88 protein-coding genes (1 of these 88 running past the window's edge) are annotated in these 115343 nt (G+C 68.7%); 44 read left to right on the top strand and 44 right to left on the bottom strand.

Features of this window, described 5'->3' with window-relative positions:
* The 6 genes from ACTJKJ_RS14585 to ACTJKJ_RS14560 form a co-directional block, all read right to left on the bottom strand.
* Nucleotides 1-1290: the 5' portion of an RNA polymerase factor sigma-54 gene (locus tag ACTJKJ_RS14585; protein WP_440820907.1), read on the bottom strand. 234 nt of this gene lie to the left of the window's left edge; only the first 1290 of its 1524 coding nucleotides appear in the window; it begins with the start codon at nt 1288-1290; its stop codon lies off the left edge, out of view.
* Between the two features lie 14 nt (nt 1291-1304).
* Complete coding sequence (gene lptB / locus ACTJKJ_RS14580) at nt 1305-2072, bottom strand: LPS export ABC transporter ATP-binding protein (RefSeq protein WP_091730505.1); 768 nt, start codon at nt 2070-2072, stop codon at nt 1305-1307.
* Nucleotides 2069-2692, bottom strand: a complete 624-nt coding sequence (gene lptA / locus ACTJKJ_RS14575; RefSeq protein ID WP_440820906.1) for a lipopolysaccharide transport periplasmic protein LptA — start codon at nt 2690-2692, stop codon at nt 2069-2071. Before lptA ends, lptB begins: the two co-directional genes overlap by 4 nt.
* Nucleotides 2693-2873: 181 nt before the next feature.
* Nucleotides 2874-4565, bottom strand: a complete 1692-nt coding sequence (locus ACTJKJ_RS14570; RefSeq protein ID WP_440820905.1) for an ABC transporter ATP-binding protein — start codon at nt 4563-4565, stop codon at nt 2874-2876.
* Nucleotides 4566-4569: 4 nt separating this feature from the next.
* Nucleotides 4570-5622, bottom strand: a complete 1053-nt coding sequence (locus ACTJKJ_RS14565) for an ABC transporter permease (protein WP_343602101.1) — start codon at nt 5620-5622, stop codon at nt 4570-4572.
* A complete protein-coding gene (locus ACTJKJ_RS14560) occupies nt 5619-6557 on the bottom strand; it encodes an ABC transporter permease (protein ID WP_091730516.1) in 939 nt (312 codons plus the stop codon). Before ACTJKJ_RS14560 ends, ACTJKJ_RS14565 begins: the two co-directional genes overlap by 4 nt.
* 392 nt (nt 6558-6949) lie before the next feature.
* On the opposite strand from ACTJKJ_RS14560, the gene ACTJKJ_RS14555 reads away from it, so the two are divergent.
* The 4 genes from ACTJKJ_RS14555 to ACTJKJ_RS14540 all read left to right on the top strand — a co-directional run bounded on the left by ACTJKJ_RS14555 (nt 6950) and on the right by ACTJKJ_RS14540 (nt 14728).
* Nucleotides 6950-8749 carry an ABC transporter substrate-binding protein gene (locus tag ACTJKJ_RS14555; protein ID WP_183483893.1) on the top strand — a complete coding sequence of 600 codons (1800 nt, stop codon included), beginning with the start codon at nt 6950-6952 and terminating at the stop codon, nt 8747-8749.
* Nucleotides 8750-8771: 22 nt separating this feature from the next.
* Nucleotides 8772-10664, top strand: a complete 1893-nt coding sequence (locus ACTJKJ_RS14550; protein ID WP_440820904.1) for an ABC transporter substrate-binding protein — start codon at nt 8772-8774, stop codon at nt 10662-10664.
* A gap of 20 nt (nt 10665-10684) precedes the next feature.
* Nucleotides 10685-12607, top strand: a complete 1923-nt coding sequence (locus ACTJKJ_RS14545) for an ABC transporter substrate-binding protein (RefSeq protein WP_440820903.1) — start codon at nt 10685-10687, stop codon at nt 12605-12607.
* 78 nt (nt 12608-12685) lie between these two features.
* On the top strand, nt 12686-14728 hold the full coding sequence (locus ACTJKJ_RS14540) for an acetoacetate--CoA ligase (protein ID WP_440820902.1): 2043 nt from the start codon (nt 12686-12688) through the stop codon (nt 14726-14728).
* Nucleotides 14729-15164: 436 nt separating this feature from the next.
* On the opposite strand, the gene ACTJKJ_RS14535 is transcribed toward ACTJKJ_RS14540, so the two are convergent.
* The gene (locus ACTJKJ_RS14535; RefSeq protein WP_440820901.1) at nt 15165-15692 is read right to left on the bottom strand and encodes a hypothetical protein; all 528 of its coding nucleotides are present in this window, start codon (nt 15690-15692) and stop codon (nt 15165-15167) included.
* A gap of 464 nt (nt 15693-16156) precedes the next feature.
* Between ACTJKJ_RS14535 and ACTJKJ_RS14530 the strand changes: the two genes are divergently transcribed.
* The 5 genes from ACTJKJ_RS14530 to ACTJKJ_RS14510 all read left to right on the top strand — a co-directional run bounded on the left by ACTJKJ_RS14530 (nt 16157) and on the right by ACTJKJ_RS14510 (nt 22347).
* Nucleotides 16157-16747, top strand: coding sequence for a PEP-CTERM sorting domain-containing protein (locus tag ACTJKJ_RS14530; RefSeq protein ID WP_440820900.1), 591 nt, complete (start codon nt 16157-16159; stop codon nt 16745-16747).
* A gap of 10 nt (nt 16748-16757) precedes the next feature.
* On the top strand, nt 16758-18950 hold the full coding sequence (locus ACTJKJ_RS14525) for a phosphocholine-specific phospholipase C (RefSeq protein WP_440820899.1): 2193 nt from the start codon (nt 16758-16760) through the stop codon (nt 18948-18950).
* Between the two features lie 74 nt (nt 18951-19024).
* Complete coding sequence (locus ACTJKJ_RS14520; RefSeq protein ID WP_440820898.1) at nt 19025-19927, top strand: hypothetical protein; 903 nt, start codon at nt 19025-19027, stop codon at nt 19925-19927.
* 218 nt (nt 19928-20145) lie between these two features.
* Nucleotides 20146-21678: an FAD-dependent monooxygenase gene (locus ACTJKJ_RS14515; RefSeq protein WP_440820938.1), complete on the top strand. Its 1533-nt coding sequence runs from the start codon at nt 20146-20148 to the stop codon at nt 21676-21678.
* A gap of 93 nt (nt 21679-21771) precedes the next feature.
* Nucleotides 21772-22347, top strand: coding sequence for a hypothetical protein (locus ACTJKJ_RS14510; protein WP_440820897.1), 576 nt, complete (start codon nt 21772-21774; stop codon nt 22345-22347).
* Between the two features lie 34 nt (nt 22348-22381).
* Here the strand turns inward: ACTJKJ_RS14510 and ACTJKJ_RS14505 are convergent, their stop codons facing one another.
* The gene (locus ACTJKJ_RS14505) at nt 22382-23848 is read right to left on the bottom strand and encodes a RecQ family ATP-dependent DNA helicase (RefSeq protein WP_440820896.1); all 1467 of its coding nucleotides are present in this window, start codon (nt 23846-23848) and stop codon (nt 22382-22384) included.
* 228 nt (nt 23849-24076) lie between these two features.
* Between ACTJKJ_RS14505 and truD the strand changes: the two genes are divergently transcribed.
* Nucleotides 24077-25120, top strand: a complete 1044-nt coding sequence (gene truD / locus ACTJKJ_RS14500) for a tRNA pseudouridine(13) synthase TruD (RefSeq protein WP_440820895.1) — start codon at nt 24077-24079, stop codon at nt 25118-25120.
* 740 nt (nt 25121-25860) lie between these two features.
* Here the strand turns inward: truD and ACTJKJ_RS14495 are convergent.
* Nucleotides 25861-27585, bottom strand: a complete 1725-nt coding sequence (locus ACTJKJ_RS14495; protein WP_440820894.1) for a hypothetical protein — start codon at nt 27583-27585, stop codon at nt 25861-25863.
* 760 nt (nt 27586-28345) lie between these two features.
* Here ACTJKJ_RS14495 and ACTJKJ_RS14490 point away from each other — a divergent pair.
* The gene (locus ACTJKJ_RS14490; RefSeq protein ID WP_440820893.1) at nt 28346-30019 is read left to right on the top strand and encodes an anti-phage dCTP deaminase; all 1674 of its coding nucleotides are present in this window, start codon (nt 28346-28348) and stop codon (nt 30017-30019) included.
* Nucleotides 30020-30240: 221 nt separating this feature from the next.
* On the opposite strand, the gene hsdR is transcribed toward ACTJKJ_RS14490, so the two are convergent.
* Genes hsdR through ACTJKJ_RS14475 form a run of 3 tightly spaced genes read right to left on the bottom strand, consistent with a single transcriptional unit; the run spans nt 30241 to nt 35867 of the window.
* Nucleotides 30241-32565 carry an EcoAI/FtnUII family type I restriction enzme subunit R gene (gene hsdR, locus ACTJKJ_RS14485; protein WP_440820892.1) on the bottom strand — a complete coding sequence of 775 codons (2325 nt, stop codon included), beginning with the start codon at nt 32563-32565 and terminating at the stop codon, nt 30241-30243.
* A 54-nt stretch (nt 32566-32619) separates the two neighbouring features.
* Nucleotides 32620-34419 (bottom strand): restriction endonuclease subunit S, encoded by a 1800-nt coding sequence (locus ACTJKJ_RS14480; RefSeq protein ID WP_440820891.1) that lies wholly within the window; start codon nt 34417-34419, stop codon nt 32620-32622.
* Entirely contained in the window at nt 34416-35867 is a 1452-nt protein-coding gene (locus tag ACTJKJ_RS14475; RefSeq protein WP_440820890.1) for an N-6 DNA methylase, read from the bottom strand. Before ACTJKJ_RS14475 ends, ACTJKJ_RS14480 begins: the two co-directional genes overlap by 4 nt.
* A gap of 389 nt (nt 35868-36256) precedes the next feature.
* Here ACTJKJ_RS14475 and ACTJKJ_RS14470 point away from each other — a divergent pair, with 389 nt between their 5' ends.
* The 3 genes from ACTJKJ_RS14470 to ACTJKJ_RS14460 are packed head-to-tail and all read left to right on the top strand — an operon-like array spanning nt 36257 to nt 39077.
* Nucleotides 36257-36658 (top strand): GntR family transcriptional regulator, encoded by a 402-nt coding sequence (locus tag ACTJKJ_RS14470; protein WP_091730559.1) that lies wholly within the window; start codon nt 36257-36259, stop codon nt 36656-36658.
* Nucleotides 36655-37608 (top strand): ABC transporter ATP-binding protein, encoded by a 954-nt coding sequence (locus tag ACTJKJ_RS14465; protein ID WP_440820889.1) that lies wholly within the window; start codon nt 36655-36657, stop codon nt 37606-37608. Before ACTJKJ_RS14470 ends, ACTJKJ_RS14465 begins: the two co-directional genes overlap by 4 nt.
* Complete coding sequence (locus ACTJKJ_RS14460; protein WP_440820888.1) at nt 37605-39077, top strand: hypothetical protein; 1473 nt, start codon at nt 37605-37607, stop codon at nt 39075-39077. Before ACTJKJ_RS14465 ends, ACTJKJ_RS14460 begins: the two co-directional genes overlap by 4 nt.
* Nucleotides 39078-39087: 10 nt before the next feature.
* Here ACTJKJ_RS14460 and ACTJKJ_RS14455 read toward each other — a convergent pair whose 3' ends face one another.
* A complete protein-coding gene (locus ACTJKJ_RS14455; RefSeq protein ID WP_091730566.1) occupies nt 39088-39615 on the bottom strand; it encodes a flavin reductase in 528 nt (175 codons plus the stop codon).
* Nucleotides 39616-39650: 35 nt separating this feature from the next.
* Between ACTJKJ_RS14455 and ACTJKJ_RS14450 the strand changes: the two genes are divergently transcribed.
* Both ACTJKJ_RS14450 and ACTJKJ_RS14445 read left to right on the top strand, forming a co-directional pair.
* Nucleotides 39651-40607, top strand: a complete 957-nt coding sequence (locus tag ACTJKJ_RS14450) for a M48 family metallopeptidase (RefSeq protein ID WP_440820887.1) — start codon at nt 39651-39653, stop codon at nt 40605-40607.
* A gap of 131 nt (nt 40608-40738) precedes the next feature.
* Nucleotides 40739-42340, top strand: coding sequence for a hybrid sensor histidine kinase/response regulator (locus ACTJKJ_RS14445; protein ID WP_297381296.1), 1602 nt, complete (start codon nt 40739-40741; stop codon nt 42338-42340).
* Between the two features lie 32 nt (nt 42341-42372).
* Here the strand turns inward: ACTJKJ_RS14445 and ACTJKJ_RS14440 are convergent, their stop codons facing one another.
* The 4 genes from ACTJKJ_RS14440 to ACTJKJ_RS14425 all read right to left on the bottom strand — a co-directional run bounded on the left by ACTJKJ_RS14440 (nt 42373) and on the right by ACTJKJ_RS14425 (nt 47172).
* Nucleotides 42373-43020: an MBL fold metallo-hydrolase gene (locus tag ACTJKJ_RS14440; RefSeq protein ID WP_440820886.1), complete on the bottom strand. Its 648-nt coding sequence runs from the start codon at nt 43018-43020 to the stop codon at nt 42373-42375.
* A gap of 129 nt (nt 43021-43149) precedes the next feature.
* A complete protein-coding gene (locus ACTJKJ_RS14435; RefSeq protein WP_440820885.1) occupies nt 43150-44505 on the bottom strand; it encodes a glycosyltransferase in 1356 nt (451 codons plus the stop codon).
* Between the two features lie 15 nt (nt 44506-44520).
* On the bottom strand, nt 44521-46230 hold the full coding sequence (locus ACTJKJ_RS14430; protein ID WP_440820884.1) for an RICIN domain-containing protein: 1710 nt from the start codon (nt 46228-46230) through the stop codon (nt 44521-44523).
* 390 nt (nt 46231-46620) lie between these two features.
* Nucleotides 46621-47172, bottom strand: coding sequence for a 4-hydroxylaminobenzoate lyase (locus ACTJKJ_RS14425; protein WP_440820883.1), 552 nt, complete (start codon nt 47170-47172; stop codon nt 46621-46623).
* Between the two features lie 239 nt (nt 47173-47411).
* Between ACTJKJ_RS14425 and ACTJKJ_RS14420 the strand changes: the two genes are divergently transcribed.
* Nucleotides 47412-48395 carry a LysR substrate-binding domain-containing protein gene (locus ACTJKJ_RS14420; protein WP_440820882.1) on the top strand — a complete coding sequence of 328 codons (984 nt, stop codon included), beginning with the start codon at nt 47412-47414 and terminating at the stop codon, nt 48393-48395.
* Nucleotides 48396-48426: 31 nt separating this feature from the next.
* On the opposite strand, the gene ACTJKJ_RS14415 is transcribed toward ACTJKJ_RS14420, so the two are convergent.
* Entirely contained in the window at nt 48427-48798 is a 372-nt protein-coding gene (locus ACTJKJ_RS14415) for a YciI family protein (protein ID WP_343602147.1), read from the bottom strand.
* 329 nt (nt 48799-49127) lie between these two features.
* Here ACTJKJ_RS14415 and rsgA point away from each other — a divergent pair, with 329 nt between their 5' ends.
* The gene (gene rsgA / locus ACTJKJ_RS14410) at nt 49128-50192 is read left to right on the top strand and encodes a ribosome small subunit-dependent GTPase A (protein WP_440820881.1); all 1065 of its coding nucleotides are present in this window, start codon (nt 49128-49130) and stop codon (nt 50190-50192) included.
* A gap of 7 nt (nt 50193-50199) precedes the next feature.
* On the opposite strand, the gene ACTJKJ_RS14405 is transcribed toward rsgA, so the two are convergent.
* Nucleotides 50200-50715 carry a cupredoxin domain-containing protein gene (locus ACTJKJ_RS14405; RefSeq protein WP_440820880.1) on the bottom strand — a complete coding sequence of 172 codons (516 nt, stop codon included), beginning with the start codon at nt 50713-50715 and terminating at the stop codon, nt 50200-50202.
* Nucleotides 50716-51037: 322 nt separating this feature from the next.
* On the opposite strand from ACTJKJ_RS14405, the gene ACTJKJ_RS14400 reads away from it, so the two are divergent.
* A complete protein-coding gene (locus tag ACTJKJ_RS14400; protein ID WP_440820879.1) occupies nt 51038-51409 on the top strand; it encodes a hypothetical protein in 372 nt (123 codons plus the stop codon).
* An 86-nt stretch (nt 51410-51495) separates the two neighbouring features.
* Nucleotides 51496-51825, top strand: a complete 330-nt coding sequence (locus ACTJKJ_RS14395) for a four-helix bundle copper-binding protein (RefSeq protein ID WP_440820878.1) — start codon at nt 51496-51498, stop codon at nt 51823-51825.
* Between the two features lie 146 nt (nt 51826-51971).
* Here ACTJKJ_RS14395 and ACTJKJ_RS14390 read toward each other — a convergent pair whose 3' ends face one another.
* Complete coding sequence (locus ACTJKJ_RS14390; RefSeq protein WP_440820877.1) at nt 51972-52538, bottom strand: hemerythrin domain-containing protein; 567 nt, start codon at nt 52536-52538, stop codon at nt 51972-51974.
* A gap of 7 nt (nt 52539-52545) precedes the next feature.
* Nucleotides 52546-53169, bottom strand: a complete 624-nt coding sequence (ribA, locus tag ACTJKJ_RS14385; protein ID WP_217648492.1) for a GTP cyclohydrolase II — start codon at nt 53167-53169, stop codon at nt 52546-52548.
* A gap of 207 nt (nt 53170-53376) precedes the next feature.
* Between ribA and ACTJKJ_RS14380 the strand changes: the two genes are divergently transcribed.
* Complete coding sequence (locus tag ACTJKJ_RS14380; RefSeq protein ID WP_440820876.1) at nt 53377-55113, top strand: M14 family metallopeptidase; 1737 nt, start codon at nt 53377-53379, stop codon at nt 55111-55113.
* 99 nt (nt 55114-55212) lie between these two features.
* On the opposite strand, the gene ypfH is transcribed toward ACTJKJ_RS14380, so the two are convergent.
* The 4 genes from ypfH to ACTJKJ_RS14360 form a co-directional block, all read right to left on the bottom strand.
* Entirely contained in the window at nt 55213-55914 is a 702-nt protein-coding gene (gene ypfH / locus ACTJKJ_RS14375; RefSeq protein ID WP_147239927.1) for an esterase, read from the bottom strand.
* 16 nt (nt 55915-55930) lie between these two features.
* Entirely contained in the window at nt 55931-56269 is a 339-nt protein-coding gene (locus tag ACTJKJ_RS14370) for a thioredoxin family protein (protein WP_297381339.1), read from the bottom strand.
* Nucleotides 56270-56346: 77 nt separating this feature from the next.
* Nucleotides 56347-58614: an ATP-binding protein gene (locus ACTJKJ_RS14365; protein WP_440820875.1), complete on the bottom strand. Its 2268-nt coding sequence runs from the start codon at nt 58612-58614 to the stop codon at nt 56347-56349.
* Between the two features lie 10 nt (nt 58615-58624).
* Nucleotides 58625-59335, bottom strand: coding sequence for a response regulator (locus ACTJKJ_RS14360; RefSeq protein WP_183483928.1), 711 nt, complete (start codon nt 59333-59335; stop codon nt 58625-58627).
* Nucleotides 59336-59501: 166 nt separating this feature from the next.
* Between ACTJKJ_RS14360 and ACTJKJ_RS14355 the strand changes: the two genes are divergently transcribed.
* Together ACTJKJ_RS14355 and ACTJKJ_RS14350 are read left to right on the top strand one after the other, a co-directional pair.
* Entirely contained in the window at nt 59502-60812 is a 1311-nt protein-coding gene (locus tag ACTJKJ_RS14355; protein ID WP_440820874.1) for an SPFH domain-containing protein, read from the top strand.
* 14 nt (nt 60813-60826) lie between these two features.
* Nucleotides 60827-62521, top strand: coding sequence for a hypothetical protein (locus ACTJKJ_RS14350; RefSeq protein WP_440820873.1), 1695 nt, complete (start codon nt 60827-60829; stop codon nt 62519-62521).
* Here ACTJKJ_RS14350 and ACTJKJ_RS14345 read toward each other — a convergent pair.
* The 5 genes from ACTJKJ_RS14345 to pyrF form a co-directional block, all read right to left on the bottom strand.
* Nucleotides 62508-64004, bottom strand: coding sequence for an AAA family ATPase (locus tag ACTJKJ_RS14345; RefSeq protein ID WP_440820872.1), 1497 nt, complete (start codon nt 64002-64004; stop codon nt 62508-62510). The genes ACTJKJ_RS14350 and ACTJKJ_RS14345 overlap by 14 nt on opposite strands.
* Nucleotides 64001-64963 (bottom strand): reverse transcriptase domain-containing protein, encoded by a 963-nt coding sequence (locus ACTJKJ_RS14340; protein ID WP_297381357.1) that lies wholly within the window; start codon nt 64961-64963, stop codon nt 64001-64003. The genes ACTJKJ_RS14345 and ACTJKJ_RS14340 overlap by 4 nt, the downstream gene beginning before the upstream one ends.
* Nucleotides 64964-65195: 232 nt before the next feature.
* Nucleotides 65196-67037: a type II toxin-antitoxin system HipA family toxin gene (locus tag ACTJKJ_RS14335; RefSeq protein ID WP_440820871.1), complete on the bottom strand. Its 1842-nt coding sequence runs from the start codon at nt 67035-67037 to the stop codon at nt 65196-65198.
* Nucleotides 67038-67166: 129 nt separating this feature from the next.
* Nucleotides 67167-70418, bottom strand: coding sequence for a PAS domain S-box protein (locus ACTJKJ_RS14330; protein WP_440820870.1), 3252 nt, complete (start codon nt 70416-70418; stop codon nt 67167-67169).
* A gap of 236 nt (nt 70419-70654) precedes the next feature.
* The gene (gene pyrF / locus ACTJKJ_RS14325; protein ID WP_440820869.1) at nt 70655-71485 is read right to left on the bottom strand and encodes an orotidine-5'-phosphate decarboxylase; all 831 of its coding nucleotides are present in this window, start codon (nt 71483-71485) and stop codon (nt 70655-70657) included.
* A gap of 148 nt (nt 71486-71633) precedes the next feature.
* On the opposite strand from pyrF, the gene ACTJKJ_RS14320 reads away from it, so the two are divergent.
* The 4 genes from ACTJKJ_RS14320 to ACTJKJ_RS14305 all read left to right on the top strand — a co-directional run bounded on the left by ACTJKJ_RS14320 (nt 71634) and on the right by ACTJKJ_RS14305 (nt 75304).
* The gene (locus ACTJKJ_RS14320; protein ID WP_440820868.1) at nt 71634-72401 is read left to right on the top strand and encodes a GNAT family N-acetyltransferase; all 768 of its coding nucleotides are present in this window, start codon (nt 71634-71636) and stop codon (nt 72399-72401) included.
* Nucleotides 72402-72500: 99 nt separating this feature from the next.
* On the top strand, nt 72501-73208 hold the full coding sequence (locus ACTJKJ_RS14315; protein ID WP_091731895.1) for a winged helix-turn-helix domain-containing protein: 708 nt from the start codon (nt 72501-72503) through the stop codon (nt 73206-73208).
* A complete protein-coding gene (locus ACTJKJ_RS14310; protein WP_091730647.1) occupies nt 73208-74521 on the top strand; it encodes an ATP-binding protein in 1314 nt (437 codons plus the stop codon). Before ACTJKJ_RS14315 ends, ACTJKJ_RS14310 begins: the two co-directional genes overlap by 1 nt.
* Nucleotides 74522-74728: 207 nt before the next feature.
* A complete protein-coding gene (locus tag ACTJKJ_RS14305; protein ID WP_091730649.1) occupies nt 74729-75304 on the top strand; it encodes an outer membrane beta-barrel protein in 576 nt (191 codons plus the stop codon).
* Between the two features lie 178 nt (nt 75305-75482).
* On the opposite strand, the gene purB is transcribed toward ACTJKJ_RS14305, so the two are convergent.
* Entirely contained in the window at nt 75483-76850 is a 1368-nt protein-coding gene (gene purB, locus ACTJKJ_RS14300; protein ID WP_091730657.1) for an adenylosuccinate lyase, read from the bottom strand.
* Between the two features lie 217 nt (nt 76851-77067).
* Here purB and ACTJKJ_RS14295 point away from each other — a divergent pair, with 217 nt between their 5' ends.
* Both ACTJKJ_RS14295 and ACTJKJ_RS14290 read left to right on the top strand, forming a co-directional pair.
* Nucleotides 77068-79899 (top strand): polysaccharide deacetylase family protein, encoded by a 2832-nt coding sequence (locus ACTJKJ_RS14295; RefSeq protein ID WP_440820867.1) that lies wholly within the window; start codon nt 77068-77070, stop codon nt 79897-79899.
* 161 nt (nt 79900-80060) lie between these two features.
* Entirely contained in the window at nt 80061-80567 is a 507-nt protein-coding gene (locus tag ACTJKJ_RS14290) for a GNAT family N-acetyltransferase (RefSeq protein ID WP_440820866.1), read from the top strand.
* 48 nt (nt 80568-80615) lie between these two features.
* Here the strand turns inward: ACTJKJ_RS14290 and ACTJKJ_RS14285 are convergent, their stop codons facing one another.
* The 3 genes from ACTJKJ_RS14285 to ACTJKJ_RS14275 all read right to left on the bottom strand — a co-directional run bounded on the left by ACTJKJ_RS14285 (nt 80616) and on the right by ACTJKJ_RS14275 (nt 83707).
* Nucleotides 80616-81284: a glutathione S-transferase family protein gene (locus ACTJKJ_RS14285; protein WP_440820865.1), complete on the bottom strand. Its 669-nt coding sequence runs from the start codon at nt 81282-81284 to the stop codon at nt 80616-80618.
* A gap of 96 nt (nt 81285-81380) precedes the next feature.
* Nucleotides 81381-82511: a M48 family metallopeptidase gene (locus ACTJKJ_RS14280; RefSeq protein ID WP_297381390.1), complete on the bottom strand. Its 1131-nt coding sequence runs from the start codon at nt 82509-82511 to the stop codon at nt 81381-81383.
* The gene (locus ACTJKJ_RS14275) at nt 82511-83707 is read right to left on the bottom strand and encodes a YjgN family protein (RefSeq protein ID WP_440820864.1); all 1197 of its coding nucleotides are present in this window, start codon (nt 83705-83707) and stop codon (nt 82511-82513) included. Before ACTJKJ_RS14275 ends, ACTJKJ_RS14280 begins: the two co-directional genes overlap by 1 nt.
* Nucleotides 83708-83936: 229 nt before the next feature.
* On the opposite strand from ACTJKJ_RS14275, the gene ACTJKJ_RS14270 reads away from it, so the two are divergent.
* The 4 genes from ACTJKJ_RS14270 (at nt 83937) to metW (ending at nt 88613) form a co-directional block, all read left to right on the top strand.
* Nucleotides 83937-84569, top strand: a complete 633-nt coding sequence (locus ACTJKJ_RS14270) for a glutathione S-transferase family protein (protein ID WP_147240445.1) — start codon at nt 83937-83939, stop codon at nt 84567-84569.
* Between the two features lie 214 nt (nt 84570-84783).
* A complete protein-coding gene (sppA, locus tag ACTJKJ_RS14265; RefSeq protein WP_440820863.1) occupies nt 84784-86655 on the top strand; it encodes a signal peptide peptidase SppA in 1872 nt (623 codons plus the stop codon).
* Nucleotides 86656-86844: 189 nt separating this feature from the next.
* Nucleotides 86845-88032: a homoserine O-succinyltransferase MetX gene (metX, locus tag ACTJKJ_RS14260; protein WP_440820862.1), complete on the top strand. Its 1188-nt coding sequence runs from the start codon at nt 86845-86847 to the stop codon at nt 88030-88032.
* Complete coding sequence (gene metW / locus ACTJKJ_RS14255; RefSeq protein WP_091730690.1) at nt 88029-88613, top strand: methionine biosynthesis protein MetW; 585 nt, start codon at nt 88029-88031, stop codon at nt 88611-88613. Before metX ends, metW begins: the two co-directional genes overlap by 4 nt.
* Before the next feature lie 29 nt (nt 88614-88642).
* On the opposite strand, the gene ACTJKJ_RS14250 is transcribed toward metW, so the two are convergent.
* A complete protein-coding gene (locus tag ACTJKJ_RS14250; RefSeq protein WP_440820861.1) occupies nt 88643-89629 on the bottom strand; it encodes a succinylglutamate desuccinylase in 987 nt (328 codons plus the stop codon).
* A 66-nt stretch (nt 89630-89695) separates the two neighbouring features.
* On the opposite strand from ACTJKJ_RS14250, the gene ACTJKJ_RS14245 reads away from it, so the two are divergent.
* From ACTJKJ_RS14245 to ACTJKJ_RS14235, 3 genes are all read left to right on the top strand, one after another.
* Nucleotides 89696-90544, top strand: a complete 849-nt coding sequence (locus tag ACTJKJ_RS14245; RefSeq protein WP_091730700.1) for an alpha/beta hydrolase — start codon at nt 89696-89698, stop codon at nt 90542-90544.
* A gap of 92 nt (nt 90545-90636) precedes the next feature.
* Nucleotides 90637-92112 carry a M20 family metallopeptidase gene (locus ACTJKJ_RS14240; RefSeq protein ID WP_440820860.1) on the top strand — a complete coding sequence of 492 codons (1476 nt, stop codon included), beginning with the start codon at nt 90637-90639 and terminating at the stop codon, nt 92110-92112.
* Nucleotides 92113-92253: 141 nt separating this feature from the next.
* A complete protein-coding gene (locus tag ACTJKJ_RS14235; RefSeq protein ID WP_091730706.1) occupies nt 92254-93300 on the top strand; it encodes a LysR family transcriptional regulator in 1047 nt (348 codons plus the stop codon).
* Here ACTJKJ_RS14235 and ACTJKJ_RS14230 read toward each other — a convergent pair whose 3' ends face one another.
* Nucleotides 93301-94440 (bottom strand): aminoglycoside phosphotransferase family protein, encoded by a 1140-nt coding sequence (locus tag ACTJKJ_RS14230; protein WP_440820859.1) that lies wholly within the window; start codon nt 94438-94440, stop codon nt 93301-93303.
* Between the two features lie 203 nt (nt 94441-94643).
* Here ACTJKJ_RS14230 and ACTJKJ_RS14225 point away from each other — a divergent pair, with 203 nt between their 5' ends.
* Genes ACTJKJ_RS14225 through rsmA form a run of 3 tightly spaced genes read left to right on the top strand, consistent with a single transcriptional unit; the run spans nt 94644 to nt 99249 of the window.
* Complete coding sequence (locus tag ACTJKJ_RS14225; RefSeq protein ID WP_440820858.1) at nt 94644-97058, top strand: LPS-assembly protein LptD; 2415 nt, start codon at nt 94644-94646, stop codon at nt 97056-97058.
* Nucleotides 97059-97068: 10 nt separating this feature from the next.
* The gene (locus ACTJKJ_RS14220; RefSeq protein WP_440820857.1) at nt 97069-98457 is read left to right on the top strand and encodes a peptidylprolyl isomerase; all 1389 of its coding nucleotides are present in this window, start codon (nt 97069-97071) and stop codon (nt 98455-98457) included.
* An 18-nt stretch (nt 98458-98475) separates the two neighbouring features.
* Nucleotides 98476-99249 carry a 16S rRNA (adenine(1518)-N(6)/adenine(1519)-N(6))-dimethyltransferase RsmA gene (rsmA, locus tag ACTJKJ_RS14215; protein ID WP_440820856.1) on the top strand — a complete coding sequence of 258 codons (774 nt, stop codon included), beginning with the start codon at nt 98476-98478 and terminating at the stop codon, nt 99247-99249.
* Between the two features lie 93 nt (nt 99250-99342).
* On the opposite strand, the gene ACTJKJ_RS14210 is transcribed toward rsmA, so the two are convergent.
* The 3 genes from ACTJKJ_RS14210 to ACTJKJ_RS14200 all read right to left on the bottom strand — a co-directional run bounded on the left by ACTJKJ_RS14210 (nt 99343) and on the right by ACTJKJ_RS14200 (nt 102583).
* Nucleotides 99343-99465, bottom strand: a complete 123-nt coding sequence (locus tag ACTJKJ_RS14210; RefSeq protein ID WP_255488907.1) for a hypothetical protein — start codon at nt 99463-99465, stop codon at nt 99343-99345.
* Between the two features lie 41 nt (nt 99466-99506).
* Nucleotides 99507-99938 carry a barstar family protein gene (locus tag ACTJKJ_RS14205; RefSeq protein ID WP_091730726.1) on the bottom strand — a complete coding sequence of 144 codons (432 nt, stop codon included), beginning with the start codon at nt 99936-99938 and terminating at the stop codon, nt 99507-99509.
* Between the two features lie 347 nt (nt 99939-100285).
* Nucleotides 100286-102583 carry an NADP-dependent malic enzyme gene (locus tag ACTJKJ_RS14200; protein ID WP_147240454.1) on the bottom strand — a complete coding sequence of 766 codons (2298 nt, stop codon included), beginning with the start codon at nt 102581-102583 and terminating at the stop codon, nt 100286-100288.
* A 306-nt stretch (nt 102584-102889) separates the two neighbouring features.
* Between ACTJKJ_RS14200 and ACTJKJ_RS14195 the strand changes: the two genes are divergently transcribed.
* Genes ACTJKJ_RS14195 through ACTJKJ_RS14175 form a run of 5 tightly spaced genes read left to right on the top strand, consistent with a single transcriptional unit; the run spans nt 102890 to nt 107728 of the window.
* Entirely contained in the window at nt 102890-104989 is a 2100-nt protein-coding gene (locus ACTJKJ_RS14195; RefSeq protein WP_183483956.1) for a sensor histidine kinase, read from the top strand.
* Nucleotides 104986-105642, top strand: a complete 657-nt coding sequence (locus ACTJKJ_RS14190; protein ID WP_091730740.1) for a response regulator transcription factor — start codon at nt 104986-104988, stop codon at nt 105640-105642. The genes ACTJKJ_RS14195 and ACTJKJ_RS14190 overlap by 4 nt, the downstream gene beginning before the upstream one ends.
* A 37-nt stretch (nt 105643-105679) precedes the next feature.
* Nucleotides 105680-106654: a thiamine-phosphate kinase gene (gene thiL / locus ACTJKJ_RS14185; RefSeq protein WP_440820937.1), complete on the top strand. Its 975-nt coding sequence runs from the start codon at nt 105680-105682 to the stop codon at nt 106652-106654.
* Nucleotides 106651-107172 carry a phosphatidylglycerophosphatase A family protein gene (locus tag ACTJKJ_RS14180; protein WP_091730746.1) on the top strand — a complete coding sequence of 174 codons (522 nt, stop codon included), beginning with the start codon at nt 106651-106653 and terminating at the stop codon, nt 107170-107172. The genes thiL and ACTJKJ_RS14180 overlap by 4 nt, the downstream gene beginning before the upstream one ends.
* 55 nt (nt 107173-107227) lie before the next feature.
* The gene (locus tag ACTJKJ_RS14175; protein WP_091730750.1) at nt 107228-107728 is read left to right on the top strand and encodes a CinA family protein; all 501 of its coding nucleotides are present in this window, start codon (nt 107228-107230) and stop codon (nt 107726-107728) included.
* Between the two features lie 78 nt (nt 107729-107806).
* Here ACTJKJ_RS14175 and ACTJKJ_RS14170 read toward each other — a convergent pair whose 3' ends face one another.
* From ACTJKJ_RS14170 to leuS, 5 genes are all read right to left on the bottom strand, one after another.
* The gene (locus ACTJKJ_RS14170; RefSeq protein ID WP_440820855.1) at nt 107807-110221 is read right to left on the bottom strand and encodes a putative bifunctional diguanylate cyclase/phosphodiesterase; all 2415 of its coding nucleotides are present in this window, start codon (nt 110219-110221) and stop codon (nt 107807-107809) included.
* Between the two features lie 7 nt (nt 110222-110228).
* Complete coding sequence (locus ACTJKJ_RS14165; protein WP_440820854.1) at nt 110229-110882, bottom strand: methylamine utilization protein; 654 nt, start codon at nt 110880-110882, stop codon at nt 110229-110231.
* A gap of 102 nt (nt 110883-110984) precedes the next feature.
* Nucleotides 110985-112052 carry a DNA polymerase III subunit delta gene (gene holA / locus ACTJKJ_RS14160; protein ID WP_343602223.1) on the bottom strand — a complete coding sequence of 356 codons (1068 nt, stop codon included), beginning with the start codon at nt 112050-112052 and terminating at the stop codon, nt 110985-110987.
* 19 nt (nt 112053-112071) lie between these two features.
* A complete protein-coding gene (locus ACTJKJ_RS14155; protein ID WP_091730762.1) occupies nt 112072-112581 on the bottom strand; it encodes an LPS-assembly lipoprotein LptE in 510 nt (169 codons plus the stop codon).
* A gap of 4 nt (nt 112582-112585) precedes the next feature.
* On the bottom strand, nt 112586-115219 hold the full coding sequence (gene leuS / locus ACTJKJ_RS14150) for a leucine--tRNA ligase (protein ID WP_440820853.1): 2634 nt from the start codon (nt 115217-115219) through the stop codon (nt 112586-112588).
* Nucleotides 115220-115343 lie beyond the last annotated feature (124 nt).

Below are 115343 nucleotides of genomic sequence, written 5' to 3'. Positions count from 1 at the left end.
CAGCTCGAAGGTGCCCCACGGCGTGGCCATGTACTTGGCCGTCGTGACGCGCGAGATGGTCGATTCATGCAGCCCGAGTTCATCGGCGATCTCCCGCAGCACCAGTGGCTTCATCGCCAGCTCGCCATGGGTGAAGAAGCCGCGCTGGCGTTCGACGATCGCCTCGCTGACGCGCTGGATGGTGTCGAAGCGCTGCTGGATGTTCTTGATGAACCAGCGTGCCTCCTGCAGCTGCCCGCCCAGCGGCGAATTGCTGACGCCGCCGCGCGTGGCGCGCAGCGCCTGCGCGTACAGCTCGTTGATGCGCAGCTTGGGCAGCACGTCCGGATTGATCGAGACGCGGAAGTTGCGGCCGGCCTTCTGCACGATCACGTCCGGGATGACCGGCCGGTTGTCGCTCTGCGCGTAGCGGCGGCCGGGCTTGGGCTCCAGGCCGGCGATCAGCGATTGCGCGTCGCGCAGCAACTCTTCGTCGGCGCCGGTCAGCGACATCAGCCGGCGCCAGTCCCGCTTGGCCAGCAGGTCCAGATGGCGGCGGCAGACGACGACCGCCAGCGCCTGCTCCGGCGAGCGCGGCAGCGTGCGCAGCTGCAGCTCCAGGCATTCGGACAGATCGCGCGCGCCGACGCCGGACGGCTCCATCGACTGCAGCCACTTGAGCGCCACCTTGAAGCGGTCCAGCAGCTCCTCGCGCTGTTCCGCGTCGGCCTCCTCGCCCAGGATCGCGGCGACCAGCTCCTCGAGCGGATCCTCGAGGTAGCCGTCCTCGTTCAGCGATTCGATCAGCGCCAGCAGCGCCGCGCGGTCCACCGCGCTCAGGTTCATGCCGGGGATCTGCGCCCGCAGCACGTCCTGCAGCGATTCCGACGGCGCCTCCGTCTCGGGCCGCTCGTCGTCGTCGCCCGAGGACGAGGCCGCGCTGCCCGGCGTCTCGCGGATGCCGTCGAAGTCGTCGCCCTCGGTGCCGTTCTCCCAGTCGTCGCGCTCGGTGGTGCCGAATTCCTCGGCGCGCATCTCCTCGCCCGCGGGCGCGTCGCCGGACGACGCCTCGGACTCGGTCTGCGCGACGCGCTCCTCGCGTTCCTCGCGCTCGGTCAGGCGCTCCTGCGTGGCGGTGGGCAGCGGGGCGTCGAATTCCTCGTCGGTCTCCAGCAGCGGATTGCTGGCGAGCATCTGCTCCACCTCCTGGTGGAGCTCCAGCGTCGACAGCTGCAGCAGACGGATGGACTGCTGCAGCTGAGGCGTCAGCGCGAGATGCTGGGACAGGCGAACCTGTAGCGTCGGCCTCATGTCCGGCTCCGGCCCTACATCTTGAAGTGTTCGCCGAGGTAGACCCTGCGCACGTCCTGGTGCTCGACGATGTGCTGGGGCGTGCCTTCGGCGAGCACCGCCCCCTCGCTGATGATGTAGGCGCGATCGCAGATGCCCAGCGTCTCGCGCACGTTGTGGTCGGTGATCAGCACGCCGATGCCGCGCTGCTTGAGGAAGCGGATGATCCGCTGGATCTCCAGCACCGCGATCGGGTCCACGCCGGCGAAGGGCTCGTCCAGCAGGATGAAGCGCGGCTGCGTGGCCAGCGCGCGGGCGATCTCGACGCGGCGGCGCTCGCCGCCGGACAGCGCCGGCGCGGGCGTGTCGCGCAGCTTCTCGATCGACAGCTCGTTGAGCAGCTTGTCCAGCTCCGCGTCGATGCGCGCGGACGACCAGGCCTTGCCCTTGTCGTCGAGCTGCAGCTCGAGCACCGCGCGGATGTTCTCCTCGACATTGAGCTTGCGGAAGATCGACGCTTCCTGCGGCAGGTAGCTCAGCCCCATGCGCGAGCGCTGGTGGATGGGCAGGGTCTGCACCGGGCGGCCGTCGATCTGGATCTCGCCCGCATCGGCGCGGACCAGGCCGACGATCATGTAGAAGCTGGTCGTCTTGCCGGCGCCGTTGGGGCCCAGCAGACCGATGACCTCGCCGCTGTGCAAGTCGAGGTGGACGTCCTTGACCACCTTCCTGACGCCGTAAGACTTCTGCAGCCCCCAGGCCTGCAGGCGGCTCCGGGAGGTGTTCGTGCGGGCTTGAGTCATTGCTGGGGCGACTGGCGGGGCGTCAGGTTGATGCTGGGACGCAGCGGCAGCGGGGCGCTGCTGGCCGGCGGCGGTTCGCTCGCGGCATTGCGCGGCATCAGCACGACGCGGCCGCGGCCGCTGGGGTGCGGCGAGGCGGCGCCGGTCTCGACGATCAGGCGCTCGGTGCGGTTGTCGTAGTTCAGCGTGGCGCCGGACAGCGCCTGCTTGAGCTGGTCGCCCTGCATCACCCGCGCCTCGGCATTGCCGACCAGGCGGATGGTCTCGGTGCGGGTGTCGTATTCGATCTGGTCGGCGCGGCCCTCGATGCGCTCGCCCGGGGTGTCACGGTCCTGGCGGAAGTGGACCTGCTTGGCGGAGGTGCCGTTGGCGTAGGCCTGGTAGTAGCCGTCGCTGGTCTCCTGGACGTCCATGCGCTCGGCGCGCAGCTCCATGGAGCCCTTGGTCATGATCACGTTGCCGTTGAACTCGGACCGCTGCCGCACCTTGTCGATCGCGCCTTCGCGGTCGAAAACCAGGTTCAGCGGCTTCGTGCGGTCGTCCTTGGCGGCCTGCGCCCAGGGCGCGGCGAGGGCCAGCGCGAGCGCGCTCGACAACAGCAAGGGGCGACGAAGCGACATGGGGGGATCCTGACGGCACAAAACTTGCTGGCCATTCTAGCCACCGCTTCGTGGGGGAGCAGGAGGTCCCCCGCGCGAGCGAGGGACCTGGACTTCGCGATTGTGCAAAGTTCCCTTTTGGTGCAGGGATGGTGCAGGGGGGCGGGGCGGCGCTCCCCCTTCCAGTCGGCGTCGGGTGACCTCAGGCTACGCTGGCGGCGGGCTCCGCGCCCTGGTAGCCGCGCGGCACGGCGCCCAGCAGGCGCTTCGTGTACTCCTGCTTGGGCGCCAGGAGCAGCGCGCGGGCGTCGTTCTGCTCGACCACGTCGCCGTGCTGCATCACCAGCACCTCGTCGGAGATGAACTTCACCACCGCCAGGTCGTGGCTGATGAAGATGTAGCTCAGGCCGAACTCGTCCTGCAGGTCCTTGAGCAGGTTCAGCACCTGGGCCTGGACCGACACGTCCAGCGCCGACACCGCCTCGTCCAGCACCAGCACCTCCGGCTTGAGCGTCAGGCAGCGCGCGATCGCGATGCGCTGGCGCTGGCCGCCGGAGAACTCATGCGGGTACTTGTGCAGCGCGCTCTCGTCCAGGCCGACCTTGCGCAGCAGCGCGCTGGCGGTGGCCAGGCGCTCCTCGTGGCTGGCGCCGATGCCGTGGATCTCCATCGGCTCCAGCAGCGTCTGCGAGATGGTGAAGCGCGGGTTCAGCGACGCATACGGGTTCTGGAAGACCACCTGGATCCGGCGGCGCATCTTCTGCCAGTCCGGGCCCGTCATCTTCAGCAGGTCCCGGCCCTCGAAGAGCACCTCGCCGCCGGTGGGTTCGTGCAGGCGCAGCAGGGTCAGGCCCATCGTGGTCTTGCCGGAGCCCGACTCGCCCACCACGCCCAGCGTGTGGCCCTTGCGCAGCTGGAAGTCCACGCCCTTGACGGCCTTGAACTCGGTCTTGCCGAACAGGCCCGACTTGAAGAAGAAGCTCTTGCGCAGCCCCTTGACCTCCAGGATCACCGGCGCGGCCGGATCCTTGGCCTTGCCCGCGCCCTGCGCCGCGCGCCCGGCGATGTGGTCGTCGATGACCATCAGCCGCGCCGGGTTCTCGGTCAGCGAGGGCCGGCAGGCCAGCAGCGCCTTCGTGTAGGCGTCCTGGGGGTTGTGGAAGATGTCGGCCACCGGGGCCTGCTCGCGGACCTCGCCATGGCGCATGACCACGACCTGGTCGGCGATCTCGCCCACCACGCCCAGGTCGTGCGAGATGAACAGCATGCTCATCTTGTGCGTGTCCTTGAGCCTGGCCATCAGCTCCATCACCTGGCGCTGGATGGTCACGTCCAGCGCGGTGGTGGGCTCGTCGGCGATCAGCAGCTTGGGATTGCAGGCCAGCGCCACCGCGATCATCACGCGCTGCTGCTGGCCGCCGGACATCTCGTGCGGATAGCTGCGCAGACGCCGCTTCGGATCGGGGATGCCGACTTCATGGAGCAGCTCCTCGGCCCGCGCCAGCGCCTGGCGCCGGCTCATCCCCAGGTGCTTGATCAGCGGCTCCATGATCTGGTCCGCGACCGGGAACACCGGATTCAGCGAGCTCATCGGATCCTGGAACACGCAGGCGATCTCGCGCCCGCGCACCGACTGCAGCTCCCGCAGCGAGGTCTTGAGCAGGTCGCGCCCCTGGAACAGGATCGCGCCGCTGCGCTCGGCGTTGTCGGGCAGCAGGTTGAGGATGGACATCGCCGTCACGCTCTTGCCGGAGCCGGACTCGCCCACCAGCGCGACGGTGCGGTTCTCGGGGATGTCGAAACTCACGCCCTTGACGGCCAGCTGGCGCTGCATCACGCCGCCGGTCCTGCCCATGCGGAAGGCGACCTTCAGGTCTTGAATGCTCAACAGCATGGCGTTACTCCAGACCGCGCAGTTTGGGATCGAGCGCGTCGCGCAGCGCATCCGTGAAGAGGGCGAACGCGGTGACGAACACCGCCATGAAACCGGTCACGGCGGCCAGCTGCCACCAGTAGCCCAGGATCAGCTCGCTCTGGGCTTCCGCCAGCATCGTGCCCCAGGACACCTGGTCCACGCTCACGCCAAGGCCCAGGTAGGACAGGATGACCTCGCTCTTGATGAAGCCCACGACGTGCAGCGACAGCTGCACCAGCGCCACGTGCGACACGTTGGGCAGGATGTGCTTGAACATGCGCGAGGCCTTGCTCGCGCCGATGGCCTCGGCGCTGCGCACGTACTCGCGCACCGAATGCTTCATGAACTCGGCGCGCACCAGGCGGTAGATGCCGGTCCAGCCCGCCAAGCCCAGGATCATCACCACCGGCAGCACGCCGCGGCCGAAGACGACGGCGAACGCGAAGATCAGCAGGATGTTGGGCATCGCCGTGAAGACGTTGTAGACCCACTCCAGGAAGTCGCCGACCTTGCCGCCGTAGAAGCCCGACAGCGCGCCCAGCACCGTGCCGATGAGGGTGGCCACCAGCGCCGCCAGCACGCCCACCATGATGGAGATCTCGGCGCCCTTGATCGCCTTGGCCAGCACGTCGCGGCCCAGCCGGTCGGCGCCGAAGGCCAGCGTCTGGGCGCGCGGCGCCTCGTCGGTCTTGTACTGCTTGGCCCGTTCGGCCCACTCGGCGTACTTGGGCGCGAGCGGGTCGATGTCGCTGAGGTCGACGTTCGGCCCCTTGGGCTGGGCGATCGCGCCGGCCGCCTCGGCGGGCGCGGGGCCCATGAAGGTCGGCGGCGCGTTGGGCACGCCGGTCTCCTTCTGCCAGTCGCGGGCCACCAGGCCCAGGCCGGCGGCCAGCACCAGCAGCAGCGACAGCGCCACCACCACCATCGAGAACACGCCGACCTTGTCGGACTTCAGGCGCCGCCACGAAGCGGCCCACACGCCCTGCGAGCGCTTCGGCGCCGCGACCGCGGCCTGGTTGGACAGCACTGCGCTCATTTGAGGACCACCCGGGGGTCAACCAGCTTGTAGAGGAGGTCGGTGACGAGGTTCACCACCATCGTCAGCGCCGCGATGTAGATCGCGAAGGCCTGGATCACCGGATAGTCGTTGCGGTTGACCGCCAGCAGGATCTCGCGGCCCAGGCCCGGGATCGAGAAGAAGACCTCCAGCAGGAAGGAGCCGACGAACACGCCGGGCAGCGCCACCGAGATGTTGGTCATGATCGGGATCATCGCGTTGCGCAGCACATGCTTGAGCAGGATGGTCTTCTCGGTCAGGCCCTTGGCGCGCGCGGTGCGGACGTACTCGTGGCCGATCTCGTCGAGGAAGAAGGTGCGGTACAGCCGCGTGTACGGCGACAGCGCCACCGCCACCGCGACGAACACCGGCAGCGGCGCGTAGGTCGTCAGGTTGGTCCACAGCGAGTCGCTCCAGCCCTGCACCGGGAACCAGCCCAGCCGGAACGCGAAGACGTACTGCGCCACGATCACGTAGACCAGCAGCGAGATCGACACCGCCACCGTGGTCAGGATCATCACCGCGCGGTCGGTCAGGCTGCCCCGCATGTAGGCCACGGCCAGCGCGAAGGGGATCGCCAGGATCACCTCCAGCACCAGGATCGGCAGCATCACCGTCAGCGTGGCCGGCATGCGCGTGGCGAAGAGGTTGGCCACCGACTCGTTGGTCGCCCAGCTCTTGCCCCAGTCGAAGGTCACGATCTGCTGCAGGAAGATCAGCAGCTGTTCCCACACCGGCTTGTTCAGGCCGAGCTGCTCCCGGATGGCTTCGATCTGGTCCTGGCTGGCGTTCAGGCCGCCCAGCACTTCGGCGGGATCGCCGCCAAACCATTTGAAGAGGAAGAACACCAGCAGCACGACGCCCAACAGCGTGGGAATCATTTGCCACAGGCGCCTGATGAGATATGCCGCCATGACCGCGGGACTCCAAGCAAGCGCCGCCGGGATCGCGCGAGCGTCCGGCGACCGATAAAGACAAACCCCGGACGCTTGTGACGGCCGGGGCCTGCGGGTCGAAAAATCACGCGCGAGTCTACGTGAGCGCCTCTCACCGCCGCACCGGCATTTGCCCTGAATCCATCGAAGAAAACTGATGAAGCACGCTCGTGGAAGCAGGCGCATCCATCCGCAGTGCGCCCTGGCGACGGGGCGGGTCCCGCTCTCGGGGTTGTTGGCATGGCGGGCGCGGACATCGCCCACTAGACTGGCGCGCTTTCGAATTCAAGGACGGCTTCCAGATGCGACGCGGCATGGCCGGGACACAATCCCAGGCGCTCTTACTTTCGGCATCCCTCGCGGCCTTGGCGATGTTCACGGTGATCCCGTCGACCGCCCGCGCCGCCGACGAGGCCGCCACCCCCGCGCCCAAGGTGCTGCGCTACGCGATCCGCGTGGCGGAGACCGGTTTCGATCCGGTGCAGGTCACCGACCTGTACTCGCGCAACGTGACCTCGGCGATCTTCGACGCGCCGCTGCGCTACAGCTTCCTGGGGCGGCCCTACCGGCTCGAGCCCAACATCACCGACGGGCTGCCCGAGGTCTTCGATGACCACAAGCGCTTCGTCTTCAAGATCAAGCCCGGCATCTACTTCGCCGACGATCCCGCGTTCAAGGGCCAGAAGCGCGAGCTGGTGGCCGAGGACCTGGTCTACACCGTCAAGCGCCACTACGACCCGCGCAACAAGAGCGGCCACCTCTACCGCCTGGAGGGCGCGAAGATCCTGGGCCTGTCCGAGGTGCGCGCCGAGGCGCTGAAGAACAAGACGCCGTTCGACTACGCGCGCCCCGTCGACGGCGTGCGCGCGCTGGACCGCTACACGGTCGAGATCCGCGTGGCCAACAGCGATCCGCGCTTCCTGTACCACTTCGCCGATCCGATGGTGGGCATCGTCGCGCGCGAGGTCGTCGAGGCCTACGGCGACCGCATCATGGAGCACCCCGTGGGCACCGGCGCCTGGCGCCTGGCCGAGTGGCGCCGCTCCTCGCGCATGGTGCTGGAGAAGAACCCCAACTTCCGCGATGTGCGCTATCACGAGGAGGTCGGCCCGGACCGCCCGGCCGCGCTGGTCGAGGCGGTCAAGAAGCTGCAGGGCCGCAAGCTGCCGATGGTGGACCGGGTCGAGATCTCGGTGATCGAGGAATCCCAGCCACGCTGGCTCGCCTTCCTGCGCAAGGAATTCGACTTCATGGACGAGCTGCCGGAGGACTTCGCGCCGGTGGCGATCCCGCAGAACAAGCTCGCGCCCAACCTCGCCAAGGACGGCATGCGGGCGATCCGCTACGAGCGCGCGGACATCTCGGCGTCCTACTTCAACATGGAGGACCCGGTCGTCGGCGGCTACACGCCGGAGAAGATCGCGCTGCGCCGCGCGATCGCGCTGGGCGTGGACGTCGAGCGCCAGGTGCGGCTGCCCCGCAAGGGCCAGGCGATTCCGGCGCAGGGCATCATCTCGCCGGGCGTGACCGGCTACGACAAGGCCTTCAAGACCGAGATGAGCCAGTACGACCCGGCCCGCGCCAAGGCGCTGCTGGACCTGTATGGCTACGTCGACAAGGACGGCGACGGCTGGCGCGACCTGCCCGACGGCAGCCCGCTGGTGCTCGAATACGCGACCCAGCCCGATGGCCGCAACCGCCAGCTCGTCGAGCTCTGGCAGAAGGACATGGATGCGCTGAAGGTGCGCATCAAGTTCAAGATCGCCAAGTGGCCCGAGAACCTGAAGGCCGCCAACGCCGGCAAGCTGCAGATGTGGGGCATGGGCTGGAGCGCCGATATCCCCGACGGCGAGAACTTCCTGGGCCTGGCCTACGGCGGCAGCAAGGGGCAGTCGAACAAGGCCCGCTTCGACCTGCCCGAGTTCAACGCGCTGTACCGCAAGCAGCATTCGATGGCGGATGGTCCCGAGCGCGTCGCGGTGATGCAGGACGCGCAGCGGCTGCTGACGGCCTACATGCCCTACAAGGTCGAGGTGCACCGCATCTACACCGACATCACCCAGCCCTGGGTGCTGGGCTACGACAAGAACCTCTACCAGCGCGACTTCTACACCTTCGTCGACATCGACACCGACGCGCTGGCCAAGGCCCATGTGAACAAGAAGCCCTGAGCGCTTCGACGACCGCCCCGCCATGACGACGATCCGCGCCCGACGCCTGTCCTCGAACCTGCGCGGGGCCGTCCTCGCGTCCCTGCTGGCGCTGGCCGGCCTGAGCGCCGCGCAGGCGGCGGACGGCGCGAGCGCGCCCGCGCCGTCCCCGTCATCCGCGGCGTCCCCGGCCTCGGCGCCGAAGGTGCTGCGCTACGCCTTCCGCGTCGCCGAGACCGGCTTCGATCCGGCCAAGGTCAGCGACCTCTATTCGCGCATGGTCACGCCCCACATGTTCGAGGGGCTCTACACCTACGACCAGCTGGCGCGTCCCGCGAAGATGAAACCGCTGACCGCGGCCGCGCTGCCGGAGAGCGCCGACGACTACAAGCTGTGGACGGTCAAGCTGCGGCCGGGCATCTATTTCTCGGACGATCCCGCCTTCAAGGGCAGGCGGCGGGAGCTGACGGCCGAGGACTACGTCTACACCTTCAAGCGCTTCGCCGATCCGGCCGTGGCCTCGCCGTCGTGGAGCGAGGTGGAGGAGCTCGAGCTGCTCGGACTCAACGAGTACCACGCGCAGGTCCGCAAGTCCGGCAAGCCCTTCGACTACGACAAGCCCATCGAGGGCCTGCGCGCGCTGGACCGCTACACGCTGCAGTTCAGGACCAAGGAGACGCGGCCGCGCCTGATGGAGGTCTTCGCGCAGGGCGACCTGTACGGCGCCGTCGCGCGCGAGGTGATCGAGGCCTATCCGGGCGACTCGATGGCGCATCCGGTGGGCACGGGGCCCTTCGTGCTCAAGCAGTGGCGGCGCAGCTCGCTGATGGTGCTGGAGCGCAACCCGCATTACCGCGAGCGCTTCTACGACCAGGAGGTCGATCCCGCGCCGGACGATGCCGAGGGCCAGGCGCTCAAGGCGCGCTTCAAGGGCCGCCGCCTGCCGATGATCGATCGCGTCGAGATCGGCGTCATCGAGGAGAACCAGCCGCGCTGGCTGTCCTTCCTCAATGGCGAGTACGACTTCATCGAGCGCACGCCGGAGGACTTCATCAACCAGGCGATGCCCAACGGCAAGCTGGCGCCCAACCTCGAGAAGCAGGGCAAGCATGCCTACCGGACCGTGGCCTCGGACGTGCTGTTCACCGTGTTCAACATGGAGGACCCGCTGGTGGGCGGCTACACGCCGGACAAGATCGCGCTGCGCCGGGCGATCGCGCTGGCCATCGATGTCGAGCGCGAACTGCGCCTGGTGCGCCGCGGGCAGGCGATCCCGGCCCAGTCGCTCTACATGCCGGGCACGACCGGCTACGACCCGGCGTTCAAGAGCGACATGAGCAGCTTCGACCCGGCGCGCGCCAAGGCGCTGCTGGACCTGTACGGCTATGTCGACAAGGACGGCGACGGCTGGCGCGACCGGCCCGACGGCACGCCGCTGGTGCTGGAAAGCCTGACCACGCCCGAGCAGTTCCAGCGCCAGATCGACGAGATCGTCCAGAAGAACCTCAACGCGGTGGGGCTGCGCATCGCGTTCAAGCCGGCCAAGTGGCCCGAGAACCTCAAGGCCCTGCGGGCCGGCCGCTACCAGATCTGGTCGCTGGCGACCTCGGCGGCCAAGCCCGATGGGCAGGACTCGCTGGCGCGCATGTACAGCGGCCAGATCGGCGCGCAGAACTACGCGCGCTTCCGGCTGGCGGCCGTCGACAAGCTCTACGACGAGGCCTCGCACCTGCCCGACGGGCCGGAGCGGCTCAAGATCTTCGACGAGACCAAGCGCTACGCCACCGCCTACATGCCCTACAAGTACCGCGGCCACCGCTTCATCACCGACATCGCCCAGCCGCAGCTGATCGGCTACCGCCGGCCGCAGTTCTGGCAGAACTGGTGGGAGTACGTGGACATCGATCCCGACGCCGCCGCGAAGTTCAAGCACTAGCCTCCGAGGTCCCGACGTCCATGCGCGCACGCCGCCCCGCTCCGAATGCCGTCCCGCACGGCGTCTTCCTCGATCGGATCACCGGCGCCATGCGCCGCGGGGCCTGGACGCTGGGGCTGATGGCGGCCTCGCTGGCCGTCGCGACGAGCGCCGGCGCCGCGGCGTCCCCGCCGCCGGCGGGCGGCTCGCCCTCGGTCCAGGCGCCCGCGGCACAGCCGGAGAAGGTGCTGCGCTACGCCTTCCTGGTGGCCGAGACCGGCTTCGATCCGGCGCAGCTGAGCGACCTGTACTCGCGCATCGTCACCGCCCACATCTTCGAATCGCTCTACAACTACGACTACCTGGCGCGGCCGTTCAAGCTCAAGCCCAACACGGCCGCGGCGATGCCCGAGGTGTCCGACGATTTCCGCACCTGGACGATCCGGCTGCGGCCCGGCATCTACTTCGCCGACGACCCCGCCTTCAAGGGTCGGCGCCGCGAGCTGACCGCCGAGGACTACGTCTACAGCCTCAAGCGCTTCTACGACCCCGCGACCAAGGCGCCGCTGTACTCGACCTTCAAGCAGGAAGGGATCCTCGGGCTGGAGGAGTTGCGGGTCGAGGCGCTGAAGAGCAAGCGCCCCTTCGACTACGACCGGCCGGTCGAGGGCGTGCGCGCGCTGGACCGCTACACGCTGCAGTTCCGGCTCGCCGAGCCGCGTCCGCGCTTCCTCTACAACCTGGCCGGCGGCGACACCTACGGCGCGGTCGCGCGCGAGGTCATCGAGGCCTACGCCGGCAAGACGATGGAGCACCCGGTGGGCACCGGGCCCTTCATGCTGGACCGCTGGCGGCGCAGCTCGCTGATCCGCTTAGTGCGCAACCCCGGCTACCGCGACGTGTTCTACGACGCCCAGCCCAATCCCGGCGATGCCGAGGGCCAGGCGCTGCTGGCGCGCTTCAAGGGCCGCAAGCTGCCGATGATCGACGCGGTCGAGATCAGCATCATCGAGGAGGGCCAGCCGCGCTGGTTGTCCTTCCTGAACCGCGAGTTCGACCTGCTCTACCTGCTGCCCGAGGAGTACGCGGAGGTGGCCGCGCCGCACGGCAGGATCGCGCCCAACCTGCAGAAGCAGGGCATCCAGCTCTACAGCGTGCTGGCCAGCGACCGCACGATGTACTACTTCAACATGGAAGACCCGACGGTCGGCGGCTACACGCCGGACAAGGTCGCGCTGCGGCGCGCGATCGGCCTGGCGACGGACATCGCCACCGAGATCACCCGCACGCGCCGCCACCAGGCGGTGCCGGCGCAGTCGGTCGTGGCGCCGATGACCTGGGGTTACGACCCCGACTACAAGAGCGAGAACGGCGACTTCGACCTGGCGCGCGCGAAGGCGCTGCTCGACACCTACGGTTATGTCGACAAGGACGGCGACGGCTGGCGCGATCAGCCCGACGGCCGCCCGCTGGTGCTGGAGATCGCGTCCTCGCCGGACTCGCGCTCCAAGCCCTACGACGAGCTGTGGAAGCGCGACATGGACAAGCTGGGCGTGCAGATCCGCATCCGGACCGCGCAGTGGCCGGAAAACCTGAAGTCGGCGCGCGCCGGGCAGCTCATGATCTGGCAGCTGGGCTTCAACAGCTCGACGCCGGATGCGCAGCTCGGGCTGGAGCTGATGTACGGGCCGGCCTCGGGCGGGCAGAACCTGGGCCGCTTCAAGCTGGCGCGCTACGACGAGATCTATCGCCGCATGATGGTCCTGCCCGATGGCCCGGAGCGCGCCGCGCTGCTGCGCGATGCGCAGAAGCTGCTGACCGCCTACATGCCGCAGAAGTTCCGCGTGCACCGGATCGTCAACGACCTGGCCCAGCCCTGGCTGATCGGCTTCCGCCGGCCGTACTTCAACCAGATCTTCTGGCCCTACGTCGACATCGACACGGCGAAGCTGCCCCCGCGCTGACTCTCACTCCCGGTCGCGCGCGTGACGCGCTCCCCACCGGATCTGCGCTACCTTCCCGACCTCGACAAGGAGAGTCGCATGGTCCCGACGCCGCAGATCGACCACTACCGCCGCTTCCTGCGCGAGCAGCGCGGCCTGGTCTTCGATGACTACGCCTCGCTGTGGGCCTGGTCGGTGACGGAGCTGGACGCGTTCTGGCGCAGCATCTGGGACCACTTCGACCTGCGCTCATCCACGCCGTTCGAAGCGGCGCTCTGCGAGGAGCGCATGCCGGGCGCGGTGTGGTTCCGCGGCGCCATGCTGAATGTCGCGGCACAGGCGCTGCGCCACGTCGACGCGGCCGACGCCGCCGGCCACCCGGCCATCGTGCATGCCGACGAGGCGATGCTGGCCCGGGGAGAACTCGGCGAACTGAGCTGGCCCGCGCTCCAGCGCCAGGTCGGCGCGCTGGCGGCCGCGCTGCACGAGCTTGGCGTGCGCCGCGGCGATCGAGTCGTCGCCTACCTGCCCAACGTGCCGGCGACGGCGGTGGCCTTCCTCGCGGTGGCCAGCCTCGGCGCGGTCTGGTCGGTGTGCTCGCCGGACATGGGACCGGTGGCGGTGCTGGACCGTTTCCGTCAGATCGAGCCCCGCGTGCTGATCGCCGCCGACGGCGTGCGCTACGCCGGCCAGGAGATCGACCGCATGGGCATGCTGGCGCAGCTGCTCGACGAGCTGCCCACGGTGGGCGATGTCGTGCTGCTGGCCAACCTCGACCCTCGGGCGGATCCCGCGTCGCTGGCACGGGACGCCGGCGCGGGCCGCCCGGCGCGGCGTGCGCATCGCTGGGACGACCTGGTCGCCCATCCGGTGTCGCGCGCGCCCGAGCCGGTGCCCTTCGACCATCCGCTGTGGATCGTCTACTCGAGCGGCACGACCGGCCTGCCCAAGCCCATCGTGCACGGGCACGGCGGCGTGCTGCTGGAGATGCTCAAGGGATCGATCCACAACAACGTCGGTGCGACGGTGGACACCGGCGACCGCTTCCACTGGTACAGCTCGACGGGCTGGATCATGTGGAACTGCCAGGTCGGCGCGCTGATGGGCGGCACGACGATCTGCCTGTTCGACGGCAGTCCCGCCGGCCCGAAGGACGCGCCGGACTGGCGCACGCTGTGGCGCTTCGTGGCGCTGTCGGGCGCGACCTTCTTCGGCGCGGGGGCGGCGTTCTACGCGAGCTGCCTGAAGGCGGGCGTCGAGCCCCTGCGCCATGGCGACCTGAGCCGCCTGCGCGCGGTCGGCAGCACCGGCAGCCCACTGGCGGACGAGAGCTACGACTGGATCTGGGCGCACTGCCCCAAGCCAGACGGGCAGCCGATCTGGATCTGCATCATCAGCGGCGGCACCGACTTCGCCGGCGCCTTCCTGACCGGTCTGATCACCGAGCCGCTGGTGCGTGGCCAGATGCAGGTGCGGAGTCTGGGCGCGGCGGTGCATGCGTTCTCGGAGGCCGACGCGCAGGGCCAGGGCCGCGCCCTGATCGACGAGGTCGGCGAGCTGGTCTGCACGCGGCCGATGCCGTCGATGCCCTTGTACTTCTGGGGCGACCAGGACAACGAGCGCTACCTGTCGAGCTACTTCGACATGTACCGCGGCCCGAACGGCGAGGGGATCTGGCGGCATGGCGACTGGCTGCGGATCACGCCGTCGGGGGGCGGGATCATCTACGGGCGCTCGGACGCGACGATCAACCGGCATGGCATCCGCATGGGGACGGCCGAGCTGTATCGCGCCGTGGAGGCGCACCCGGAGGTGCTGGACAGCCTGGTGGTGGACCTGGAGTACCTCGGTCGGCCGAGCTGCCTGCTGCTGTTCGTGCAGTTGCGGGATGGGGGGGCGCTGGAGGCGGACCTGGAGCAGCGGCTGCGGGCGTCGATCAAGAAGGCGCTGTCGGCGCGACATGTGCCGGACGAGATCCACCAAGTGACCGCGATTCCGCGAACGCTGTCGGGCAAGAAGATGGAGCTGCCGATCAAGAAGCTGCTGCTCGGCGCCGCGGCCGAACAGGTCATGAAGCGCGATGCGATGGCGAATGCCGATGCGGTGGCTTGGTACCAGCGTTTCGCCGAGCGCCGGCAGTAGGTGCTTGCAGTTGCGAGCGGCCGGCGGCCGACCTGTCGCAGTCGCTCAGCACGCGAGCTGCCGCCCTCAATTGCTTGTCCACTGCTGTTGGCGATATGGGATCGTCCCATTCACAGTCGGCCGTCGTCCTCCGTTGCCGTTGCTCCCGCAACAGGCGAGCGAGGTTCCTTGATCGCTTTGCCTGGTGGCGACTGCAGGCCCCGTGGGGGTGATGCAGCCGCGAGATGAGACGCGCATGTACACCATGCAAGCCAGCGTCTTGTCCCAGCGAGGGGAGCTGCTTCTCCCAAGCGAGACAACGGTGATAGGCCGCGTAGTAGGCGCGGCTGATTGCCGATCGTTGGGCTGCTTCATCGGTATGGCGCGCCAGTTCGCGCGCCAGACGCAGCCAGTCATGAGCCTTGTGGAACATGAGTCCTCCTGAGCCTCGGGCGTTTCAGCGTGGGCCGCTGTCGAGGAAGCGCAGATAGAAGCGTTCGCGATCGAGCTTGTGTTTCGTCAGGAGGTCGTCATATCGGCTGTCCCAGATCGAGGCATGGTCATAGTCCAGGCAGGTGTGGACGTCGTACCGCACCCAGCAGTCATCGTCCATTTCGAAGGTGCAGAACCACGGCGCGCCGTCAAGGCGGATGTGGTGGAGGCGGGTGAAATCGCCGGCCAGGCGCAGCAGCTGAAGGGCGTTCGCCGCTGTCAGTCCGCTTCGTTGGAGTACGCGCTTCAACGCAGCGGCGGATCCTTCCCAATCGGCGAGTTCGCACCTCGCGACGAGATCGGGATCAGCCGCGTCGCCGAAGACCAGGTGAGGGTGCCGCAATGCATCGACCAACGCTTCGAAGTCGGCGGGGTCCTGGTGGGCGGAGGGGGCGAGCGCTGCTCGCTCGCCGCTGTGCGTCGTTGGGCTCGTCATGTTCATGGCTTGTTCCTGAGGAGGATCGTTGAAGGCGTATCGGGTCCTGGCGCTCATGAGCGGCTCCTTCGTGCGGGTCCCGTGACCCGAAGGCCTGCAGTGTCGGCAGCCGCCGGCCGCGTGTCTTTCCTCCGAATTGCGGGATCGATGGGGGAACTGATCGAGGGAGGCGGGTCCCCCTGCGCATCCTGATCATGGGGGTGTCCGTCAGGCCCGCGACAGGTGGCCCGGCGATGCATCGCGTCACCGTCGATACCCTTGCTCGCAGACGCGCAACACCCAGGGTTACATGACAGCCGCGCGTCGGTTCGGGGAAGCGCCCCCGCTTCGGGCGACAGCGCCGCCCGGGGCAAGTGCCAAGCCTGTCGATGACATCGACCGTTCACCGGTCTGTCACCTCGGCCTCTGAACATCCGCCGCGTTCCACCGCCCCTGCGCCGTCAAGGCCTGACCCTCCAGTCGGGCCCGTGCGTGCCGCGCCGCGGTGGCAATCCCCATCCGCCGACCTCCCTGGAGTCCCCATGCGCAAGCCCCTTGCCCGCCACTTCGCCCGCGTCTGCCTGCCGCTGACGCTGGCCCTGGCCGCCTCGTTCGCGTCCGCCACCGTCGTCACCTTCGACGACCTCGCCACCGATGGCTTCGTCCCCGCCAACTACGCCGGCCTCGACTGGTCCGCCAGCTCCTGGTTCCAGTACGCCGGCGAACAAGCCCCGTACACGCCGCATTCGGGCGACCGTCGCGCCACGCTCGGCTTCGACGGCAGCAGCGCCACCAGCGCCATCGGCTTCCTGACCCCCAGCACCTTCCAGGGCGCCTGGTTCGCCGGCTTCGACGGCGTCAACGTCGCGATCGACCTGTACCGCAGCGGCCTGCTGGTCGCCTCGACGTCGACGCTGAACCTGGGCGAGACGTCCGCCTTCCTGGCCAGCGGCTACACCGGCCTGGTCGACCGCCTGGTGTTCCGCAGCAACGACCCCGCCTTCTTCGTCATGGACGACCTGAGCTTCGCCGCCGCCGTCCCCGAGCCGGCCTCCGGCGCGCTCGCGCTGGCCGGCCTGGCCGTCGCCGCGCTGGTGATCCGCCGCCGCCAGGCATCCCAATCCGCCACCTGAGGAGCCCGCCATGACGCAGCAGCAAGCCCCCCGCCGCCAGTTCCTCCGCGCGGTCGCCACGGCCGCCGGCGCCACCGCCGCGATGACCAGCTTCCCGCCGGCCATCGCCCGCGCGCTGTCCATTCCCGCGGCCGTGCGCACCGGCACTCTCCGGGACGTCGAGCACATCGTCATCCTGACGCAGGAGAACCGCTCCTTCGACCACTACTTCGGCACGCTCAACGGCGTGCGCGGCTTCGGCGATCCCTTCCCCGCGCCGGTGGCCGACTCGGCCAACGTCAAGGGCCGCTCGATCTGGGTCCAGCCCACCGCCAACAACGCCGCGCCCGGCGCGATCGCGCCCTTCCACCTGAACACCGCGCAGAACTTCGCCTTCATGCGCGTCAGCGGCACGCCGCACTCGTGGACCGACGCGCAGGCCGCCTGGGACCACGGCCGCATGAACAACTGGCCCAAGGCCAAGCAGAACCACTCGATGGGCCACTTCACGGCGCAGGATCTGCCGTTCCAGTTCGCCCTCGCCAACGCGTTCACGCTCTGCGATGCGTACCACTGCTCGACGCAGACCGGCACCAACACCAACCGGCTGTTCCTCTGGACCGGCACCAACGACCCGCTGCGCCTGGGCAACGGCCCGTCCACCGACAACAGCCACGACTGGTTCAACCCGAACCCGCTGGACGACTACACCTGGACCACCTACCCCGAGCGCCTGCAGTCGGCCGGCATCAGCTGGCAGGTCTACCAGAACATGGCGGACAACTTCACCGACAACTCGCTGGCCGGCTTCAAGGTGTTCCGCGACGGCTGGTACAACCGCCCGGGCTACTCGCAGGTGCTGAAGGACCGCGGCATCTCCACCCGCGACCTGGACCTGCTGCGCGAGGACGTGCTCAACGACCGCCTGCCGCAGGTGTCGTGGATCGTGGCCACCGCCGAGGGCTCCGAGCATCCCGGTCCGTCCAGCCCCGCGCAGGGCGCGGACTACACCGCCAAGGTGCTGGACGCGCTCACCGCCAATCCCGACGTGTGGGCCAGGACCGTCCTGTTCATCAACTTCGACGAGAACGACGGCTTCTTCGACCACATGCCACCGCCGGCCGCGCCGTCCTATGTGAGCTGGAACGCCAACCCGGCGCAGGCGGTGCTCGCGGGCGCGTCGACGGTGGACACCACCGGCGAGTACTGCGAGATCCTCAACGGCGCCTCGCCGACCTACCTGCACCGTCCCTACGGCATGGGCCCGCGCGTGCCGCTCTACATCGTGTCGCCGTGGAGCAAGGGCGGCTGGGTCAACTCGCAGGTGTCGGACCACACCTCGGTGCTGCGCTTCATCGAGGCGCGCTTCGGCGTCAAGGAGACCAACATCGGCGCGTGGCGTCGCGCGGTCGCCGGCGACCTGACCTCGTGCTTCAACTTCGCCGATCCGGAGGACAGCGAGTTCTTCTCGAAGCTGCCCGGCACCGTGGCGCTCGCCAACCGGGCCCGCGCGCTGCCCGGCACGACGACGCCGCCGGTGCCCGGCGCGCTGCAGCTGCCGTCGCAGAACGCCGGCGTGCGCCCCGCGCGGCCGCTGCCCTACGACCTGCAGGCGACCGCGGCGCTGACCACCGGCGCCGGCCCCAATGCCACGATGATCGCGGTCACCTTCCAGAACACCGGCACCGCGGCGGCGGTCTTCCACGTCTACGACCGCACGCGCCTAAACGAGATCCCGCGCCGCTACACCGTCGAGGCGGGCAAGCAGCTCACCGGCAGCTTCGTGCCGCAGGCGACGGGCGCCTACGACCTGTGGATCCTCGGCCCGAACGGTTTCCATCGCCACATCGCCGGCAACGCGCGTCGCGCGGCGGCGGCCGGCCAGCCCAATCCGGACGTGATCGCCCAGGCCGCGCCGGCCACCGGCGAACTGGTGCTGACGCTGGTCAACACCGGTCCGGTGGCGGCGACCTTCAGCGTCGCCCACAACAAGTACCAGACGGGCGCGCCGCGCAGCGTCAACGTGCCGGCGCGCAGTCGCAGCGAGCTGCGCCTGGGCGTCGCCGTCACCGCGCATTGGTACGACGTGTCGGTGCGGGTCGGCGGCCAGCCCGACTTCCTGCGCCGTTTCGCCGGCCACATCGAGACCGGCGCGCCGTCGGTCAGCGATCCGGCGATGGAGGGCCTCGCGAAGGCGGACCAGTACCGCGTGCAGGGCGTCTGACCGAGCGGCGGGGCAGGAGCGCGGGAGCGCCTCTTGCCCAGCCCGGGCCTCCCCATGAAAACACGGAGGTCCTCATGCCCGTCATGCGTCTTCGTCCTTCCCGCGCCCTTGGCCGGCGCGCCGTTGCCCTGCGTGCCGCCTGCGCGGCGCTGGCATGGCTCGGTGTTGCGGCCACGGGCGCCCAGGCCCAGTCGACGGTCGTGCCGCCGGACGCGCCCGGCTTCACCGAATACGTCGCGAGCCAACTGCGCCAGCAGCTGGGCGATGCGACCGTGGTCGTCCGCGAGCCGCTGACGCTGGGCATCGCCAGCGAGCGCACGCCGCTCGACAAGCTCTATGCGGCGTGCCAGGGCAACCGCAGCCATTGCGCCGACGACGTCAACGCCTTCGTGAAGACGCGGACGCAGGCCTTCCGCGCGGCGACCATCCCGGCCACGCGCGAGACGCTGCGGCTGGCGGTGCGCACGGCCGCGTCGGTGCAGCAGGCGCAGCGCGAGGTCGGCGGCGACGCGACCACCTTTCGTCCGCGGCCCTTCGTCGGTCCGCTGGTGACGGTGCCGGTCTTCGACACGCTGCGCGCCTCGCGGCTGATCAGCGAGAAGGACTACAAGACCTTGAACCTGTCGGTGGACCAAGTGCGCGAGACCGCGCGCAAGAACACCTACGACGCGATGCCGCAGGTGCTGCAGACCGCCAAGCCCGCGGCGGCCGGCGAGGTGGGCAAGCTCGACGGCCCGGTGCCGCAACCCAGCCGCCTGGTCTTCATCGACGACTGGAAGCCGCTGGCTGACGCGCAGAAGGGCAAGCTGATCGTCGCCGCGCCGTCCAATGACACGGTGCTCTACGTCGGCGACGACGATGCCGCGACGATCGACGCGCTGCGCGCGCAGGTGCGCGAGATCATGGGCAAGTCCGCCAATCCGCTGACGGACGTGCTGCTGCGCTGGTCGCCGTCCGGGTGGACGGTGATGCCCTGAATGCGGTGAATGCGGGGAGGGGCGCTACACTGCGCCCGTCGAAAAAGGCAGATGTGGTCTGGTAAGCCCAGGTCCTTCCTCACGGAAGCTCTGACTCTGCCCGCGCATGGGTCCCCACGACGAACGTCCGATGCAGTCCTGCATCGCCGGGTTCGTCGGTGGGGTTCTCAAGACGAAGAATCGCTCCGGCCGAACGGTCATCGAGAGAGGAAACGTCCATGCGCGCGATCCCCCCACACGACGTCATCATTGCTGGCGCAGGCCCTGTCGGCCTGATGCTGGCCTGCGAGCTCCGGCTCGCCCGTTGCTCGGTGCTGGTGCTCGAGCAGGCCACCAGCCCCGATTCACCGCTGAAGCAGCCGCCATTCGGCGTCCGCGGCCTGTCCATCCCCACGCTCGAGGCGCTGCACCGCCGCGGATTGCTCGACGCCGTTGTCGGGACCGCGGGCAGCGGCGATACCGTGCCGCCGCCGCCATGGGCGCAGCAACCTCGACGACCTGGTGGCCACTTCGCGGGGATCCAGTTCTTCCACGACAGGATCGACACCGCGCGCTGGCCCTGGCGCCTGCCAGGCCCGTTCAGCGAGAGCCAGCCCAGCACCATGGCCCGTATCGAATCGGCGCTTGCGGCGCGCGCCACGGCGCTGGGCGTGGAGATCCATCGCGGGGTGCGCGTGGAGGACCTGACGCAGTCGGACGACAGCGTCTGCGTGCGGGCCGACGGCCAGGCGATGCACACGCGATGGCTGGTGGGCTGCGACGGCGGTCGCAGCCGGGTGCGCAAGGCCGCCGGCTTCGAGTTCGCCGGCACCGAGCCGGAGTTCACCGGCTACTCCGTGGACGTGGAACTGGCCGATGGCGCGGCGCTCGCTCCGGGCCGTCACTACACGGCAACCGGCATGTACACCTACCAGCCGCCCGGCGTCATCGCGATGGTCGACTTCGATGGCGGGAATTTCCACGGCACCGCACCGATCACCGCCGAGCATGTGCAGGCGGTGCTGCGCCGCGTCAGCGGCACGGACGTCCGGCTCACGGCGCTGCGCCTCGCCACCACCTGGACGGACCGCGCCCGTCACGTCACGTGTTATCGCCGCGGTCGCATCCTGCTGGCCGGCGATGCGGCCCACATTCATTCGCCGCTGGGCGGGCAGGGACTCAACCTCGGGATCGGCGATGCCATGAACCTGGGATGGAAGCTGGCGGCGACGATCCGCGGCGATGCCCCCGAAGGCCTGCTCGACAGCTACACCGCCGAGCGGCATCCCGTCGGCGCCCAGGTGCTGGACTGCTCGCGCGCGCAAGTGGCGCTGATGCGGCCGAGCCCGGCGACGCGAGCGCTGGCCGCGATCGTGCGCGACCTCATCGAGACCCGCGACGGGGCGACGTATTTCGCCGAACGCGTGTGGGGCGCGACGCTGCGCCACGACCTCGGCGACGCCCGCCCGTTGGCCGGCCGAAGCGCGCCGGACCTTGCGCTGGATGACGGAACCACGCTGGCGGCGCATCTGCAAACGGGAAAGGGGTTGCTGTTGGACATGGACACCGCGGCACCGCTGCGCGATTGGTCGCGAGGCTGGAAGGACCGCATCGCCTATGTCGCCAGCGGCGCGAAGGAGGAACTCGGCATCCGCGCCATGCTCGTGCGTCCGGACGGCGTCGTCGCGTGGGCCAGCAGCTTGGAGCAGGAGGGGCAGATCGAGCAGGCTGTTCGGCGGTGGTTTGGCGAGCCGTCCGTCGAGCGAGGTTGATGCCGGTGGCCGGCAGCACTACGACCTAGGTCATGCCGACGGCCCTCGGCGATTGGTTATCGTCGCCCGCTGAATCCATGTTGAAGGGCCGTCATGCTCGATCTCCATCAGTTCATCGCGCTTTTCCAGGGCCGCCCGGTGCCCGAGGACCTCATCCGCCTCGGCGGCTTCCAGAACGTCGTCAAGACGCAGTACACGCAGAGCCTGTGGCTCACCGACCATGAGAAGCGCGGCCTGGAGGCCGGCTGGTCCACCGACCCCGCGTTCCTGGAGCGGCTGGTGGCCATCGGCGTGGCCAACGGCTCGGGCTCGTTTTACGCGCTGTGGAATCCGGATGACGGCAGCGAGCCGGCAGCGTGGCCGGTGGTCGTGTTCGGCGACGAAGGCGGCGAGTGGGTGATCGCGCGCAACGTGCGCGAGTTGCTGCAACTCAGCGGCCTGGACGTCGAGCCGTATGTCGACCACGAGAGCGCCTACTTCTTCATCGACGAGGACGAAGAGGACGGGGACGACTACGCGAGCGACGCGATCGAGGACTACCGCGAATGGCTCAGCGAGGTCGCACAGCTGGACCCGCTCACCGACCCGGATCCGGTGGTCGAGCGCGCCCGTGCGCAGTGGCAGGCGCAGTTCGACGCGTGGAAGGCGCCCTACCTGGACGGGCGTTGAGAAGGCCTTGGCCGGTCGCGACGGCGGGTGCTCGTCAGGCGGAGGCGGCCGTCACCTCGCGCTCATGCGCATCCATCCGCTCGCAGCTGTCGCAGCCGTGGCAGCGATCGAAGACCGCCGCCTCGTCCAGCGCCTCCAGGATGTCCCGCCACCGGCAGCGCCCCGACTGCGCATACGACACCATCTGCTCCAGGCGCCGCCGGTCCTGCTCGCCTTTCGCTTCATAACGACCCATCAAGGCGCGCAGGGCCTGGGCGTCGCCCGGCGGTGGATCGACCAGCCGCAGGCTGTCGTCCGAGGTCGACAGCCAACCCTCCTCCGCCAGCATCGCCGCCAGCGCGCGCAGCTTGGTGAGCGGCCGCCGGAGACGTCGATGCAGCACGTCCAGCGTCCATCCCGCTTCGTCGGGCGGCGTCTCGCGCAGCGCCTCGATCAGGGCCTGCGCGTCCGCCGGCACCGGGTAGCGGCCATTCAGGAAGAACTGCTGCACCGACCGGTCGCCCGACACGAACAGCAGCGTGCAGTCCGCGCGTTCGCCGTCGCGGCCGGCCCGGCCGGACTCCTGGTAATAGACGTCCAGTCCCGCCGGCAACTGGTAATGGACGATGCGACGGATGTCCGGCTTGTCGATGCCCAGGCCAAAGGCATTGGTCGCGACCATCACGCGGACCTCGCCGCGCATGAAGCGATCCTGCGCCTCGTGCCTCGCCGCCGCGCGCAGGCGGCCGTGATAGAGCGTCGAGGCCACGCCCGCGGCGAGCAGCGCCTCGTGGACCGCCTGCGCTGACTTCACCGTCGCGGTGTAGACGATGGTGGAGGGGCCGGCATCCGCAGTCTCGATCGCATCGCTCTCTGGTGACTGCGCGACGATCTCGATCAGGCGCCGCAGCTTGTCCGCCTCGTTGGCCAGAGGCTCGACGCGGTAATGCAGATTGGCGCGATAGCTGCCGCCGATCAGGCAGCCGGCGGCGGGGATGTCGAGCTGACGGGCGATGTCTTCGATCACCTCGCCGGTGGCCGTCGCGGTCAGCGCCAGCACCGTCGGCGCGCCCAGCGCCTTGCGCGCGGCGCCCAGGCGCAGGAAGGCGGGGCGGAAGTCGTGTCCCCATTCGGAAATGCAATGGGCCTCGTCGACGACCAGCAGGTCGGTGGGCCGCTCGGCCAGGCGCGCGACCCAGTCGCTGTCCTCCAGACGCTCGGGCGTGAGCAGCACCACCTGCGCGGTGCCGTCCAGCGCGGCGGCCTCCTGCTCCGACAGCGCCGCGGCCGGCAGGCCGCTGTGGACCTGCGCGCAAGCGATGCCCAACGCGCCAAGTCGTTCGCACTGGTCTTTCATCAAGGCGATCAGCGGCGACACGACCACCGTGCGCCCCGGCAGCAGCGCCGCCGGCAGTTGATAGCACAGCGACTTGCCTGCGCCGGTGGGCATCACCGCCAGCGTGTTCAGACCGCGCAGCAGGCGGTCGATGACCTCGCGCTGGCCGGGCCGCCATGTGCGCAAGCCAAAGCTGCGCAGCTGGCGTTCGAGGGTGCGTTGCGAGGGAGGACGACGACGCGGCATGGAGGACGGACATTGAACGCGGAGGATGCGCAGCCGGCCTCAGCAAGCCGCGCGCCCGGGTCGACGGCCGCCGAGGCATTCGGACAGCGAGGGACAATCGCCGCCTCGACGGCCCCGGGCCGGCTCGACCGCCTTTCCTCCTTCACGCCGGGTGCCGCCAGACCGCTCATGACCGACCCTCAATACACGACCTTGCCGCCATGGCCCAACGCTTATCCGGCCACCGGTGCCAGCGCCACGCTGAAACGCCTCAACGAGGACTTCATCGTGACCGAACTGCCGCTGCAGCTGCCCTCCGGTGAGGGCGAACACCTCTGGCTGGACATCGAGAAGAACGGCGCCAACACCGCCTTCGTCGCCCAGCAGTTGGCCGCGGCGGTCGGCGTGCAGGACAGGGACGTCGGTTATGCCGGCCTCAAGGACCGCTACGCCATCACCCGCCAGTGGTTCAGCATCTATCTGCCCAAGGGCGAGGCGCCCGATCTGACGCTGCTCCAACATCCGGAATTCAAGGTGCTGAGCCAGAGCCGTCACGTGAAGAAGCTGCGCCCCGGCGATCTGCGGGGCAACCGCTTCCGCATCGTGCTGCGAGAGGTGACCGGCGACCGCGACGCCATCGAGGCCAACCTCCAGGCCGTGGCGTCCCAGGGCGTGCCCAACTACTTCGGCGCCCAGCGCTTCGGCCACGACGGCGGCAACGTCGAACAGGGCCGTGCCATGCTGGCGCGCGAGATCCGCGTGCGCAACCCGAAGAAGAAGGGCATCTACCTGTCGGCGGTGCGCTCCTTCGTCTTCAATGAAGTGCTGGCGCTGCGCATCCAGCAGGGGCTCTGGGGCCAGACCCTGCCCGGCGACGTGATGGACGAGGCTGGACGGCCCACCGGACCGCTCTGGGGACGGGGTCGCGTCAGCACCACCGACCAGGCGCAGGCCCTGGAGAACGGCGTGGCCGAGCGCCACGCCACCTTGTGCGATGGCATGGAGCACGCCGGCCTCGATCAGGAGCGCCGAGCCCTGGTGGCGAGCCCGGCGGAGATGTCGTGGGAATGGCCGCAAGCCGATCAACTGGTGCTCACCTTCTCGCTGCCCGCCGGCAACTACGCCACCTCCGTCCTGAGCGAAATCCTCCGCGCCTCGGAGCCGGACCGGCATACCGAGGGCGAGTGTCGAGAACCGTTCATCTCTGAACTAGGTCCGGAGCCAGATCAATGACTTGCAGGAGCATTGACTTTTCAACTCTGAACCGAGTGCTCATTCATCTCTGAACTTTTACGAAACCGGTTGGTTCATCTCTGAACTTTTCGAACCACCGTGGTGCCGCGCCTCGTACCTGGAGACTCATGGTATTGCTCGCCGAGCCACGGCGTGCGTCGCGCTATGCCCACGGCGGCAATCGAAACCCTTCAGTGAGGCGCCGCTGAAGCAGTGTCCAGTCGCCTTGCACGGCAAGCAGTTGGCACCTGCTCCGCTCGATCAGTGGCGGGCGTAGCGCGAGGTCCTTCCGCCGGTAGCGCGCGCGCAGATTGCGCTGCACCCTTGGGTGGGGTTCGGCGTGATTCAGCTCTTCGCGCTGGCGGCGCGGCCTAGGTGTTCGCCGGCGTCGCCGGCAGGCCGCCTGGCTGGGTCTCCACCAGTTGGACGTTGGTCAAGCAGGGTTGGTGCAACGTGAACTGGGGCGGCTATCCTGGTCGCACTCTTGCGCATCTCAGGTGCTTCTGAATGTCCATTTGGTTGCTGCTTATCGGGCGACGCGTCCACCGCGGGCACACGCATCAGACTGGATTCAAGGCGCGCTATTGGGCTGAAGACGGTCTTGCAGGGTCTTGAGGGAGGGGCGGCTCTCGATGGCGACTTTCGACCGCGCGAGCCGTCTGCCAGAGAGCGGTCGCGCGGTTCAAGCGCGTCTTCCGCGCGGTTGCGCTTCGCACCATCGCACTGCGGGCGTCGAGCGTTCACCCCGAACGATTACCGTCCGGAGCTGCCAGCGACCTCTCGACGAATTCGACGTAGGTTCGCAAGGGCAGCAATTTCTCTATGCCGAAAGCCACAAGGTGTTTGCCGAGTGCACTCAGGGGCATTTCCCGCGGGACGATCCGGAAGTGCACACCCTCCTGCGGAAGCCAGTGCAGTGACTGGCTCCAGTCGGCAAAGTGCCGCAAGGACGACGCGTTCTGCATGCCTTGCATGAAGATCCGCTCAGTCATGATCGGTATCTTCACGTTGTCGCTGAGGGTGCCGCCGAAGGTCTTGATCACGACGACCCCATCGATCCGCCAATCGGCCGCGTCGGCGGAGGCAACACCCAGGGCGTCCAGTGCAAGGCGAGTTCTGGCTTGCACCCATTGCAGCTTGCGGGCAAGCTGCCCGACCTTTTCCCGGCAGGCGTTCTTTCTGTTCTGGACCTCGCGCGGATCGCCAGGCTGGAGCATCCAACGCAGTTCGCAGACAAGGATCGTCCGACTGCTTGGATCTGCGACGAGCAGATCAATCTCTTCGAAACCCCCGGCTGCACGAACGGTCAAGTTGCCCTTTGCGAGTGGCCATCGCGGCCGGATCTTCTCCAGCAAGTCGCGAACCATATCTGCCTCAAAAAGTTTGCTCATGCTGTCGAATGTTTTGCTGTCGATGCGAGCCTGAAGACCGAGCAGATTCCTTTCATAGTTGGAGGACAAATAGAGCAGGCACGGAACGGCCACCGCGCCGTCTGTCAACGTAACGATTGGCTGCATCGCAGGATCCGGAGTTTTCGCGGCGTACCCGTAGCTCAGGTACTGAAGGAAGCTGCGAATTCTCGGCTCGCCAAGGGAGCACATTGCGTCGAGATCAGCCACTAGCTGGGGCATTGTGGTGACGTGCAGCAGGCTGGCTTCACCTCCACCGCGCAGACCATGCAGGCCGGCCCCAAAATGAACCGCGATCCAGTGATACATGCAACGCACGCACATCGCGTTGATCAGGAGGATCGTCTCGTATGGGCCGCCCCAGGGGAAGCGCCAACCTTCTGGCACCATCGATGGGGGCTGCATCATCTCCTCGGCAAGCGCCACGGCCAGCCGAGGATCGTAGGCGTAGAGCACCCTCTGACTGGAAATTCGCGTCGAGCGCGCGATAGCCTCGACGATGGCGGGACGGAGTTCCTCCCTGCGAGCCCAGGCGTAGAGGTTGGCTGAATGGTCGATCACATCTAAGGGCATGTGCCCAAGAAGTTCGAGCGCCGCATATCGCCTGTCATGGTGAATGTCGTCGAACACTATGTCGATCGTTTGATCGCCCTCGGTGAAAAGCACCGTTCCCGCGTGAGCTGCAGAGCACAGCTGGTTGGCCGCCTTGAAGTCCACGCCAGCCTGAAGCAGTTCTGCCGTCTTGATGTACAGCTTTGGAATGACTCTGGCTGGAGTTGATGCGCTCGACTTGTCGGCGCATTCCTGACGGATTCGATCCAGGGCGAAGCGGGCAGAGTACTTCTGGCTATCCAGCTGGAACTCGACGATCGGGGCACGCTCGTCGTCCGTCAACGTGAAGAGTCCGCGGAAGGAGTCCTCGAGGACAGTCAGCAAATACCAAATGGCAACAGCTCGGTTCGGGTGCGCAATAGCCACAGCGTGGTAGTTCGCATCGAGGTCCATTTCAACTGCCTCGTGCAGCGGAGTCGTACGGCTTCCGGTTCTCTTGGACATTGCGAAATCCCTAGTCGCTGACGGCACTGATGGTTGTTGCAGCGGCGGGAATGCCGCGCAGGTTGATCCTCGATTCACCCACCGCTACCACTCTATCGCCACAGGGAGCGCGGCCGCGACCCGGCAGACTATCGTCGCTGAAATGGTGGAGATCGAGACCGAGGTAGCGCCAAGCGAGGTTCCCAACAACAGGCCGCCGCGGCGGCTCGGTCGGGGCCGCTTGCCGCCGTTAGGCAGCCGCTGAGCTGGTGTCGCTTCCGATGCGATGCGGCAGCGGCGTCAGTCTGTAGTTAGGTCTTGCAGCAGCCGTGGCCCTCCCAGGAAGTGGACCGCCGCCATGTCGCACGTCGGCTCCCTTGATGCGGCTGCCGAATGTGTTGCATGCCTGCTCCGGAGCCTCTGGGCTTGGTCAAGATGGGCCGCAATCGATCCTGAGCCTACCTGCGCGCCAGGCCTGCTTCGTTCAGAGGAATCACGCCGCGTTTGCGAGCCTGGCCTTCGTCTTCTCGACATGTCGCCGCAGCACATCCTCAGGGACAGTTCAGTTCAATTGCTGAATCCGCTGGACTTGATTGATCGCCCCATCAAGGCCGGTCCAGTCGGTCTGCGTTGCCGGTCGATTCATGTGAATTGGGTCAGCCCCCTAGGTTCAACCCCAGGGCGAACTAGAGGAACACGCGCCAATAATCACACGATATAAGCGCCCCGGCTTGTCGCCCTCCTATGGTGACAATCTTCGAAGCGCAGTTCAGGAGGATCCATGTCTGCACTGGCCGCTGAGGCGCCTCCGGCGTCAAGCAAACAATCAATGTCGGTCAATGCCACCGGGGAAGCCGTTGAGAGCCTAACCCCCGAGTTGGTAATTGCGCTTTGCGGTCCGATTGGCTCGCCACTCCACGAGACAGCCACTCAGATTGAAAACACCTTGCGTGAATTCAACTACAAGACTGAGACTGTTCGCCTGAGCAATCTGATTCGTCTGAATGCCAAGAAGGTGAGCAAGGCCATTGATACATCTTCAAAATTTCGGGAGATCACGGCGCTCATTGAGATTGGCGATCAGCTCCGTGACCAGTATGGCAGCGACGTGCTGGCAAAGCTCGCGATCGCCAAGATCGGCGCAGACCGAAAGAAGAGCTATGGCGCCTTTGAAGACGTGGCAGCAGAGGGCGCCAAGCCGAACGACCAGAAGATTCGCAACCAACGCATTTGCCACGTCATTGACTCGATAAAAAACAAGGCCGAGCTAGATCTGCTGCGGTTGATTTATGGTGACGCGCTATTCGCAGTAGGGGTCTTTTCCCCTCTTGAGCTTCGCAAGATCAACTTGGAACGTCCGGGCAAGCTCTCAAAAGATGAAATCGGCCGGTTAATTGATACCGACTCAGGAGAGGAATTTGCTCACGGTCAGTCTGTTCGGGATACGTTCCCGCGATGCGACTTCTTCCTTCGAGTTGACCATGCAGTGGTTGGTCCTTCAGAGCCAAGAGCGGTTGGGCAGCTAAACGAGCGGATTCGCCGTTTTTTCGATCTGATTTTCAGAACCGCAGTTGTCACGCCCTCCGCTGAAGAGAGTGCTATGTACGCGGCCGCCTCCGCCGCAAGAAATTCGGCTTGCATGTCTCGCCAAGTAGGTGCCGCGGTGACAAGCTCGACGGGCGAATTGCTAGCCGTTGGATGGAACGATGTACCGCAAAGCGGCGGCGGCCTTTACGGCATGAAACCGATCGCTGCAAGAATCGTTGAGCAAGCTCAAGCGGAAGACCAACGCTGCTTCGCGCAGACTGGAAGAAAGTGCCGCAATGATGAGGAAAAGGGTGCAATAGCTGACAAGGTCGTCGAGAGCCTGATAAGCGGAGGCGTCTTGTCTGCTGAGTCCAAGGAGACGGCGATCAAGGCCATTCTTGGTGACACCCGGGTCAAGGATCTGATTGAGTTTTCTCGCGCCGTGCATGCTGAGATGCATGCGATCCTGGGTGCAAGTAGAGTCGCGGGCGACCGAGTGGTGGGGGGCAGCATCTACGTGACCACCTACCCCTGTCATTCCTGCGCCAGACATCTTGTCGCCGCAGGCATTGCGGAGGTCCACTACATCGAGCCGTACCGCAAGAGTCTGGCAACACGGCTCCACGAGGACGCGCTCACCGAATCGACCGACGCGCAGGGCAAAGTACAGGTACGACAGTACGACGGTATTGCGCCACGGCGCTTCATCGAGATGTTCGAAGGCGGCTCTCGTAAGCAGGCGGGAGTGTTAGCATTGAAAGGTCGGATACAGGCGACTCCCCTGACCCAGGTGAGCCTCAAGGCTATTCCTCGGCTCGAAGAGGTCGTAGTCGCAGAAATCGAGACCAAGGACCTTCAGCTCCACAGTCTTCTTCCGAGTGAGATCAACGATGACAAAGCCCCAGGACAAAACAACACAGCAGCTTGAGTTGCGGCTGCTCATGGATCTCAATAGTCGGGTTGCCCCGGTCAGCACTCTTGGCGTTACGGGTAACAGCAAAGGCGGTTCAGACGTAGTGTTGGAACAGGCTGCGTCCGACAAGGACCTAGCCGTCTATAAGCAGATGTCTGTGAACTACTTCAGCAGCCTTCAGAAAGCTTGACCTGCTCCAGCAGCGTTGCGAATCATAGATGGGACAGGCTGCGACTTCACCGCTCATACAGATGTCGCTGAAACTCAACGAAGACGCGCCGAACTTGATCCGGCTGCCCGAGCTCAGCAAACGCATCTGAAATCGCGCTGTATCTGAGCTTGAGCAACGGCGACAACTTCTCAGCGTCTAGCTCATCCACTCCTTGCCTCACATACTGAGCCAGTACGAAATCGACAAAGGCCTGCTGTTTGTCGGTTAGGCGGTCAGCCGTAGCCGCAGCGCGAGCTGCCTTTGCTCGGTCCGCGCGCGACACTGGATCGGCGCCATACGACACATGCGCAAGCACGTCATACAAGTCGCTGTTGTCGGCTTCGATGACCTTCTGCATCTCTGTCAGTTGGTCCCGGCCGAATCCTTTGTCCGCCAGACCCGTCAGTAGCGTCTTGCGAGTATCCGGCGCGCTCCAAAGCCTGCGCAGCTCGTCCTCGTCTTTGAAGAATTCCGGCAAGACGCCAAACAGGACCTCCAAAAACTGTGTCGCCGACATCAGCGTGCCGTCGGCACTCCAGAAGGTTGTGGCCGTCATGTGTTGCAGTCGGCGGAACTTTCCATCCGCCAGTTTGACCTTGATCTTCTCAGGCGGAGGCGGCGGAGGTGGGGGTGGAGGCAATGGCGGGCCCGGAGGACCAGGCGGCTGCGGTGGTGGCTTCGGCGGCGGTTCAGATTCCAGTGGCTCGCCGTCCCACTCCGGGTCGCTGAAGTGGTGGTGTGCCTTCACGAAGTCCAGGATCGTAAAGTAGTCCTTGCCGTCATACAGCCGAGTGCCCCGGCCAATGATCTGCTTGAATTCGATCATCGAATTGACCGTCCGCATCAGCACGATGTTGCGCACGTTGCGTGCATTTACGCCGGTCGACAGCTTCTGCGAGGTGGTCAGGACTGTCGGGATGGTCTTCTCGCTGTCCTGAAAGTCGCGCAGGTCCTGGTCGCCGCGAGCGCCGTCATTGGCGGTCACGCGGACGCAGTAGTTCGGCTGGGCACTGGTCTTGGCCTGGTTGATCAGGTCGCGCACGGCCAGGGCATGCAACTGCGTGGCGCAGAAGACGATGGTTTTCTCCCGCTGGTCGATCATCCCCATCATCAACTGCACGCGATAGGCCTCGCGTTCCTTGATCTCGATGATGCGGTTGAAGTCCTTCTCTTCGTAGCGCTTGCCAGCCTCAACCTCGCCGGCCATCACTTCGTCGTCGGGCGTGTAGACGTATTCATCCAACGTGGTGGCAATCTGCCGCACCTTGAACGGCGTCAGGAAGCCATCGTTGATACCCTCCTTCAACGAGTACTGGTACACCGGCTCGCCGAAGTAGGCGTACGTGTCGGTATTGATCGTGCGCTTGGGCGTGGCAGTCAGGCCGAGTTGCACGGCGGGAGCGAAGTAATCCAGTATCGCGCGCCATGAACTCTCGTCCTTGGCCCCGCCGCGGTGACACTCATCGATCACAATGAAATCGAAGAAGTCGGGCAGGTAGTCACCGAAGTAGGGTGAGTCACCGGGTCCGCTCATGAAGGTCTGGAAGATCGTGAAGAACACGCTGCCGTTCTTTGGTACACGCCCCTTCTTCCGGATGGCGTCCGGGTCGATGCGCACCAATGCATCTTCGGCAAAGGCTGAGAAGTCGTTGTATGCCTGATCAGCAAGGATGTTGCGGTCGGCCAGAAACAGGATGCGCGGGCGACGCGTCGGCGCGTCGGCGTTGTCCTCCTTCCAGTCGTTCAGATTCCAGCGGCTCTGAAACAACTTCCAGGACAGTTGGAAGGCGATGAAAGTCTTGCCGGTGCCCGTCGCCAAGGTCAGCAGGATGCGGTCGCGTCCATCAGCGATGGCGCCGAGCACGCGGTCGATGGCAATGTCCTGGTAGTAGCGCCCCTGCCATGTACCGCCCTTGTCTTCAAAGGGCACAGCGGCAAAGCGGTCACGCCAGGCATTGGCCACCGCGAAGGTCTTGGCCCACAGCTCCTCGGGGCTGGGAAAGGCGGCCACATCACCCTCAGCGCCGGTGGCCATGTCGATGCCATAGATCGCCTGCCCGTTGGTCGCGTAGGTGAAGCGCACGGCGAGCTTGGCGGCGTAGCTCTTAGCTTGCCTGACGCCTTCGGCGTAGGCCTCATCCCAGGCCTTGGCTTCGATCACCGCCAGCTTGGTATTGCGATAGACGAGCACGTAGTCCGCAATGTCAGCCTTGGCGCGCTTGCCCGCACCTAGCAGTCTCCCATTTGTGATGCGGTGCTCGCGGAGGACTCTGCTTCCATCAACAACGCCCCAGCCGGCGACCTTCAGTGCGGGGTCAATGTGTTCGGCGCGTGTTTCGGCTTCGTTCATGGATGTTGCTTCCTCCCAAAAGCAGCACGGCAACGATCGGCAGTCTCGGGCTCGTTATATCAAGGCCGTTTGCCCACCCACGTACTTCCCGGTTCCATCGGGCACCAGACCCTTGGATCGGATCATTGCAATCGCCTGCCGAAACTTGCTTTCAGGAATGGCGAGCTTGCCGGCGTGCCACCCCTCCCTGGCTTCCCAGACTAGGGCTGCATCCGTGACCTCGGCACCATCGATAAGCAGGTTGTTCCATGCCGCATGCACGGTCGCCAAGACCTCAGCATCGACCGTGTCCATGGGGACCAACAAGTCAATGACTGACTCGATCCGGTCAAGATACGCGCCCAGCACCTGCGGCGCCTTGGCCAGCAATTGATCGAAGGCGGGAAGCTTCTTGAAATCGTAGCCGCCTTCGCGCTGGATCATCTCAAAGAAGCCATTCTGCTTCGCCCACTCTTCGGCCTTGAGCATGTGCCGGAAATCGTTCGGGCCGGCGGCATCCCTCATGGGTTGACGGCCCAGGTCCACCTTGCCGACGGCTTCCACCAGATGCAATAGTTTCTGCTCCTTGACGTGACCGAAAGTCCTTTCGCGTCGCTGCCGCTTGTGCCGTTCGTAGGCGAGGGCTATGACGTTGGCCGAGAACTCAGGGGATGTCGTTGGAAGCGTCTGCGCAGCGCTGGCCGACGCCGCCTTGGCGGATGTAAGTTGGCCGCTGAAGGCTTGATGGAGCAGGGATTCCTTTAGTTCGCCGAGGGCGGCCTGTTTCGCCTCACAGACTTCGACAAGCCTTTGGGTCCCTTCCACCAACGCATCGAGCTTGGCTGCAACTTTCGCTTGATCCTGAACCGGCGGCATCCTTGAACGGTAGGCGAAGAGATGATCACGATTCACCTTTGGCATACCGGCGCGTGCCGAACCCTTGATTGCGTATTCCGTAAATGATGGAGAGAGCAACAGGTAGTAGAGGTAGTCGCGGTCAATACCTCCCGGTTTCGGAACCAGTGGATAAATGTCTGCGCTGCAGAGTCCACTGAAAGCGGGGCGCACTACTTTCATCAGATAAGGTCGAATCTTGCTGTAAAGCACAGCGCTTTCGTCGAACAGGAACTTACCAGAGATAAGCTGCTCTTCACGCGCCGTCTTGATGTCAACAAGCGCCCCCGACTTCGACTCGATATTGCCAGCGCCAATGTGCGGCAAGTCTAGGTAGTCATTATCGCGCGGGTCGATCAGCTTTGACGCGATATCGCAGACATCCCCGAGGGTTTTCTCAGTCCAGTCAGTCCCATGTCCAACGAATGTCGCGTGCATGACGTTATTGACCAGTTCTCGTGTGTTCAGCAAGCTCCGCTCGACATTGGCCTTGGCATATGCGATGCCATCGAAGGCTTCGTCGAGGATGGCTACTATGCGCTCCTGGTCTGCCAGCGGCGGCACTGGTATCGAGCGATCCTCCATCGAGCCTTTTGCAACATGAATCATCGTTGCACCGGCTCCCTGGTCCAGCTTTATTCGTTCTGTATCCCACATGAAAAAGTAGTACAGATACTTCTGGACCACCACAGAGGAAACTGGAATCACTTTCCAAATGTGATAGTGGAATATGGCTCTCTCGCCTTCCCAGATTCGCGGGCCGAAGGATGCTGACCATGCGTAGAGAAGGTCGCCGTTGTCGCAATACTTTTCTGATTGAAGTTCGAGATCCGAGTAGTACCAATTCTTATTGGTAAAAAAGTTCCCTACCCGAAGAACCGGGTACTTCCCGGAGGAAAGCAACTCGTCTTTGCTATAGGCACGTCCGTTGACGAGTTCGCAGACGTCTCTGAGCTTCAATAACTGCCAGTTGCCACTCACACCAAGTCCCGTATCGTCGCCAACACCTCAGCGGTCTCCGCATCCAGCGCGGCTATCTGGTCCAAAATTTCTTTGGGCGCGCGCAGTGCCACTTTGGCGCTACCTTTGGGATTCTTTACCGACAGATCCCAACTACCCGCGTCGAGGCACTCAAGGCTTACCGACCAGCTCTGCGCCGTATCCGCAAAACGCCTCTGCTGCGCCACGAAGTCCAATAAGTCATCGTCATTGAGCGGGTTTGTCTTCCCCATATTTCGACCAACATTCAGCTGGTAAAACCAAACCTTGCGCGTTGGCGCGCCCTTCTCGAAGAACAACACCACGGTCTTGACGCCGGCCCCCTGGAAGGTGCCGCCGGGCATGTCGAGCACCGTGTGCAGATTGCAGCTTTCCAAGAGCAGCTTGCGGATGCTGGTGGCAGCGTTGTCGGTGTTCGAGAGGAACGTGTTTTTGATGACGATGGCCGCGCGCCCGCCCGCCTTCAGCGACTTGATGAAGTGCTGCATGAACAAGAAAGCCGTCTCGCCTGTCTTGATCGGGAAGTTCTGCTGCGCTTCCTTGCGTTCCTTGCCACCGAAGGGTGGATTCGCCAGGATCACTTCATAGCGGTCCTTCTCCTGGATGTCATTGATGTTCTCGCCCAACGTATTGGTGTGGATCACATTGGGCGTTTCAATACCATGCAGGATCATGTTCATGATCGCGATGACATAGGCGAGGCTCTTCTTTTCCTTGCCGTAGAAGGTGCGCGTCTGCAAGGTGGCTAGGTCTTGCGTGGTCTTGGCCTTAGCGCTGAGGTAGTCGAAAGCCTCGCACAAAAAGCCAGCCGAGCCGCAGGCACCGTCATAGATGCGCTCGCCGATCTGCGGGTCCAGCACCTTGATCATGGCGCGGATCAGCGGGCGGGGCGTGTAGTACTCGCCTCCGTTGCGCCCGGCGTTGCCCATGTTCTTGATCTTGGCTTCGTACAGATGCGAAAGCTCATGCTTTTCTGTCTGTGAACGGAAGCGCAATTCGTCCACGAGGTCGATCACGTCGCGCAGGTTGTAGCCGCTCTGCACCTTGTTCTTGATCTCACCGAAAACCTCACCGATCTTGTATTCGATGGTGTTCGGCCCGCTGGCGCGCTGCTTGAAGCCAGCCAGGTAGGGGAATAGCTTGCCGTTGACGAACTCGCGGAGATCGTCACCCGTCATGGCAGCGTTGTGGTCAAGCGCGCCCGACGCGTCGCGCGGAGCAGCCCAGTTGCCCCAACGGAAGTGCTCGCTCAGGATGTAGCCGTAGGTCCTACCTTCCAGCTCGGCCTCGCTGGCCTTGTCCTGCTCCAGCGCTTCCAAATATTTGAGGAAGAGGAGCCAAGACGATTGCTCGGTGTAGTCCAGTTCGCTAGTGCAGCCCGCATCCTTGTGCAGGATGTCATCGATGTTCTTGAAGGTCTGCTCGAACATTACCCTCGCCCACTCATATCTTGCTATTCGTCAACACTGTTGTTGCCATGGCGGATTCCGCCCGCGGTCCATCACGCCCCACGCGTGGCAAAAGCTGTGACTTTACAGGTAAGCGCGGTCCCGCCGACGCCGCTCAATTCGCATAGTGGCGAACAATGCCCTGTAGTCTCGCGGAAGGCAGCACATCACCAAGCGCCGCCAGCCTCCTCATGGCGCGCTCGATGCCACTGCAAGAGTTCAGACATGAATGAATAAAGTTCAGAGATGAACGGTTTTCGACAGTGAGCGCGCCGCAGGCGCCGCGAGCGCGGGGTTGACGTCCTGCTCCCTGCTGTATTACTGTAGCGATACACGTCGACGAAACCAGTCGACGCGCCAACGATCCCCCGATGGACACCGACCTGCTCTTCAGCATCAACCCCGGCTCTTCCGAGCCGATCTACCGCCAGTTGGTCGAGCAACTGCGCCGCCGCGTCGCCAGCGGCCAGCTCGTGGCCGGGCAGGAGATCCCATCGGTGCGCGAGCTGGCGCAGGCGCTGGCGGTGAATCCGATGACGGTCTCCAAGGCCTTCGGGCTGATGGAGGCGGAGGGGCTGGTGGAGCGTCGCCGCGGGCTGCCGATGGTGGTGGCGGCGCAGCACCAGAAGGCGATGAAGACGCGGGGCCGCGTCGAGCTGCTGCGGCCGGTGCTCGCTCAAGCGGCCGCCGAGGCGCGGCAGCTCGAGCTGCCGCCCGAGCAGGTGCTGGCGCTGTTCAAGACGCTGCTGGAAGACAAGGGAGAGACGCGATGACTCAAGCGATGGAACCGGCGATGACCCACGCGCTGTCGGTGGGCGACCGTGCCTCGGCGCAGGCCCTGGCGGATGACGCGCTCGGCGCGCCGCCGGTGCGCGCGAGCGGCCTGCGGGTCGACTTCAAGGGGCAGCCGGGCGTGATCGCCGGGCTGGACTGGGCGCTCGCGCCGGGTCAGGTCGTGGGCCTGCTGGGCCGCAATGGCGCCGGCAAGACCACGCTGCTGGAGACGCTGCTCGGGCTGCGCGAGCCGCAGGCCGGCGAGGTGCGGCTGTTCGGCCAGCCCGCGCTGTCGCCCGACGACGCGCTGCGCGCCCGGCTGGGCTACGTGCCGCAGCAGGCCGCGCTGTTCGAGGACTTCCAGGCCGGGGACCTGCTGCGCTATTTCCGCAGCTTCTATCCGCGTTGGAACGACGCGAAGGTGGACGGCCTGATGTCGCGCTGGGACATCCCGCGCGACCGGCGCGTGGGCCAGCTGTCGCAAGGCCAGCAGCAGCGGCTGTCGATCATCCGCGCGCTCGCGCATGAGCCCGACCTGCTGGTGCTGGACGAGCCCGTCGCCAGCCTCGATCCCGTCGGTCGGCGCGACTTCCTGCGCGAGCTGGTCGACCAGGTGCTCGACCGCGGCACCACCGTGCTGTTCTCGACGCACATCTTGTCCGACCTCGAGCGCGTGGCCTTCAACATCGCCTTCCTCAGCCGCGGTCGTATCGCGCTGCAGGCGCCGCAGGACGTACTGGCCGACGAGGTCCGGCTGCTGGCCGGTCCGGTGGGACGGCTGCAGGCGGCGGTCGACGCTCATGGCGGCCAGGTGCTGAGCCGGCGCGACCTGGGCGAGCAGCCGCGCTGGCTGGTGCGATTCGCCGAGGGGAACGCCCCCGCGCCCGACGCCGTGCTGCGCTGCGAGGCGCTCAACCTCGAGGACCTGTTCCTGGAGCTGACGCAATGAGCGCCGCGCTGCCGCTGCCCGGCCTGGGCGGCCATGCCGCCGTGCTGCGGGCGATGGGGCGCAAGGTCGGGCGCGTCTGGTGGCTGCTCCTGCCGGTGCTGGGCGCGACCGCGCTGGCGACGATGAGCAACCAGCCGCTGGCCGTCGCCGGCACTTTCTGCGTGACGCTGGCCATCGCGTTGCACCTGGCCTGGTGGGCGGCGGCGAATGCGCTCCTGGGCCTGAACGATCCGCTGTCGGCGCACTTGATGCCGGGTCAGTTGCGGCGGCTGCGCGAGTCGGCGCTGGGCGTGTTCTTCGGCGTGGCCGCGGCCTGCGGGGGACTGCTGGGCCTGGTCTTCGACCATGGGCTGGCGTTCACGATGGGCGCCGCAGCATTGATGCTGTCCTTCGCCATCTGCCTGCGCTGGCCGGTGATGTGGCTGGTGATCTGGGTGTTGCCGTGGATCGCGTTGCCGCCGCTGCGCGAGCTGCCACTGGCGCTACAGGTGATGGGCATCGCGCGCGAATGGCATGCGCGCCAGCCCTTCACCCAGACCGGCGCGGTGCTGCTGTTGCTGGGCGCGGGCCTGTGGCACCTGTTCCAGGCCGGCGGCGCTGCGCATGCCCAATCGTGGGCTCAGCGCCAGCGCGTCCAGCACCTGATGACGATGCAGGGCAGCGCGACCACGGCCTGGCCGCGCGGACCGCTGGGCTGGCTCGGCCGGTGCTTCCAATGGGCCCATCCGCTGTGGCGGGAATACCTGCTGCGCACCGCGCGCCCGACCACGGCGAGCGTGACCGCGCGCGCCGAATTCGCCGCGCTGCGCGGGCAGCACTGGTCGGCCACGGGCTCGACGACGCTGCTGCTCTTCGTCGTCTTCCTGATCGCCGAAGTGGCGCTGCTGGTCTTCCTGCCGGACCGCGCCGGACGGGTGATCCGGGCGGCCCTGCCGGGCCTGTCGATCGGCCTGATGAGCGCGATGATCGGTCCGTTCTTCGGGCTGGACGCGACGCTGCACCAGACGCGCCGCGAGCAGGCGCTGCTGTCGCTGGTGCCCGGCATGCCGCGTGGCGTCGAGATGAACCGCGTGATCGGGCTGCGGCTGTTGCGCCACCACCTGGTGCTGTGGGGCGCCGGCGTCGCGATGATGCTGGTGATCCAGGCGCTGGCACCTGGACATGACGACGGCTGGGGCAGCCCCTTGCTGGGCTTGAACTTCGCCGCGGTGGCGCTGCCCGCCACCCTGCTGGTCTGGCGCGACTGGTCACGCCAGGGCCTTCCCAAGGGCGCGCGTGTGGCGATGCTGACGATGCTGATGGTGGCGCTGACTGGCCTCAGCATCGCGGCGACCCATCGCTGGCACATCCCGGCGTTGTGGCAGGTGGCCGCATCGGTCCTGGTGACCGTCGCGCTGGGCGCCTGGCGCTGGCGCGCGCTGCAACGGATGGCGCCCTTCTGGCCGGTCGGCCGTCACGCGGGCGAGTGAGGCCCCGGCCTCAGATCGGCAGCTCGGTGTAGTAGCGGCCGCCGTGGAAGATCAGCGGCTGCGCCTGCTCGGCGCGGCTGCAGGCCTCCACCTCGCCGACGAAGATGACGTGGTCGCCTTCCTCGTACTGGCTGCGGTTGGCGCATTCGAAGACCGCGGCGCAGCCCTCGAGCACCGGCGCGCCGCCGCAGCCCTCGCGGAAGGCCACGCCGGCGAAGCGGTCGATGTCGCGCGTGGCGAAGCGCTGCGCGAGCGCCTTCTGGTCCGCGGCCAGGATGTTGATCGCGTAATGCGAGCCGCGGCTGAAGACCGGCATCGAGCCCGCGCGGCGGGCCAGGCTCCACAGCACCAGCGGCGGCGACAGCGAGACCGAGTTGAAGGAGTTGGCCGTCAGGCCCACCAGCGTCCCGTCCTCCGCCCGCGCGGTCACGATCGTGACGCCGGTGGCGAACATGCCCAGCGCGGCGCGGAACTGCTGCGGGTCGAGCGGCGAGGTGGCACAGGCCGGGGACGGCGTGATCAAGGGCGGCTGGGACATGATGGGGGGCATTGTCGCCTCCCTAGAATGCCGCCATGGTTGACGCTGACTTCCTCCCCGATGCCGACCCGCAGCTGCCGGGTGCTCCCGCCGGATTCGGCCGTTGCGATTGCCGCCGCTGCGGCGTGGACCGCGCGCCCGCGCACCCCGCCCGCCGCCTGTTCACCGGCCTGCTCGCCGCCGGCGGCGTGTCGGCGCTGACGCCGGCCTGGGCGCAGGAGGGCGTGGACGTCGGCAAGCAGAGCCGCTTCACCAAGCTGGTCTCGGCCGAGCAGGTCGAGGCCGCCGCCCAGCAGCAGTACGCGCAGATGATGCGGCAGGCCCAGGCGCAGAAGGCGCTCGCGCCGGCCAATCATCCGCAAGTGCTGCGCCTGCGCGCGATCGCGCAGCGCATCATCCCGTTCGCCGCGACCTGGAACCCGCGCGCGCAGCAGTGGCGCTGGGAGGTCAACCTCATCGGCAGCCGCGAGCTCAACGCGTTCTGCATGCCGGGCGGAAAGATCGCCTTCTACTTCGGCATCCTGCAGCAGCTGCAGCTCAGCGACGACGAGGTCGCGATGATCATGGGCCACGAGATGGCGCACGCGCTGCGCGAGCATGCCCGCGAGCGCATGGGCAAGAACATGGCCACCAACGGCGCGATCGAGATCGGCGCGGCGCTGCTGGGCCTGGGCAACATGGGCCGCGGCATCGCCAACATCGGCGGCCAGCTGCTGTCGCTGACCTTCAGCCGCGAGGACGAGAGCGAGGCCGACCTGGTCGGCATGGAGCTGGCCGCGCGCGCCGGTTACAACCCCCAGGCCGGCGTGACGCTGTGGCAGAAGATGGGACAGGCGAGCAAGGGCGCGCCGCCCCAGTTCCTCTCCACGCACCCGGCCGGCCCGACCCGCATCCGCGACATCGAGCGCACGCTGCCGCGCGTGCAGGGGCTGTATGCCCGCGCGCCCAAGCCCGAGCAGCGCTTCCAGCCGCCCGCGCCGGCGAAATCCTGACCCTCGGCGCGCCGTCGCGGCGCGCGCAAAGCCCGATGCCATCGGTCCTCTCCCGAATCAGGGGGCGGCACGGTGATTGCCGGGCCGGCGAATGAGGTCCACACTGGCGCCTCGTCCACCGGGGGGCGTTCATGCCGCGTCAAGAGCCGTCGCACGGGTCGGGTGCATCCGCCGCACCTGAAGATGGCGCCGCGCATGTCGGCGCGGCGCTCGACTACGTCACCGACGCGGTGATCCTGCTGCGGCACGACTGGACCATCGAGTTCGTCAACGTCGCCTTCGAGCGCGCCACCGGCCGGCAGCGGGAAGCCCTGATCGGCCGCAACTACTGGCAGTCGCTGCCCGGCGTCATGGGAGCGCGCTTCGATGTCGAGGCGCGCGCCGCGATGCAGTCGCGCACGGCCCATCTCTACGAGGAATTCAATGCGCGCCTGAGCAAGTGGTTCGAGTGCCGCGCGTTCCCCTGCGAGCTCGGGCTGGTGGTGCTGTTCATCGACATCACGATGCGCAAGGCCGACGAGCTGACGCGGGTGGACCTGGAGGAGAAGCTGGTGCGCATCCAGCGCATGGAGTCGCTGGGCACGCTGGCGGGTGGCGTGGCGCATGACTTCAACAACATCCTGGCGGCGATCCTCGGCCATGCCGGAATGATGCTGGACGAGCTGCCGGCCAACTCGCCGCTGCGCGGCCACATGCAGCAGATCAAGCGCGCCGGCGACCGCGCGCGGGACATCGTGCAGCGCATCCTCGCCTACGCCCGGGGCAGCGGCCAGGAACTGGCCAAGCATCGCCTGCGCCCGCTGGTGGAGGACAGCATCGGCCTGCTGCGGTCGACCTTGCCGGCCACGGTGCGGCTGACGGTCGACCTGCATGGCGACGACTGCGTGGCGACGGTGGATCCGGCGGAGGTGCAGCAGGTGGTGCTGAACCTGTGCACCAACGCGTGGCAGGCGATGCCGGGCGGGCACGGGCATCTGCATGTGGGATTGCGCGCGGTGCACTTCGACGCACCGCGTGCCTTCGCCATCGGCCGCGTCGCGCCGACGCGTTATGCGGCGCTGAGCGTGCGCGACGACGGCCACGGCATGAGCGAGGACGTCACGAAGCGGCTGTTCGAGCCCTTCTTCACCACCAAGCCACGGGGGCAGGGCACCGGCCTGGGCCTGCACATCGTGCACGGCATCGTGCATGCGCATGGCGGGGCCATCGACGTGCAATCGGCGCCGGGGCGGGGCACGCAGTTCTGCGTCTACCTGCCGGTGGTGGGCGACGAGGCGGCGCCGCTCGACACCGCGGCGCTCAGCCGCGTGGCCGATCCGGGCGAGGGCGAGCATGTCGTCTACGTGGACGACGACCCGATCGTGCTGCTGATGGTGGAGGCGCTGCTCAAGAAGGCGGGCTACGACATCCGGACCTACGCGTCGCCCGACGACTGCCTGAAGGACATCGAGCAGGGGCGAACGCCGATGCAGCTGCTGATCACCGACTTCAACATGCCGGGCATGAACGGGCTGGAACTGGCCGCGGCCGTGCGCACGACGCTGCCGTGGGTGCCGGTGATCATCACCACCGGCTACATCGGCGAAGAGCTGACCGACGCGGCCGATCGCATGGGCCGCGTGGCGGTGCTGCAGAAGGAGCGCAGCTTCGAGGAGCTCGTCGAACTGGCCGCGCTGGCGCTGCGTGGCTTTCCGGAATCGCGCTTCCTCGACACCGGCCTGTCGCCGCTGTGAGCGCGGGCGCGGGGTTGCCTGGCCGGCGCCGCTTAGCCCCAGCGGCCGCCGACGAACGGGTTGGTGCGTCGTTCCTCGCCGAAGCTGCTTTCGGGGCCGTGACCGGGGACGAAGACGGTGTCGTCGCCCATCGGCCAGAGGCGCTCGGTGATGGAGCGGATCAGCGTGTCGTGGTCGCCGCCGGGGAAGTCGGTGCGGCCGATGCTGCCGGCGAAGAGCACGTCGCCGACGAAGCAGCGCTGCGCGGACGCCGAGTGGAATACGACGTGGCCGGGCGTGTGGCCGGGGCAGTGCCGCACGGTCAGCGTTTCCTGGCCGATCTGGACGGTGTCGCCGTCCTCGAGCCAGCGGGTCGGCGTGAACATCTCCGCCGGCGGGAAGCCGAACATCGCCGACTGCTGCGGCAGCGCGGTGATCCAGAACTGGTCGCCCTGGTGCGGGCCGATGATGGGCAGGCCGCGCAGGCGGGCGAGCTCGCCGGTGCCGCCGGCGTGGTCGATGTGGGCGTGGGTCAGCCAGATGGCCTTCAGCGTCAGGCCGAGCCGCTCGACCTCGGCGAGCAGCCGAGGCACCTCGCCGCCCGGATCGATGACGGCGGCCTCATGGGTGAGGTCGCACCAGACGAGGGAGGCGTTCTGGCGGAACGGGGTGACGGGGACGGTGTGGTGGCGCAGGGGCATGGTGTCCGGCGGGCTGAGACCGGGTGATCTCGGGCCTCAAAGGGTCGAATGACAGGCTGATCCGCCCGGCCGGGCCGCGATGGGGCGTCGAAGGTCCGGGCAGCGCGTTTCTAGCACGGCGGCGCCCGGTCACGGCGGCTGCGGCGTCCCCTGCGCGGGTGCCGCTGCCGAGGGCGCATGGCCGAGCGCTCCGGCGACGGCATCCTCCACCGCTGCCACGACGGCCTGGAGGGCATCGTGGTGCTGGTACGCCTCGCGCAGCCGGTGAGCCGCGGCCAGGAATTTGACGGATTCCGACACCGCGCGAACGGCTGCCTGGATGCTCTCCGGGGATGCCGGCGTCGGCAAGTGAATGCCCGCGCCGAACCGCGTCACGCGCGCGGCGAGCTCGCGCGCCGATTCAGTCCCTGCGGCCAGTACCACCGGAATGCCTTGCGACAGGGCGCGCTGGACGTTCGCATACCTGCCGTCGGACACCATCACGTCCACCCACGGCAGCAGGGCCTCCGGCGGCAGTTCGCCGGCTGCCCGGGCATTGACCGGCAAAGGACCGAAGCGCGCGGCGTCCCATTCCACGCCCACGACGATCAGGACCGGCTCCCGGCTTAATGCGGAAAGCGCCGTCGCCACGAGTGGATCCAGCCTGCCGCCGGGCAACAGCCCGGTGTCCACGAAGACCACGGGACGCGCGGTATCGAGGTCGGGCCACCACCAGGGCAGCGACGACGAGCCGGGGAGGGGAGGCGCAAGGCCGATGTAGCGCAGCGTCGGCGGCGCATGGGCGCGCTCATGCTCCAGTGGCGCGATGCTGAGCTGCAGGAAGCGGTGCGGCAGCGTCAGCATGCCGTCCAGCACGAACGGCGCAGGCTGCACCGCGCCACACCGACGCAGCGTCCGTTCCAGCGCGGCCTGGGTGCCCGAGAACAGTTCGCGCAGCTGCGCGTTCATGGCGGCGTACACCTGCCTGCCGGCCTCGCTCCTGTCGGGCGGCAGCCCCAGTCCGAAGGGCGCGAGAAACTCGTCGGTCGCGGGCAACGGCATGACGCCGATGGACAGGATCGCGGCGGGACGGATGCCCTCCGCACCCAGCAGCAAGGGCCATGCGCCGAGAAACATCGTGTCGTGGACCAGCACCGGCGCGGGCTCGTTTGGATACTGCCTGGAGAGGCTCGCCAGCAGGGATTGCAGCGAGGCATGCTGTCCTGCCAGCCGGTCCACGTGGCGGCGGCGGATCGTGCGTTCGAAGACGAGGAGTCGCGTCGCCACGTCCGTGCGTCGCGGAATGCCGGCGTCATCCACATCCTCGGGGTCGTCGACATCGCGCATCGGCGCGAACTCCATCCCCGCGGCTTGAATGCGTGTCCGCAAGCTGGCGTCGGCGAGAAAGTGGACACGGGCACCGCGACGCAGCAAGGTCGTGGCGAATGGGAGCAGTGATTCGAAAGCGTGAATGTCGAGCGTGCACGCGAAAACAACAACGGGCACCGTGTCCCACCTCCATCAAGGACCGATGTCGGCTTGCGGTCCGAACTTCAGATTCGGCACCGTCGCCGCGTCCACCGGCGTGACGGACTTGATGGCATTGGCCGCGCCGCTGAAGCCCTGGATCCTGGACATCGCCGCCGGATTCAGCAGGAAGACCGGGTTGCCCCACGCGTCCTTGTTGTCCGTGATGTTGTTGTCCACGTTCACGGCGCAATTGCGCCCGAGGATCGAGGAGCAGCTGGCATTGGCCCGGGCCAGGTTCCCGGCGACGGGAACGAAGTTCCAGTTCGAGTTCGTGTCGGTCTTGTCCTTGGTGTTGTCGAAGACCGGGAACAGGGCGTCGCCCTTGGCGTAGTAGTTGCCTTCCACCAGGGCGGCCACGCTGTTGGAGCCCGTCAGGCCCCCCTGCCAGTAGTCGTTGTCGTAGTAGTTGTTGACCAGGTGGACCACGCCCCCCTGCTTGCCCGTCGGCGCGCCCAGCTCGGGCGAGCGGCCGGACGCGCTGTGGATGCGGTTGCCCGCGATCGTGATGGTCTGCTCCTCGCCGACGAGCAGCATGACCCAGTAGCTCCGGCCGTTGCAGAAGTGGCCGTACTCCGTCGTGCCGTCGAAGTGATTGCCGGAGATCGTCACGTTGCGCGCCGGGCCCCAGCCCGCCACGAGCATGTGACGAGCGATGCGCGCGAAGTGGTTGTTGGCGATCCAGATCCTGCTGGCGTTGTCGATGGTGATCGCATCGCCGGCCCAGACGACACCGTCGTTGATGTCGGTGAAGGACAGGTTGCGGATGATGATGTTGGACACGCCGCCCTTGAGCGCGAGGCCCTTGCCGACGATCCCGGAACCCGCGCCGACACCGATCACGGTCTTGTTGGAGCCGACCACCAGCGCGTGCTCGTAGGTGCCCGCCGTGTCGAAGGTGATGGGGAAGGTCTTCCTGCCCGAGCAGTAGCCCGCGTAGTCCAGGATCCGCTCCGACTTGCCGTTGGCCGAGCAGTTGCGGTCGGAATAGACGCAGCCCGGCGCCGTCGTGGTGCCGCTCGTGCCGCGGAAGTCGAGCAGGCCCGAGATGCGGATCACCCGCGGCGTGCTGTCGGTGCAGTAACCGTCGTTGCTGGTGGTTGCACACAGGGCCGAGGCGAGCTGGTCCGCCGCGGTGACGGTGACGACCTCGGCGCCGGTGCCGCCGGTCGTGCCGGCGCCAAAGCCGACCGGGCCGGCCGGAGGCGGGGAGGCCGGCGGGGTCGTGGCGCCCACGATCCACTGCTGGTTGTCCGTTCCGGCATAGGTCCATTGGAGGACGTTGCCGGTCGTGCTGTAGATGTCCTTGTCCAGCGCCAGGCCGCTGGCCTTGGAGGTGATGGCGTAGCGGCCCTGGGCATCGGCATTGAAGCGCCAGGTCTGCCACGCGACGCCGTTGCCGCAACCCCATTGCTGGATGGACGTTCCCCGCGCCGTGGAGGCCCCCGGAAGGTCCAGGCAGAGCCCGCTGCCGACGTTGACGAGCTGATAGTCGCCAGCGCCGTCAACCACGGCCTTCCATCGCTGGAACGGCGAGGCGCTGCAGCGCTGCACCTTGACCTTGGCGCCACTGGCGGTGCTGGACTCCTTCACGCCAAGACAGCTGCCGTCGCTCACCGACTTGAGGGTGAAGACCGAGTCGCTCGCCGGGCCCGCGCCCGCTGCCAGCGCCGGTGCGATCAGCAGGACGGAAATCGAGCCCATGACCGCACAGGCGGCCCTCCGCATCATCGAGTCGCGCATTCAGCAGGCCTCCGGTTGAAACGGCGCGGACTCTATTGACCGAAGAGGGGGATGTCATCACCAACGGGTAACAGTCGATCGAGCGATGTCGCGATGTCCGGACGCCCGCTCACACGGTCCGGTTCAAGCCGCGGAGGCGGCAGGTTCGAACCCGTCGAACCCGTCGAAGCGGACGAACTCGTCGACCGGCACGCGCGGCATCTGCGTCCGGTTCACGCGGGCCTCCGTGTCGCCATAACCCAGCGACATGCCGCACACGACCTGCTGATCGGCGGGTCCTGCGGCACCGCGGTCGGCTTGAACGCGCGAACGGATCGTCGCGCCCGCAGCAGCGCATCGGGTTGAGGGGTCTTATCGGACTTCATGGTCGTCAGGCGTCGGCGCCGGGTGGTAGGCGATGCGTCCCGCGGGGAGGAAGAACAGCGCGATCAGCCGTCCGCCCCTGGCCTCGGGATAGTGGTGCGACCCCGGACCGGGGGCGGTCCAGCCTGCATGGCACCAGCCGTTCGGACCCGCCAGCGCGGCGGCGTCGTCGAGCGGCACCACCATGTTGAACTCGCCGTAGGGGTGGGCGTGGTACTGGCCGCGGTAGCTGCGCTCCGGCGGAGCCTGCTCGCCGCCGATGCTGTCCATGTAGACCGCGGTGATGCTGAAGAAGTGCGTGCGCTCGGTGGGCTCGGCGATGCGGCTGCGCCGGTAGCGGGTGCCGTCGATCTCGACGTTGGCGGCCCAGCCATCCCTGACGCCCTTCATCACGAGCTCGCTGAGGCTGGCGTACAGCTCGGACCTCGGGCCGTACCGCAGGTTGAGCCAGCGCTCCGCCTCGGAGCCGGCGGTCATGTCCTTCACTTCATCGAGGAAGGGGATGCTGCGCTGGATCAGCGCTTCTCGGTCGTCGATCATGGGGACCTCGTCAATCGTCGGAACGGAAACCGAACGCGCGAACGATGGGCGCCTGGGCCTCCCGCTCGGTGAAGGTCGGCACGCTCGGCAGGAAGCGGGAGCGCTGCGGCCCGGTGGTTCCCAGGACGCGGATCTTTCCCCGTCCATGTCCCGACCTCATCTCGCTGTGTGGTGAGCGCATCATTTCGCGGCGACGACATGAAGGGAACTGATTGTTTTGCAATGCCAGAATGAACGCCGTGCAATTCACGTGGGAGGTGGGCATGACGGCGACGCGGATGGATCTCAACCTGCTGAAGGTGTTCGACGCGATCTTCGAGGAGCAGAACCTCGTGGCGGCCGGGAAGCGCCTGAGCCTGAGCCAGTCGGCGGTGAGCCACGCGCTGGCGCGCTTGCGGGCGCTGGTCGGAGACGAGCTGTTCGTGCGCACCGGCAAGGGGATGGCCCCCACCGTGCGGGCCCATGCGATGGCGCCCGAGCTGCGCGACTGCCTGAACCGGATCGATGCGGCGCTGGGTGTCGCGCCCTTCGATCCGAAGACCTCGACACGCCGCTTCTTCCTGGCCGCCAACGATCATGCGACGGTGGTCATCGTGGCACCGCTGTTGCGCAAGCTGCGCCGCGCGGCGCCGGACATCGAGCTGGTGATCCGGCCCTCCACCCGCCTGGACCTGGCCGAGCAGATCGACGTGGGCCGGATCGACGTGGCGATCGGCATCTTCGCCAAGGTCCCGCCGCGACTGAATGCGCGTCTGCTGCTGTCGCAGGGGGAGGCCGTGGTCCTGTGCAAGGACCATCCGGGCGCTCGCCGCAAGCTCACCCTGGAGGACCTGGCGACCTATCCCCTGGTCACCATCTCGGTGGGCGGGCAGGAGGAAGGCGCCGTCGACGGGTTCATCCTGGAGCGTGGCCTGGCGCGCCAGTCGGAGATGCTGAACCGTCATGCGCTGGAGGGGGCGCTGGCGGGCGCCGGACTGCGTCCGCGGCAGCGCGTGACGGTGCCGCACTCGCTGGCGATTCCGGAGCTGCTGCAAGGCACCGACATGCTGGCCATCGTGCCCCTGACCCTGGCCAAGGCGCTGGCCAGGGGCGGGCAGCTGCGCACCAGGCCCTTGCCCTATGAGGGCGGCACCTCATCGACGAGTGCCGTCTGGCATCGCCGCAACGATCACGAGGCGGCGCATCTCTGGTTGCGCGACATGGTGGCGTCGGTCATCCGCTGAGCGGAGCGTCCGATGCCGCGGTGGCGTCGCCTCAGCGGCCCAGATAGAAGTCCATCGGAATCAGCTCGACCGCCCATCCGCCTTCTTCGCCCAGCGTGGCGGCCGGGTGCATGGACGCGATGCGCAGTGCTTCTTCCTGGCTGTCCGCCTCGATGATGAACAGGCCGCCGACCATTTCCTTGGCCTCGGTGTAGGGCCCGTCGGTGACCTGCGTCCTGCCGCCGCGCGGGCGCAGCGTCTTCCATCCTTCCAGGTCGCCCAGCGAGGCGGAGACCAGCACCTTGCCGGTGGCGCGCATCTTCTCGTCCAGCGCCGGGCACTGGCTGACCAGGGCCTTGACGTCTTCGGGCGCCATCGCGGCGAAGGCTTCGGGGGTGTAGTAGGCGAGGCCGAGGTATTTCATGGGCAGTCCTTGAGAGGGGTGATGCAGGGACGACGAACCGGCGCATCCGAAATCGACATCTTGCCGAAATTGACGTCGTTCCCCGTCCGCTGCAGACTGGCGACCTTCATCCACCCACCCCGACAGGAGAAGACCATGGAACAAGCAGATCGTGTCGACCTTCTCGTGTCCGGCTGCCTGAGCGCCCAGCGCTCCTGACTCCGCGCTCAACGCGGGTCCATTGATCGTCGCGCCAGTCGCGGCCGGCTTCCCACTCCCTTCACGCCATGCGCCATCGCGCGTGGTCGGGTTCGCGCCTGCGCGAACGAAGCCAAATTCAATGGACTCCCATGATCGACATCGACTTCGAGACGCTGCAAGCGCTCGGTCTCACCCCCTTGATCGCCTCCCGCGCCGCGCAGCTCGGCGCCCATGAACCGAATTCGCGCCTGGCGCGAGTGATCGAATCCCAACGCGACTGCTTCACGCTGCACGACGGCCGCGGCGAGCGGCTCGCGCGCGCGCTGCCCCGGCTGGTGCAACAGCTGCAAGCCAGCGCGCAAGCGCTGACGATCGGCGACTGGGTCGGCATGCAGGTGGACATCCACGGCCAGGCCTGGATCACCGATCGCGTCGACCCCGTCACGCAGATCGCGCGGCGCGCGAATGACGGGCGCCGCCAGCCGCTGGCGAGCAACGTCGACACGGCGCTGCTCGTGATGGGACTGGACGCCGACTTCAACGCGCGCCGGATGGAACGCTACATCGCCATGGTGACGGCCTGCGAGGTCACGCCGGTCGTCGTGCTGACCAAGCGCGACCTCGCGCCCGACGCGCCGGACCGCATCGCGGAGATGCGCAGCCGCCTGCCCCCGACCGTGCCGGTGCTGCCGGTCAACGGCCTCTCGCCGGCGACCTGCGTCGAGCTCGATCCCTGGATGCAGGCCGGACAGACGCTCGTGGTGCTCGGTTCCTCGGGCGTCGGCAAGTCGACCCTGATCAACACGCTGGCCGGCGCCGCCCAGGACACGGGCGGCGTGCGCAAGGGCGATGGCCGCGGACGGCACACGACGACGGCCCGCTCGCTGCATCGCACTGCGCTCGGCGCCTGCATCATCGACACGCCGGGGCTGCGCACCTTCCGGCCCGATGCGGACGCGCGGACGCTGGCGTCGTCCTTCGACGACATCCAGTCGCTCGCCCAGCATTGCCGCTTCCGGGATTGCCACCATGAAGGCGAGCCCGGGTGCGCCGTGGTGACGCAGGTCGACCCCGACCGGCTCGACAACTACAAGAAGCTGATGCGCGACGCGCAGCGCGGCGAGATGACGGCGCTGGAGCGCATCGCGCTGCGAGGCAAGTGGAAGGCGATCGGCAAGGCGGGCAGCCAGCGGGCGCGTGACAAGCGGTCGTGAGCGGCCATCACTTCACGATCACCTTGCCGACCATGCCGGCCTCGAAATGCCCCGGCTGCAGGCACGCGAACTGGAACTCGCCGGGCTGGGTGAACTGCCAGACGATGTCGCCGGTCTGGCTCGGTTTGACATGCGCCATGTTGGCGTCGTCATGTTCCATCTTGGGAAACCGCTTCATCAGCGCGGCGTGCTGGGCGATGGAGTCCGTGGTGCCCAGCACCATCTCGTGCAGCACCTGGCCGCTGTTGTGGACGACGAACCGGATCGTCTCTCCCTTCCTGACCGTCACGTCGGACGGCGTGAACCGCATGTTGTCGGCCATGTTGACCTGGATGGTTCGAACCACCTGCCCCGGTCGGCCCTCTTGGCCGAAGGCGGTCGCCTCGACCTTTCCGTCGTCATGGCGGCGAGGCTTGGCGGGGTCCTCGTCGCCATGGGCGATAACGGCGACCGAGGCGAGGGACAGCACGGCGAAGGCACAGGCGTGCAGCGTTTTCATGGGGACTCCTTGGGTGACCGGCATGGCCACGGGGTTGGCGAACGTCGAGGGGTGTCGGCGTCGGGCCAAGGGGCCCGCGACTCGAGGAGTCTGGACCTTGCCCCAGTGGGAAGGTCAAGCGGCCTGGGCTGTCCTCCAACTGCGCCGACGCGGCCGAAGCAGACGTTTTTTGCCGCATCACGGAGGTTCGCCACGCGGGTCGTCGCCACGCTGGCGAGGGGCGGGCGGGGCGCGTCGAAGGCACCGCGTCGTTGTCGGGCGGGGAACGGCACTTGCCCGCAGCAGGGCTCTTCCCGGGAGCAGGCATGTTGCTGGTATCAAGGTCGAGCGCGATGGCGAGGTCCAAGTGGCTGCGCTGTTGATGCGACTGCGGTCGCCGCTGCTGCGGCGCCTGCTGGTGGCGTTCATGCTCGGCACGATGGTGCCGGTGGCGACGGCATCGGTGATCTGCCAGATGCTCTGCGCGGTGTCGGCAGATCACGGCGAGAGCCATGCGCACGGCGAATCCCCCGACCACCCCATGACCGACGCGCCGGCTGCCGACACCGGCACGCACGGCCTCTTTCACGGCCCCTGCCAGCTCGCTGCCGTCCCGACCGCGCCCTCCGGCGCCGCGTCGGCGGTGCTGCTCAAGCTCACCTTCGAGTGGGCGCGCAAGCCGCCGTTCGGGATGGCGTCCCATGTGCTGCCGCCGCCCGACCCACCGCCCAAAGCCTGAGCGTCTCCGCAAGCGGCCGCTTCGCCCGCGAAGCGGCCTCCATCCTTTTTGCCGGCCTTGAAGCGGCCGGCCTACCGGAGACCGACATGTCCCATCAAGTCAACCAAGCCTGCGTCGAGGCGTGCAATACCTGTGCCGATGCCTGCGACCACTGCGCCACCGCCTGCCTGCGAGAGCAGGACGTCAAGATGATGGCGAAGTGCATTGCCCTCGACATGGACTGCGCCGCCATCTGCCGACTCGCGGCGAGCTACATGGCGCGAGGCAGTCAGTTCGACCGCCAGCTCTGCCAGCTGTGCGCCGCCGTGTGCGATGCCTGCGGCGAGGAGTGCGCCCGGCACGAGCATCCCCATTGCCAGGATTGCGCGGTCGCTTGCAAGCGTTGCGCGGACGAGTGCCGCCGCATGGCGGCGTAGTCGGCCGCAGCGCCGCTTCTGACTTTCGCTTCTGACCTCGCAGATCCTTGGCGCTGGCATTGCGCCGAGGATCTGCGCCACCTGGATCAGGAACCCGACGACGGCCGGATCCGGGGCCCGCAGCCTACGCGCCGCGGCGTGAACCGTCACCTGGATGGAGGCGCCGCCTCGTCCCTGGGCGTGACAGGCCATGGCGTCTTCCGTCGGCCCGCCATCTCCGCGCCCACGATTTGGAGTTCCGGCCCCGTCAGCGCTTCGAGCGCCGCCGGATAGGCCGCGTGGTCCTCGACCTCGAGGTGCCCGCGGTACAGCGTCGCGAAGCGGTCCCAGCGCTCGCGTGCGCCGGGCAATTCGTCGTCGCGCAGGCGGCCGTCGCGGATCGCCTCGAGCGTGGGCGCGATCGCGGCCCACTGCGCTTCCATCTCGCGATGCTCGGCGCCCAGCCGGTCGGCGAGCGCGCCCTGGCCGCGTTCGCGCAGCCGCGGCAGCACATGCCGTTCCTCATCCTCGTGGTGCAGCGGCGCCGCCAGCGTGAAGTAGCGCAGCACGTCGCCGGCGGCGTCGCGCGCCTGACCGTCGCAGCCGTGCGCCGCGACGTGGGCGCCCAGGCGCGCCAGCAGCGCCAGCGTCCGCGCCATGCGCTCGTGGCACGCGCCCATCAGCTCGAACGGCGCGTCGAAGCCGGCGGTGGGTGCGGCGTGCAGCGGGCTCACGCCGGGATCACTCCAGGTAGTGGCCCATCCGCTTGCGCTTGGTCTCGAGGTAGCGCTCGTTGTGCGGATTGGCCGCGATGCGCAGCGGCACCAGCGCCTCGACCTCGACGCCGCCGGCCACCAGCGCGTCGCGCTTCTGCGGGTTGTTGGTGATCAGCCGGACGCTCTTCACGCCCAGCAGGCACAGGATGTCGATGGCGTCGGCGTAGTCGCGCTCGTCCTCGGCATGGCCCAGGCGCAGGTTGGCGTCGATCGTGTCCACGCCCGCCTCCTGCAGCGCGTAGGCGCGCAGCTTCTCGACCAGACCGATGCCGCGGCCCTCATGGCCCCGCATGTAGATGACGATGCCGCCTTCGTCCTTCAGCAGGTCCAGCGCGCCCTGCAGTTGCGGGCCGCAGTCGCAGCGCAGCGACTGGAACACGTCGCCGGTCAGGCATTCGCTGTGCACGCGGAGCAGGCCGCCGCGCTCCTGCAGCGGACCGACCGACAGCACCAAGTGCTCCGAGCCGGTGACCGGGCTGCGGAACGCGCGCGCCTGGAAATCGCCCAGCGACGACGGCAGATGCACCACCTCCCACTCGGTCGCCCCTTGCGTGCCCAACGGGATCTTCTCGCAGTGATTCACAGCCATCTCTCCAGCAGTCACCTCGGCGCCCTCGCGGACGGCCTCGTCGTTCATGTCGTGCGGTGCGCGCCCGTCGTCGTCGACCTGCGCGCCCAAGGGCCGCAATTTAACCGTTCTCAGGGTAAACGCGCTGTCGCGGGCTGGAGAGGCCTCTCGGTCGCAGGGGCCTGGGCATGCAAAATCGGCCGCACCGCCACCGCCCCTGGGACGCCCATGACCGCTCTCCCGCCCGCCGCCGCGCCCGCGTCGACCCCGACGCTACCCACCCCGCGCTTCGACGAGTTCCCCCGCTACGAGGCGCTCACCCGGCTGCTGTTCAGCTACGCGGAGGCCTGTCCCAATCTGGTGTCGGTGCGGTCGATCGGCAAGAGCTTCGAGGGGCGGGAGATCTGGGTCCTCATCCTGACCAACACCGCCACCGGCATCGACGTCGAGAAGCCCGCCTTCTGGCTCGACGGCAACATCCACGCCGCCGAGCTGACCGCCTGCACCACCTGCCTGTACTACCTGCACGACCTGCTGAGCAAGTACGGCACCGACGCGCAGGTCACCCACCTGCTGGACACGCGCACGATCTACATGGTCCCGCGCCTGAACCCCGATGGCGCCGAGCTGGCGCTGGCCGACCGGCCGCGCCACATCCGCTCGTCCACGCGCCCGTATCCGTTCGACGAGGAGGCCGTCGAGGGCCTGAGTGTCGAGGACATCGATGGCGACGGCCGCATCCTCACGATGCGGGTCCCCGACCCGCACGGCGGCTACAAGAAGCATCCCGACGACCCGCGCCTGATGGTCGCGCGCCAGCCCGGCGAATTCGGCGGCGAGTACTACCGCCTGATGCCCGAGGGCCTGGTCATCAACCACGACGGCCTGACCATCAAGGTCAACCGCGACAGCGAGGGCCTGGACCTGAACCGGAACTTCCCCGCCGGCTGGCGCCAGGAGTTCGAGCAGGTCGGCGCCGGTCCTTACCCGACCAGCGAGCCCGAGGTGCGCGCGATGGTCGACTTCATGGTCGGCCATCCCAACATCGGCGCGGCCATCAGCTTCCACACGCACAGCGGCGTGATCCTGCGGCCCTGCGGCACGCGCAGCGACGAGGAGATGGCGCCCGAGGACCTGTGGGCCTACCAGCGCTTCTCCAGGCTGGGCGAGCAGCACACCGGTTATCCGGCGGTGAGCATCTGGCACGAGTTCAAGTACCACCCCAAGGAGGTCATCACCGGCACGCAGGACTGGGTGTACGAGCACCTGGGGGCGCTGTTCTGGGTGGTGGAGCTGTGGTCGCCCAACAAGGAGGCGGGCATCACCGGCTACAAGTGGATCGACTGGTTCCGCGACCATCCGGTCGAGGACGACCTCAAGCTGCTGAAGTGGAGCGACGAGCACTGCGGCGGGCAGGCGCATGTCGAGTGGACCGCGTTCATGCATCCGCAGCTGGGGCCGGTGGAGATCGGCGGCTGGGACAAGATGAACTTCTGGCGCAACCCGCCGCCGCACCTGCGCGAGCGCGAGGCGGCGCGGTTCCCGGCGTGGATGAACCAGATCGCGCTCAGCCTGCCGAAGCTGGAGCTGCTGAGGACGGAGGTCCGGGCGCTCGGGCCGGATACGTGGCGGGTGCGGATGGCGGTGGGCAACAGCGGCTGGCTGCCGGCCTACGTGACCAAGCAGGCGCTGGCGCGCAAGCAGACCCGCGGGGTGATGTTCGAAATCTTCCTGCCGGTGGATCCCGAAGTGGGGCTCGTCAGCGGCAAGCCGCGGATGGAAGGGCCGCAACTGGAGGGGCATGCGCCGAAGCAGACGCAGCTGGCGTTCCTGCCGGAGCGGGACATCACCGGCGATCGCGCCTACGGTGAATGGGTGGTCAGAGCGCCGCAGGGCACGCGGCTGAGCCTGGTCGCGTGGGCCGATCGGGCCGGCACGGTGAGGACCGAGGTCACGCTCGATTGAGGTTTGCTCCCTCTCCCGCTTGCGGGAGAGGGCAGGGGTGAGGGCCAGCGGCCGCCGCAGTACGCGGCTCGCTCTCCCGCTTGAGGGAGAGCGCGAGCGTCAGTGCCTCGGCTCGCTCTTGTCCTGCTCGGCGGCCGCGAGCACGGCCTCGCGCCACAGCCGTGCGGGGATGAAGGTCCGCAGCTGCTCCATTGCGCGCTCGATGAGCTCCGGATGCAGCTCATGGCCCACCTTGGGCAGCACGTCGGCGGTGATGTCGGCACCCAGCGCCATCAGCTCGCGCGCCGCGTTCAGCAGCGCGGGATACGGAAGCTCCGCATCGTCCTTGCCGTGCAGCAGGTGGATCGACACCTCCTTCGGCGCATGCTGCGGCCAGTAGGCATACGCGCCGCCGAAGGCCAGCACGCGCCCCGCCAGTTGCTCCTCCTGCTGCAGCGCCTCCAGCGCCAGGATGGCGCCCTGCGAGAACCCGCCCAGCGCCACGCGTTCCCAGCTCATCTCCAGCTTCGCCGCCCAGCGGCGCACCAGCGCAATCAGTTCGGGCACCGCCGCCGTCAGGCGCGCCGCCTTGGCCGCGTCGTCGCCCTGCTCGGAATACCACTGGAAGCCCGCCCCGCCGCCCGGGATGGCGTCGAACGGCTCGAAGCCCTCGGGCAGCACCAGCGCCGCGCGCGGGTACTGGCGATGCAGCGCCTCGGCCAGCGGGCGCATCTGCTCGGCGTCGGCGCCGGCACCATGCAGCAGCACGAACAGCAGGTCGGGCGATCCGTCCTTGGGGATCAGCACATGGGCTTGGGTCATGGGGCGCGATTGTCCGTCAGGGGCTGTCGATGCGTTCCAGCGCGGCCCGAATGTCCGCGGCGTTCGTGGGCCTGACCAGCCGCTCCACCTCCTGGCCGTCGCGCATGAAGATCAGCGTCGGCCACAGCTTGACCTTGAAGGAACGCCCGAGCGGCTGCCCCTTCCCGTCCTCGACCTTGATGTGCTGGATGCGCTCGTGGCCGCCGCCGAAGGCCTCCACCAGCAAGGGCTGGGCGGCCTCGCAGATCGGGCACCACGAGGCGCCGAACTCCACCAGCAACGGATGCTCCTTGGATAGCGTGTCGACGGCATCGCGGATCGGCTCGGTCAGCGCGTAATGGGGATTCATCGGCATGGGGAACTCCTGCTGGGTCGGGCCGGAAGGGCGCGCAACGCGGGGCCACGTCGGGCCGCTCCGGCGGGTTTCAATCCTCAGGCCGCGGCGCGGCGCAGGCTCATCTCGAACACCACGCCTTCCGGCACATTGAATGCCCGGATGCTGCCATCCATCTTCGCCAGATAGGTCCTGGCGACGAACAGTCCCTGCCCGCGACGTTCACCGGCGGCTTGCGGCGCGGTGTCGGAGACGCCGTATTCGAAGATCGTCTCCAGCATCGCCGCGTCGATCGGAGGCCCCTGGTTGTGGATGCGCAGCAGCACCACGCCGGGCTCGCCGGCCTCCAGCGTGAGGGCAATGGGCGTGCCCTCGGGCCGGTAGCGGTCCGCGTTGCGCAGCACGTGGGTGACGGCGTCCTCCAGCGCATAGGCTTCGGCCCGCACCGGCAGCGGCTCGGGCAGGGCGGTCGAGAAGCTGACGCCGGCGATGCCGGCGTAATGCGCGTTGGCGGCGATCTCCCGGCAGAAGGCGACCAGGTCCAGCGCCTGCGGATGCAGGTCGGCGGAGGCCAGCGCCTCGCTCGGCGGCGCGCTGCCGTAGAGCACCTTCACCGCCTGCTGCATCCGCTGCACGTAGCGGTGGCTGGCATCGTCCGGCGCGCCGTGCAGCACCATCAGCGATTGCAGCGGCGACATGATCTCGTGGCCGACCGCATGCCACATCTCCCGCTCGCGCTCGGCCCGCAGCTGCTCGCGACGCAGGCCGTCCTTCACGCGGCTGAGCGCGTCGGCCAGGCTGCCGGCCAGGATGCCGAGTTCATCGCGGCCGCGCAGGTCGGCCACGTCGAGCTCGCCGATGCGCTGGTCCGCGCGCGCGTCCTGCATGTTGTAGGACACCGCCGCCGCGCGCTTGGTCAGCACGGCGATGCCGCGGATCAGGCCCAGCTCCACCATCAGCCAGGCCAGCGCGACCGCGGCCAGCATCGCGGCCGCCAGCCAGGCCAGCGGCCGCGCCTCGAGCGCGAGCTGGCGGTCCAGGCTGCGCAGGTCGCCGCGCAGCTCGAGCCGGTAGCGCCCGCTCGGCGTCGCGACCTCGTCGGAGGCGGTCAGCCAGCGCACCTCGGCGGCATCAGTGCCGGCCCCCACGCCGAGCACCTCGCCGCGCACCGGCAGGCGGCGCATCACGTGGATCAGCCAGGGCAGCGCGCGCTCGGACAGCTCCGGCCCGCGCCGCTCGGCGATCGTCTGCGGCTGCCGGCCCTGGCGCTCGATGCGCAGCGTCTCGCCGGGCTGCAGCGAGGCGCCGATGCGGTCCAGCGACTGCGCCAGCGACGCGCCCGGCCGTGCGCTGTCGAAGAGCACCGGGCCGTCGCCACGCGCAGCGTCGCTCGCGGGCGGGTCAGCCGCCGAGGGGGTGTCCGTTGACGGGGCTGCCACTGACGGGGCTGCCGTCGCGGCCGTCGACGCGCCCGGGGCCGGCTTCGCCGGCTCGACGGGGCCGAGCAGTTCTACCCGCACCCGCGCCTGGTCGAGGTCGGTCGGCGGCCACACCGGTCGCGCGCGCTGCCCGGCGGCGTCGAAGAGCGCCGCCTGGAACGCCTCCACCGGCAGCCGGATCGAATAGAAGGTCCGCCGCGCGCAGTCCGGACCGCTGCTGCCTTCCGCGCAGGGGCCCTCGCGCCAGAGCCAGCCGCGGAACTCGCGCACCGGCCGGGCCTTGCCGGGCAGCTGCGGCCCGGCGCCGATGAAGCCGGTCAGCCGTCCGCGCTGCGTGCCGTCGGCGGCGGCCGCGCCTTCGAACGGCGCGATCCAGGTCTGGGTTTCACCACGCAGCGTCAGCGTGACGCGGGCGCGATGCACGCCGGCCAGGTCGAGCGCGCCATGCTGGCGCCCCGTCAGCGGACCGCTCTCCAGGCTGCCGACGAGATAGAGGAATCCGCCCGCATACGCGTTCGCGCCGACAGCGGCGCACAGGCTCGCGCCGTCGGGCCAGCGCAGGCCGCAGCCGGCCATCTCCACGGCGCGCTGGGCCTTGTTCTGGTCGTCGAAGTCGATCGCCGAGAACGGCAGCAGCACCGGCGCCTGGCCGTCGCGGCCGCCGGCACTCATCGTCGGATTGAGCAGCGCGAGCTGGCCGCTCGGATGGCGCAGCTGCAGCACGATCTCCGCCAGCGACTGCCGGAAGCCCTGCGCGTAGCGCTGGTAGGCGCGCTGCTTCTGGTCGATCAGCACCGTCAGCACGAGGCCCACCGTCGCCAGCGCCAGCAGCAGGAAGGCCAGGTGCACCACCGCGCGACGCCGGAACGCCGCCAGTCCGAGGCGCGGCACGGCCAGCGCCGGCAACTCGACCGGTCCGAGCTTCATGCGGCCGCCTTTATCGCGGACCGTGCCACCTGAACCCCCGCATCGGCACGTTCTCGATCGCGTCGAAGTCGGGATCGACCTCCTTCAGCGCCTCGCGCAGCGTGGACACATGTTTGCGCACGTTGTCGCGGGTGCGGCCGCTCTTGACCACGTCGTAGAGCTCCTCATACGACACCACCTCCGGCGCGCGCTGATGCAGCGTGGCGAGGATGCGCTGCGCGGTCAGCGGCAGGTTGATGCGCTGTCCCTTCCACAGCGGGCTGCGCTGCCAGAGCGGGTCCAGCTGCAGCGCGTGCGGCGCGGCTGCGGCCGGCTCGGCGCTCGCGCGGGCCCGCGCGGCGCGCAGGATGTCGAGGAAGGTGTCGATGAATTCGGCCTCGTCGAAGCTGGTCTTCTGCAGGTAGTCCCAGGCGTCGAGCGCCTTCATGATCCCGCGATAGATCGCCGCCGGCATCGCCGACACCACCAGCACCGGCGTGCCGGCGCCGAGCTTGTTGATCTCGTTGATCAGCGCGATGCCGGCATTGCGCTCGCGGCCGAGCTCGATGTCGAGCACCACCATCTCGTAGCGCTCGCGGGCCAGCGCGGCCTCGGCGGCGTCGCGGTCGAACCATTGATCGACCTGCAGCTCGGGCCGCGCGGCGCGGATCCAGCCGGCCAGTTGCTCGCTGGTGGGGCGGTCGTCCTCGATGACGGCGACCTTGTTCCTGGGGATGACCATGGCGCCGGATTATGGACAGCGCCGGCCGCCCGCGCGCCGCCGCCCCGTGAAGGTTTCTTCCGGACCGTGAAGGGAGGTGCCACCCGCCCGCATTGAGGCTTCCGCGCCGTCTCCGGACCATGAGCGACATCCCAACAGCCCGTGAGCGGGCACCCTGGAGGACCTCATGAACGACCGCCTGCAATCGATCCGCAACGCCGCTGCCCGGCTGAAGGCTCGACTGCCCGGCTTCTCCCGTCGCGTCGATGCCAGCGATGGCGCCGAGTTCGGTGACGAAGGCGCCGGCCTCGAGCGCACGACCGCCGGCGCCGACGGCTTCGGCCGGCGCGCCGGCGCGGGCCTGGTGCGGGCGCTGCCCTGGCTGGCCGGCCTGACGGCCGTGGCCGGCGCGGTGGCCTTGCTGGTGACGCACCCGCCGATGCACGAGGTGCCGCGCGGCGCCGTCACGCTGCGCACCAACACGCTGACGGGCGGCATCACCGAGGCGCGTTCGGGCTCGGTGCTGAAGCTGCCCGGCCTGCATGAGGTCCGCGACCTGCCGGTGCGCGACCGCAGCTACCACCCGACGCGCTTCGCCCGCGCCGATGGCGAGGCTCCGCTGCAGTCGCTCGAAGGCCTGTCGCTGGGCCTGGACCTGACGGTGCGCTGGACCGTCGATCCGAGCCGCCTGCCGCAACTGGCCGCCTCCTTGCCCGACGACATCGAGGGCGACGTGATCGCCCCGGCGCTGCAGGGCATCGTCTATCGCCAGATCGCCACGCACACCGTGCGCGAGATCTTCTCGACGCAGCGCGGCCCCATTCAGGCGGCGCTCGAAGGCGAGCTGCGCCGCAAGCTGGCGCTGGACGGCATCGTGCTGCGCGGCCTGGAGATCGGCAACGTCGACCTGCCCCACGAGTACCGCGAAGGGCTGGAGAACCTGCTGGCCGAGGGCCTGGCGAGCGAGAAGATGCGCTACACGCTGGAGCTCAAGGAGAAGCAGGTCAAGCAGACCGAGCTGGAGGCCGCGGCGGAGAAGGTGCGCCGGGAGACGGCCGCCGAGGCCTCGGCGCGCGAGCAGGTCATCGCCGCCAAGGGCCAGGAGGAGGCGATGAAGCACGTGCTGCCCTTCAAGCAGCGCCAGGTCGAGCAGCGCCAGCTCGAAGCCGAGGCGGAGCGCGTCGCGCGGGTCCGCATGGCCGAGGGCAACGCGCAGGCGCGTGGCATCGAGGCCGACGGCGAGGCCAAGGCGCGCGAGAAGCTCGCCGACGCCGAGGCCTACCGGCAAACGCGCATCGGCAAGGTCGCCGTCGACCAGATGGCCGCCGAGGGCGCGCTGCTGAGCCGCCATCCGCTGCTGATCCAGAAGGCCATGGCCGACAAGCTGTCCGACAAGGTGCAGGTGATCATCGCGCCGCCGCCGACCGATGGCGGCTTCATCGGCAAGACGCTGCTGGGGACGAAGCAGGAGCCCGCCCAGGAACAGGGTGCCCAGTGAAGGCCATGAACGCCATGAACACCTTGACGACCTTGAACACCCCGGCGGCCGATGCCGTCGGGAAGGGGAATGCCATGGGCCGCATGAAGCTCGTGATGGCCGCCGCCATCGCCGCTGTCGCCGTGCAACTGCTGTGCGTCCACGCCGCCGACGCGGCGACGGACGAGGTCGCGCCGAAGCCGCCGATCAAGCGCACCGGCGCCGCTGACGGCGTCGCACCGGTGCGCACGGCGCTGGTGGTGCAGGACAACGTCGCGCTGCGCGCCGCGGCGAAGGACGGCTCGCCGGCTCAAGCGCAGCTGTGGCGCGGCGAGGCGTTGGAGATCCGCGGCGAGCGGCCGGATCATTTCCAGGTCTACGACTACCGACGCGAGCGCGGCGGCTTCGTGCGCAAGGCCGCGCTGCTGCCGCTGGCCGGCCCGGCCGCGCAGCCGGAGGCGCTGCTGGCCGCGCTGCGCGTCGTGCGTCAGCAGCCGGGCGCGGAGTCGCTCGGGCTGGGCCTGGCCGCCGCCTACGTGCAGGCGGCGAGCGCGGAGGAGATCAACGGCGCGGACGGCGCCGAGGCGCTCGACGCGATGGGCACGCTGGCCGAGCGGCTGGCCGATCGCGCCTCGCGTGTGCAGCCCAAGGCGGATGGCTCGACGACGGCGGCGGAGACGCAGGTGGCCGCGCAGCTCGACGTGGCCGCGCGCTACGGCCTGCGCTTCCGCTCGCTGGAGCGCGAGGCCGGCGCGATGCAGCTCTGCTACGACGGCGAGGCGTTCCGGCGCGTGCTGGCGATGCCGGCCTCGACGCCCGAGCAGAAGGCGCGCGCGGCGCTCGCGCTGACGCGTGTCGACTGCCTGGATCCGGCCGCGACGCCGCCGAAGCGGGAGCAGATGGACCAGTGGCGCGCGGACGTGCTGGACAAGGTCGACCTGCGCGATCCGGCGCTCGCGACGCACTGGCGCAATCGCGTGCTGATGCGCCAGTCGGGCGTGTGGAGCGGCCTGTCCTTCATCCGCGCGCGGCGTGCCGGTGCCGGTGCCGGCGAAGGCGTGCCGGTCGCGAGCCTGCAGGTGGATGCGTCGTCGGCCGCGTCGCGTCGAGCGCTCGAGGCGTTCGCGCGCATCGTGCCGGCCGAGCTGTCGGACGACGACCAGCGCGACTACAACGATGCGGCGATGCGCGGCAACGCGATGCGCTGGGCGGCGCTGCCCGCGGGGCCGTCGACGCAGACGCTGGGCGGTTTCACGCTGACGGTGCTGCCGGGCCAGCCGGGCGAAAGCTGCCTGACGCTCGCCATGAACGGCGCCAAGGAGGGCAGTCCGCCGCTGCTGCGCCACTGCGCGTGGGGGCTGGTGATGACGGCCTCGGCGCGGATCAACCGCGAGGGCAATGCGATCGCGATCGCCTCGGTGCCGGCCGATGGCTGGCGCGAGCTCTGGCTGCTGCGCCGCACGGCGCAGGGCTGGCGGATGACGGCGCTGCCGCCGGTGGCGGCGCAGCCGGGCCTGGGCTACGCGGAATTCGCCGGCTGGGTGCCGGGCGGCAAGGAGCTGCTGGTCGCGCGCGAATCGCGCGCCGAAGGCCGCTACAAGCGCAGCTACGAGCAGGTCGATCTCGACACGCTGGAGACGAAGCGCCAGGCCGGCGATGCCGCGATGCTGGGCGCGTTCCAGCGCTGGCAGGCGGCGGATTGGAAGGGGGCGACGCTCAGTTTGCGGTGATGGCGATGGCAGTGCCCGCGATTCCCGCTGCGTCAGGTGTTTGGAGCTCATCGACTCGCGGCGGCCGACACAGGAAATTGCCGAGAGTCTGGCGAAGCGTCTCCACGCCTGGACTGTGGATCGCGGTCAGCGCCGCGAATATCCCTCGTTGGGTCAGAAGTTGTTCCTCGCCAGTGACGATTCGAACGAATGTCTTGGCGATCTTTCCGAATCGGCCTTCGGTCATGGCAGTCATGGCAGTTGCTCCTGCTTTTTCGAAGTCATGGAGGTCAGCCACATCACAGACGTTTTTCAGATGCTGATCTGGAGGAATGTTGATTTCGCCTTGGAGACAGGCGAGGAGGAATGCTTTCTCAACGCTGGCAAATGGCAGGAAATGGACATTCTGAACGCGCGCCAGCCGAGTTTGGGACTTGTCGCCGTCCAGAATGGTGATGACGTCTTCCGGTCCCGCGAAAAACTTTTCCCTTGCGTTGCGCTTCATCAGACTGACCGTATCGTTAGCCGAACCGATGAAGATGATCTTGTGGCTGAAGAAAATGGGCGAATCCAGGCTTGAGATGAGATACGAGATGTACTCCCCCAGCATCTCGTCCTCCGTCAGGATGTACTTGTCGCTGCCGATGAAGCCGAAGAGCAACGCGTTGACGTGATTGAACGAGAGACACGAAATGCCGTGATTTCCGTCCGACTCCTCGGATTCAATATGGAAAAGCTCGCCCGGGGCGAGTTTCTTCATGAGAGCGAGGGAGTGCGTCGTGAAGACGAGCGATGATCCGTAGGTCTGGCATAGCCGGCGTAACTGCGCGACCAATTGAACCTGAGCGGCGGCGTCAAGCGAAATGTCGAGTTCATCGACGATGACCAACCGCTGACCTGCGGACAGCCGCCGGAACAACGCTATGACGAAGTATTCGCCGGAACTGAGATAGTCCTCCCGGATGTATCTGTCATCGTCGAGCAGGATGCAATAGTACGAGGCGCCTTTTGCCGGAATCTCGATCAAGCGGTCGAACTTGTTGTTGCCGTAGATATTTCGCAGGAAGTCCTTCAATGCGACCGGTTCGCGGTATTGTTGAAGAATGATGGCCCTGCGAATATCGTCGTCCGCGTTGCTGATGCGCTGGAAGAAATTGAATCGTTCGCCATAAGGCAGCGGCAATTCAGCGAGGATCGCGTTCCTGATCGAGTCAGGAATGGGCTCCTTGCAGTCGACAATTCCGAGATCCTTGTTGTATCGGAACTCGATTTGAACATCGTCAATGTTGTAGACGATTGAACTCTCAGGACTGAAAGCGGCGCGGACCGTGGTCTTGGAGAAGGTGTCAGCGTTCGCCAAGTTGCGCAACGCCTTGACGAGTGTCGTTTTCCCGGTGCCGTTCCGGCCCGTGAGACACAGCAGTCTCGGAACCTCAAGGTCAACTTCGAAATGCAGACGCGCCAGATGCTGGACCTTGTTGATCGTGACGCTGAGCTTGTTCATTGCGGATATGAGCGATGTAAAACCATGTCGACGGTCGCGGCGCCGAATTTTTTCCTCAGACGGCCGATGTACTCGGGATCCACCGAGTTCGCATAGGTCAGATATCCGGCCGCTCTCTCGATTCCGGCCTGCTCGTCACCTTCGCATAGGTCGAAGAACTTCGACTTGTCGGTGATGTAGAAATGCAGGAGAACTTCCAACTCGCTCTTGATCTTGGAATCGATTGTGATGCGGCCATTTGGGAGGATCATCATTCCAAGTATCTTTATCTTCCCGCCCGTGCGAAAGAATTTTGTCTTTCCGGAGTGGATGGAGAGGACGTCGTCAGAGTGCCGGCGTATCAGCGCGGCTACTTCCTCGGGCAACTGCTGCGGGATCGGACTTTCGGACGAGAAGATGAGGTCGTCTGAATATCTCGTATATCGAACACCCATCCTTTTGGAGTAGCCCTGCATTTCGACGTCGAATCCATTGAGAATGGCATTGCTGATAGGCGGGGAGGTGGGGAATCCGAGCGGGAGATGACCATCGACGCAGACCATGTCCAGGATTCTTTCTTTCCGCTCCTGAATGTCTGCCACCGGCGTGGTTTCGCCGCCTTTGAGCAGTGCTCGCTCCACAAGCGCGCGATTGATGCTTGGGAAGAAGTTTTTGATGTCCATCTGCAGAAAATATCTGCTGTTTCGATGCATTTCGACGGCCTGCATCGGCGTGGCGCCTTTGCGATAGGAGAAGACCGCTCCTTGGCAGACGGGCAGATGGTCAAAAACGAAGAGGTTAAGGAAGACGAGGAAGTCCTTGAGCTTCTTGTTGGGAACCAGGATTTCGCGTCGACGCGTCGAGGGACCAATGATCTGCCGACGAAAGTTATTCTCCAACGTCCCACTCAGGAAGTCCGCATATGCGTACTTGCCGTGATGCATCGCGTCAAACAGCTGTTCGAGTGGCTTCTTAATCATTTTTGTCTTGGCGTTCGGTTCGCGATCCGCGGAATTAAAGGCGCTTCGCAAAGCTGAAGGGCTCTGCTAGCATGCGCGCCATGCCAGTGACCAGGAGTATCTCCGGTCGTGATGCTGGCCTCTACGGCGTCTGATCTACCGAAAGGATTGTGTGGCGCTTCTCTGTGAAGAGGAGCGCCACACAAGAGTAGAAAGCCCAGGCGTCATCGTGCGTCAAGCACCGCCAAATCTTTCAATCGAAATCCCGCACCCGCTCCCGCGTCACCTGGAGCACCCGCTCGCTCAGCGCGAGAGCCGCCGCGTCAGCTTGGAGGGACGGGGGCAAGGCGAACTGGTCCAGCGCCGCCGTCATCGACGCCAGCACCTCGTCGATGGCGGCTTTCGCGTCGCCCGCTCGCAGGTCGGCGATCGCCGCCAGGGCCAGGAAGTCGGCGCGGCGCAGGCGCTGGGCCTTGCCGTTCACCTTCAGCGCCATGGCGTCATGCTGGAGCCCCGGGAACACGCGCGTCGTCAAGGTGTCGTAGACCGGCGCGAGCCGCACGTGCCGGAACGTGGCGGCGCCTTCCTGGGCGGTCTTGAGCATCGCCATGTTCTTGAGGTGCATGTCGCCGTCGCCGATCAGCCAGGCGAAGAGCGCCCGGCGCAGCAAGGTCATGACGTCCTCGTCGGGCGACGTCGACAGCGCACGCACCGCGCGGGCCACGCGCTCCATCGTGCCGGTGTACTTGTCCCGGGGATCGAGCGCGAGCACCGAGCACAGGTCCTCCATCGCCAGGAGACGGGTGTCGTCCAGCTGAAGGCGGATGTCGAAGCGCTCCACGATCAGCGCCGCCGGCAGGTCGTCGGGCATTGCGACAAGCGCGTGATCAGGGACCTCGAAGCCCACGCCGCGGGCCAGCGTCAGCCCGATCCATTCCGCCACCGGAAGTCCTTCGAAGCCGGCGGCACCTGCCGGCTTGAGGATGTGGGTGAAGGGCAGGTGCGTGGCGATCAGCAGCGTGCCGTCCGCCGCCAGGTGCATGGGGGCCTTGACCTGCACGCCTGACAGCCGCGGCGTCTGCTGATTCGCGAAGAGCTGCGCCAGGCGGTGGGCGAAGTCGGCGTCCATCGCGTCACGCCGTGGCCCGGCGTAGTGGCCGCTGAACATGCCGTCCCGCGTGAAGTCGGCCAGTCGCGTCGTCAGCGTGTCCTGCGGCAAGGCGGCCAGTTCCGAGGTCCGCTCCGAAATCGTGATGTTGGACATGTAGCGCTTGCCGCGCCGCAGGACGTCACGGTCGCTCGCGTCGTGCAGGACGGACTCCAGCCAGCCTTCCGGCAGCAGCGACACGATGAAGGGCGGCAGCCGTCCCGGCGTGGTCTGGCGGATCAGCGGCGGCAGCACCGGACCGGCGCTGCTGGCGTTCCAGCGCCATTCGGTGCCGTCATGGGCCAGGTCTCCCAGCGCAAGGCCATGCCAGGCGACGGTCAGGTCGAACGCAGCCTCATTGCGCATCGGGCCGTCCGACTGCTGCTTCAGGAAGCGTTCGGCGCCTTCGCCCTCGCGGTACCACTCGTTGTCACGCGCCAGCGTCCACAGCGCATCGGCAGCGCGTTGCGTGTCGCCGTACTCCTGCACGAGTCGCGCGGCCAGGGCCTCGCGCATCGCCAGGTCCATCGACTGGGCGTGCTCGCTGCGCAGGCGAAACGCCTCGAGGAAGCGCTGGCGCAGGGAGGACACCGGGACCGGCAGCTCGCCCCATCCATCGGCGACCACGGCGTCGATCGTGGATGGGCGCGCCGGGGCGCGGTTCTGGACGATCTCCAGGCCGCGCAGCCGTGTGCGTTGACTGCGCTGCCCCGAGATGTAGAGGCGACCATCACGGGTCGGCGCGAGCAGCACGGCGCTTGCGGCCGAGAGAAAGGCGCGGGGGTAGAGATAGCGCGCGATGCGCACCGCATGTCGCAGGACGAGGTCGTCCGCGTCGTCGTCGGCGTCCACGTAGATGCCGCGCATCAGCTGGATCAGTTCGCCTGTTTCCGCTCTGCGGTAGCCGCGGTTGGCGTCCAGGTTCTCGCCGACGAGGTAGAGGCTCACGTGATTTTCCCGCACTTCAAGTGCGCGAAAATTACCAGACTGGCCGTTCTATCTCAAGATTTAAGCGGTTCCGGAGCGAATGTCGTGGTTTTCACGCACTTGAAATGCGAGAAAAACACGTCGAGGACATCACCCCGCCGTCAGCCTCACCAGCACCTGCCGCAGCCGCTGCGCGTCGATGGGCTTGGTGAGGAACTCGTTCATCCCGGCGCCGAGGGCCTCGTCGCGCTCCTGCACCAGTGCCGCGGCGGTCAGCGCGACGATGGGCAGCTGCGTGGGGTCGTAGCGCTGGCGCAGCTGGCGCGTGGCCTCGTGGCCGCTCATGACCGGCATCTGCACGTCCATCAGCACCGCGTCGAAGGGCTTGCCCATGCTGGCCGCCGCCGTCACCGCCTCCACCGCCTGGCTGCCGTCGCTGGCCTGCGAGACCTCCGCGCCCCACTGCTCCAGCATCGCCACGGCGATCATCATGTTCACCGGGTTGTCCTCGACCATCAGGATGCGCCGCCCCGCGAGCTCCGCGTCGTCCGCCGGCGCGCGGCGCTGGGCGCTCATCGGTGCGGGCGCGGCGGGCAGCGGCAACTCGGCCCAGAAGGTCGCGCCGGCGCCCGGCTGGCTCTCCACGCCGACCTGGCCGCCCATCAGCGTGGCCAGCTCCCGGCAGATCGACAACCCCAGCCCCGTGCCGCCGTAGCGGCGCGTGGTCGATTCGTCGGCCTGGGTGAAGGGCTGGAACAGCCGCTCGTGCATCGCCTCGGCGATGCCGGGACCGGTGTCGCTGACCTCGATGCGCAGCCGCCGCTCGTCCAGCCGGCGCACCCGCACGGCGACGCTGCCCTGCTCGGTGAACTTCAGCGCGTTGCTCAGGTAGTTGCTCAGGATCTGGCGCGTGCGCACCGGATCGCCGATCACCCAGCCGGGCACCGCGTCCTCCACGTCGATGCTGAAACCCAGCCCGCGCGCCTGCGCCAGCGTCAGGTAGCCCATGCGCATGGTGGCGAGCATGTCGCGCAGCGCGAAGGGCACCGTCTCCAGCGTCAGCCGGCCGGCCTCGATCTTGGACAGGTCCAGGATGTCCGACATCAAGCCCGACAGGCTTTCCGCGCTGTCCACCATCTGGTCCAGGTAGTGGCTGCGGGTGTCGCCGGCCAGATCCGGCTGCTGCAGCAGCCGCGCCAGCCCCACCAGGCCGTTGAGTGGCGTGCGGATCTCGTGGCTGATGTTGGCCAGGAAGGCGCTCTTGGCGCGGTTGGCCGCCTGCGCCTCGTCCTTGGCCTGCGCGAGCGCCGCCTCGACGCGCCGGCGCTCGGTGACGTCCTCCATGATCCAGATCGTGCCGCCGCGGCTGGGGTGGTTGGGGTCCACCGCGCGGGCCAGGATCCGGCAAAGGAAGCGGCTGCCGTCGCGGCGCCGCATCAGGCGCTCGGCCTCGACCTGCTCGCCCGCAGCCAGGCGCGGACCGAGTTCGCGGCCGACCGCGTCGTAGTCGTCCATGCCCGGCCACACCACGCTGCCCGGCTGGCCGATCAGCCCGCCGGCGGGCCAGCCGAACATCTCCTCCACCAAGCGGTTGGCCTGCACGAAACGCTGGTCGCGCGTCAGCGCGATGCCGATCGAGGCGTTCTCCAGGATCGCCGCGTGGACCAGCCGGGTGCGCTCGGTGTCGCTGACGTCACGCCCGTTGACCACCAGGTAGGACACGCCGTCCAGCACGAACGGCGCCGCCGACAGCAGCATCGGGATCGCCTGGCCGCGCCGGTTCACGAAGGTGGCCGACATGTCGCTGACGCGGCCCTGCTGGCGCAGCGCCTCGATCAGCCGCTCGCGGTCCTCCATGTCCTGCCAGATGCCGACTTCCTCGGCGGTGCGGCCCAGGACCTCGTCGGCGCTGTAGCCGCTCATCGACTCATAGGTCTTGTTGACCATCACGTAGCGGCCGCTGACGGTCTCGGTCAGGGTGACGACGTCCGGGCTGGTCGCGAACAGGTGCGACAGCAGCGCCTCCGACCGCCGCAGCGCCTCCTGCGCGCGCGAGGTCTCGGTCTGGTCGATGAAGAAGGACAGCGTCGCCGGACCGGTGGCCGCGTCCACGCGCACGCTGGTGGCCTGCACCAGGCGGCGTCGGCGCGACAGGGTGCGCAGCCGGAATTCCGTCATCGGCAGCATCGCGCCCACCGGCAGCGCCTCGATCTTGGCGGCGCGCTGGCGGGCGCGTTCCTCGTCGCCGGGCTCGTAATGCGAGAACAGGTCCTGGCCGATCATCGACGAGCGCTGGGTGTAGCCGAACATCGCCATCGCCGCCGGATTGGCGTCCATCACCCGGCCCCAGCGGTGCAGCACCAGCGGCGAGGGCGAGCGGCGGAACAGCTCGCGGTAGCGGGTCTCCGTGGCCACCATGGCCTGCTCGGTCTGGACCTCGTCGGTGACGTCGCGGCCCACGCCCCAGTAGCCGCGGAAGTTGCCCTTGGCGTCGAAGCGCGGCTCGCCGCTGATCGAGACGTAGCGCAGCGTGCCGTCCTCGGCCGTGCGGCGCATCACCAGGCCGCGGAAGGGCCGGTGCGATTCGAGGTCGGCACGGTGCGCGTCGAGCTCCTCGTCGGACAGGCCCAGGTGCTCGATCTCCCAGGGCGCGCGGCCCAGGCGCTCGGCGATGGACAGGCCGGACGCGCCGGCGTGGTGCTCGGCCAGGTGGGTGAAGCGGAACTGGCGATCCATCTCCCAGTACCAGTCCGCCGCCATGTTGAGCAGGTGGCGGAAGCGCGAGTGGCGCTCGTTGACCTCCTGCATCGCGCGCCGGATCAGTTTGGCGGTGCCCAGGCCGACGACCAGGCCGGCGCTGAGCAGCAGCAGCTGCGTGATCAGCCGCGCGGTCAGGCCGACCGGCGCGGTGCCGACGTGGATCCAGCCGCCGAGCTCCGCCGACGCCAGTCCGCCCAGCGCCGCCAGGCCCAGGCCGAACAGCGACAACCCCGCGCCCAGGCCGATCATGCTGGTGCCCAGCGCGACCATCAGCCCCATGATCCCGAGGCTGGCGGCGTTCAGCCCGAGCTGGCGCGAGACGGCGAGCGACAGCGCCGTCGCCATCGCCAGGCCCATCAGCAGGAGGGTGGCGGCCGGGCCGCGGTCGGCGGGCAGCTTCCAGAGCATGGCCAGCGCGGCGAAGGTGGTCATCAGCGCGAGCGACGGCGGCACCAGGCCGCGCAGCGGCTCGGCCGCGCCGGCGCTGGCCAGCAGCAGCAGGCCCGCCAATCCGGACAGCAGCACGCACGCGGCCATGAACAGCCGCGCGGCGCGCCATTGCAGCGTCGCGGGCAGGCGGTCGCCGCGCGACAGCTCCTGCCCCACCAGACTGCTCAGATCGTCCTGGGAATCCTTGCTCACTCGACCTTGCCCAACTCGTTGTGTCCGGGGACCTTGCGCGGTCGCTCTCGCGGCGACAGGGGGACGAGGGCCGCGTCAGCCGGTTCGGCGCGCGGCGGCCTCGGAGTGCAACGTCCGGTAACGGAGTCTCGGCGAGCGGGGGCCGATCTGAAGCGTCGAGAAATCCCGAAACGCGTGCCTGCCGGCTCGCGCCCGGGGTTTCTGCCAATTAGTTGGCGAGCGCCGTGAGGCCCCGGTCAGGCGGCAGTGGCGGGGCGCAGGCTGTCGCGTGTCGCCAGCGCCACACGCCGGGCGGCGGCGGCGAAGTCCTCGCCGGCGGATGCGTACAGCACCGCCCGGGAGGAATTCACGATCACCGTGCCGGCGTCCCGGCGCCAGCCGGCGGCGACGGTGGCCGCGGCATCGCCGCCCTGGGCGCCCACGCCGGGGATCAGCAGCGGCAGCGTCGGCGCGAGTTCGCGCACGCGCTCGATTTCCTTCGGGTAGGTCGCGCCGACCACCAGGCCGAGCTGGCCATTCGTGTTCCAGTCGCCCTGCGCGATCGCGGCCAGGTGCTCGAACAGCCGCGGCTGGCCCGGCACATCGGCCAGGCGCTGCATCTGCCAGTCGTCGCCGCCGGGGTTGGAAGTGCGGCACAGCAGGAAGGCGCCCTTGTCGGGATAACGCAGGTAGGGCTCCACCGAGTCGCGGCCCATGAACGGGGACAGCGTCACCGCGTCGGCCTGGTAGCGCTCGAAGGCCTCGCGGGCGTACTGCTCGGCGGTGGCGCCGATGTCGCCGCGCTTGGCGTCCAGGATCACCGGCACGTGCGGCGCGTTGCGCTTGATGTGGGCCATCAGCTGCTCGAGCTGGTCCTCGGCGCGGTGCGCGGCGAAGTAGGCGATCTGCGGCTTGAACGCGCTGACCAGGTCCTTGGTCGCGTCGACGATGGCGGCGCAGAAGTCGTAGATCCGGCCGGCGTCGCCCTTCCAGTGGGCGGGGAACTTGGCGGGATCGGGATCCAGGCCGACGCACAGCAGGGAGTCGTTCAGGCGCTCGGCGGCCTGCAGCTTCTGCATGAATTTCATGAGGTGTCCGGGAGAAAGTCGTTCGGGGGGCCGGGCGTGTCGGCGCGGACCGGGGCCGGCGGGGTGCGGTATTGTCCCGCTTTTGCCTGGCGGGCCCCGATCGGACCCGCCGGTGCCGGACGACGCTCACGGGCGCTGGGAGGCGCGGATGGAAGTCTTGAGGACGGCGCGGCTGCGGCTGCGGTGGTTTCGCCAATCGGATGCGGCCTTCGTCCGCGGGCTGCTCAACGAGCCGGCGTGGATCGAGCACATCTACGACGCGCAGGTGCGCACCGACGAGCAGGCCGCCGCCTGGATCCGCGAGCGCCTAGAGGCGCGCTACTGGCTGCTGGGCTTCGGCTTCTGGGCCGTCGAGCGGCTCGAGGACGGGGAGTTGCTCGGCCTGGCCGGCGTGATCCAGCGCGAGGGGCTGCCGCATCCGGACATCGGCTACGGTTTCCCGGCGCGCTTCTGGGGCCACGGCTACGCGCGCGAGGCGGCGTCTGCGACCTTCGACTACTGCCGCCAGGTGCTGGGCATGCGGCACCTGATGGGCACCACGGCGCCGGAGAACCACCCCTCGGGCCGCGTGCTGGTGGCCATCGGCATGACCGACGAAGGCGAGCAGCAGACCGAGGCGCATGAGGGGCTCTCGCGCGTCTACACCTGGCACGACCCGGTCGAGCGCAGCGACGCCGAGGAGATCGCGGCGCTGCGCCTGCGCTGGCGCTCGGCGCTGACCGGACCGGCGCGGGCGGCGCTGACCGCCTGCCTGACGCCGGAGGCCGTCGACCGCGTGATGGCCAGCCGTACCGACCTCTCGCCGCAGGCGCTGGATCATCTGGCGCAGCGCTGGGCGCCGCTGGCGGACGACCCGACGCTGCGGGCCGTGCGCACGCCCGCCGGCTGGCGCCTCGACGTGCCCGCGGACCGCTGACGGCCGGTCGTTGATCGCTGCGCGCGCGTATGCGCGGTGGCGCGCGCGCTTAAGCGTGGCTGAAGTCGACGGCAGGGGGCCTCGCCTATGCTCGCGGCCATGGACATTTCTGCTCAGAGCGCCGCGCGCATCCTGCTGATCGAGGACGACGAGCGCCTGGCGCAACTGGTCGCCGATGCGCTGCACAAGGCCAACTACGCCGTCACCGTCTGCGGCGACGGCCTGGCCGGCGAAGCGCTGATGCGCCAGGAGCCCTTCGAGCTCGTGCTGCTGGACGGGCACCTGCCGGGCAAGGACGGTTTCGACGTGCTGCGCGACACCCGGCGCGATTTCGCCGGCCGCATCGTCATGCTGACCGCTCGCGACGACGACATCGACCAGGTGCTCGGCCTGGAGGGCGGCGCGGACGACTACATCGCCAAGCCGGTGGCGCCACGCGTGCTGCTGGCCCGCCTCAAGGCGCTGCTGCGCCGGGACGCGCTGCCCGCCGCGCATCCGGTCGGCGAGGCGCTGCACTTCGGGCCGCTGACGCTGCTGCCGCAGTCGCGCGAGCTGCGCCTGCATGGCGAGCCGGTGGCGCTCACCACCGCCGAATACGAGCTGCTGAACTTCCTGGCGCAGCGCGCCGGTCAGGTGGTCAGTCGCGACGACATCATGCAGGGCCTGCGCGGCCTGGAGTTCGACGGCCTGGACCGCGCCATCGACGCGCGCATCTCGCGGCTGCGCAAGAAGATCGGCGACGACGCGCAGGCGCCGGTGCGGATCAAGACGGTGCGCGGGCAGGGCTACCTCTTCGCGATCGACTGATGGCCGCGATGACGCTGCGCGCCTCGCTGCTGCGGATGGCGCTGGGACTGGGGCTGGCGGTGCTGGCGCTGATCCTGCTTGTCGAAGGCCTGGTGCTGATCGGCGCGTCCGAGGTCACCAACGACTACGTGCGCAACTTCATGCGCGGCACGGTCGACCTGCTGGTGCGCGACCTCGCCCCGCTCGATCCGCCGGCGCGGCGCGAGCGCGTGCGCGAGCTCGACGCGCAGTTCGACTATCCCGTCCGGCTCGTGCGCACGGACCTCACGCCGCTCAGCGCCGAGCAGCGCCGCCGGCTGGGCCGCGGCGAGGTGCTGGTCACCGGCTTCAACCGCCGCATCTACGCCGCCTTGCCCGGCGAACCCGACCAGCTGCTGCTGCTCGGGCCGCTGGACTCCAAGCGCGCGGGCGAGCTGCCGAAGGAGCTCGCGGCGCAGCTGGGCGTGGCGGTGGTGATCGCGCTGGCGGTCGCGCTGATCGCGTGGTGGCAGCTGCGGCCGCTGTGGCGCGACCTGCGCGGCCTGCAGCGCGCGGCGGAACGGCTGAGCGCGGGACGCCTGGACACCGAGTTGCCGCCGCTCAAGAGCCGGCTGTTCGCGCCGGTGGCCGCCGCGACGCGCGCGATGCTGGAGCGGCTGGCGGCCGCGATGGCGACGCAGCGCGAGCTGACCGGCGCGGTCTCGCATGAGCTGCGCACGCCGCTGGCGCGGCTGCGCTTCGCGGTCGACGCGCTGGTCGACGAGGACGACCGCGACCGGCGCGAACAGGCGGTGATGGCCTGCGAGCGCGACATCGACGAGCTCGACGAGTTGATCGACGCGAGCCTGACGCTGGCGCGGCTGGACATGGGCGCGCTGCAACCGAACGTGGTGCAGGGCGACCTGGGCGACATGCTGGCGCGGGAGGCCGCCTCGCTGGCGCCGCTGCTCGACGGCAAGGCGCTCGACACCGATCTGCGCCTGCCCGCCGCGCTGCCCTTCGACGAGCGCCTGCTGCCCTACGCGGTGCGCAACGGCCTGCGCAACGCGGCGCGTTACGCGAAGGCTCGCATCCTGCTGTCGGCCTGGGTGGAGGCGGGGCAACTCTGGCTCGCGATCGATGACGACGGCGAGGGCGTGCCGCCGTCGCTGCGCGAGGCGGCGTTCGAGCCCTTCAAGCGGCTCGAGCGCAAGGGTCGCGGCACGCGCGGCTTCGGCCTGGGGCTGGCGATCGTGCGGCACGTCGCGCATGCGCACGGCGGTCACGCGCGCCTGGGCGAGGCGCCGCGCCTGGGCGGCGCGCGGCTGCTGCTGCACTGGTCGGCGCAAGGCTGAAGACCTCGCGCCGCGTGCGCAAGCCGCCCTGTGAAGCTTCGTGTTGCGCCGCGCGCGCCGCTGTCATCGACGGTCACACAAGCGCCCAACTCGGTCCACAGACACCGGCGGGTCGAATTCCCAGAATGAGCTCCATGTCGAACGAGCCTGGCGGTTGTCCAAGGCACCCCCGGACGACATCGATCAACAGCTCTGAAGGAGTTTCGAATGAACCGCAACAACAACAACGCCCGCACCTCGATCAACGGCAAGAAGGCCGGCCTGCTGGCGGTCGCCGCCGCGGCGCTGACCCTGGGCGTTGGCGTGGCGCATGCCGACCCGGTGACCCCGTACTACATCGGTGGTGACGTCGGCAAGACGACGCAGCGCGTGGATGGCAACTCGCAGAAGCGCACCTCGGACAGCTACAGCATCTTCGGCGGCTACAAGTTCAACGAGAACTTCGCGGCCGAGATCTCCTACACCGACCTGGGCAAGGTCAGCTTCGACGGCGTGACCGCGAAGAACAAGGTCTACGCGCTGGACGGCATCGCCCGCGCGCCGCTGGGCGCCGGTTTCGGCGTCTACGGCAAGGTGGGCCTGGCCTACGCCCAGCGCGACTTCAACAACGGCCTGGGCGACAAGGACAAGACGGGCCTGAAGCTGGGCGTGGGCGTCGACTACGCGCTGACGAAGAACGTCTCGCTGCGCGCCGAGGCGACCCGCTACAACGACATGCCGCAGGCCAACGGCTTCAACAAGAAGGACGATCGACTGAGCATGGGCCTGGCCTACCAGTTCTGATCGACCGTCACGGTTGACCGGTGCCGATTCCCCCCGGCACCGGCGCCTTCCGGGCTGCTCCTGAGCGACACCCGAAACCCCCTGATTCCCGGAAGGCGCGAGGGCAGTGCAGTGATGCACTGCCCTCTTTTTCATGCGGGCTGCCAATGGGCGACGCCGCTCAGGCGCCAAGGGGTCTTCAGATCCGCTTCGCCAGCGCCTCGGCCGTGCCGATGTAGTTGCCCGGCGTCATCGCCAGCAGGCGCTGCTTCTCGGCCTCGGGCAGTTCCAGGCCCTGGATGAACTGCTGGATCGACTCGCGCGTGATCGACTTGCCGCGCGTCAGTTCCTTCAGCCGCTCATACGGGTTGGGCAGCGCGTAGCGGCGCATCACCGTCTGGATCGGCTCCGCCAGCACTTCCCACGACGCATCCAGGTCCGCATCCAGCGCCGCCTGGTTGAGCTCCAGCTTGTCCAGGCCCTTGCTCAGCGAGTCATAGCCCAGCAGCGCGTAGCCCAGCGCCACGCCCATGTTGCGCAGCACCGTCGAGTCCGTCAGGTCGCGCTGCCAGCGCGAGATCGGCAGCTTCTGGCTCAGGTGCGTCAGCACGGCGTTGGCCAGGCCGAAGTTGCCCTCGGCGTTCTCGAAGTCGATCGGGTTGACCTTGTGCGGCATCGTCGACGAGCCGATCTCGCCCGCCTTGGTCTTCTGCTTGAAGTAGCCCAGCGACACGTAGCCCCACACGTCGCGCGACCAGTCCACCAGGATGGTGTTGGCGCGCGTCACGGCGTCGAACAGCTCGGCCATGTAGTCGTGCGGCTCGATCTGGATGGTGTACGGGTTGAAGCTCAGGCCCAGCTGCTGCTCGATGACCGAGCGGCTGAACGACTCCCAGTCCTTCTCCGGATAGGCCGACAGGTGCGCGTTGTAGTTGCCCACCGCGCCATTCATCTTGGCCAGCAGCTTGACCTCGGCGATCACCGCGCGGGCGCGGCGCAGGCGCGCCACCACGTTGGCGATCTCCTTGCCCACCGTCGTCGGGCTGGCCGTCTGGCCGTGCGTGCGGCTGAGCATCGGCGCCGCGGCATGCGCCTGCGCCATCTCGGTCATCTTGGCGATCACGCGGTCCAGCGCCGGCAGGATCACCTGCTCGCGCGCGGCCTTGAGCATCAGGCCGTGGCTGGTGTTGTTGATGTCCTCGCTGGTGCAGGCGAAGTGCACGAACTCCCCGGCGCCCTCCAGCTCCGGCTTGCCGGCGAACTGCTGCTTGATCCAGTACTCGACCGCCTTGACGTCGTGGTTCGTGGTCTTCTCGATGTCCTTGATCGCCTGCGCGTCCCGCTCCGAGAAATCGGTCACCAGCGCGCGCAGGAACTCGCGCGTCGCGGCCGGCAGTGGCTTGAACTCGGCCAGGCCCGCATCCGACAGCGCGATGAACCATTCGATCTCGACTTGCACGCGGCGGTGCATCAGGCCGAACTCCGACAGCAGCGGGCGCAGCGCGGCCATGCGCGACGCATAGCGGCCATCCAGGGGCGACAGGGCGGTGAGGGCGGAGAGATTCATGGCGCGCGCCGGCCGGACCGGCCGTTCAGGGGGTGGGACAAACCCGCGGATTCTACAGAGGGGGTCACAATAGCCCCCGCTCCGGACCCGCCCCGCCCCCCGAGGCGCGGCCTCCGGCAGGCGCCAGCGCGGCGCCGACGAGGCGGCACGACCCGCCTCGCGTGAAGCTTCGAGGGAAGGCATGCAAGAGAGAAGTCAACGCAAGGGCGCCGTCTGGATGAGCGCCCTCACGACCGCGGCGTGCGCCGCCACGATGACCCTGACGAGCGGCTGCAAGCCGACCAGCGACGCGCCCAAGCCGCTGGCCCCGCTGGAAGCGGCGTCCGCCAATCCGGCGGTCAGCGCCACGCTGCTGCGCCAGAGCGACGAGCTGCTCGCGCGTCATCGCCAGATGATCGTGCTGATGGACGGCGAGGCCGCGCTCAAGCCCGCCGAGCGCGAGGCGGTGCGCGCCGTCGGCCTGATGCTGTTCCACGACATGCAGGAGAGCATCCGCGCGCTCGGCGAGACGGCGGCTCGCAGCACCGATCCGGCCGGCCTGGCCGCGCTGTCGCAGCTGCTGGACCGGATCGAGCAGGAGCCGTCGTGGTTCGACGCCGACCGGCTCGCGTTCAAGGAGTTCCTGACGCAGCTCTCGCAGCAGTTCTCGACCTCGCAGAGCATCGCCGGCCTGAAGCTGGCCAAGCGCGCCAGCGAGGACCTGGGTGTGCTGGCCGAGATCGAGGACGCCTACGCGCAGGAACTGCGCGACACCTTCGGCCGCTTCGCGCAGCGCGGCATCGTGCCCAAGCGCGAGAAGTGGACCGACTACGTCGCCAAGCTCAAGGCGCTCTACGCGCGCGAGCGCATCCTGAAGGACTACGCGACCATCCTGCCCGACCTGCAGGCGCGCCCGAGCGTCGTCGCCGAGACGCCGGCAGGGACCGCGGCCACGGCGGCGACCGCGGCGTCGGCCGCCACGCGCGGCCCCGGCAAGGAGGAGCGCGAGTTCTTCGGCCGCCAGCTGCCGCCCAAGACCGTGCTGCTGACCTTCGACGACGGTCCGCATCCGCGCTACACCGACGAGATCCTGGAGATCCTCAAGCGCTACCAGGCGCCGGCCGTGTTCTTCGAGTTGGGTCGCAACCTGGGCAGCGTCGACGCCAGCGGCAAGGTCAAGCCGGGGCCGGGCAGCGAGGTCGCCAAGCGGGTGCTCGCCGCCGGCCACCCGATCGCGAACCACAGCTTCAGCCACGGCGTGATGTCCAAGTTCGAGCTCGACAAGGTCCGCCAGGAGGCGAGCTCGACCGAGGCGCTGCTCGACGCCGCCGGCCGCGACGGCCAGGCGCTGTTCCGCTTCCCCTACGGCGCGCGCAACGACGCGGCGCTGGGCGCGATCGAGGCGCTCAAGCTGCGCTCGATGATGTGGAACGTCGATTCGCTGGACTGGTCCGATCCGATCCCGAAATCGATCGCCGCGCGCGTGCTGGGCGAGCTGGGCAAGCAGCAGCGCGGCATCGTGCTCTTCCACGACATCCACGCTCGCACCGTCGAGGCGCTGCCGCTGGTGCTGGACCAGCTCAAGGCCGAGGGCTACAAGTTCGCGGCCTGGAAGGACGGCCGGATCGTCGCCGTCGACGCGCCCGCGGTGGAGGCTGCGCCGGACCTGGCGGGCGCCAACCTCTACCGCGACAGCGTCGCGCTGGTGATCGGCATCGACCAGTACAAGAGCTGGCCGCGTCTGCAGCATGCGGTGCGCGACGCCCAGGCCATCCAGGAAACGCTGCGCACGCAATTCGGCTTCCGGCCCGAGAACATCACCACGCTGACCGACGGCGACGCCACGCGCGCCAACATCCTGCGCGCGCTCAACGCGATGGCGCGCAAGGGCGGCGAGGGCCGGCTCAAGCGCGATGACCGCGTGTTCGTCTTCTTCGCCGGCCATGGCAGCACGCGCAAGCTGCCCAGCGGGCGCGACGTCGGCTACATCATCCCGGTCGACGCCGGCACCGACGACCTGCAGACCGACGCCATCGCGATGCCGCAGCTGCAGGAGCTCAGCGAGGCGCTGCCCGCCAAGCATGCGTTCTTCGTCATCGACGCCTGCTACTCGGGCCTGGGCCTGACGCGCGGTGGCGCGGCGGGCAGCAGCGCCAACTTCGTGCGCGACAACGCGCGCCGGCTGGGCCGCCAGATGATGACGGCCGGCGGCGCCGACCAGCAGGTCGCCGACGACGGCCCCGGTGGCCATTCGGTCTTCACCTGGACGCTGCTGCAGGCGCTGTCGGGCAAGGCCGACCTCAATGGCGACGGCCTGATCACCGCGACGGAGCTGGCCGCCTATGTCGCGCCGGCGGTGTCATCGATCGCGCACCAGACGCCGGCCTTCGGCAGCCTGCCCGGCAGCGAGGGCGGCGAGTTCATCTTCGAGCTGGCCTCCGCGCAGGAGCAGGCGCTCAGCGGCGACAGCAACCAGCTCGACGCCAAGGCCAGCGCGCTGGCCAAGCAGGCCGACGACGCCCGCAATGCGCAGCTGCAGCCGGTCGCCCAGGCCACCGCGCCGGCGGGCGCCGCGCCGGGAACGGCCGCGGCGAGCGCGACCGCGGTGCAGGTCACGCTCAAGGGCTTGGACGGCACGGACACGGCGATCGCGACCAGCGCCGCCCCCGCGCCGATCAGCGCGCGCGTCGCGGCGCAGCGCGCCAACGACCGCGGCCTGCAGCTCTACAAGGAGCGCCGCTACGACGAGGCCGAGGCCGCCTTCACCGAGGCGCTCAAGCTGCAGCCCAAGTTCGCGCTGGCCGCCAACAATCTGGGCTTCATCTACTACAAGCGCGACAAGCCGGCCGAGGCCGCGCGCTGGTACCGCAAGGCCATCGAGATGGACGGCAGCCGCGCGCTGGCCCACCTGAACCTCGGCGATGCGCTGCTGCGTGCCGGCGATGAGGCGGGGGCGCAGGCGGCGTACCGCGCGTTCATCGAGCTCTCGCCCCAGCACGCGCGCGCCGCGGGGCTGAAGGCCTGGATCGAGCATCCGGACAGCGCGCCCAAGCCGGAACCGCCGCGTTGATCGAGGGTCCGCGCAGCGGTGATCGGGACATCGATCACGGCATTGCCCCTGGCGTTGGACAGGCCCGACGCCAGGCGGGTTGTCCCTGATGTGAGGGGCGTGGGCTTGCTGCTTAATCCGGCCTTTCCCGCTCGGTTGACGTCTGGTTACCGCTTCGTCCCATGGTTTCGCTGGCTTCCGATGGCGTCGCACCGCGCCTGATCCGTGTGCATCAGATCGATCCCCTGGCGTGGGCGCCGCTGCTCGCGGCCAGCCAGGGCGAGGGCTGGCAGATGCTGGGCCGGCTGATGGACGAATGGCGCAGCGGCGCCAATCGCTACGAGCAACCCGGCGAATCGCTGTGGGCCTGGTTCGATGCCAACGGCCAGGCGATCGCGGTCGGCGGCCTGAATGTCGAGCCCGCGCCGGGACNCGGCACCGGCCGCATGCGGCGCTTCTACGTGCACCCGGCCTGGCGAGGCCACGGCCTGGCGCGGCGGCTGGTCAACGCGGTGCTGGCCAGCGCGCAAGGCCACTTCAGCCGCCTGCATGTGAATTGCGAGAGCCCCGAGTCCGCGTCCTTCTGGAGCCGCTGCGGCTTCGCCCCGATCGACGCGCAGCGCGAGCCGATCGAGCGCCCGGCCCGCTACACCCACGTGCGGCTGCTCCCGCGCTACCAGGCGGCCTGAACGCGCGGCCGCGAAGGCTCGGGCCGCTTCAGGCCGCTTCAGACCGCTTCACGCCGGCTTTGGCGGCCAGTGCTTCGCGCAGACCTCGGCGACGTGGGGCAGGTCCTCGATGCGCTGCAGCAGCGCGAAGAAGGCCGGCCGCTGTTCCTCGAGGAACTTCCGCGACCCCGACCACTTCGACACGATCACCGCCATCACGTCGAGCGCCCCCGGCCGGGCGCCGCTGAGCCACGGATCGCCCGGGAACATGTCCGCGAACAGCGCCCAGTGGTGATGCAGGCGGGCCTTCGTGCCGGCCACGATGGCGTCGTGATCGGCCTTGTCGGTGCGGGTGGTGTAGCGGCCCGGGTAGTCGATGACGCTGATGCAGCTGTAGCAGTTGGCCGCGATGTAGACCAGGCCGCGCAGCACGCGGTCCCGCTGGCGCTCGTCGTCGCCGAGCAACCCGGCCGCCGGGAAGCGCAGGCCCAGGTGCATCAGGATCGCGCCGCTTTCCGTCAGCACCTCGCCCTCGGGCGTGCGCAGCGTCGGGATCTGCATCAGCGGATTGAGCGCGCGCAGCGCCTCCTGCGCCGAGGTGTCCTCCCATGACGAGGCGTGCACCGTGCGGTAGGCCTGCCCGCACCAGCGCAGGCCGATCTCCACGATCGACGAGCCGGAGCCCTGGGTGCCGTACAGGACGTAGCCGGCGTCCGACGCCGGGCTGGAGACGCTCATGTCGAACTCCACGGGAATGGGGAGCGGCGAGTGTAGGAGCCGCTCGCGCCGCCCGGCGGAAGCCCGCGTGCCGGGCAGGGCGGTGGGCCCGGCCGGTCAGCGCTCGAAGAACTTCATCCGCTCCTCGTCGGCCGGATGGGTGTTGAAGGCGATGCGCAGCAGCTCGCCGGCGCCCGCCTTGGCGTGCTCGCCGACCTCGCGGCCCAGCGTCTTCGGCTCGGAGGCGCGCTCGGCCTTGGCCTGCGCGGTCCTGGCCGCGCGCCACGCCCCGATGCGCTCGAACAGCAGCAGCATCGCGCGCGGCGAGCGGCCGCTGTCGATCAGCAGGCGCTTGGCCTGCGCATCGGCCTCGCGCTCGAAGTCGCGCGAGTAGCTGGCATGCGTCAGCGCCGCCGGCGCCGCCGCCAGCAGGCTGGAGAAGTCGCCGATCGCGAAGCCCAGCAGCGCGCCGCTCAGGCTGGCGCGCATCGTCAGCCTCAGCCCGTGCTGCTCGCGCACATGGCCCAGCTCGTGGGCCAGCACCCCGAGCACCGCGTCGGGCTGGTCGCCCAGCAGCTTCAGCAGGGCGTCGGTGACGACGATGTGCCCGCCCGGCAGCGCGAACGCGTTGGGACCGATGGTGTCGCCGGCATCGCGGAAGTGCAGCTCGTAGGGCGTCGACTCGCCGGGCTGGCTCGCGACCATCGCCGCGAAGCGCGCGCGCCATTGCTGCTGTGCCTGCGCGTCCAGCCGGCTGGGCTTGAGGAGGTAGCCGTCGAGCTGGTCCATCGACTCGTCGCCGATCGACTCGCCGACCGAGGCCGGCAGGTGCCGGGCGATGGTGTCGGCGGCCGCGGGCACGCCCCACTGCCAGACGACGGCGCCGACGGCGACGACCACGCCGAGCGCGACGACCGAATGCCGCCAGCTGGAGAACCAGCGCGCCGCCAGCCCACCGCCGAGCCCGCGGCCCTGCGTCGCGGCCGTGGCCCAGTCGTCCCAGCCGACGGCGTCCCGCGTGCTCAGCACGCCGCCGTCGGGCAGCTGGGCCTGGCGCTGGCCGTGGCGCGTCCGCTCCGGCCACTGCACCTGCCGGATCGGGTAGCGCCGCTCGACGCCGTCCAGGTCCTGGTCGTGGATGACGAGCTGCTCATGCTCCAGCCACAGGCGCACCGGCCTCGCGCGGGCGCTGCGGCCGTCGAAGTAGTCCGCCAGCAGCGTCGGCGCGCCCGAGGCCTGGCCCGTCATCACAGGCCCATGTCGATGCCGAAGAAGTCGCCGGCGAGTTCGCCCGCGGCGTCCTGCGGGGCGCTGCCCTGGCCGGCCACCCAGGTCTCGGGGTCGCCGTCCATCGTCACGCTGACGGCCTCCAGCCGCAGGCGCGTGGTGTGCACGACGGCGAAGGGCCGGTACAGGCCCAGCGTGACCAGCGTCAGCACCCAGTTCTTCAGCGTCAGCCAGGTCAGCGCGCCGACCTTCAGCTGGCTGGTGAAGGACAGGTCCTCGGTGGTGGTGCCGTTCCAGACCATGTTCTGGAAGCGGGCGGTGAAGAATGGTCCGAGCAGCGCGAAGTACAGCAGGTAGCCGACCATCGCGCCCACGACCGCCGCGGCGCTGGCGGCCTTCGGCGAGTGCAGGACGAACATGCCGATCGCGAAGCCGGCGCCCGCCAGCACCAGCATGAGGATCGTGATGAGCAGCGTGACGCCCAGGGTCTTCAGGCTCAGCCAGTAGACGGAGCCGGCGCCCAGTCGCAGCTCGCCGTGCTGGGCGGCGATCCGGTAGCCGTTGTGCTGGTAGCGCTTGGCCGCGGCGATCACCCAGGGCGTCAGCAGCAGGATGGCGCCGGCGACCAGCAGGACCACCTTCTCGACCATGCCGAAGCGCGGCTTGCCGTCCACCGGCAGCCCCGCCGGGCCGCCGACCACCTGCACCAGGAGGATCACCGCGGAACAGATCCAGATCGGCAGCGCCGGGCCGTAGGCGCCCTTGAGCGTGCCGGCGAAGCCGAAGCGCAGGCCGCGCCAGCCGGTGTTGCCGAGCCGGAACTGCATGCCCGCGCGCCACAGCGCCGGCCAGATCGCGGCCATCACGCCGAAGGCGATCAAGCCGGCCATCGGCGAGAAGTGGCCCGCCGCCGAGTAGGTCCCCATCAGCACCAGCAGCAGCAGGTGGCCGCGGAACATCTTCCAGGGGTCGCCGTGGAAGGACAGCGCGTGGCCGTCGATCAGCGTGTTGGCGTAGAAGTAGCGGATGCGCCGCGCCTTGGCGAAGGGCCAGTACAGGCTGGCCGTGACGATCGTCAGCAGCAGGTTGACGATCCAGATCCGGAAATACTCGCTGCCCGATCCGGTGAACTGGATCTCGAGCTTGCGCTTGCGGAACTCCGACAGTGGCCATCCGGTCAGGCCGCCGGTCGTCGCGGCTTCTTCGTGCTGTTGCATGTTTCCCTCTTCTCGATGACCCCGGATTGGGGGGCCCTCCGTTGTTGTCCGCGCGGCGATGGTTCGCAGCGCGATCGTCGGCCGTGCCGGCCGCGGCCCGCTCAGCGGCGGGCGGGCGAGAGTGTGCGTCACCGGCGCAGGGGACGGCAATACACCCAAATGAGGGCAACCGACCTGTCGCTTGCGGGAGTCAGCGCGGGGAAGCGACTGGCTAGAATCCCGCGACACCATGAAGCTCATCGGATCCCTCACCAGCCCCTACGTCCGCAAGGTCCGCGTCGTCATGGCGGAAAAGAAGCTCGACTACCAGTTCGAGCTGGAAGACGTCTGGGGCAGCGACAACATCCTCAAGGTGAACCCGCTCGGCAAGGTGCCGTGCCTGGTCATGGAGGGGCAGGATTCGATCACCGGCGCCGTGTTCGACTCGCGCGTCATCGTCGAGTACGTCGACACCCTGTCGCCGGTCGGCCGCCTGATCCCCGACCGCGGCCGCGAGCGCTGCGAGGTGCGGACCTGGGAAGCGCTGGCCGATGGCCTGATCGACGCCTGCGTCGCCGCGCGCCTGGAACACACCTGGTCCGGTCGCGCCCCCGGCGAGCGCAGCGAGGCCTGGGTGACGCGCCAGATGAACAAGGTCCATGCCTCGCTGCAGGCGATGGCGCATGGCCTGGGCGAGAAGAACTGGTGCTCCGGCAACCACTTCACGCTGGCCGACGTCTCGCTGGGCTGCGCGCTCGGCTACCTGGATTTCCGTTTCCCGCAAATCGACTGGCGCGCGGCCTATCCCAACCTGGCCCGCCACTTCGACAAGCTGATGACGCGCCAGAGCTTCCAGGACACGGTGCCGCCGGCCAACGCCTGAGCCCCGCGGGCCGGCCGGTCCGCCACCCATCCCGCGACCCCATGAACGCCCGGCCCAGCCGGGCGTCTTCGTTTCCACGTTCTCCCCCCTACGGGCGAGGGCGGCGCTGACTTCCCGCCGATGCGCCTGACTGGGCCCACAATCGCCCGATCCGGCCCGGGTCCGATCCCGACCCCCGCCGGCGCATTCCTTTGACAGATCCCGGGAGGATTGGATGGGTGTGAAGCGAGCGTTGGCGCCGATCGGGCGCTTGTTCGGCCGGCTGTGGTGGTTCCTGGACGGCACGCGGCGCGTGGTGTTCACGCTGCTGTTCTGGCTGATCGTGATCGGCCTGGTCTGGGCCGCCACGCGCGGCGGCAAGCCGCTGCAGGAGAAGACGACCCTGGTGCTGGACATCCGCGGCGATGTCGTCGAGCAGTTCTCGGGCTCGCCACGCGACCAGGCGATCGCCCAGATCAAGGGCGAGGACCGCGCCCAGACGCGGCTGCGCGACATCCTGCGCGCGATCGACGCCGCGGCCAAGGACGACAAGATCGTCCAGGTGCTGCTGGAGCTCGACCAGATGGGCTCGGCCACGCCGGCCGCGCTGCATGAGATCGAAGTGGCGCTGACCCGCTTCAAGGCCAGCAAGAAGCCGGTCGTGGCCTTCGGCCAGGCTTTCGACCAGCGCGCCTACTACCTGGCCGCGCAGGCCACCGAGGTCTACGTCCACCCGATGGGCGGCGTGATGATCGAGGGCTACGGGCGCTACCGCAACTACTACAAGGACGCGCTGGACCGCCTGGGCATCGCGCCCAACGTGATGCGGGTGGGCACCTACAAGAATGCGGTCGAGCCCTACTTCGCGAACGGGCCGTCCAAGGCGACGCTGGAAGCCGAGGGCTACCTGTACGACGAGCTCTGGACCCGCTACCAGGCCAGCGTCGAGGCCGCGCGCAAGCTGCCCAAGGGCGCGATCCAGCGCGCGATCGACGAGCTGCCGCAGCGCCTGCAGGCGGTCGGCGGCGATCCCGGCAAGTTCGTGCTGGCCGAGAAGCTGGTCGACGGCCTGAAGACGCAGGACCAGGTCGAGGCGCTGCTGGAGAAGCGCGGCGCCAAGGACGAGAAGCACCTGCGCCGCATCGGCCTGGGCGCCTATGTCGCCCAGCTGTCGCCGACGCTGCCCAAGCCGGAAGGCCAGGTCGGCGTGATCGTGGCGGAAGGCGAGATCGTGGACGGCAATGCCGGCCCGGGCCGCATCGGCGGCGACTCGATGTCCAAGCTGATCCGCCAGGCGCGGGAGGACGACAAGGTCAAGGCCATCGTGCTGCGTGTGAATTCGCCGGGCGGCAGCGCCTTCGCTTCCGAACTGGTGCGCCGCGAGCTGGAGCTGACGCGCGCCGTCGGCAAGCCGGTCGTGGTGTCGATGGGCGGCGTGGCCGCGTCGGGCGGTTACTGGATCTCCATGTCCTCGGACGAGGTCATCGCCGATCCCTCCACGATCACCGGCTCGATCGGCGTGTTCGGCATGCTGCCGACCGCCGAGAAGCTGATGGACAAGCTGTCCATCCACACCGGCGGCTACACGACCACCTGGCTGGCCAGCGGCTATGACCCGCGGCGTCCGCTGGACCCGCGCCTGGCGCAGGTGGTGCAGTCGTCGATCGAGCACATCTATGCCGACTTCACCGGCAAGGCCGCCCAGGCCCGCAAGAAGACGCAGCCCCAGATCGACGCCGTCGGCCAGGGCCGCGTGTGGACGGGCGCGCAGGCGCTGGAGCGCGGCCTGGTGGACCGCAACGGCCTGCTGCAGGACGCGATCGCCAGCGCCGCCAAGCGCGCCAAGCTCGGCGACGACCCGACGGTGCGCTACGTCGAGCCCGAGCGCAGCACCCTGGACCGCCTGCTGACCAGCGTCGGCGACGCGGCCGCGCCCTCGCTGCGCGGCATGGTGATGCACGCGCTGGGCGGCGTGCCGGCGATGCCGGCCGCGCTGCGCGAGGCCCAGGTCGACATGACCTGGCTGGCCGAGCAGGCCCAGGCGGGGCCGGCCGGGTCGAAGCCGCCGGTGCGCGCGATCGTGCACTGCCTCTGCACGGCGCCCTGAGCGCGGCGCGGTGCGCCTCCGGGGCGGCGGGCTCCGGAGGCGTGGCTATACTCCCGCCCCATGGCGCCGATTTGTCCGGCTTGCGGGCGCCCAAGAAATGCAGCTAAAGAGGGACACCCGATCCACGGATCGAGACCCGGTGTTCCGCTTCAAGCAGCGGCGCCGGGTTTTGCTTTTTTGGGGTGTTTCATGGGATCTGTCGGTGACGTCACACCGCAGCGCTTGTTGTTCGACGAGCCGCTGACCCTGCGCAGCGGCGCCCGCATCGCGGGCTACGAGTTGATGGTCGAGACCTACGGCCGCCTGAACGAGGACAAGTCCAACGCGGTGCTGGTCTGCCACGCGCTGAACGCCAGCCACCACGTGGCCGGCACGCATGCCGGCATCGAGAAGAGCGAGGGCTGGTGGGACAACCTGGTCGGACCGGGCAAGCCGCTGGACACTGACCGCTTCTTCGTCATCGGCATCAACAACCTGGGCTCGTGTTTCGGCTCGACCGGACCGATGCACCTGAATCCGGCCACCGGCCGCGTCTACGGCAAGGACTTCCCCGTCGTCACCGTGCAGGACTGGGTGGATGCGCAGGCCCGGGTGCTGGACCGCTTCGGCATCCAGCAGCTGGCGGCGGTGCTGGGCGGCTCGCTGGGCGGCATGCAGGCGCTGGACTGGTCGCTGCGTTACCCGCAGCGCATGCGGCACTGCATCGCCGTGGCGACGGCGCCCAACCTGTCGGCGCAGAACATCGCCTTCAACGAGGTCGCGCGGCGCGCGATCATCACCGACCCCGAATTCCACGACGGCTTCTTCTACGAACACGGTGTCGTGCCGCGTCGCGGCCTGCGGGTGGCGCGGATGATTGGCCACATCACCTACCTCAGCGACGACGTGATGGAAGAGAAGTTCGGCCGCCAGATGCGCGCCGCGGAGCTGGGCTACTCGACCTCGGACATCGAGTTCCAGATCGAGAGCTACCTGCGCTACCAGGGCGACAAGTTCAGCGAGTACTTCGACGCCAACACCTACCTGCTGATCACGCGGGCGCTGGACTACTTCGACCCGGCGCGCGAGCACGGCGGCGACCTGAGCCGCACCTTCGCCAGCGCGCTGTGCAAGTACCTGGTGGTGAGCTTCACGACGGACTGGCGTTTCTCGCCGGCGCGCTCGCGCGAGATCGTCAAGGCCCTGCTCGACAACAAGCGCGACGTCTCCTATGCCGAGATCGACGCGCCGCATGGCCACGACGCCTTCCTGCTCGAGGATCCGCGCTATCACGGCGTGCTGCGCGCCTATTTCGACCGCATCGCCGGAGAGCATGAACGGCCGGTGCCCGGCGGCGCGGCGGCGGTCTCGCATCGCCTGCAGGGAGTGGCGGTATGAGCGACCGGGCCGTGATGGACATGATTGCCGAGCTGGTGCCGGCGGGCTCGCGGGTGCTGGACCTGGGCTGCGGCACCGGCGAGCTGCTGGCGCACCTGCAGGCCACCAAGGGCTGCACCGGCTACGGCGTGGAGCTGGACGACGCGAACGTGCTGGCCTGCGCGCAGCGCGGCGTGAACGTGATCCAGCTCAACCTGGAGGAAGGGCTGGCGATCTTCGAGGACCAGAGCTTCGACGTCGTGCTGCAGCTGGAGACGCTGCAGAACCTGCGCAACACCGAGGCGATGCTGCGCGAGACCGCCCGTGTGGGCCGCATCGGCATCGTGAGCTTCCCCAACTTCGCGCACTGGCCCAACCGGCTGCAGGTGCTGTCGGGCCGCATGCCGGTGACCCGCGTGCTGCCCTACCAGTGGTACGACACGCCCAACATCCGCGTCGGCACCTACGCCGACTTCCATGTGCTGGCGCGCAAGTGCGGCCTGCGGGTGCTGGACAGCTTCGGCGTCCAGGACGGCCGCCAGGTCCGCGTGCTGCCCAACCTGATGGCCAGCATGGCGGTGTTCAAGTTCGACCGGGATTGAGGACGGGCGCTCGCGTGCGACGGCGGTGATCAGTCCTCGTAGCGCCCCAGCCGCACCATCGTCTGCCCGGCCACGCCGGCCCGCCGCGACGGCATGATCAGCACGCAGTCGTCGTGCGGCGTGACCCAGCGTCGCGCGCCGTCCTCGGCCAGCGGCGTGCCGGCCGCGGGAATGAGCTTCAGGTGATGCGTCGGCAGCAGGAAGCGGAAGTCGGGCGATGCCGCGGTCACGCCCTCGCCAACGCGCACCAGCCGCTGCCGCGCCGGCGTGGGCAGGCGCGGCGATGCCGCCATCCAGGCGTCGTCGATCATCCCCAGATGCCGCAGGAAGCGCAGCGTCACGTCGGTCGCCATCGTGGCGCTTGCCGGCTCCCAGTGCGCGCCGCACTCGACCAGCACCGCCTGCCGCGGACTCCGCGGATCCGCGAAGCCGCCGCGGTCGATCATGCGCAGCCCGGCCGCATGGCCGGTGTCGACCAGCAGCGTCTCCGGCTGTCCCAGTGCCCGGGCCAGCGGCACGCTCTTGTCGGTCATGCCGCAGATCGTCAGCGCCGGCGCGCCCGGCTCCTGCATCGAGTGCAGGTCCAGCAGCACGTCCGCCGCGTCCACGAAGGGCGCCAGCTCGCGCGCCCGGCGCAGCTCGACCGAGTCGCGCGGCCCGCGCAGCACCGCCTCGTCCCAGACCCGGTTCATGTCCTCGTCGACGCAGCGCGACGCGAACGGCGCCAGCGGGTTGAAGCGCCCGTAGGCCTCGACATTCGCGAAGGCCAGCACCAGCCGGCCGCGCAGCGGCTTCAGGGACCGACCCAGCAGCCCGTCCAGCGCGATCGCGCCGCAGAGCTCGTTGCCATGCACCAGCGCCACCACCATCGCCACCGGGCCCGGCCGGCCCGAGTCCAGCACGTGGACGAACTCCACGTCCGTGCCGGTACCGCGGCGCCAGCGCTCGAGCGGCGGCGGCTGCAGGCGCACTTCCGGGTTGAAGGCGGGGAAGGACTCGAGCAGGGCAGGGGTCATCGTCGTCGGAACGGGGGGCGTCCCCGGCGGGAAGACTGGGCGCGGGCGATCCTACACTCCGGCCCCATGAAGACTCTGACCGGCCATGACGGCCTCCCGCTGCACTGGCGGGAATGGGGCGCCGACCTGTCGCTGCCCACCCGCGGCACCGTGCTGATCGTCCACGGCCTGGGCGAGCACATCGGGCGCTACGAGGCTGTCGCCGGGCGCCTGAATGACTGGGGCTGGCATGCCGCCGGCTACGACCAGCGCGGCCACGGCGCCTCCGGCGGACCGCGCGGCGACATCCCCGCCCACGACAGCCTGCTGCGCGATCTGGCCGCCGCGATCGACGGCCTGCGCGCCGACGACCGCAAGGGACGCGGCCCGCTGATCCTGCTGGGCCATTCGATGGGTGGCGCCGTCGCGGCCCGCTTCGTCGCCGGCGCGCTCGAGCAGGCGCCCTGGTCGCGCCCGGTCGACGGGCTGATCCTCAGCTCCCCGGCGCTCGACCCCGGCCTGTCGGCGTTCCAGCGCGGCCTGCTGGGCGCCACGCTGCCGCTGGTGCCGCACCTGGCCGTCGGCAACGGCCTGAATCCGTCGTGGGTCTCGCGCAGTCCGGAGGTCGTCCAGGCCTACAAGGACGATCCGCTGGTCCACGACCGCATCACCCCGACGCTGGCCCGGATGATCGCCAGCTTCGGTCCCGACACCCTGCCGCTGGTGCCGCGCTGGACCACGCCGACGCTGCTGATGTGGGCCGGCGCCGACCGCTGCGTGGCCCCGGCGGGCAGCGCCGCCTTCGCCGCGGCCGCCGCCGCGGGCGGCGCGGTGCAGGCCGTCCCCTTCCCGGGCCTGGCGCACGAGATCTTCAACGAACCTGAGCGCGAGCAGGTCTTCGCCCGGCTGCGCGCCTGGCTGGGCGCACGCTCCTAGAATCGCCCGATTCACCCCTTCCGCCCGGACCGGCCGCGACCGCGACCCCGGACCCAGCCACGGCGGCCCGACCGGCCGCGCAGGAGACCCGCATGAACGCACGTGACCCGTCGTTGCCGCTGCAAGCCGATGAAATCAGCGCCCTGGGCGCCTTCGCCGAGAAGGTGTGGGACCAGGAGATCGTCCCCGCGCTGACCGACTACATCGCCATCCCGGCCAAGAGCCCGATGTTCGATGCCGACTGGCAGGCCAACGGCTACATCGACCGCGTCGTCCGCGACGCCGCCCAGTGGGTGGAAAGCAAAAAGATCCCCGGCCTGAAGCTGGAGGTCATCCGCCAGGAAGGCCGCACGCCGGTCATCTTCTTCGAGCTGCCGGCGACCAAGGCCGACAGCGCCGACACCGTCGTCCTGTACGGCCACCTGGACAAGCAGCCCGAGTTCAACGGCTGGCGCGCCGACCTGGGCCCGTGGACGCCCAAGTACGAAGACGGCAAGCTCTACGGCCGCGGCGGCGCCGACGACGGCTACGCGATCTACGCGTCGATCACCGCGTTGCTGGCGCTGGACCAGCAGGGCGTGCCGCGCCCGCGCTGCGTCGGCCTGATCGAGGCCTGCGAGGAATCGGGCTCCTACGACCTGCCGGCCTACATCGACCTGCTCAAGCCGCGGCTGGGCAATGTCTCGCTGGTGGTCTGCCTGGACTCCGGCGCGGGCGACTACGACCGCCTCTGGATGACCACCTCGCTGCGCGGCATGGTCTCCGGCGTGCTGAAGGTCGAGGTGCTGACCGAGGGCATCCACTCCGGCGACGCGTCCGGCGTGGTGCCCTCGTCCTTCCGCATCCTGCGCCAGGTGCTGGACCGGCTGGAGGATTCCAGGACCGGCCGCCTGCTGCCCGAGTCCTTCCACTGCGAGATCCCCGGCGTGCGCCACGAGCAGGCGCAGGCCACCGCCGCGATCCTGAAGGAAGAGGTCTACAAGCGCCTGCCCTGGGCCTGCGGCGCGGACGGCGGCCCGGTGCTGCCGGTGACGCAGGATCCGGTCGAGGTGCTGCTCAACCGCACCTGGCGCCCGACGCTGTCGGTCACCGGCGTGGACGGCTTCCCCGAGCTCAAGAGCGCCGGCAACGTGCTGCGCCCGTACACCGCGTTCAAGCTGTCGCTGCGCCTGCCGCCGCTGATCGACGGCAACGAGGCCGCGCTCAAGCTCAAGGCGCTGCTCGAGGACAACGCGCCCTACAACGCCAAGGTCAGCTTCGTGCCGGATGGCCGCGCCGGCGCCTATGGCGCCACCGGCTGGAACACGCCGGAGCTGTCGCCGTGGCTGAGCCAGGCGCTGGACGAGGCCAGCCAGGCCCACTTCGGCCAGCCGGTCGGCTACATCGGCCAGGGCGGCACCATCCCGCTGATGAGCATGCTGCAGAAGGGCTTCCCCGCCGCGCAGATGATGGTCTGCGGCGTGCTGGGCCCCAAGAGCAACGCCCACGGCCCCAACGAGTTCCTGCACGTGCCCTACGGCAAGCGCCTGACCGCCGCGGTGGCGCAGGTGATCGCCGCGCACCCCTGACGACGGACGGGGCGCCGAGGCGCTTCCCCCGGCGCGGCGGCCCGGCCGTCGCGCACCCTGAGGCCGGTCTCCGGCGCATCGCGAAGTCATAGAGAGGCGACCGACGCGGGAACCCCGCGGCAGTCGCCCGGAGGAGACGGGATGGATCAGGTCAAGGCGATGCGGGTCTTCACCCGCGTGATCGACGAGGGCAGCCTCGCCGGCGCGGCGCGGGCCATGGACCTGGCGCCGGCCGTGGTCACGCGGCTGGTGGCCGACCTCGAGGAGCACCTCGGCGCGCGGCTGCTCAACCGCACGACCCGGCGGCTGTCGCTGACCGATGTCGGCGAGGGCTACCTGGAACGCTGCCGCCGCATCCTCAGCGACATCGAGGAAGCCGAGGCGCTGGCCTCCGCCGCCACCAACGAGCCGCGCGGCAGCCTGCGCGTGCTGATGCCGCCGGCGATCGCGATCCACCAGCTGGCGCGCCACATGGCCCGCTTCCATGCGATGTACCCGCTGGTCAGCGTCGAGCTTGTCGCTCCCGGGCCGGTGGACACGCTGGACGAGAGCTTCGACATCACCGTCATCTCGACGCGCAGCCCGCTGCAGGGCGACTTCATCGCCCGCAAGCTGGCGCGCACGGAAGTGATCATGTGCGCCTCGCCGGAGTACCTCGCGCGGCGCGGCCGGCCGCAGCATCCGTCCGAGCTCAAGCAGCACGACATCATGCTGCCGCCCATCCATGAGCTGTCGCGCGGCGTGACCTTCGAGCGCTGCGGCGCCGACGGCCTCACGGCCGAGAGCTTCTTCGCGATCCCGTCGCGCCCGGTGATGACGACCTCGTCGGTGGACACCAAGTACGCCTGCGCGCTGCATGGGCTGGGCATCGCGGGGCTGCCGTCCTTCGTCGTCGGCGACGCGCTGATGGAGGGCGCGCTCGAGCGCGTGCTGTCGCAATGGCGCATCTACAGCTACCAGCTGTGGGCGGCGATGCCGACGCGCAAGTTCGTCCCGGCGCGCACCCGCGCGTTCATGGATTTCCTGGTCGAGATCTTCGGCGGCCGCGACGAGGATCCGTGGCTGGCCGCCGCGGGCTGCCCCAGCTACCTGGCGGCCCAGGAGCTCCTCGCGCTCCAGGCCGCCCGCGAGGCCAGGGCCGCCAAGGCGTCGGCGGCATCGGCGTCGGCGCCTGCCGACGGCGACTGATCAGCGCAGGCTGAAGCCGGTCTGGGTGTACTGCGGCTGCAGGTCCTCGATCAGGCGCAGCAGCGGCGACAGCTCGACGTAGCGGGTCGCCGTCTTGACCACGTAGGCATAGAAGCGGGGCAGGTCCTCGGCGTAATGCGGCTTGCCGTCGCGGTGCTTGAGCCGGCAGAAGATGCCCATGATCTTCAGCTGTCGCTGCAGCACCGTCCATTCCAGGCGCCGCCAGAACAGGCCGAAGTCCAGCGCCATCTCATGCGGGTCCTCGCCGCCGGGATCCAGGCCGAACAGCCCCGCGCGCCGGGCGCCTTCCCAGTAGCGCACCGCCCAGTCGAGCTCCTCGGCCTCGTCCCAGGAGATGAAGGCGTCTCGCAGCAGCGAGGCGATGTCGTAGGTGACCGGCCCCATCACCGCGTCCTGGAAGTCCAGGATGCCGGGCGATGCGAAGGCGCCGGCGCCGGTGCCGTCGCTCGGCGGGCAGACCATCAGGTTGCGCGGCATGTAGTCGCGGTGCATCGGCACGCGCGGCTGGGCGGCGATGTTGGCGGCGAGCAGGGCGACCGTCCGATCCCAGTAGCCCTGCTGTTTGTCGTTCCACTGCTTGCCGTGGTGGGCCTGGACGCACCAGTCGACGAAGATCTGCAGCTCCCGGCGCACGAAGGCGTCGTCGAAAACCGGCAGCGCGCCCTCGGCGCGGGCCGAGGCGCTGGTCTGCCAGCGCAGCAGCGCCTGGGTGGCGTCGCGCATCAGCTGCCGCGGCAGCGCCTCGTCGCCCGCGCGCTGCGCCTCGAGCAGCGCCGCGATGTAGGACTGGCGGCCCAGGTCCTCCATCACCGCGAATCCCTGCGCGACATCGTGGGCCACCACCCGCGGCACATGCAGGCCGCGTTCGGCCATCAGCGCGCCGACCTGCAGGAAGGCGGCGAGCTGATTCGGCGTCGCGGGATCGTCCATGACGACCAGCGTGCCGCCGGTGCTCGTCGCCACGCGCAGGTAGCGGCGGAAGCCGGCGTCGCTGCTGGCGACGGCGAGCGTCTCGAGCCGCAGGCCCAGCGGCTCGACCAGCGGCGCGATCCAGGCGTGGAAACGGGCGGCGCGGTCGGCGTCGGGCCAGGGCACGGCGGTCGGGGCGGAAGCGGTCATCGGCAAGGGCGCGGGCGCAGGGCCGGCGAGGCAGGGGCGGGAAGCAGAAGGGCCGCTGCGCGAGCGGCCCCGGAGGACGGTGACAAGGCGCTTCGGCGGTCCTGCCGGCCGGCGAGCCTCGTGGATAATGATTCTACAAACCCCGGGCAGCGCGGCGCGACCGACGCGCGGCCGCCTGACCTCTGCAAGACGCTGCCCGCCTGATGCGCCCTCCGGTTTCCCGACCCCGTCCGATCTCCCTGGCCGCCGCCCTGGCGGTCGCGCTGCCCGCGGTCTCCGTGTCTACGGCGCAGGCGCAGGAGTCCGCCGGCCAGCCCTTGATCCTCAAGTCGGTCAAGCAGCTGCACCAGACCAAGCGCAAGGACGCCCGGCCCGCGATGGCGCTCAGCGCCGACCGCATCACCAGCGAGATGGACCAGACCTCGACCGCCGAGGGCGACGTCCAGCTGCGCTACGGCGGCATGCTGCTGAAGTCGAACACGCTGCGCTACGACTACCCGCAGGACCTGGCCACCGCCGAGGGCGAGGTGGAACTCAGCCAGAACGGCGCGGTGCTGCGTGGCCCCAAGCTGGAGCTGTTCGTCGACAAGTTCGAAGGCCAGCTCGAGAGCCCGACCTACTTCTTCGCCGCCACCGGCGGCAGCGGCAGCGCCAAGGCCTTGCACTTCCTCGGCGACCAGCGCATGCGCGCCGACGAGGCGACCTACTCGACCTGCCCGGTGTCGGACAAGGGCGAGCAGGACCTGCAGGACGCCAAGGCCGGCAAGAAGGGCCAGCGCGACTGGGAGCTGGTCACCAGCAGCCTGAACCTGGACTTCGACGCGGGCGAGGGCGTGGCCAAGGACGCGGTGGTGCGCTTCCTGGGTGTGCCCATCCTGGCGGCGCCGTCGCTGAGCTTCCCGCTCGGCGACCAGCCCAAGTCCGGCCTGCTGCCGCCCAACGTCAACATCGACAACCGCAGCGGCGTCGAGTACAGCCAGCCCTTCTACTGGAGCATCGCGCCCAACCGCGACGCGACCATCACGCCCTTCGTCATGACGCGGCGCGGCCCCGGCGTGGACAGCCAGTTCCGCTACCTGGAGCCCGGCCATCGTGGCCAGATCGACTACGCGCTGCTGCCGCACGACCGCGTGACCGGCCGCTCGCGCTGGGACCTGCGCCTGAACGGTGACGGCGACATCACGCCCAACTGGACCTACAACGTCCACACCGAGCGCGTCTCCGACGACGACTACTGGAAGGACCTGCGCAGCCGCATGCTGTCCCAGACGCCGCGCCTGCTGTCGACGGACCTGCGCACGCAGCGCGACTTCAGCTTCAACTGGGGTGAGATGCAAACCTACGCGCGGGTGCAGAAGTGGCAACCGCTGCAGGTCGCGCAGGTGGAGGACCAGTTCGCGTCGCCCTACCAGCGCTCGCCGCAGATCGGCGTGCGGCTGCAGACCGGCGCCGATGAATCGGTGCTGGCCGGCTACCTGCCCACCGGCCGTCGCGCGCGCCTGGAAGGCGGGCTGGAGGTCGAGTACAACCGCTTCGACCTGCCCGGCGGCGCGCTGAGTTCGCAGACCCAGACCGGCGAGCGCATGCACCTGCTGGGTCACGTCAGCCTGCCCTTCAGCGGCGCGGCCTGGTGGCTGATTCCCAAGCTGTCGGTCAATTCGGCCAGCTACAACCTGGACCAGCCCATCGACGCCACCGGCCGGCGCTCGATCGGCCGCACCATCCCGACCTTCAGCGTCGACCACGGCTGGATCCTGGAGCGCAACACCTCGCTGTTCGGCCAGGCGATGCGCCAGACGCTCGAGCCGCGCCTGCTGTACGTGAACACGCCGTACCGGGACCAGAGCCTGATCCCCAACTTCGACGCCGCGCCGCGCGACTACAACTTCGATTCGGTCTTCGCGGAGAACCAGTTCTCCGGCGTGGACCGCGTCAACGACGCCAACATGCTGGCCTTCGGCGCCACCACGCGCTGGATCGAGGACGAGAAGGGCGAGGAACAGCTGCGCCTGGGCATGGTCCAGCGCTACCTGTTCCGCAACCAGCGCATCACGCCGGACGGCACGCCGCAGACGCACCGCCTCTCGGACGTGGTGCTGCTGGCCTCGGCCCACCTGAACCAGGCGTGGTGGACCGACAGCACGCTGCAGCTGAACTCGTCCGACGGCAAGGTCGAGCGGACGGTGCTGCGGCTGCGCTATTCGCCGGGGCCGTTCCGCACCGTCAGCGCGTCCTACCGGCTGGCGCGCGGCCAGAGCGAGCAGGTCGAGCTGGCCTGGCAGTGGCCGCTGTTCGGACCGGACCGCAAGTCGGTGGCGGGCGGACCGGGCTGCGCCGGCGCCTGGTACGGCGCGGGCCGCCTGCAGTACAGCATGCGCGACAAGCGCTTCACCGATTCCGTCATCGGCGCGGAATACGACTCGGGCTGCTGGATCCTGCGTGTCGGTGCCGAGCGCCAGGCCACCGGCCGCGCGGAAACCAATACCCGGCTGATCCTGCAGCTGGAGCTGGTCGGCCTGTCGCCGCTGGGCTCCAATGCCCTGAAGGTGTTGAGAGACAATATTCCGGGTTACCGGTCGCTCAGCTCCGAGCGGTCGGCTTTTGGCACTTATGACTGAACTGCGTTCGATGCGACATCTCAAGCCTGTGGCGGCCACGCTCCTGTCCCTGACCGCCGCCCTGGCCGGCTCGGCATCCTCGGCGCAGACGCGGCCGGCCGCCCCGGCCGCTTCGGCCGCATCGGCGGCCGCCGCGACGCCCAACCGCCCGGTCGTCGAACAGCGCCAGCTCAAGCCGGGTGACTACATCGCGGCGATCGTCAACACCGACATCGTGGCGGCGTCGGAAGTGATCCAGCGCACCGAGCGCATGCGCGAGGAAGCCCGCCAGCGCGGCCAGAACGTGACCAACGAGCTGCTGCACAAGCAGGCCCTGGACAGCCTGATCGACGAGCGCGTGGTCGTCACCTACGCGCGCGAGAACGGTCCCCGGGTCGACGAGCCGGAGCTGGACCGGGTCGTGGCGAACGTGGCCACGCAGAACAAGCTGACGATGCCGGAACTCCGCCAGCGCCTGGCCGCCGAAGGCATCGACTTCAAGCGCTTCCGCGAGAACCTGCGCGACCAGATGCTGAGCGAGCGCGTGCGCGAACGCGAGGTGCAGGGCCGCATCCGTGTCACCGACGGCGACATCGACAAGTATCTGGACGAGCGCCAGGCCGCGTTGCAGGGCCGCGCGCAGCTGAACGTGGCGCAGATCCTGGTGCCGGTGCCCGAAGGCGCCGGCCCGGTCGTGCTGGCCGAGCGCAAGGCGCGCGCCGAATCCGCGCTGGCGCGGGTGAAGGCCGGCGAGGACTTCGCCAAGGTCGCCCGCGAGGTGTCAGAAGACGCCAACAAGAACCGCGGCGGCGAGATCGGCCTACGAGGGGCGGACAAGCTGCCGGACGTCTTCGTCGATGCGGTCAAGGACCTGCAGCCCGGCGAGGTGCGTCCCGAGCTGCTGCGCTCCGAGGCCGGGTTCCATGTGATGAAGCTGATCGAGCGCCAGACCGGCAAGGCCTCGATCAACGTGGTCGTGCAGACGCGCGCGCGTCACATCCTGCTGCGCCCGTCCGAGCAGCTGACGCCGGAGCAGGCCACGCGCCGGCTGGTGGAGTTCAAGCGCGCGATCGAGTCCGGCCGCGCCACCTTCGAGCAACTGGCCAGAGCCAACTCGGAAGACGGCAGCGCGCAGGAAGGCGGCGACCTGGGCTGGGTGTCGCCGGGCGGTTTCGTGCCCGAGTTCGAGCAGGCCATGGATGCGCTGCCGCTCAAGGGCATCTCGGACCCGGTGCCGTCGCGCTTCGGTATCCACCTGATCCAGGTGATGGAGCGCCGCGATGTGGTGCTCGACAACAAGCAGCTGCGCGAACAGGCGCGCAACGCGCTGCGCGAGCGCAAGTACGATGACGCGTACAACGACTGGATGAAGGAAATGCGCGCCCGCGCCTTCATCGAGACGCGCGAGTGGCTGGACTGAGCGGCCGGGACTGAGTTCATGGGACATGTCGCGCGCAAGCGCTTCGGCCAGCACTTCCTGACCGACAAGGCCATCATCGACGGCATCATCGACGCCATCGGCCCGGGCGAGGACCAGGCGATGGTCGAGATCGGTCCCGGGCTGGGCGCCATGACGCTGCCGCTGCTGCAGCGGCTGCCGGCCTCGAGCCAGCCGCTCACTGTGATCGAGCTGGACCGTGACCTGGCCGCGCGCATGCGCAAGCGCGGCGATGTGACCGTCATCGAGTCCGACGTGCTGAAGGTGGACTTCGCGGCGCTGGCCGCGGAACGGGGCCGCAAGCTGAAGATCGTCGGGAACCTGCCCTACAACATCTCTTCGCCGATCCTCTTCCATCTGCTCGGCGTCGTGGACCATGTGGTGGACCAGACCTTCATGCTGCAGAAGGAGGTCGTCGACCGCATGGCCGCCGGGCCCGGCGGCAAGGACTACGGCCGGCTGAGCGTGATGCTGCAATGGCGGTATGACGTCGAGGCGCTGTTCGACGTGCCGCCGGAAGCCTTCGATCCGCCGCCGCGGGTCGATTCGGCGATCGTGCGCATGGTGCCGCTGTCGGCGCCCGCCCGCATCGACGAGGCGCTGCTCGGCGAGCTGGTGGCCTCGGCGTTCTCCCAGCGCCGCAAGTTGCTGCGGCACTCGCTGGGGAAGTGGCTGGAGGCGCGCGGCTTCGGCGGGACCTTCGACCTGCAGCGCCGTGCCGAGGAAGTGCCGGTGGCCGAGTTCGTCGCGCTGGCGCAGGCGGTCCAGGGCTGAGCGGCTGCCAGCGCGCGCAAGGCCGGCGACGCCCAATGAAAAAGGCCTTCCGTCGCCGGAAGGCCTTGTGCGCAGAACCGGCGCCTCAGTCCATCAAGCGGCGCTGAGCCACATCGACGTATCGAACGCGCTGCACATCATCGGCATGTTCATGCCGAAGTTGGGGTTCGGATTGGTCTTGGTGCTCTTGAGCACCGGCTTCGCTTCGGGGGCCACCTCAGTCGCCCGCTCCCATGACCCTGATTCTTGGGAGCGGGCTACTGAAAAGAATAGAAACACCTGAAGGAGATCTTCCGCTCGGCCCAGAAGTCGGCCGCCTCGCGGAAGACATCGAGCAACTGCTCGCGTGCCTCCCGATCGAATTTCGCGTGATCGGGCAACTGGTCCAACACCACGACGAACCCTGGTTGCGTGCCCGACTTGTGGACCAGGTTGGTCATGCAGTCGTACAGCGCTTCCATGTTCTTGCCGAAGTGCGCCGGGAACAGGAAGTTGCTGGCAATCAGTTCCAGCACGTCCTGTTTGGTCTCGGCCGGAGACAGGTTGGCGTACAGGAAATGTTGGCCGGCGTCCTGCGCGGCCTGCATCAAGTCCTCGACCCGGTAGGCTCTGATCGCCTGCACGATGTTGGGACGGACTGTCTGCAAAAGCATTGTCGCGTTCCTCCTAGATGGGGTATCCGAGCTCATGTCTGGGTGGGGCCGTGCACCGGAACAGCGCCCGCGGGGCCTGTGATCGTCGGTGGGGGAGGGCTGAGCCAGCGAGGGTTAACCCTGAACTCTGAAACCAAGATGGTACAGAAACGGCCTCGAATGCTCAAGCCGGGGGCTACCACAATGCCTTAAAAAGCGGCATTGTTAGCATGCGCACACATTCGCCCAAACACCCACAAACGTGAGCAGTCATCCAGTGGAAATTGACTGGTGAGCCACTACAAACTTTTTCTATAGGCCGGACTGGAGGTCGGGATTAAAGGCCCTCCAGCGGCTTGGATGAGCGATACCAGGGCCTGTCCGGCCCCGGAATCGCCGCTCGCTCAGCGAGCCGCGTTCGCGTCCGCGACGGTCAGCGCCGTCATGTTCACGATGCGGCGAACGGTCGCCGACGGGGTCAGCACGTGGACCGGCTTGGCCGCGCCGAGCAGGACCGGCCCGATGGCGATGCCGCCGCCAGCCGCCGTCTTCAGCAGGTTGTAGCTGATGTTGGCCGCGTCGATGTTGGGCATGACCAGCAGGTTGGCCTCGCCGGTCAGGGTGCTGTTGGAGACCAGCTGCTCGCGGTAATGCGGGTCCAGCGCGGCATCGCCGTGCATTTCGCCGTCGGCTTCCAGCCAGGGCGCGTTGTCCTTGATCAGCGCCAGCGCGTCGCGCATCTTGACCGCGGACGGGCAGTTGCTCGAGCCGAAATTGCTGTGCGACAGCAGCGCCGCCTTCGGGCGCAGGCCGAAGCGCATCATTTCCTCGGCCGCCATCACGGTGATCTCGGCGATCTGCTCGGCGGTCGGGTCGTAGTTGACGTGGGTGTCGACCAGCATGACCTGACGGCCCGGCAGGATCAGGCCGTTCATGCAGGCGAAGTTCTTGACGCCGGGCCGCTTGCCGATGACCTGGTCGATGTACTGCAGGTGCATCGCGGTGTTGCTCCAGGTGCCGCAGAGCATCCCGTCGACCTCGCCCTTGTGCAGCATCATGGCGCCGATCAGCGTGAGGCGGCGGCGCATCTCGATCTTGGCGAGCTGCTGCGTGACGCCCTTGCGCTCGGTCATCGCGAGGTAGGTCTGCCAGTAGTCGCGATAGCGGTGGTCGAACTCGGTGTTCACCACGTCGTAATCGCGGCCTTCCTGCAGGCGCAGGCCGAAGCGTTCGCAGCGCTGGGCGATGACCTGCGGGCGACCGATCAGCGTCGGGCGGGCGATGCCCTCGTCGACGACCACCTGCACCGCGCGCAGCACGCGCTCCTCTTCGCCCTCCGCGTAGGCGACGCGCTTGTGCTGCGCCTTCTTCGCGATCTGGAAGATCGGCTTCATCGTCGTGCCGGAGGCGTAGACGAAGCTCTGCAGCTTCTCCAGGTAGGCCGGCATGTCCTGGATCGGACGCAGCGCCACGCCGGAGGCCTCGGCCGCCTTCGCGACGGCCGGGGCGATCTTCATCATCAGGCGCGGGTCGAAGGGCTTGGGGATCAGGTACTCGGGGCCGAAGCTGAGGTTGGCGCCGGCATAGGCGGCGGCGACGACCTCGCTCTGCTCGGCCTGCGCCAGCTCGGCGATCGCGTGGACGGCGGCGATCTCCATCTCGTCATTGATGGTGGTCGCGCCGCAGTCCAGGGCCCCGCGGAAGATGTAGGGGAAGCACAGGACGTTGTTGACCTGGTTCGGATAGTCGGTGCGGCCGGTGGCCATCAGCGCGTCGTCGCGGATCGCGTGCACGTCCTCGGGCTGGATCTCCGGATTCGGATTGGCCAGCGCGAAGATGATGGGCTTGGCCGCCATCGACGCGACCATGTCCTGCTTGAGCACGCCGCCGGCCGACAGGCCCAGGAACACGTCCGCGCCAGCGATGACCTCGCGCAGGCTGCGCAGCTCGGTCTTCTGCGAGTACACGGCCTTGTCCGGGTCCATCAGTTCGGCGCGGCCTTCGTAGACGACGCCGGCCAGGTCGGTCACCCAGATGTTCTCGCGCGGCAGGCCGAGCTTGACCAGCAGGTTCAGGCAGGCGAGGGCGGCGGCGCCGGCGCCCGAGGTGACCAGCTTGACCGAGCGGATGTCCTTGCCCGCGACCTTCAGCCCGTTGAGCAGGCCGGCGGCCACGACGATGGCGGTGCCGTGCTGGTCGTCGTGGAAGACGGGGATCTTCATCCGCTTGCGCAGTTCGCGCTCGACGTAGAAGCAGTCCGGCGCCTTGATGTCCTCGAGGTTGATGCCGCCGAAGGTCGGCTCGAGCGCCGCGATCACGTCGACCAGCTTGTCCAGGTCGTGCTTCTCGTCGATCTCGAGGTCGAAGACGTCGATGCCGGCGAATTTCTTGAACAGGACGCCCTTGCCTTCCATCACCGGCTTGGAGGCCAGCGGGCCGATGTCGCCCAGGCCGAGCACGGCGGTGCCGTTGGAGATCACGGCCACCAGGTTGCCGCGCGAGGTGTAGCGGAAGGCGTTGGCCGGGTCGGCGACGATTTCCTCGCACGCGGCGGCCACGCCCGGCGAGTAGGCCAGCGCCAGGTCACGCTGGTTGATCAGCTGCTTGGTGGCGGCGATGGCGATCTTCCCGGGGGTCGGGAACTCGTGATATTCGAGAGCGGCCTGGCGCAGCTGAGCGCGTTTTTCTTCGGACGTGGACATGGGGGACTCTTCTGGTTGAAACCGGTCCGCCGTCGTGGGCCGGGTCGGCGATTGTAGGAGTCCGACCCGGCGGCGACAGTGCGGACTATGCGTATGCTGCATGTCGCCCGGGCCGCAGGGGCATACGCGAAACTGCGCATCCGGAGCGCCCGCGCGAGCGCCATACTGCCTGCCCCGCACGCGCGCGAGGCCCTCGTCCGGACCTGGCTTTCAAGGTCCTTTCAAGGCATTCCAGAGTCCTTCGCTGCGCGACCCGACGCCTCCTTCACGCCGCGCCGCAGTCCCCGCTTGCCTTCGCCCACGATCATGCTGTCCGCCCCTTCCACCCCCCTGGCACGTGGCACCCGGCCGCGGCGCTGGCGGCGCGCGCTGCTGTGGGGCACGCTGGTGGGGCTGCTGCTGATCGCGCAGTCGCTGCTGCTGACGCTGACGCTGAGCCACGAGGCCGCGCGCGCGCAGGAGGCCTCCGATCTCGCCGCCGCCGAGGTCACCGCGCGCGCCAAGCAGCTGATCGGGCGTGACCTGCAGGGCCTGCAGGGCCTGATGTGGGCCGAGGACGACGACTGGCGCGGCAACGCCGCCGCGCAGCTGCGGCAGACGCGGGTCATGCTGCGCATCGAGCTGCGCGACGAGCAGCGCCAGGTGCGCCGCGCCGTCGACACGCCGTATGCGCCGCCGCTGTTCTCGACGCTGTCGCGCGAGCAGCTCCAGATCGAGACCGAGCTCGCCTGCATCGCCGCGCTGCGCCAGGGCACGCCGCTCTTCTCGCGCTCGTACTTCGTGCCGGGCCCCGGCGGCGACGGCATGGAGGTCGCCGACCTGTGCCTGCCCCGGGTGCGCGCCGGCGAGCCGCGCTCCTACGTCGTGGCGACCATGGGGCTGCGGCCGCTGCTGGAGGAATCGGTCTCGCAGGAGCAGGCGCGCCGTTTCGAGATGTCCTTCGTCGAGGGCGACGGCACGCGGCTCGCGCGCACCGGCCTGACGCGCGGCAGCGGCTTCTACCTGTCCGAGCGCCTGCTCGACCTGCCCGGCCTGAGCCTGCAGCTGCGCGTGGACAACGCGACCGGCCGGCCGCAGCTGATCCCCAACCTGGCGACGGCGCTGGTGATCGGCCTGTCGCTGGCGCTGTTCGCGCTGGTCATCGTGCTGGCGCGCGACACGCGCAAGCGCGCGCAGGCGGAGCACGCGCTGGCCGAGTCGCTCGCGTTCCGGCAGGCGATGGAGAACTCGCTGATCACCGGCCTGCGCGCGCGCGACCTGGACGGCAACATCAGCTACGTCAACCCGGCGTTCTGCGCGATGGTCGGGTACGCCGCGGAAGAACTGGTCGGCACCGGCCGCCCGCCGCAGGCGCCGCCGTACTGGCCGCCCGAGTTCATCGAGGAATACTGGCGCCGCCATCACGACCGCGAGGCGAGATGGGAGGCCGGCCTGCCGCCGCGCGAGGGCTTCGAGACGGTCTTCGCGCGCAGCACCGGCGAGCGCTTCCCGGTGATGATCTACGAGGCGCCGCTGCTCAACGCCGAGGGCCAGCAGACCGGCTGGATGAGCGCCGTGCTGGACCTGAGCGCGCAGCGCAAGGTCGAGGAGCTGTCGCGCCAGCAGTCGGACCGGCTGCAGGCGACGGCGCGCCTGGCCACGGTCGGCGAGATGGCCTCGCTGCTGAGCCACGAACTGAACCAGCCGCTGGCCGCGATCGCCAGCTACGCGACCGCGTCGATCAACCTGATGGTGCGCGAGGCCGACGATCCGCAGACGCCGGCGATGGTGCGGCAGGCCGTGACCCGCATCGCCGAGCAGGCCGAGCGGGCCGGCCGCGTGATCAAGAGCGTCCACGACTTCGTGCGGCGGCGCGAGGCGGCGCGCGAGTGGGTCCATGTCGAGCAGCTGCTCGACGCGGTGCTGCCGCTGGTGCGGCTGCAGGCGCGCAAGAGCGGCGCCCGCATCGAGATGGACCTGCCCAAGGGCCTGCCGCGGGTGCGCTGCGACCGCACGATGGTCGAGCAGGTGCTGCTGAACCTCACCCGCAACGCGATCCAGGCGATGGACGGTCCCACGCCGCTGGCGGACCGCGCGCTGGTGCTGCGCGTGCGGCGCCTGCAGCCGCGCTGGCTGAGCTTCGCGGTGGTCGACCATGGGCCGGGCATTCCGGCGGAAGTCGCGCGGCAGCTGTTCACGCCCTTCTTCACGACCCGCACCGAGGGCATGGGCCTGGGCCTGAGCCTGTGCCGCACGGTGGTGGAGCAGCACGGCGGCGCGATGGACTTCGAGAGCCGCGTCGCCCCCGCGTCGCCGACCGGCACCGAGTTCCGCTTCAGCCTGCCGTGCGAGGATGCGCCTGGCGCGGCCCCCGGCACCGGGGCCGACCGGTTGCCCGTCACTGGATCTGGAGAGTCGTCCGCATGAAGCCGCAGTCCCTGCCGATGGTCTACCTCGTCGACGACGAGGATGTGGTGCGCGATGCGCTGGCCTGGTTGTTGCGCTCGCGCCGGCTGCTGTCCGAGGGCTTCGGCAGCGCCGAAGCCTTCGAGTCGCTGCTCGACGGCCTGCCTCGCGGCGGGCGCGACTGGCCGTCGGCGCCCAGCTGCCTGCTGCTCGACGTGCGCATGCCGGGCATGAGCGGGCTCGCGCTGTTCGAGCGGCTCATCGAGCGCGGCCTGCTGGACACGCTGCCGGTGATCTTCCTGACCGGTCATGGCGACGTGCCCACGGCGGTGGCGGCGGTGAAGCAGGGCGCCTACGACTTCGTCGAGAAACCCTTCTCCGACAACGCGCTGGTCGACCGCGTCGAACAGGCGCTGGCCCAGAGCGCCGAGGCGATCGCCGCACGCGACGCGAAATCGGCGCTGGGACACCGTGTCGGCGAGCTGACCGAGCGCGAGCGCGAGGTCATGCAGCTCGTGGTGCAGGGCCTGCCCAACAAGCTGATCGCGGACCAGCTCAACATCAGCGTGCGCACCGTCGAGGTCCACCGCGCGCGGGTGTTCGAGAAGATGGACGTGAAGTCCGCGGTGGAGCTGTCCAACCTGCTGCGCGGCGACAATGCCGCCCATGGGTGATTCTTCTGATTCGCGGGAGCGACGGGACGGGCGGCCGCTGGGCGAGTTCGACCTGATCGATCGCTTCTTCGGCCGCGCCGCGCGCGCTGGCCGCACCGAGGGCGGCGCGGTGGCGCTGGGCATCGGCGACGACTGCGCGCTGCTGACGCCGACGGCCGGCCATCAATGGCTGGTGACGGCGGACATGCTGGTCGAGGGCCGGCATTTCCTGTCGACGGTCTCGCCGCGGCGCCTCGGCCACAAGGCGCTGGCGGTCAATCTCAGCGACCTGGCGGCCTGTGGCGCGACGCCGCGGGCCTTCTTCCTCTCGCTGGCGCTGCCGCGCGTCGACGAGGGCTTCCTGTCCGGCTTCGCGCAGGGGCTGTTCGAGCTGGCCGACGCGCAGGGCATCGTGCTGGCCGGCGGCGACACGACGGCCGGGCCGCTCAACCTCAACATCACCGCGATGGGCGAAGTCCCCGCCGGCCAGGCGCTGCTGCGTTCGGGCGCGCGCGTCGACGACGACGTCTGGGTCAGCGGCACGCTGGGCGATGCGCGGCTGGCGCTGGAGGTGTTCCGCGGCACGCTGTCCTTGAGCGCCGCGCAGTTCGATGAAGTCCGCCTGCGGATGGAGATGCCCGAGCCGCGCGTGGCGCTGGGCAAGGCGCTGCGAGGCCTGGCGACCAGCGCGGTGGACCTCTCCGACGGGCTGGCGGGCGACCTCGGGCACGTGCTCCAGCGCTCCAACGTCGGCGCGACGCTGCGCCTGGCGGACCTGCCGCGCTCGGCGGTGCTCGGCGCGATGCCGGAGGACCTCCAGCGCCTGTGCCTGCTGACCGGCGGCGACGATTACGAACTCGTCTTCACCGCGCCGCCCGATGCGCGCCAGCGCGTCCTCGAGGCGGGCCGCGCCGCCGGCACGCCGGTCTACCGCATCGGACGGATCGAGTCGGCCCCCGGCCTGCGCGTGGTCGACGGCCTGGGGCATCCGGTGCAGGACCTGCCGCGCAGCTTCGACCACTTCAAGTCATGAGCGCCGTCCGACCGACCTTCGCCTTCATGGCGAGACACCCCGCCCACTGGATCGCGATGGGTTTCGGCAGTGGCCTGTCGCCGAAGGCGCCGGGCACCGTGGGCACGCTGTGGGGCTGGGCCGCGTTCGCCGTGCTGAACCTGTGGCTGTCGCCGGCGCAATGGGCCGTGCTGATCGCGGTCAGCCTGCCGGTCGGCTGGTGGGCGTCGACGGTGACGGCGAGGCACCTGCGCACCTGCGACCCGGGGGCGGTGGTGTGGGACGAGATCATCGCGATCTGGCTCGTGCTGTGGCTGTTGATGCCGGCGGGCTTTGGATGGCAACTGGCCGCCTTCGCGCTGTTCCGCTACTTCGACGCCGCGAAGCCGGGGCCGGTGCGCTGGGCCGACGGTCTCTTCAAGATCGAGCCCGGGCAGCCGGTGACGGTGTGGCAAGGCTTCGGGATCCTCTTCGACGATCTGGTGGCCGCCGGATGTACGCTCGTGGTGTTGGCCGGCGCGCGGGCCTTGCTGCATTGACGCTGCGAGCCGCGCCTTCACCCACGGATCCAGATCCATCGACGAGGAGATCCCCATGCTGTTTCCCGACGAGTCCGAACTGATCGAGCGCATCGCGCTGGCGCTGATCCAGCGCAAGGAACGCATGGGCACCGCGGAGTCCTGCACCGGCGGGCTGATCGCCGCGGCCTGCACCAGCCTGGCGGGGTCGAGCCAATGGTTCGAGCGCGGCGTCGTGAGCTACAGCAACGAGGCCAAGACCGAGTTGCTGGGCGTGCCGGCGGCGCTGATCGGCCTGCACGGCGCGGTCAGCGGCGAGGTGGCGGAGCAGATGGCCCGCGGGCTGGTCGCGCATGCGCCGATCGACTGGGCGATCGCGGTGACCGGCGTGGCCGGGCCGGGCGGCGGGACCGAAAGCAAGCCGGTGGGCACGGTGTGGCTGGCGCTGATGCATGGGCGCTCGCGGATCCGCGTGTGGAAGGAGCACTTCACCGGCGACCGCCACGAAGTCCGCGCCCGCACGGTGCGCGCTGGCCTCGAGGCGCTGTGCGATGCGCTGGAGGATCGGGACTCCTGAGCGCCTGGCTCGAGGGATCGAGCCGGCCCGGACATCACCCCCCGAGCCCCCTGAGCGACGCGACGCTCGGGCTTGTCGTTACAGCCCGGCCAGGATCGTGCTGGCGCGCGCATCGCCGAGGTCCGGCGGCTGCCAGTCGCGCAGCCACTGCGCGAACTGCTCGGCCGGCATCGGTCGTGACAGCGCATACCCCTGGCCCTGGTCGCAGCCCAGCGTCTGCAGCAGCGTCCATTGCTTGCCGGTCTCCAGGCCCTCGGCCACGACCGACAGGCCCAGGTTGTGCGCCAGCTCGATGGTCGAGCGCACGATCTTCGCGTCGTCGATGTCGCGCTCCATGTTCATCACGAAGCTGCGGTCGATCTTGAGTTCGTCGACCGACAGCTGCTTCAGGTAGGCCAGCGACGAGTAGCCGGTGCCGAAGTCGTCGATCGACAGCTTGAAGCCCAGCGCGTGCAGTTGCTCCAGCGTCTGCAGCGCGCGCTGCGGGTCGTCCATGATCGCGGACTCGGTGATCTCCAGGCACAGGGCCGGCGGCGGCACGCCGGCCACCAGATCCGCCACCTTGATCGGCAGGTCCTGGTCCATCAGGTCGCGCGTCGACAGGTTGACGCTGATCGGCAGCGCCAGGCCCTCGCGCTGCAGGCTCATCCAGGCCTGCGCCGAGGCCTGCAGCACCCACGCGGTGATCTGGCGGATGAAGCCGGTCTGCTCGGCGAAGGGGATGAAAGCCATGGGCGGCACCAGCCCGCGCGACGGATGCTGCCAGCGCACCAGCGCCTCCGCACCCGAGATCTTCTGCGCATGCAGGTCCACCTTGGGCTGCAGGAACAGCCGCAGTTCCCCTGCGTCGATCGCGTGGCGCAGCTCGCTGAGCAGCGACAGCGACTCCTGGCTGGCCGCGTCCATGCTCGGCGCATAGACCTCGCAGCCGCTCTGGCCGCGCTTGGCCGCATGCATCGCCAGCTCCGCCCGAGCGAGCAGCAGCATCGGATCGCGGCCGTGCTGCGGATACAGCGCCACGCCCATCCCGGCCGACAGGTCCACCGTCTGGTCGTCGATGCTGAGCGCGCGCTCGAAATCCCGCTGGATGCGCTTGCAGATCGTCTCCGCGCGCGTCGCGCCGGCGCCCTCGATCAGCAGCACGAACTCGTCCCCGCCGACCCGCGCGGTCAGCCGCACCTCGTCCTTCAGCAGATGCTGCAGCCGGTCCGCCACCGCGCGCAGCAGCCGGTCGCCGAAGGCGCGCCCCAGCACGTCGTTGACATGCTTGAAGCGGTCCAGGTTCAGCATCAGCAGGGAGAAGCGCACCTCGCTCTCGGCCATGCGCCGTGCCAGCGCCTGGTGGAACTGCTCCCGGTTCGGCAGGTCCGTCAGCGGATCCCAGAAGGCGAGCCGGTTCACCTCCTCCTCGCGCGACCGGATGCCCTGGCGCATCGCCTCGAAGGCCTCCGCCAGGTCGCCGATCTCGTCGCTGGACGGCCGCTCGACCGGCCGCGCATAGTCGCCCTGGCCCAGTCTGTGCGCCTCGCTGGCCAACGCCTTCACCGGCCCGGTGATGCGGCGGGCGGTCAGCACCGCCCCGACCGCGAACAGCAACACCCCGGCGACGCTCAGGCCAAGCAGCATCCATTGCAGCCGCCGGTAGGGCGCGAGGGCCTCGTCCACCGAACGCAGCAGCAGCACCGCCACCGATTTGTCGGTATCGCCGCCATGGTCGAGCGGCTGCAGGCGCGCCTGGAACTGCTCGCCTTCCAGTTCCAGATGGAAGGTCTGCACCGTGCGGTCCGTCGCGCTCAAGGTGGGCAGCGCCTGCACCGCGCGCGCCGTGGCGGTGGCGTCCAGCACGGTCGACAGCACCTGCCATTGCCCGGCGGCCGATTGCGCCAGCAGCACGCCCTGGATGCGCACGATGCGCTTGAGCTCCTGGAGCTGGTCGCTCTTCATCTCGAAGCCGGTGAAGATCCAGCCGCCCAGCCCGGCGGCCCGCATCCGCGCGACCACGACCTGATAGGCCTTGCCGTCCAGCAGCAGGAGCTGGCTCTGCGTCCGGCCCTGCTGCTGGCGCGTGACGCCGCGCAGCAGCGGCGCGACCTTGGCGGCGATCGGGTCGGTCGCGGTCACCAGCTTGAAGCTGTCGTCCGCGTAGCCGATGAAGGACGCGTCGCCCCGCGCGCTCAGGTTGGTGAAGACGTCCTGCAGCATCCCGCGCAGTTCCTCGCCCTGGATGCCGGCCGCGACCAGTTGGCGCAGGCCGTAGTCCGACTGCAGCAGGTCGGCCACCAGGCCGCGCTGCTCGTTGTCCTCCTCGATCAACTGGACCAGGATGCGCTCGCCGGCCTCGAGTTCATCGGCCACCGAAGCCCGCGCGTTGCGGCCGATGCCTTCGTTGATCAGCGCCAGGTTCAGCAGCTGGACGACCAGCAGCAGCGCCAGGAACAGCGCGACGATGCGCCCCTCCAGCCGCCGCAGGTTGAGGAAGTCCGGCCAGCGCATGGGCGCCTCAGTCCTTGAGCTCGACCTTGAGCGCGCCCGCGGCGCCGGCGGCGACCACCAGCGGCTGGGCGCTCGGCGCGGCATTGCCCATGCGCGTCGCCCACAGCCGCAGGCGGTGCTCGCCCGGCGGCAGGTTCAGCGTCACCTCGCCCTTGGCGTCGGTGATGCCGAACAGCGGGGTGTCGACGACGACGATATGGGCGCTCATCCGGTCGTGGATGTTGCAGCCCAGCTGCGCGACACCGGGCTTGTCGAAGACCACCGGCTCGGCCGGCGTGCCCGAGTACAGCTTGAGCTCGAACTTCTTCGTCGCGGAGAACGAATAGACGTGGTGCCGGACGGTGTCGAAGTTGGGGAAGTTCACCGCGGTGCCGGTCTGCACCACCAGCAGCTGGGGTTGGAACTGGCGATCGCGCTGGGCCATCGTGGCCGAGGCGCCGGTCGCCGGCCGGACGGGCTGGCCCTTGAGCTCGACGGCGACCGCTGCGTTCGGCACCGCAGCGCCGGCGGCGTCGCGCACCTGGAGGGTCCAATCCGTGGCCTGGCCCGCGGCCTGGCTCGCGCCGGCGCTGCCCAGCGCGATCGCCAGGGCGGCGAGCCGTCCTGGCGCCGAGGTCCACGCCTGCCGCGGCGAGGCGCGCCCCGCGCCCGGCGTCCCCATGCCGTCAGGGGACGGGCGGCAAGCGACGGTACCGGATCGGCCGGTCGACAGGGCTGCGGAGCGGAGCAGGCGCATCGGCGACGTCAGGTGAACGAGATGCCGTCAACCATAGCGGTTTTTCTGCGTCGGCGGACGCAGGGCTTGCTCCAACATGAGGGCCAGGCGGCCCAGCGCCTCCCACGGATCGGTGGGCCATTCGGGATGGCGCAGCCCCTTGACGATGCCGTCGCAGGTCTGGGCGGCCACCACCAGCCGGGTCAGCGCCGCGCCATGCAGCTGCGGCACGATGCGCTCGAACAGGCGCTCCTTCGGTCCCCAGATGCGGGATTCCCGCAGCGCCATCGGCAGCGGCTTGCCCGCCGCCACCGCGTCATGGACCCGCTTCAGGCCGCGGATGTCCTCGGCCATCGTCCAGTGCACCAGCACCGCCGCCTCGCCCTCGGCCTTCAGGCCCTCGAGCATGCGCAGCACGCGGCCGACCTTGCCGCCCAGCAGCGCCTCGCTGAGCTTGAAGACGTCGAAGCGCGCCACGTCCAGCACCGCCGCCTCGATCTGCTGCAGGCTGAGCTCGCCCGGCGGGTGCAGCAGCGCGAGCTTCTGCAGCTCCTGGTGGGCGGCGAGCAGGTTGCCCTCGACCCGGTCGGCGAAGAACTCGAGCGCCTGCTGGCCCTGCGCCCCGGCGGCCACCGACTGGCCCTGCTGCTGCAGGCGCCGGGCGATCCAGGCCGGCAGCTCCCGCCGTTCGACCGGATCGACCTTGACCGACACGCCGGCGCCGTCCAGCGCGGTGAACCAGGCGCTGCTCAGCTGTGTCTTGTCCAGGCGCGGCAGCGTCACCAGCGTCAGCACGTCGGGCGGGAGACCGTCGACGTAGCGTTGCAGGGCTTCGGAGCCGTCCTTGCCCGGCTTGCCGGTGGGAATGCGGATCTCGATCAGCTGCTTGTCGGCGAACAGGCTCATCGCCTGCGAGGCCGCGATCACCGGCGCCCAGTCGAAGTAGGCGCCGCTGACGGTGAACACCTGGCGTTCGCTGTAGCCCTGCCGGCGGGCCTCGGCGCGCAGCGCGTCGGCGGCTTCCTGCGCCAGCAGCGGCTCGTCGCCGTGCACCACGTACACCGGCTTGAGCCCCTTGGCCAACTGGCCGGCCAGCGCCTCGCCCTTGATCTGCATGCGCGCGTCCCGTCGGCGTTCAGTTGGGCAGGTGGACCGCCGCCAGGCGGCGCAGCAGCAGGCCGACGGCCTCCACCTGCATCGCCTTCTGCAGCGAGGCCTCTTCCTGCTCCTTGGCCAGCGCCGCGCTTTCGCTGTAGTTCATGTCGCGGGTCAGCCGCAGCTCGGTGCGCGGCAGCAGGATGTCCCCGCCGGCGGTGCGCAGCGAGTAGTCCAGCGACAGCCGCAGCTGCCATTCCGTGATCTGCCCCGCGGCGGTCGTCGCCACCGAGGTCTTGTCGCGCACCTCGCGCTCGGCGTCGATGATGACGTCGGCGCGGTTGGGGTCCTCGACCAGGCGCACCGTGCTGCGCTGCACCTGGCGGCGCAGCTCCTGCGCCAGCGGCGAGTGCGGCACGAAGCCGGTCAGCGCCAGCGTCTTGAAGTGGTAGACCGGCTCCTTGCGCAGCTCGAAACCGCAGCCGGGGAGCCCGGCCGCGGCGCCCAGCGCGCCCAGGGAAGCGAAGGACAGCAGGTGGCGGCGCTTCATGGCGTCAGACCACCACGTTGACGAGGCGGCCCGGCACGATGACGACCTTCTTGGGCGTCTTGCCTTCGGCGAACTTCTCGAACTCGGGATTGGCCAGCGCAGCGGCCTCGATCGCCGCCTTGTCGGCCGACGCGGCGACCTTGATCGAACCGCGCAGCTTGCCGTTGACCTGCAGCATCAGCTCGATCTGGTCCTGCACCAGCGCGCCTTCGTCGACCTGCGGCCAGGGGGCGTCCAGCAGCTCGCCCAGCTCGGCGGCGAAGCCCAGTTCCGTCCACAGCGCATGCGCGATGTGCGGGCAGGCGGGGTAGATCACGCGCAGCAGCACCGAAAAGCCTTCCCGCACCGCGGCCGACTGGCCCTCGGCCTTGAAGCCTTCCAGCGCGTTCAGCAGCTTCATCGCGCCCGACACGACGGTGTTGTATTGCATACGCTCGTAGTCGTACGAGACCTGCTTGAGCACCAGGTGCACCTCGCGGCGCAGCGCCTTGCCCTTATCGTTCAGCGCGGCGAAATCGGCGCCGCCGGCCTTGATCGCCTCGGCCTGCTTCGCGCCGAAGCCCCACACCCGCTTCAGGAAGCGGTGCGCGCCCTCGACGCCGGCGTCGTTCCACTCCAGCGTCTGCTCGGGCGGGGACGCGAACATCACGAACAGGCGGGCGGTGTCGGCGCCGTATTCGTCGATCAGCGCCTGCGGGTCCACGCCGTTGTTCTTCGACTTCGACATCGTCGTCATCTCGTACTCGAGCGGGAGGCCGTCGGCCTTCAGCGTGCCGCCGGTGGGCAGGCCATGCTCGTTGCGGATGACGTCGACCTCGTGCTCCCAGTAGTAGTGCTTGCCGGCGTCTTCCGGCTTGCGGAAGAAGGCGCCCTTGAGCACCATGCCCTGCGTCAGCAGGTTGGTGAACGGCTCGTTGAACTTGATGAGCTTCAGGTCGCGCATGACCTTGGTCCAGAAGCGCGCGTACAGCAGGTGCAGGATCGCGTGTTCGATGCCGCCGATGTACTGGTCCATCGGCATCCAGTAGTCGGTGCCGTTCGCGACCATCTGCTCGGGATTGGTCGCATCGCAATAGCGCATGAAGTACCACGAGCTGTCCACGAAGGTATCCATCGTGTCCGTCTCGCGCTTGGCGGCGGCGCCGCACTTCGGGCAGCTGCAGTTCAGGAAGTCTGCGCGCTTGTTCAGCGGGTTGCCGCTGCCGTCGGGGATGCAGTCCTCCGGCAGCACGACCGGCAGGTCCTTCTCCGGCACCGGCACCGGGCCGCAGCGGTCGCAATGGATGATGGGGATGGGCGTGCCCCAGTAACGCTGGCGGCTCACGCCCCAGTCGCGCAGGCGCCAGGTCGTCTTCTTCTCGCCCAGGCCCTTGGTGCCGACGAGTTCGGCCACCTTGTCCACCGCCTGCTTGTGCGTCAGACCGTCCAGCGCGCCGGAGTTGATGCAGGTGCCGCGCTGCTTGTCGCCGTACCACTCGGCCCAGGCGTCGGTCGAGTAGGTCTCGCCCTCGACGGCGACGACCTGCTTGATCGCGATGCCGTACTTCTTCGCGAACGCGAAGTCGCGCTCGTCATGCGCCGGCACGCCCATCACGGCGCCGTCGCCGTAGCTCATCAGCACGTAGTTGCCGACCCAGACCTCGACCTGCTCGCCGGTCAGCGGGTGCGTCACGAAGAGGCCGGTCGCCAGGCCCTTCTTGTCCTGCGTGGCGAGCTCGGCTTCGGTCGTGCCGCCCTGCTTGCATTCCTCGATGAAGGCGGCCAGCGCGGGATTCGTCTTCGCGGCGTGCGCGGCCAGCGGATGCTCCGGCGCCACGGCGCAGAAGGTCACGCCCATGATGGTGTCGGCGCGCGTCGTGAAGACGTACAGCAGCCCGTCCTGGATGGGCTGGCCGTCCTCCCCCTGGATCGCGTGCGGGAAGGCGAAGCGCAGGCCCTCGCTCTTGCCGATCCAGTTCTCCTGCATCAGGCGCACCCGCTCGGGCCAGCCCGACAGGAAGTTCTTGTCCGACGGATCGGCGACCGCGGCCAGCAGCTCCTCGGCGTAGTCGGTGATCTTGAGGTAGTAGCCGGGGATCTCGCGCTTCTCGACCGTCGCGCCCGAGCGCCAGCCCTTGCCGTCGATCACCTGCTCGTTGGCCAGCACGGTCTGGTCGACCGGGTCCCAGTTCACGACCTGCGTGCGGCGCTCGGCGATGCCGGCCTCCAGCATCTTCAGGAACAGCCACTGGTTCCAGCGGTAGTAGTCCGGCTTGCAGGTGGCGATCTCGCGCGACCAGTCGATCGCCAGGCCCATCGCCTGCATCTGCGACTTCATGTAGGCGATGTTGTCGTAGGTCCACGCGGCCGGCGGCACCTTGTTCTTCATCGCCGCGTTCTCCGCGGGCAGGCCGAAGGCGTCCCAGCCCATCGGCATCAGCACGTTGTAGCCCTTCATGCGCAGCTGACGCGTCAACATGTCGTTGATCGTGTAGTTGCGGACATGGCCCATGTGCAGCTTGCCGCTCGGGTAGGGCAGCATGGAGCAGGCGTAGAACTTCGGCTTGGACGCGTCCTCGACGACGCGGTAGGCGTCACTGGCGTTCCAGTGGTCGCGGGCGGCCTGTTCGACCTCGGAGGGAGCGTATTTCTCGTTCATGGTGGCTCGGGCAACGTAGCCGCCGATTGTAGGAGGCCGCGCGCCGCCGCCCATCCTCCCGGTGGGCGCCACCCTGCGGGGGTGAGCGATCAGCGCTTCGCGGCGGGCGCGGGCGCTGCTTTGG

The sequence above is a fragment of the Roseateles sp. 22389 genome (assembly GCF_052044995.1).
Classification (GTDB): domain Bacteria; phylum Pseudomonadota; class Gammaproteobacteria; order Burkholderiales; family Burkholderiaceae_C; genus Roseateles.
The sequence above is the reverse complement of the archived record's forward strand: the minus strand, read 5'-3'. Positions and strand labels throughout refer to the sequence as shown.

Coding starts and splice junctions, on each gene's coding strand:
- ACTJKJ_RS14225 (WP_440820858.1), top strand. CDS start 94,644: ATGCGCCCTCCGGTTTCCCGACCCCGTCCGATCTCCCTGGCCGCCGCC.
- ACTJKJ_RS14370 (WP_297381339.1), bottom strand. CDS start 56,269: ATGCCGATGAATCCCCATTACGCGCTGACCGAGCCGATCCGCGATGCC.
- ACTJKJ_RS14450 (WP_440820887.1), top strand. CDS start 39,651: ATGGTTGACGCTGACTTCCTCCCCGATGCCGACCCGCAGCTGCCGGGT.
- ACTJKJ_RS14270 (WP_147240445.1), top strand. CDS start 83,937: ATGAAGCTCATCGGATCCCTCACCAGCCCCTACGTCCGCAAGGTCCGC.
- ACTJKJ_RS14200 (WP_147240454.1), bottom strand. CDS start 102,583: ATGTCCACGTCCGAAGAAAAACGCGCTCAGCTGCGCCAGGCCGCTCTC.
- ACTJKJ_RS14280 (WP_297381390.1), bottom strand. CDS start 82,511: ATGACGGGCCAGGCCTCGGGCGCGCCGACGCTGCTGGCGGACTACTTC.
- ypfH (WP_147239927.1), bottom strand. CDS start 55,914: ATGACCCAAGCCCATGTGCTGATCCCCAAGGACGGATCGCCCGACCTG.
- ACTJKJ_RS14550 (WP_440820904.1), top strand. CDS start 8,772: ATGACGACGATCCGCGCCCGACGCCTGTCCTCGAACCTGCGCGGGGCC.
- truD (WP_440820895.1), top strand. CDS start 24,077: ATGACCGACCCTCAATACACGACCTTGCCGCCATGGCCCAACGCTTAT.
- ACTJKJ_RS14525 (WP_440820899.1), top strand. CDS start 16,758: ATGACGCAGCAGCAAGCCCCCCGCCGCCAGTTCCTCCGCGCGGTCGCC.
- ACTJKJ_RS14320 (WP_440820868.1), top strand. CDS start 71,634: ATGGAAGTCTTGAGGACGGCGCGGCTGCGGCTGCGGTGGTTTCGCCAA.
- ACTJKJ_RS14275 (WP_440820864.1), bottom strand. CDS start 83,707: ATGCAACAGCACGAAGAAGCCGCGACGACCGGCGGCCTGACCGGATGG.
- ACTJKJ_RS14295 (WP_440820867.1), top strand. CDS start 77,068: ATGAGCGCCCTCACGACCGCGGCGTGCGCCGCCACGATGACCCTGACG.
- ACTJKJ_RS14190 (WP_091730740.1), top strand. CDS start 104,986: ATGAAGCCGCAGTCCCTGCCGATGGTCTACCTCGTCGACGACGAGGAT.
- ACTJKJ_RS14205 (WP_091730726.1), bottom strand. CDS start 99,938: ATGAGCTCGGATACCCCATCTAGGAGGAACGCGACAATGCTTTTGCAG.
- holA (WP_343602223.1), bottom strand. CDS start 112,052: ATGCAGATCAAGGGCGAGGCGCTGGCCGGCCAGTTGGCCAAGGGGCTC.
- ACTJKJ_RS14350 (WP_440820873.1), top strand. CDS start 60,827: ATGAACACCTTGACGACCTTGAACACCCCGGCGGCCGATGCCGTCGGG.
- ACTJKJ_RS14470 (WP_091730559.1), top strand. CDS start 36,257: ATGGACACCGACCTGCTCTTCAGCATCAACCCCGGCTCTTCCGAGCCG.
- ACTJKJ_RS14165 (WP_440820854.1), bottom strand. CDS start 110,882: ATGGGGACGCCGGGCGCGGGGCGCGCCTCGCCGCGGCAGGCGTGGACC.
- ACTJKJ_RS14445 (WP_297381296.1), top strand. CDS start 40,739: ATGCCGCGTCAAGAGCCGTCGCACGGGTCGGGTGCATCCGCCGCACCT.
- ACTJKJ_RS14180 (WP_091730746.1), top strand. CDS start 106,651: ATGAGCGCCGTCCGACCGACCTTCGCCTTCATGGCGAGACACCCCGCC.
- ACTJKJ_RS14495 (WP_440820894.1), bottom strand. CDS start 27,585: ATGTCCAAGAGAACCGGAAGCCGTACGACTCCGCTGCACGAGGCAGTT.
- ACTJKJ_RS14340 (WP_297381357.1), bottom strand. CDS start 64,963: ATGATTAAGAAGCCACTCGAACAGCTGTTTGACGCGATGCATCACGGC.
- ACTJKJ_RS14220 (WP_440820857.1), top strand. CDS start 97,069: ATGCGACATCTCAAGCCTGTGGCGGCCACGCTCCTGTCCCTGACCGCC.
- ACTJKJ_RS14555 (WP_183483893.1), top strand. CDS start 6,950: ATGTTCACGGTGATCCCGTCGACCGCCCGCGCCGCCGACGAGGCCGCC.
- ACTJKJ_RS14315 (WP_091731895.1), top strand. CDS start 72,501: ATGGACATTTCTGCTCAGAGCGCCGCGCGCATCCTGCTGATCGAGGAC.
- ACTJKJ_RS14175 (WP_091730750.1), top strand. CDS start 107,228: ATGCTGTTTCCCGACGAGTCCGAACTGATCGAGCGCATCGCGCTGGCG.
- ACTJKJ_RS14310 (WP_091730647.1), top strand. CDS start 73,208: ATGGCCGCGATGACGCTGCGCGCCTCGCTGCTGCGGATGGCGCTGGGA.
- ACTJKJ_RS14195 (WP_183483956.1), top strand. CDS start 102,890: ATGCTGTCCGCCCCTTCCACCCCCCTGGCACGTGGCACCCGGCCGCGG.
- ACTJKJ_RS14465 (WP_440820889.1), top strand. CDS start 36,655: ATGACTCAAGCGATGGAACCGGCGATGACCCACGCGCTGTCGGTGGGC.
- ACTJKJ_RS14395 (WP_440820878.1), top strand. CDS start 51,496: ATGTCCCATCAAGTCAACCAAGCCTGCGTCGAGGCGTGCAATACCTGT.
- ACTJKJ_RS14155 (WP_091730762.1), bottom strand. CDS start 112,581: ATGAAGCGCCGCCACCTGCTGTCCTTCGCTTCCCTGGGCGCGCTGGGC.
- ACTJKJ_RS14305 (WP_091730649.1), top strand. CDS start 74,729: ATGAACCGCAACAACAACAACGCCCGCACCTCGATCAACGGCAAGAAG.
- ACTJKJ_RS14560 (WP_091730516.1), bottom strand. CDS start 6,557: ATGGCGGCATATCTCATCAGGCGCCTGTGGCAAATGATTCCCACGCTG.
- purB (WP_091730657.1), bottom strand. CDS start 76,850: ATGAATCTCTCCGCCCTCACCGCCCTGTCGCCCCTGGATGGCCGCTAT.
- ACTJKJ_RS14455 (WP_091730566.1), bottom strand. CDS start 39,615: ATGTCCCAGCCGCCCTTGATCACGCCGTCCCCGGCCTGTGCCACCTCG.
- ACTJKJ_RS14490 (WP_440820893.1), top strand. CDS start 28,346: ATGTCTGCACTGGCCGCTGAGGCGCCTCCGGCGTCAAGCAAACAATCA.
- ACTJKJ_RS14540 (WP_440820902.1), top strand. CDS start 12,686: ATGGTCCCGACGCCGCAGATCGACCACTACCGCCGCTTCCTGCGCGAG.
- pyrF (WP_440820869.1), bottom strand. CDS start 71,485: ATGAAATTCATGCAGAAGCTGCAGGCCGCCGAGCGCCTGAACGACTCC.
- ACTJKJ_RS14405 (WP_440820880.1), bottom strand. CDS start 50,715: ATGCCGGTCACCCAAGGAGTCCCCATGAAAACGCTGCACGCCTGTGCC.
- ACTJKJ_RS14285 (WP_440820865.1), bottom strand. CDS start 81,284: ATGAGCGTCTCCAGCCCGGCGTCGGACGCCGGCTACGTCCTGTACGGC.
- ACTJKJ_RS14460 (WP_440820888.1), top strand. CDS start 37,605: ATGAGCGCCGCGCTGCCGCTGCCCGGCCTGGGCGGCCATGCCGCCGTG.
- ACTJKJ_RS14475 (WP_440820890.1), bottom strand. CDS start 35,867: ATGTTCGAGCAGACCTTCAAGAACATCGATGACATCCTGCACAAGGAT.
- metW (WP_091730690.1), top strand. CDS start 88,029: ATGAGCGACCGGGCCGTGATGGACATGATTGCCGAGCTGGTGCCGGCG.
- ACTJKJ_RS14365 (WP_440820875.1), bottom strand. CDS start 58,614: ATGAAGCTCGGACCGGTCGAGTTGCCGGCGCTGGCCGTGCCGCGCCTC.
- ACTJKJ_RS14520 (WP_440820898.1), top strand. CDS start 19,025: ATGCCCGTCATGCGTCTTCGTCCTTCCCGCGCCCTTGGCCGGCGCGCC.
- ACTJKJ_RS14380 (WP_440820876.1), top strand. CDS start 53,377: ATGACCGCTCTCCCGCCCGCCGCCGCGCCCGCGTCGACCCCGACGCTA.
- ACTJKJ_RS14415 (WP_343602147.1), bottom strand. CDS start 48,798: ATGAAATACCTCGGCCTCGCCTACTACACCCCCGAAGCCTTCGCCGCG.
- hsdR (WP_440820892.1), bottom strand. CDS start 32,565: ATGAACGAAGCCGAAACACGCGCCGAACACATTGACCCCGCACTGAAG.
- lptB (WP_091730505.1), bottom strand. CDS start 2,072: ATGACTCAAGCCCGCACGAACACCTCCCGGAGCCGCCTGCAGGCCTGG.
- ACTJKJ_RS14240 (WP_440820860.1), top strand. CDS start 90,637: ATGAACGCACGTGACCCGTCGTTGCCGCTGCAAGCCGATGAAATCAGC.
- lptA (WP_440820906.1), bottom strand. CDS start 2,692: ATGTCGCTTCGTCGCCCCTTGCTGTTGTCGAGCGCGCTCGCGCTGGCC.
- metX (WP_440820862.1), top strand. CDS start 86,845: ATGGGATCTGTCGGTGACGTCACACCGCAGCGCTTGTTGTTCGACGAG.
- ACTJKJ_RS14430 (WP_440820884.1), bottom strand. CDS start 46,230: ATGGGCTCGATTTCCGTCCTGCTGATCGCACCGGCGCTGGCAGCGGGC.
- ACTJKJ_RS14170 (WP_440820855.1), bottom strand. CDS start 110,221: ATGCGCTGGCCGGACTTCCTCAACCTGCGGCGGCTGGAGGGGCGCATC.
- rsmA (WP_440820856.1), top strand. CDS start 98,476: ATGGGACATGTCGCGCGCAAGCGCTTCGGCCAGCACTTCCTGACCGAC.
- ACTJKJ_RS14230 (WP_440820859.1), bottom strand. CDS start 94,440: ATGACCGCTTCCGCCCCGACCGCCGTGCCCTGGCCCGACGCCGACCGC.
- ACTJKJ_RS14510 (WP_440820897.1), top strand. CDS start 21,772: ATGCTCGATCTCCATCAGTTCATCGCGCTTTTCCAGGGCCGCCCGGTG.
- ACTJKJ_RS14250 (WP_440820861.1), bottom strand. CDS start 89,629: ATGACCCCTGCCCTGCTCGAGTCCTTCCCCGCCTTCAACCCGGAAGTG.
- rsgA (WP_440820881.1), top strand. CDS start 49,128: ATGATCGACATCGACTTCGAGACGCTGCAAGCGCTCGGTCTCACCCCC.
- ACTJKJ_RS14360 (WP_183483928.1), bottom strand. CDS start 59,335: ATGGTCATCCCCAGGAACAAGGTCGCCGTCATCGAGGACGACCGCCCC.
- ACTJKJ_RS14565 (WP_343602101.1), bottom strand. CDS start 5,622: ATGAGCGCAGTGCTGTCCAACCAGGCCGCGGTCGCGGCGCCGAAGCGC.
- ACTJKJ_RS14535 (WP_440820901.1), bottom strand. CDS start 15,692: ATGAGCGCCAGGACCCGATACGCCTTCAACGATCCTCCTCAGGAACAA.
- ACTJKJ_RS14545 (WP_440820903.1), top strand. CDS start 10,685: ATGCGCGCACGCCGCCCCGCTCCGAATGCCGTCCCGCACGGCGTCTTC.
- ACTJKJ_RS14235 (WP_091730706.1), top strand. CDS start 92,254: ATGGATCAGGTCAAGGCGATGCGGGTCTTCACCCGCGTGATCGACGAG.
- ACTJKJ_RS14245 (WP_091730700.1), top strand. CDS start 89,696: ATGAAGACTCTGACCGGCCATGACGGCCTCCCGCTGCACTGGCGGGAA.
- leuS (WP_440820853.1), bottom strand. CDS start 115,219: ATGAACGAGAAATACGCTCCCTCCGAGGTCGAACAGGCCGCCCGCGAC.
- sppA (WP_440820863.1), top strand. CDS start 84,784: ATGGGTGTGAAGCGAGCGTTGGCGCCGATCGGGCGCTTGTTCGGCCGG.
- ACTJKJ_RS14355 (WP_440820874.1), top strand. CDS start 59,502: ATGAACGACCGCCTGCAATCGATCCGCAACGCCGCTGCCCGGCTGAAG.
- ACTJKJ_RS14425 (WP_440820883.1), bottom strand. CDS start 47,172: ATGATCGACGACCGAGAAGCGCTGATCCAGCGCAGCATCCCCTTCCTC.
- ACTJKJ_RS14515 (WP_440820938.1), top strand. CDS start 20,146: ATGCGCGCGATCCCCCCACACGACGTCATCATTGCTGGCGCAGGCCCT.
- ACTJKJ_RS14345 (WP_440820872.1), bottom strand. CDS start 64,004: ATGAACAAGCTCAGCGTCACGATCAACAAGGTCCAGCATCTGGCGCGT.
- ACTJKJ_RS14440 (WP_440820886.1), bottom strand. CDS start 43,020: ATGCCCCTGCGCCACCACACCGTCCCCGTCACCCCGTTCCGCCAGAAC.
- ACTJKJ_RS14570 (WP_440820905.1), bottom strand. CDS start 4,565: ATGCTGTTGAGCATTCAAGACCTGAAGGTCGCCTTCCGCATGGGCAGG.
- ribA (WP_217648492.1), bottom strand. CDS start 53,169: ATGGCTGTGAATCACTGCGAGAAGATCCCGTTGGGCACGCAAGGGGCG.
- ACTJKJ_RS14530 (WP_440820900.1), top strand. CDS start 16,157: ATGCGCAAGCCCCTTGCCCGCCACTTCGCCCGCGTCTGCCTGCCGCTG.